Origin of the sequence: Rodentibacter myodis (assembly GCF_001999305.1) — a bacterium.
GTDB classification, from domain to species: Bacteria; Pseudomonadota; Gammaproteobacteria; order Enterobacterales; family Pasteurellaceae; genus Rodentibacter; species Rodentibacter myodis.
In genome coordinates, this window is sequence record NZ_MLHQ01000025.1 from 1 (window position 1) to 114,863 (window position 114,863).

117 protein-coding genes, 5 tRNA genes and 3 pseudogenes are annotated in these 114,863 nt (G+C 40.9%); 70 read left to right on the top strand and 55 right to left on the bottom strand.

Going from position 1 to position 114,863, the window contains the following annotated elements:
• From BKL49_RS09240 to BKL49_RS09265, 6 genes are all read right to left on the bottom strand, one after another.
• Positions 1 to 577, bottom strand: a 577-nt coding sequence (locus BKL49_RS09240; protein WP_077424763.1) for a hypothetical protein, incomplete at its 3' end; no start/stop codon positions are given.
• A complete protein-coding gene (locus BKL49_RS09245) occupies positions 578 to 829 on the bottom strand; it encodes a hypothetical protein (protein WP_077424765.1) in 252 nt (83 codons plus the stop codon).
• Positions 830 to 978: 149 nt separating this feature from the next.
• The gene (locus BKL49_RS09250; RefSeq protein WP_077424767.1) at positions 979 to 1,836 is read right to left on the bottom strand and encodes a hypothetical protein; all 858 of its coding nucleotides are present in this window, start codon (positions 1,834 to 1,836) and stop codon (positions 979 to 981) included.
• Positions 1,837 to 1,970: 134 nt separating this feature from the next.
• Positions 1,971 to 2,825 carry a hypothetical protein gene (locus BKL49_RS09255; RefSeq protein WP_077424769.1) on the bottom strand — a complete coding sequence of 285 codons (855 nt, stop codon included), beginning with the start codon at positions 2,823 to 2,825 and terminating at the stop codon, positions 1,971 to 1,973.
• Positions 2,826 to 5,624 (bottom strand): toxin VasX, encoded by a 2,799-nt coding sequence (locus tag BKL49_RS12505; RefSeq protein WP_077424771.1) that lies wholly within the window; start codon positions 5,622 to 5,624, stop codon positions 2,826 to 2,828.
• Positions 5,625 to 5,635: 11 nt separating this feature from the next.
• Positions 5,636 to 6,976 (bottom strand): DUF4123 domain-containing protein, encoded by a 1,341-nt coding sequence (locus tag BKL49_RS09265; RefSeq protein ID WP_077424773.1) that lies wholly within the window; start codon positions 6,974 to 6,976, stop codon positions 5,636 to 5,638.
• Between the two features lie 386 nt (positions 6,977 to 7,362).
• Here BKL49_RS09265 and pyrG point away from each other — a divergent pair, with 386 nt between their 5' ends.
• On the top strand, positions 7,363 to 8,997 hold the full coding sequence (pyrG, locus tag BKL49_RS09270; protein WP_077424775.1) for a glutamine hydrolyzing CTP synthase: 1,635 nt from the start codon (positions 7,363 to 7,365) through the stop codon (positions 8,995 to 8,997).
• A gap of 84 nt (positions 8,998 to 9,081) precedes the next feature.
• Here pyrG and BKL49_RS09275 read toward each other — a convergent pair whose 3' ends face one another.
• Genes BKL49_RS09275 through BKL49_RS09285 form a run of 3 tightly spaced genes read right to left on the bottom strand, consistent with a single transcriptional unit; the run spans position 9,082 to position 11,332 of the window.
• Positions 9,082 to 9,849, bottom strand: a complete 768-nt coding sequence (locus BKL49_RS09275; protein ID WP_077424777.1) for an amino acid ABC transporter ATP-binding protein — start codon at positions 9,847 to 9,849, stop codon at positions 9,082 to 9,084.
• 9 nt (positions 9,850 to 9,858) lie between these two features.
• Positions 9,859 to 10,575: an amino acid ABC transporter permease gene (locus tag BKL49_RS09280; RefSeq protein ID WP_077424779.1), complete on the bottom strand. Its 717-nt coding sequence runs from the start codon at positions 10,573 to 10,575 to the stop codon at positions 9,859 to 9,861.
• Complete coding sequence (locus BKL49_RS09285) at positions 10,559 to 11,332, bottom strand: amino acid ABC transporter substrate-binding protein (protein WP_077424781.1); 774 nt, start codon at positions 11,330 to 11,332, stop codon at positions 10,559 to 10,561. The genes BKL49_RS09280 and BKL49_RS09285 overlap by 17 nt, the downstream gene beginning before the upstream one ends.
• Positions 11,333 to 11,590: 258 nt before the next feature.
• On the opposite strand from BKL49_RS09285, the gene BKL49_RS09290 reads away from it, so the two are divergent.
• Positions 11,591 to 12,472 carry a pirin family protein gene (locus BKL49_RS09290; RefSeq protein ID WP_077424783.1) on the top strand — a complete coding sequence of 294 codons (882 nt, stop codon included), beginning with the start codon at positions 11,591 to 11,593 and terminating at the stop codon, positions 12,470 to 12,472.
• A gap of 71 nt (positions 12,473 to 12,543) precedes the next feature.
• On the opposite strand, the gene BKL49_RS09295 is transcribed toward BKL49_RS09290, so the two are convergent.
• The gene (locus BKL49_RS09295; RefSeq protein WP_077424785.1) at positions 12,544 to 13,413 is read right to left on the bottom strand and encodes a DMT family transporter; all 870 of its coding nucleotides are present in this window, start codon (positions 13,411 to 13,413) and stop codon (positions 12,544 to 12,546) included.
• 227 nt (positions 13,414 to 13,640) lie between these two features.
• On the opposite strand from BKL49_RS09295, the gene nudC reads away from it, so the two are divergent.
• The 10 genes from nudC to rpoH all read left to right on the top strand — a co-directional run bounded on the left by nudC (position 13,641) and on the right by rpoH (position 23,539).
• Entirely contained in the window at positions 13,641 to 14,453 is an 813-nt protein-coding gene (gene nudC / locus BKL49_RS09300) for an NAD(+) diphosphatase (protein WP_077424787.1), read from the top strand.
• A gap of 12 nt (positions 14,454 to 14,465) precedes the next feature.
• Positions 14,466 to 15,530, top strand: coding sequence for a uroporphyrinogen decarboxylase (gene hemE, locus BKL49_RS09305; protein ID WP_077424789.1), 1,065 nt, complete (start codon positions 14,466 to 14,468; stop codon positions 15,528 to 15,530).
• Between the two features lie 9 nt (positions 15,531 to 15,539).
• On the top strand, positions 15,540 to 16,130 hold the full coding sequence (locus BKL49_RS09310) for a YjaG family protein (protein WP_077424791.1): 591 nt from the start codon (positions 15,540 to 15,542) through the stop codon (positions 16,128 to 16,130).
• Positions 16,131 to 16,275: 145 nt separating this feature from the next.
• Complete coding sequence (locus BKL49_RS09315) at positions 16,276 to 16,548, top strand: HU family DNA-binding protein (protein ID WP_077424793.1); 273 nt, start codon at positions 16,276 to 16,278, stop codon at positions 16,546 to 16,548.
• A 129-nt stretch (positions 16,549 to 16,677) separates the two neighbouring features.
• Positions 16,678 to 17,451: a DeoR/GlpR family DNA-binding transcription regulator gene (locus tag BKL49_RS09320; protein ID WP_077424795.1), complete on the top strand. Its 774-nt coding sequence runs from the start codon at positions 16,678 to 16,680 to the stop codon at positions 17,449 to 17,451.
• 51 nt (positions 17,452 to 17,502) lie between these two features.
• Positions 17,503 to 19,335, top strand: coding sequence for a glutamine--fructose-6-phosphate transaminase (isomerizing) (gene glmS, locus BKL49_RS09325; RefSeq protein ID WP_077424797.1), 1,833 nt, complete (start codon positions 17,503 to 17,505; stop codon positions 19,333 to 19,335).
• Between the two features lie 122 nt (positions 19,336 to 19,457).
• On the top strand, positions 19,458 to 21,161 hold the full coding sequence (gene narQ / locus BKL49_RS09330) for a nitrate/nitrite two-component system sensor histidine kinase NarQ (RefSeq protein ID WP_077424799.1): 1,704 nt from the start codon (positions 19,458 to 19,460) through the stop codon (positions 21,159 to 21,161).
• A 9-nt stretch (positions 21,162 to 21,170) separates the two neighbouring features.
• On the top strand, positions 21,171 to 22,196 hold the full coding sequence (gene murB, locus BKL49_RS09335) for a UDP-N-acetylmuramate dehydrogenase (protein WP_077424801.1): 1,026 nt from the start codon (positions 21,171 to 21,173) through the stop codon (positions 22,194 to 22,196).
• 56 nt (positions 22,197 to 22,252) lie between these two features.
• A complete protein-coding gene (locus tag BKL49_RS09340; protein ID WP_077424803.1) occupies positions 22,253 to 22,567 on the top strand; it encodes a DUF2322 family protein in 315 nt (104 codons plus the stop codon).
• Between the two features lie 129 nt (positions 22,568 to 22,696).
• The gene (gene rpoH / locus BKL49_RS09345) at positions 22,697 to 23,539 is read left to right on the top strand and encodes an RNA polymerase sigma factor RpoH (protein WP_077424805.1); all 843 of its coding nucleotides are present in this window, start codon (positions 22,697 to 22,699) and stop codon (positions 23,537 to 23,539) included.
• 47 nt (positions 23,540 to 23,586) lie between these two features.
• On the opposite strand, the gene plsY is transcribed toward rpoH, so the two are convergent.
• Positions 23,587 to 24,186 (bottom strand): glycerol-3-phosphate 1-O-acyltransferase PlsY, encoded by a 600-nt coding sequence (gene plsY / locus BKL49_RS09350; RefSeq protein WP_077424807.1) that lies wholly within the window; start codon positions 24,184 to 24,186, stop codon positions 23,587 to 23,589.
• Between the two features lie 84 nt (positions 24,187 to 24,270).
• On the opposite strand from plsY, the gene folB reads away from it, so the two are divergent.
• A complete protein-coding gene (gene folB / locus BKL49_RS09355; RefSeq protein ID WP_077424809.1) occupies positions 24,271 to 24,624 on the top strand; it encodes a dihydroneopterin aldolase in 354 nt (117 codons plus the stop codon).
• A 171-nt stretch (positions 24,625 to 24,795) separates the two neighbouring features.
• Here folB and rplI read toward each other — a convergent pair whose 3' ends face one another.
• From rplI to infA, 5 genes are all read right to left on the bottom strand, one after another.
• On the bottom strand, positions 24,796 to 25,245 hold the full coding sequence (gene rplI, locus BKL49_RS09360; protein WP_077424811.1) for a 50S ribosomal protein L9: 450 nt from the start codon (positions 25,243 to 25,245) through the stop codon (positions 24,796 to 24,798).
• Positions 25,246 to 25,261: 16 nt separating this feature from the next.
• Entirely contained in the window at positions 25,262 to 25,489 is a 228-nt protein-coding gene (rpsR, locus tag BKL49_RS09365; protein WP_005598105.1) for a 30S ribosomal protein S18, read from the bottom strand.
• 11 nt (positions 25,490 to 25,500) lie between these two features.
• Positions 25,501 to 25,827, bottom strand: a complete 327-nt coding sequence (gene priB / locus BKL49_RS09370; RefSeq protein WP_077424813.1) for a primosomal replication protein N — start codon at positions 25,825 to 25,827, stop codon at positions 25,501 to 25,503.
• Entirely contained in the window at positions 25,814 to 26,191 is a 378-nt protein-coding gene (gene rpsF / locus BKL49_RS09375) for a 30S ribosomal protein S6 (RefSeq protein WP_059367800.1), read from the bottom strand. The genes priB and rpsF overlap by 14 nt, the downstream gene beginning before the upstream one ends.
• A 186-nt stretch (positions 26,192 to 26,377) precedes the next feature.
• The gene (infA, locus tag BKL49_RS09380; RefSeq protein WP_013746899.1) at positions 26,378 to 26,596 is read right to left on the bottom strand and encodes a translation initiation factor IF-1; all 219 of its coding nucleotides are present in this window, start codon (positions 26,594 to 26,596) and stop codon (positions 26,378 to 26,380) included.
• A gap of 206 nt (positions 26,597 to 26,802) precedes the next feature.
• Here infA and rsmA point away from each other — a divergent pair, with 206 nt between their 5' ends.
• From rsmA to BKL49_RS09405, 4 genes are all read left to right on the top strand, one after another.
• Entirely contained in the window at positions 26,803 to 27,663 is an 861-nt protein-coding gene (gene rsmA / locus BKL49_RS09390) for a 16S rRNA (adenine(1518)-N(6)/adenine(1519)-N(6))-dimethyltransferase RsmA (RefSeq protein ID WP_077424815.1), read from the top strand.
• Positions 27,664 to 27,705: 42 nt separating this feature from the next.
• Positions 27,706 to 28,533 (top strand): bis(5'-nucleosyl)-tetraphosphatase (symmetrical) ApaH, encoded by an 828-nt coding sequence (apaH, locus tag BKL49_RS09395; RefSeq protein WP_077424817.1) that lies wholly within the window; start codon positions 27,706 to 27,708, stop codon positions 28,531 to 28,533.
• Between the two features lie 44 nt (positions 28,534 to 28,577).
• Positions 28,578 to 29,210, top strand: coding sequence for an HI_0552 family protein (locus BKL49_RS09400; protein WP_425271884.1), 633 nt, complete (start codon positions 28,578 to 28,580; stop codon positions 29,208 to 29,210).
• Positions 29,211 to 29,306: 96 nt separating this feature from the next.
• Complete coding sequence (locus BKL49_RS09405) at positions 29,307 to 30,641, top strand: NAD(P)/FAD-dependent oxidoreductase (protein WP_077424822.1); 1,335 nt, start codon at positions 29,307 to 29,309, stop codon at positions 30,639 to 30,641.
• Positions 30,642 to 30,683: 42 nt separating this feature from the next.
• On the opposite strand, the gene folD is transcribed toward BKL49_RS09405, so the two are convergent.
• Positions 30,684 to 31,541, bottom strand: coding sequence for a bifunctional methylenetetrahydrofolate dehydrogenase/methenyltetrahydrofolate cyclohydrolase FolD (gene folD, locus BKL49_RS09410; RefSeq protein ID WP_077424824.1), 858 nt, complete (start codon positions 31,539 to 31,541; stop codon positions 30,684 to 30,686).
• Positions 31,542 to 31,714: 173 nt separating this feature from the next.
• On the opposite strand from folD, the gene BKL49_RS09415 reads away from it, so the two are divergent.
• Both BKL49_RS09415 and BKL49_RS09420 read left to right on the top strand, forming a co-directional pair.
• Positions 31,715 to 31,791: transfer RNA gene (locus BKL49_RS09415), tRNA-Pro, on the top strand.
• 52 nt (positions 31,792 to 31,843) lie between these two features.
• A tRNA-Arg gene (locus BKL49_RS09420) sits at positions 31,844 to 31,920 on the top strand.
• Between the two features lie 128 nt (positions 31,921 to 32,048).
• Here BKL49_RS09420 and BKL49_RS09425 read toward each other — a convergent pair.
• The 3 genes from BKL49_RS09425 to srmB form a co-directional block, all read right to left on the bottom strand.
• Entirely contained in the window at positions 32,049 to 32,438 is a 390-nt protein-coding gene (locus BKL49_RS09425) for a hypothetical protein (protein WP_143530836.1), read from the bottom strand.
• A 227-nt stretch (positions 32,439 to 32,665) separates the two neighbouring features.
• A complete protein-coding gene (locus tag BKL49_RS09430) occupies positions 32,666 to 32,989 on the bottom strand; it encodes a hypothetical protein (protein ID WP_077424828.1) in 324 nt (107 codons plus the stop codon).
• A 68-nt stretch (positions 32,990 to 33,057) separates the two neighbouring features.
• Positions 33,058 to 34,383, bottom strand: a complete 1,326-nt coding sequence (gene srmB / locus BKL49_RS09435) for an ATP-dependent RNA helicase SrmB (RefSeq protein WP_077424830.1) — start codon at positions 34,381 to 34,383, stop codon at positions 33,058 to 33,060.
• Positions 34,384 to 34,464: 81 nt separating this feature from the next.
• Between srmB and BKL49_RS09440 the strand changes: the two genes are divergently transcribed.
• Positions 34,465 to 35,163, top strand: a complete 699-nt coding sequence (locus BKL49_RS09440) for a tRNA1(Val) (adenine(37)-N6)-methyltransferase (RefSeq protein ID WP_077424832.1) — start codon at positions 34,465 to 34,467, stop codon at positions 35,161 to 35,163.
• 47 nt (positions 35,164 to 35,210) lie between these two features.
• On the opposite strand, the gene pnuC is transcribed toward BKL49_RS09440, so the two are convergent.
• Positions 35,211 to 35,894: a nicotinamide riboside transporter PnuC gene (pnuC, locus tag BKL49_RS09445; protein WP_077424959.1), complete on the bottom strand. Its 684-nt coding sequence runs from the start codon at positions 35,892 to 35,894 to the stop codon at positions 35,211 to 35,213.
• Positions 35,895 to 36,065: 171 nt separating this feature from the next.
• On the opposite strand from pnuC, the gene rapA reads away from it, so the two are divergent.
• From rapA to BKL49_RS09460, 3 genes are all read left to right on the top strand, one after another.
• A complete protein-coding gene (rapA, locus tag BKL49_RS09450) occupies positions 36,066 to 38,849 on the top strand; it encodes an RNA polymerase-associated protein RapA (RefSeq protein ID WP_077424961.1) in 2,784 nt (927 codons plus the stop codon).
• Between the two features lie 2 nt (positions 38,850 to 38,851).
• Positions 38,852 to 39,511 carry a bifunctional tRNA pseudouridine(32) synthase/23S rRNA pseudouridine(746) synthase RluA gene (rluA, locus tag BKL49_RS09455; RefSeq protein ID WP_077424834.1) on the top strand — a complete coding sequence of 220 codons (660 nt, stop codon included), beginning with the start codon at positions 38,852 to 38,854 and terminating at the stop codon, positions 39,509 to 39,511.
• A 240-nt stretch (positions 39,512 to 39,751) separates the two neighbouring features.
• Entirely contained in the window at positions 39,752 to 40,723 is a 972-nt protein-coding gene (locus BKL49_RS09460) for a Gfo/Idh/MocA family protein (RefSeq protein WP_077424837.1), read from the top strand.
• An 8-nt stretch (positions 40,724 to 40,731) separates the two neighbouring features.
• On the opposite strand, the gene BKL49_RS09465 is transcribed toward BKL49_RS09460, so the two are convergent.
• The gene (locus BKL49_RS09465; protein WP_077424838.1) at positions 40,732 to 41,637 is read right to left on the bottom strand and encodes a LysR substrate-binding domain-containing protein; all 906 of its coding nucleotides are present in this window, start codon (positions 41,635 to 41,637) and stop codon (positions 40,732 to 40,734) included.
• Between the two features lie 106 nt (positions 41,638 to 41,743).
• Between BKL49_RS09465 and BKL49_RS09470 the strand changes: the two genes are divergently transcribed.
• The 6 genes from BKL49_RS09470 to BKL49_RS09495 all read left to right on the top strand — a co-directional run bounded on the left by BKL49_RS09470 (position 41,744) and on the right by BKL49_RS09495 (position 45,686).
• Positions 41,744 to 42,301 carry an NAD(P)H-dependent oxidoreductase gene (locus tag BKL49_RS09470; RefSeq protein WP_077424840.1) on the top strand — a complete coding sequence of 186 codons (558 nt, stop codon included), beginning with the start codon at positions 41,744 to 41,746 and terminating at the stop codon, positions 42,299 to 42,301.
• 99 nt (positions 42,302 to 42,400) lie between these two features.
• On the top strand, positions 42,401 to 42,700 hold the full coding sequence (locus BKL49_RS09475; protein ID WP_077424841.1) for a YciI family protein: 300 nt from the start codon (positions 42,401 to 42,403) through the stop codon (positions 42,698 to 42,700).
• Positions 42,701 to 42,728: 28 nt separating this feature from the next.
• Positions 42,729 to 43,031 carry a YciI family protein gene (locus tag BKL49_RS09480; protein ID WP_077424842.1) on the top strand — a complete coding sequence of 101 codons (303 nt, stop codon included), beginning with the start codon at positions 42,729 to 42,731 and terminating at the stop codon, positions 43,029 to 43,031.
• A 24-nt stretch (positions 43,032 to 43,055) separates the two neighbouring features.
• Complete coding sequence (locus BKL49_RS09485) at positions 43,056 to 43,733, top strand: type 1 glutamine amidotransferase domain-containing protein (RefSeq protein WP_077424844.1); 678 nt, start codon at positions 43,056 to 43,058, stop codon at positions 43,731 to 43,733.
• 71 nt (positions 43,734 to 43,804) lie between these two features.
• Positions 43,805 to 44,938 carry an amidohydrolase family protein gene (locus BKL49_RS09490; protein ID WP_244151982.1) on the top strand — a complete coding sequence of 378 codons (1,134 nt, stop codon included), beginning with the start codon at positions 43,805 to 43,807 and terminating at the stop codon, positions 44,936 to 44,938.
• Positions 44,939 to 44,984: 46 nt separating this feature from the next.
• The gene (locus tag BKL49_RS09495; protein WP_077424846.1) at positions 44,985 to 45,686 is read left to right on the top strand and encodes a putative quinol monooxygenase; all 702 of its coding nucleotides are present in this window, start codon (positions 44,985 to 44,987) and stop codon (positions 45,684 to 45,686) included.
• 54 nt (positions 45,687 to 45,740) lie between these two features.
• On the opposite strand, the gene BKL49_RS09500 is transcribed toward BKL49_RS09495, so the two are convergent.
• Genes BKL49_RS09500 through BKL49_RS09510 form a run of 3 tightly spaced genes read right to left on the bottom strand, consistent with a single transcriptional unit; the run spans position 45,741 to position 47,436 of the window.
• Positions 45,741 to 46,019 carry a hypothetical protein gene (locus BKL49_RS09500; protein WP_077424847.1) on the bottom strand — a complete coding sequence of 93 codons (279 nt, stop codon included), beginning with the start codon at positions 46,017 to 46,019 and terminating at the stop codon, positions 45,741 to 45,743.
• 9 nt (positions 46,020 to 46,028) lie between these two features.
• Entirely contained in the window at positions 46,029 to 46,994 is a 966-nt protein-coding gene (locus tag BKL49_RS09505) for a hypothetical protein (protein WP_077424849.1), read from the bottom strand.
• Positions 46,995 to 46,998: 4 nt separating this feature from the next.
• Complete coding sequence (locus BKL49_RS09510; protein ID WP_077424851.1) at positions 46,999 to 47,436, bottom strand: hypothetical protein; 438 nt, start codon at positions 47,434 to 47,436, stop codon at positions 46,999 to 47,001.
• Between the two features lie 299 nt (positions 47,437 to 47,735).
• Between BKL49_RS09510 and rnr the strand changes: the two genes are divergently transcribed.
• Both rnr and rlmB read left to right on the top strand, forming a co-directional pair.
• Positions 47,736 to 50,093 (top strand): ribonuclease R, encoded by a 2,358-nt coding sequence (rnr, locus tag BKL49_RS09515; protein WP_077424853.1) that lies wholly within the window; start codon positions 47,736 to 47,738, stop codon positions 50,091 to 50,093.
• A 25-nt stretch (positions 50,094 to 50,118) separates the two neighbouring features.
• The gene (rlmB, locus tag BKL49_RS09520; RefSeq protein WP_077424855.1) at positions 50,119 to 50,856 is read left to right on the top strand and encodes a 23S rRNA (guanosine(2251)-2'-O)-methyltransferase RlmB; all 738 of its coding nucleotides are present in this window, start codon (positions 50,119 to 50,121) and stop codon (positions 50,854 to 50,856) included.
• A 195-nt stretch (positions 50,857 to 51,051) separates the two neighbouring features.
• On the opposite strand, the gene brnQ is transcribed toward rlmB, so the two are convergent.
• Positions 51,052 to 52,356 (bottom strand): branched-chain amino acid transport system II carrier protein, encoded by a 1,305-nt coding sequence (brnQ, locus tag BKL49_RS09525; RefSeq protein ID WP_077424857.1) that lies wholly within the window; start codon positions 52,354 to 52,356, stop codon positions 51,052 to 51,054.
• Positions 52,357 to 52,572: 216 nt separating this feature from the next.
• Here brnQ and nhaA point away from each other — a divergent pair, with 216 nt between their 5' ends.
• Entirely contained in the window at positions 52,573 to 53,742 is a 1,170-nt protein-coding gene (gene nhaA, locus BKL49_RS09530; RefSeq protein ID WP_077424859.1) for a Na+/H+ antiporter NhaA, read from the top strand.
• 79 nt (positions 53,743 to 53,821) lie between these two features.
• On the opposite strand, the gene BKL49_RS12715 is transcribed toward nhaA, so the two are convergent.
• From BKL49_RS12715 to uvrA, 3 genes are all read right to left on the bottom strand, one after another.
• Complete coding sequence (locus BKL49_RS12715) at positions 53,822 to 54,079, bottom strand: hypothetical protein (protein ID WP_244151983.1); 258 nt, start codon at positions 54,077 to 54,079, stop codon at positions 53,822 to 53,824.
• Positions 54,080 to 54,441: 362 nt separating this feature from the next.
• A complete protein-coding gene (locus BKL49_RS09540) occupies positions 54,442 to 54,630 on the bottom strand; it encodes a hypothetical protein (protein ID WP_244151984.1) in 189 nt (62 codons plus the stop codon).
• A 172-nt stretch (positions 54,631 to 54,802) separates the two neighbouring features.
• Positions 54,803 to 57,634: an excinuclease ABC subunit UvrA gene (gene uvrA, locus BKL49_RS09545; protein WP_077424861.1), complete on the bottom strand. Its 2,832-nt coding sequence runs from the start codon at positions 57,632 to 57,634 to the stop codon at positions 54,803 to 54,805.
• A gap of 153 nt (positions 57,635 to 57,787) precedes the next feature.
• Between uvrA and BKL49_RS09550 the strand changes: the two genes are divergently transcribed.
• The gene (locus BKL49_RS09550; RefSeq protein ID WP_077424863.1) at positions 57,788 to 58,297 is read left to right on the top strand and encodes a single-stranded DNA-binding protein; all 510 of its coding nucleotides are present in this window, start codon (positions 57,788 to 57,790) and stop codon (positions 58,295 to 58,297) included.
• Between the two features lie 111 nt (positions 58,298 to 58,408).
• Here the strand turns inward: BKL49_RS09550 and BKL49_RS09555 are convergent, their stop codons facing one another.
• The 4 genes from BKL49_RS09555 to tsaD form a co-directional block, all read right to left on the bottom strand.
• The gene (locus BKL49_RS09555) at positions 58,409 to 60,436 is read right to left on the bottom strand and encodes a BCCT family transporter (RefSeq protein ID WP_077424865.1); all 2,028 of its coding nucleotides are present in this window, start codon (positions 60,434 to 60,436) and stop codon (positions 58,409 to 58,411) included.
• A 299-nt stretch (positions 60,437 to 60,735) separates the two neighbouring features.
• Positions 60,736 to 61,956, bottom strand: a complete 1,221-nt coding sequence (locus BKL49_RS09560) for an aromatic amino acid transport family protein (protein ID WP_077424866.1) — start codon at positions 61,954 to 61,956, stop codon at positions 60,736 to 60,738.
• A 96-nt stretch (positions 61,957 to 62,052) separates the two neighbouring features.
• Positions 62,053 to 62,634 (bottom strand): thymidine kinase, encoded by a 582-nt coding sequence (locus tag BKL49_RS09565; protein WP_077424868.1) that lies wholly within the window; start codon positions 62,632 to 62,634, stop codon positions 62,053 to 62,055.
• 27 nt (positions 62,635 to 62,661) lie between these two features.
• On the bottom strand, positions 62,662 to 63,705 hold the full coding sequence (tsaD, locus tag BKL49_RS09570) for a tRNA (adenosine(37)-N6)-threonylcarbamoyltransferase complex transferase subunit TsaD (protein ID WP_077424870.1): 1,044 nt from the start codon (positions 63,703 to 63,705) through the stop codon (positions 62,662 to 62,664).
• Positions 63,706 to 63,925: 220 nt separating this feature from the next.
• Between tsaD and rpsU the strand changes: the two genes are divergently transcribed.
• The 3 genes from rpsU to rpoD all read left to right on the top strand — a co-directional run bounded on the left by rpsU (position 63,926) and on the right by rpoD (position 68,000).
• On the top strand, positions 63,926 to 64,141 hold the full coding sequence (rpsU, locus tag BKL49_RS09575) for a 30S ribosomal protein S21 (RefSeq protein WP_005694732.1): 216 nt from the start codon (positions 63,926 to 63,928) through the stop codon (positions 64,139 to 64,141).
• A gap of 122 nt (positions 64,142 to 64,263) precedes the next feature.
• Positions 64,264 to 66,045: a DNA primase gene (gene dnaG, locus BKL49_RS09580; protein WP_077424872.1), complete on the top strand. Its 1,782-nt coding sequence runs from the start codon at positions 64,264 to 64,266 to the stop codon at positions 66,043 to 66,045.
• A gap of 68 nt (positions 66,046 to 66,113) precedes the next feature.
• Complete coding sequence (gene rpoD, locus BKL49_RS09585) at positions 66,114 to 68,000, top strand: RNA polymerase sigma factor RpoD (RefSeq protein WP_077424874.1); 1,887 nt, start codon at positions 66,114 to 66,116, stop codon at positions 67,998 to 68,000.
• An 89-nt stretch (positions 68,001 to 68,089) separates the two neighbouring features.
• On the opposite strand, the gene dusC is transcribed toward rpoD, so the two are convergent.
• From dusC to dauA, 5 genes are all read right to left on the bottom strand, one after another.
• A complete protein-coding gene (dusC, locus tag BKL49_RS09590) occupies positions 68,090 to 69,031 on the bottom strand; it encodes a tRNA dihydrouridine(16) synthase DusC (protein WP_077424876.1) in 942 nt (313 codons plus the stop codon).
• Positions 69,032 to 69,034: 3 nt separating this feature from the next.
• Positions 69,035 to 69,901, bottom strand: a complete 867-nt coding sequence (gene djlA, locus BKL49_RS09595; protein WP_077424878.1) for a co-chaperone DjlA — start codon at positions 69,899 to 69,901, stop codon at positions 69,035 to 69,037.
• A gap of 102 nt (positions 69,902 to 70,003) precedes the next feature.
• Positions 70,004 to 70,645 (bottom strand): orotate phosphoribosyltransferase, encoded by a 642-nt coding sequence (pyrE, locus tag BKL49_RS09600; protein ID WP_077424880.1) that lies wholly within the window; start codon positions 70,643 to 70,645, stop codon positions 70,004 to 70,006.
• A 9-nt stretch (positions 70,646 to 70,654) separates the two neighbouring features.
• Positions 70,655 to 71,371, bottom strand: a complete 717-nt coding sequence (rph, locus tag BKL49_RS09605) for a ribonuclease PH (protein ID WP_077424882.1) — start codon at positions 71,369 to 71,371, stop codon at positions 70,655 to 70,657.
• Positions 71,372 to 71,430: 59 nt separating this feature from the next.
• Positions 71,431 to 73,173, bottom strand: coding sequence for a C4-dicarboxylic acid transporter DauA (dauA, locus tag BKL49_RS09610; protein ID WP_077424884.1), 1,743 nt, complete (start codon positions 73,171 to 73,173; stop codon positions 71,431 to 71,433).
• A 126-nt stretch (positions 73,174 to 73,299) separates the two neighbouring features.
• On the opposite strand from dauA, the gene BKL49_RS09615 reads away from it, so the two are divergent.
• Together BKL49_RS09615 and BKL49_RS09620 are read left to right on the top strand one after the other, a co-directional pair.
• Positions 73,300 to 73,389 (top strand) — tRNA-Ser (locus tag BKL49_RS09615).
• A 198-nt stretch (positions 73,390 to 73,587) separates the two neighbouring features.
• The gene (locus BKL49_RS09620; RefSeq protein WP_077424886.1) at positions 73,588 to 74,799 is read left to right on the top strand and encodes a tyrosine-type recombinase/integrase; all 1,212 of its coding nucleotides are present in this window, start codon (positions 73,588 to 73,590) and stop codon (positions 74,797 to 74,799) included.
• A gap of 28 nt (positions 74,800 to 74,827) precedes the next feature.
• On the opposite strand, the gene BKL49_RS09625 is transcribed toward BKL49_RS09620, so the two are convergent.
• A complete protein-coding gene (locus BKL49_RS09625) occupies positions 74,828 to 75,088 on the bottom strand; it encodes a hypothetical protein (protein WP_077424888.1) in 261 nt (86 codons plus the stop codon).
• A gap of 495 nt (positions 75,089 to 75,583) precedes the next feature.
• Between BKL49_RS09625 and BKL49_RS09630 the strand changes: the two genes are divergently transcribed.
• From BKL49_RS09630 to BKL49_RS09705, 17 genes are all read left to right on the top strand, one after another.
• Positions 75,584 to 75,883 (top strand): helix-turn-helix transcriptional regulator, encoded by a 300-nt coding sequence (locus BKL49_RS09630; RefSeq protein WP_244151985.1) that lies wholly within the window; start codon positions 75,584 to 75,586, stop codon positions 75,881 to 75,883.
• Between the two features lie 11 nt (positions 75,884 to 75,894).
• Entirely contained in the window at positions 75,895 to 76,587 is a 693-nt protein-coding gene (locus BKL49_RS09635; RefSeq protein ID WP_077424890.1) for a hypothetical protein, read from the top strand.
• Between the two features lie 10 nt (positions 76,588 to 76,597).
• The gene (locus tag BKL49_RS09640; RefSeq protein WP_143530837.1) at positions 76,598 to 77,536 is read left to right on the top strand and encodes a P2 family phage major capsid protein; all 939 of its coding nucleotides are present in this window, start codon (positions 76,598 to 76,600) and stop codon (positions 77,534 to 77,536) included.
• The gene (locus BKL49_RS09645; protein WP_077424892.1) at positions 77,536 to 77,757 is read left to right on the top strand and encodes a hypothetical protein; all 222 of its coding nucleotides are present in this window, start codon (positions 77,536 to 77,538) and stop codon (positions 77,755 to 77,757) included. The genes BKL49_RS09640 and BKL49_RS09645 overlap by 1 nt, the downstream gene beginning before the upstream one ends.
• A 100-nt stretch (positions 77,758 to 77,857) precedes the next feature.
• Positions 77,858 to 78,112, top strand: coding sequence for a type II toxin-antitoxin system Phd/YefM family antitoxin (locus BKL49_RS09650; protein ID WP_077424894.1), 255 nt, complete (start codon positions 77,858 to 77,860; stop codon positions 78,110 to 78,112).
• Positions 78,102 to 78,395, top strand: coding sequence for a type II toxin-antitoxin system RelE family toxin (locus tag BKL49_RS09655; RefSeq protein WP_077424896.1), 294 nt, complete (start codon positions 78,102 to 78,104; stop codon positions 78,393 to 78,395). The genes BKL49_RS09650 and BKL49_RS09655 overlap by 11 nt, the downstream gene beginning before the upstream one ends.
• 52 nt (positions 78,396 to 78,447) lie before the next feature.
• Positions 78,448 to 79,638, top strand: coding sequence for a hypothetical protein (locus BKL49_RS09660; protein ID WP_077424898.1), 1,191 nt, complete (start codon positions 78,448 to 78,450; stop codon positions 79,636 to 79,638).
• A 148-nt stretch (positions 79,639 to 79,786) separates the two neighbouring features.
• Positions 79,787 to 80,002, top strand: coding sequence for a helix-turn-helix transcriptional regulator (locus BKL49_RS09665; RefSeq protein WP_077424900.1), 216 nt, complete (start codon positions 79,787 to 79,789; stop codon positions 80,000 to 80,002).
• 9 nt (positions 80,003 to 80,011) lie between these two features.
• Positions 80,012 to 80,320 (top strand): Ogr/Delta-like zinc finger protein, encoded by a 309-nt coding sequence (locus BKL49_RS09670; protein ID WP_077424902.1) that lies wholly within the window; start codon positions 80,012 to 80,014, stop codon positions 80,318 to 80,320.
• A gap of 96 nt (positions 80,321 to 80,416) precedes the next feature.
• Complete coding sequence (locus BKL49_RS12350; RefSeq protein WP_077424905.1) at positions 80,417 to 81,583, top strand: host cell division inhibitor Icd-like protein; 1,167 nt, start codon at positions 80,417 to 80,419, stop codon at positions 81,581 to 81,583.
• Positions 81,576 to 81,890: a hypothetical protein gene (locus BKL49_RS09680; RefSeq protein WP_077424907.1), complete on the top strand. Its 315-nt coding sequence runs from the start codon at positions 81,576 to 81,578 to the stop codon at positions 81,888 to 81,890. Before BKL49_RS12350 ends, BKL49_RS09680 begins: the two co-directional genes overlap by 8 nt.
• Positions 81,880 to 82,074 (top strand): hypothetical protein, encoded by a 195-nt coding sequence (locus BKL49_RS09685; RefSeq protein WP_077424909.1) that lies wholly within the window; start codon positions 81,880 to 81,882, stop codon positions 82,072 to 82,074. The genes BKL49_RS09680 and BKL49_RS09685 overlap by 11 nt, the downstream gene beginning before the upstream one ends.
• Before the next feature lie 68 nt (positions 82,075 to 82,142).
• The gene (locus tag BKL49_RS09690) at positions 82,143 to 82,430 is read left to right on the top strand and encodes a hypothetical protein (protein WP_143530838.1); all 288 of its coding nucleotides are present in this window, start codon (positions 82,143 to 82,145) and stop codon (positions 82,428 to 82,430) included.
• A gap of 8 nt (positions 82,431 to 82,438) precedes the next feature.
• Entirely contained in the window at positions 82,439 to 83,995 is a 1,557-nt protein-coding gene (locus BKL49_RS09695) for a DUF927 domain-containing protein (RefSeq protein WP_244151986.1), read from the top strand.
• Entirely contained in the window at positions 83,980 to 84,636 is a 657-nt protein-coding gene (locus BKL49_RS12720; RefSeq protein ID WP_244151987.1) for a hypothetical protein, read from the top strand. The genes BKL49_RS09695 and BKL49_RS12720 overlap by 16 nt, the downstream gene beginning before the upstream one ends.
• A gap of 471 nt (positions 84,637 to 85,107) precedes the next feature.
• Positions 85,108 to 85,422, top strand: coding sequence for a type II toxin-antitoxin system RelE/ParE family toxin (locus tag BKL49_RS09700; RefSeq protein ID WP_077424911.1), 315 nt, complete (start codon positions 85,108 to 85,110; stop codon positions 85,420 to 85,422).
• The gene (locus tag BKL49_RS09705) at positions 85,423 to 85,737 is read left to right on the top strand and encodes an addiction module antidote protein (RefSeq protein WP_425271882.1); all 315 of its coding nucleotides are present in this window, start codon (positions 85,423 to 85,425) and stop codon (positions 85,735 to 85,737) included.
• 392 nt (positions 85,738 to 86,129) lie between these two features.
• Here the strand turns inward: BKL49_RS09705 and ispH are convergent, their stop codons facing one another.
• From ispH to murJ, 5 genes are all read right to left on the bottom strand, one after another.
• Positions 86,130 to 87,080: a 4-hydroxy-3-methylbut-2-enyl diphosphate reductase gene (ispH, locus tag BKL49_RS09710; RefSeq protein ID WP_077424913.1), complete on the bottom strand. Its 951-nt coding sequence runs from the start codon at positions 87,078 to 87,080 to the stop codon at positions 86,130 to 86,132.
• Positions 87,077 to 87,586: a signal peptidase II gene (lspA, locus tag BKL49_RS09715; protein WP_077424915.1), complete on the bottom strand. Its 510-nt coding sequence runs from the start codon at positions 87,584 to 87,586 to the stop codon at positions 87,077 to 87,079. The genes ispH and lspA overlap by 4 nt, the downstream gene beginning before the upstream one ends.
• Before the next feature lie 63 nt (positions 87,587 to 87,649).
• Positions 87,650 to 90,475 (bottom strand): isoleucine--tRNA ligase, encoded by a 2,826-nt coding sequence (gene ileS / locus BKL49_RS09720; protein ID WP_077424917.1) that lies wholly within the window; start codon positions 90,473 to 90,475, stop codon positions 87,650 to 87,652.
• Positions 90,472 to 91,428: a bifunctional riboflavin kinase/FAD synthetase gene (gene ribF, locus BKL49_RS09725; RefSeq protein WP_167367139.1), complete on the bottom strand. Its 957-nt coding sequence runs from the start codon at positions 91,426 to 91,428 to the stop codon at positions 90,472 to 90,474. Before ribF ends, ileS begins: the two co-directional genes overlap by 4 nt.
• A 46-nt stretch (positions 91,429 to 91,474) precedes the next feature.
• Positions 91,475 to 93,049: a murein biosynthesis integral membrane protein MurJ gene (gene murJ, locus BKL49_RS09730; protein ID WP_077424921.1), complete on the bottom strand. Its 1,575-nt coding sequence runs from the start codon at positions 93,047 to 93,049 to the stop codon at positions 91,475 to 91,477.
• A 270-nt stretch (positions 93,050 to 93,319) separates the two neighbouring features.
• Here murJ and rpsT point away from each other — a divergent pair, with 270 nt between their 5' ends.
• Positions 93,320 to 93,583 (top strand): 30S ribosomal protein S20, encoded by a 264-nt coding sequence (gene rpsT / locus BKL49_RS09740; RefSeq protein ID WP_077424925.1) that lies wholly within the window; start codon positions 93,320 to 93,322, stop codon positions 93,581 to 93,583.
• A gap of 136 nt (positions 93,584 to 93,719) precedes the next feature.
• On the opposite strand, the gene rpmE is transcribed toward rpsT, so the two are convergent.
• Positions 93,720 to 93,932, bottom strand: coding sequence for a 50S ribosomal protein L31 (gene rpmE / locus BKL49_RS09745; RefSeq protein ID WP_077424927.1), 213 nt, complete (start codon positions 93,930 to 93,932; stop codon positions 93,720 to 93,722).
• Positions 93,933 to 94,113: 181 nt separating this feature from the next.
• Here rpmE and mutY point away from each other — a divergent pair, with 181 nt between their 5' ends.
• The 5 genes from mutY (at position 94,114) to BKL49_RS09770 (ending at position 97,001) form a co-directional block, all read left to right on the top strand.
• On the top strand, positions 94,114 to 95,250 hold the full coding sequence (gene mutY, locus BKL49_RS09750; protein ID WP_077424929.1) for an A/G-specific adenine glycosylase: 1,137 nt from the start codon (positions 94,114 to 94,116) through the stop codon (positions 95,248 to 95,250).
• Positions 95,228 to 95,500: an oxidative damage protection protein gene (locus BKL49_RS09755; RefSeq protein ID WP_077424931.1), complete on the top strand. Its 273-nt coding sequence runs from the start codon at positions 95,228 to 95,230 to the stop codon at positions 95,498 to 95,500. Before mutY ends, BKL49_RS09755 begins: the two co-directional genes overlap by 23 nt.
• A 14-nt stretch (positions 95,501 to 95,514) precedes the next feature.
• Complete coding sequence (gene mltC, locus BKL49_RS09760; protein WP_077424933.1) at positions 95,515 to 96,594, top strand: membrane-bound lytic murein transglycosylase MltC; 1,080 nt, start codon at positions 95,515 to 95,517, stop codon at positions 96,592 to 96,594.
• A 238-nt stretch (positions 96,595 to 96,832) separates the two neighbouring features.
• Positions 96,833 to 96,908 (top strand) — tRNA-Phe (locus BKL49_RS09765).
• A 17-nt stretch (positions 96,909 to 96,925) separates the two neighbouring features.
• Positions 96,926 to 97,001: transfer RNA gene (locus BKL49_RS09770), tRNA-Asn, on the top strand.
• Positions 97,002 to 97,251: 250 nt separating this feature from the next.
• Here BKL49_RS09770 and BKL49_RS09775 read toward each other — a convergent pair.
• Positions 97,252 to 97,509 (bottom strand): annotated as a pseudogene (locus BKL49_RS09775) (D-lactate dehydrogenase); the annotation flags it as partial.
• A gap of 377 nt (positions 97,510 to 97,886) precedes the next feature.
• On the opposite strand from BKL49_RS09775, the gene BKL49_RS09780 reads away from it, so the two are divergent.
• The 5 genes from BKL49_RS09780 to BKL49_RS12910 all read left to right on the top strand — a co-directional run bounded on the left by BKL49_RS09780 (position 97,887) and on the right by BKL49_RS12910 (position 103,014).
• The gene (locus BKL49_RS09780; RefSeq protein ID WP_208607821.1) at positions 97,887 to 99,281 is read left to right on the top strand and encodes a YfcC family protein; all 1,395 of its coding nucleotides are present in this window, start codon (positions 97,887 to 97,889) and stop codon (positions 99,279 to 99,281) included.
• 22 nt (positions 99,282 to 99,303) lie between these two features.
• Positions 99,304 to 101,136: a CocE/NonD family hydrolase gene (locus BKL49_RS09785; RefSeq protein WP_077424935.1), complete on the top strand. Its 1,833-nt coding sequence runs from the start codon at positions 99,304 to 99,306 to the stop codon at positions 101,134 to 101,136.
• 123 nt (positions 101,137 to 101,259) lie between these two features.
• Positions 101,260 to 102,087, top strand: coding sequence for a class II glutamine amidotransferase (locus BKL49_RS09790; protein ID WP_077424938.1), 828 nt, complete (start codon positions 101,260 to 101,262; stop codon positions 102,085 to 102,087).
• Between the two features lie 82 nt (positions 102,088 to 102,169).
• Positions 102,170 to 102,481, top strand: a complete 312-nt coding sequence (locus BKL49_RS09795) for a transposase domain-containing protein (RefSeq protein ID WP_077424940.1) — start codon at positions 102,170 to 102,172, stop codon at positions 102,479 to 102,481.
• Positions 102,482 to 102,771: 290 nt separating this feature from the next.
• Positions 102,772 to 103,014 (top strand): transposase, encoded by a 243-nt coding sequence (locus BKL49_RS12910; protein WP_425271883.1) that lies wholly within the window; start codon positions 102,772 to 102,774, stop codon positions 103,012 to 103,014.
• Between the two features lie 147 nt (positions 103,015 to 103,161).
• Here BKL49_RS12910 and BKL49_RS09800 read toward each other — a convergent pair whose 3' ends face one another.
• Positions 103,162 to 105,144, bottom strand: coding sequence for a TonB-dependent receptor domain-containing protein (locus tag BKL49_RS09800; protein WP_077424942.1), 1,983 nt, complete (start codon positions 105,142 to 105,144; stop codon positions 103,162 to 103,164).
• A 208-nt stretch (positions 105,145 to 105,352) separates the two neighbouring features.
• Here BKL49_RS09800 and BKL49_RS09805 point away from each other — a divergent pair, with 208 nt between their 5' ends.
• Positions 105,353 to 106,054 (top strand): 7-cyano-7-deazaguanine/7-aminomethyl-7-deazaguanine transporter, encoded by a 702-nt coding sequence (locus BKL49_RS09805; RefSeq protein WP_077424943.1) that lies wholly within the window; start codon positions 105,353 to 105,355, stop codon positions 106,052 to 106,054.
• Positions 106,055 to 106,113: 59 nt separating this feature from the next.
• Here BKL49_RS09805 and rdgC read toward each other — a convergent pair whose 3' ends face one another.
• Positions 106,114 to 107,022 (bottom strand): recombination-associated protein RdgC, encoded by a 909-nt coding sequence (gene rdgC / locus BKL49_RS09810; RefSeq protein ID WP_077424945.1) that lies wholly within the window; start codon positions 107,020 to 107,022, stop codon positions 106,114 to 106,116.
• A 67-nt stretch (positions 107,023 to 107,089) separates the two neighbouring features.
• On the opposite strand from rdgC, the gene proC reads away from it, so the two are divergent.
• Genes proC through xerD form a run of 3 tightly spaced genes read left to right on the top strand, consistent with a single transcriptional unit; the run spans position 107,090 to position 109,969 of the window.
• Positions 107,090 to 107,905, top strand: coding sequence for a pyrroline-5-carboxylate reductase (gene proC / locus BKL49_RS09815; RefSeq protein WP_077424947.1), 816 nt, complete (start codon positions 107,090 to 107,092; stop codon positions 107,903 to 107,905).
• Entirely contained in the window at positions 107,905 to 109,065 is a 1,161-nt protein-coding gene (locus tag BKL49_RS09820) for a 3-phenylpropionate MFS transporter (RefSeq protein ID WP_077424949.1), read from the top strand. The genes proC and BKL49_RS09820 overlap by 1 nt, the downstream gene beginning before the upstream one ends.
• Positions 109,066 to 109,075: 10 nt before the next feature.
• The gene (xerD, locus tag BKL49_RS09825) at positions 109,076 to 109,969 is read left to right on the top strand and encodes a site-specific tyrosine recombinase XerD (RefSeq protein ID WP_077424951.1); all 894 of its coding nucleotides are present in this window, start codon (positions 109,076 to 109,078) and stop codon (positions 109,967 to 109,969) included.
• A 142-nt stretch (positions 109,970 to 110,111) separates the two neighbouring features.
• Here the strand turns inward: xerD and BKL49_RS09830 are convergent, their stop codons facing one another.
• The 7 genes and pseudogenes from BKL49_RS09830 to BKL49_RS12355 all read right to left on the bottom strand — a co-directional run.
• On the bottom strand, positions 110,112 to 111,266 hold the full coding sequence (locus tag BKL49_RS09830; RefSeq protein WP_077424953.1) for an SEL1-like repeat protein: 1,155 nt from the start codon (positions 111,264 to 111,266) through the stop codon (positions 110,112 to 110,114).
• A complete protein-coding gene (locus BKL49_RS09835; protein WP_244151988.1) occupies positions 111,266 to 112,210 on the bottom strand; it encodes a phospholipase D-like domain-containing protein in 945 nt (314 codons plus the stop codon). Before BKL49_RS09835 ends, BKL49_RS09830 begins: the two co-directional genes overlap by 1 nt.
• Before the next feature lie 441 nt (positions 112,211 to 112,651).
• Positions 112,652 to 112,939 carry a hypothetical protein gene (locus tag BKL49_RS12725; protein ID WP_244151989.1) on the bottom strand — a complete coding sequence of 96 codons (288 nt, stop codon included), beginning with the start codon at positions 112,937 to 112,939 and terminating at the stop codon, positions 112,652 to 112,654.
• A gap of 102 nt (positions 112,940 to 113,041) precedes the next feature.
• Positions 113,042 to 113,389 carry a hypothetical protein gene (locus tag BKL49_RS12730; RefSeq protein ID WP_244151990.1) on the bottom strand — a complete coding sequence of 116 codons (348 nt, stop codon included), beginning with the start codon at positions 113,387 to 113,389 and terminating at the stop codon, positions 113,042 to 113,044.
• 39 nt (positions 113,390 to 113,428) lie between these two features.
• Positions 113,429 to 113,554, bottom strand: a complete 126-nt coding sequence (locus BKL49_RS12820; protein ID WP_279625917.1) for a hypothetical protein — start codon at positions 113,552 to 113,554, stop codon at positions 113,429 to 113,431.
• Positions 113,555 to 113,665: 111 nt separating this feature from the next.
• Positions 113,666 to 114,652: pseudogene (locus BKL49_RS12825) on the bottom strand (type VI secretion system Vgr family protein); the annotation flags it as partial.
• An 8-nt stretch (positions 114,653 to 114,660) separates the two neighbouring features.
• Positions 114,661 to 114,863, bottom strand: a pseudogene (locus tag BKL49_RS12355) (type VI secretion system tip protein TssI/VgrG); the annotation flags it as partial.

The window sequence follows — 114,863 nt, forward strand, 5'->3', positions numbered from 1 at the left end:
GTGGGTTTTCGTGAGGGAGTGTAATCACCAAACTGCCAAAATAGTTTGGTCTAATCCACGGGGTGAAAAAATCCGGATTTAAAAAATTGAGTAACTGTTCTCTATCCCGCTGCACGGATTTTGGATAGTGCATAATATACAACTGTCCCCACGACCAAAAATAGACCAAACGACGTTTGGCATCAAACCGCATCGGACGCCATTTGGGGGAAGCCACCATAAAGAACCAGAATAGCGGAAAAAGGATAAAGAACCAGCCCCAGTAGCGAGCCGACCAATGCATTTCAAACATTTCTTTTTTAAATACTTCATAACCGTCATTTAAGTATTCACTTTTAATAAAATTCCAACTTTTTTCCAACCCCCAATCGACCGAAATCGCCCATTTCATATCGTTAATCATACTTTGAGTTGTAAAGTAGTCATAAATCAAAAATCCAACCGAGCATAAAAACCATACCCAAGAAAGGTCAGCCCGAATATGCCCGTCGTTATAACGGCGTATTTCAATTACGCCATTGCCTAATTGCTTCACATTACGTGCAATCACATCAGGGGTATATTGAGAAATAGACATTTATTTTACTCCTGTGTAGGTTATTTCACTTTCAAAATAATCGGCACTTAACTTGCGCCAAAACGTTGAAATATCTTCGCCCAGTTTCGGGTGTTTGAGTGTTACCGTTAATGTGTTCATCGCATTTTTTCCTTTTATCTCTCGAAGATAGTGATAATTTCGCAGACTACGAATTTCTGACAGATCAATTAAGATTTTGCCTTCGTGCAAAAATTGTTTACGAACATTATTTGTCGGAATAGGTATCGGCATTGGTATAGTGCTTCCCATAGCGAATAGGTGGTGAGGCGTATAGTCGGTTATTGTGATTTCAATTGCCAGTTTATCTACACAAAACTTCTTCAAAAACAACCGCACTTTAAACTTGTTTTCTTTAAAGTGCGGTCAATATTTGGGGTGTTTTATGCGTTTTTATCCAACCACGCCTGAATGCGGGCTTCGGTTTTCTTTTCGTTATAGCCGATTTGAGGAAATAGGCTGAATTGATAGAACCAATTAAAATAATCACTCGCAATACGTTTTTCTTTTTTGAAAAATTGACCGTATTCTTCATCAGGATTTTCGCTGCCGAGATAATCCAAAATAAAGCTTAAAAGGGCGTGATTTTGGTTTTCACAGGCAGGGCGGTAAATGCCCAAAGGCACGCGGCGGGTGCGTTTTTTCTGTGGGTTTTCGTGAGGGAGGGTAATCACCAAACTGCCAAAATAGTTTGGTCTAATCCACGGGGTGAAAAAATCCGGATTTAAAAAATTAAGTAACTGTTCTCTATCCCGCTGCACGGATTTTGGATAGTGCATAATATACAACTGTCCCCACGACCAAAAATAGACCAAACGACGTTTGGCATCAAACCGCATAGGGCGCCATTTTGGCGAAGCCACCATAAAGAACCAGAATAGCGGAAAAAGGATAAAGAACCAGCCCCAGTAGCGAGCCGACCAATGCATTTCAAGCATTTCTGCTTTAAATTCATCATAATAACCTTGGGGGGGGGCTTTATCATACCAAGAAAAAGAAAGGTGCTGTTTCCAAGTGTCTGCTATTCCCCAATCAACAGAAATAGCCCATTGAATATCTCTAAACATGGTTTGAGTTGTAAAGTAGTCATAAATCAAAAATCCAAATGAGCATAAAAACCATACCCATGACAAATCCGCACGAATATGTCCGTCATTATAGCGGCGTATTTCAATTACGCCGTTGCCTAATTGCTTCACATTGCGTGCAATCACATCAGGAGTATATTGAGAAATAGACATTTATTTTACTCCTGTGTAGGTTATTCCACTTTCAAAATAATCCGCTTTCACTTTCTCCACCAAGTCGAAACTTATTCAAAAACAACCGCACTTTAAACTTGTTTCCTCTAAAGTGCGGTCAATATTTGGGTGTTTTATGCATTTTTATCCAACCACGCTTGAATGCGGGCTTCGGTTTTCTTTTCGTTATAGCCGATTTGAGGAAAAAGGCTGAATTGATAGAACCAATTAAAATAATCACTCGCTATGCGTTTTTCTTTTTTGAAAAATTGACCGTATTCTTCATCTGGGTTTTCGCTGCCGAGATAATCCAAAATAAAGCTTAAAAGGGCGTGATTTTGGTTTTCACAGGCAGGGCGATAAATGCCCAAAGGCACACGGCAGGTGCGTTTTTTCTGTGGGTTTTCGTGAGGGACTGTAATCACCAAACTGCCAAAATAGTTTGGTCTAATCCACGGGGTGAAAAAATCCGGGTTTAAAAAGTTAAGTAACTGTTCTCTATCCCGCTGGACGGATTTTGGATAGTGCATAATATAAAGCTGCCCCCACGACCAAAAATAGACTAAACGGCGTTTGGCATCAAATCGCATCGGGCGCCATTTTGGCGAAGTCACCATAAAGAACCAAAACAACGGAAAAAGAATGAAGAACCAGCCCCAGTAGAAACTTGCCCCATGCATATTTATCATTTCTACTTTAAAATTTTCGTATGTTCCTGGAATAAAGGATTTATCTGGAGCCATTCGGGCATAAAATTCCCAAGTTTCTTCTACCCCCCAATCAACTGAAATAGCCCATTTCATATCATTAATCATACTTTGGCTCGTAAAATAATCATAAATCAAAAATCCAACCGAACATAAAAACCATACCCAAGAAAGGTCAGCCCGAATATGCCCGTCGTTATAACGGCGTATTTCAATTACGCCGTTGCCTAATTGCTTCACATTACGTGCAATCACATCAGGGGTATATTGAGAAATAGACATTTATTTTACTCCTGTGTAGGTTATTTCACTTTCAAAATAATCGGCACTTAACTTGCGCCAAAACGTTGAAATATCTTCGCCCAGTTTCGGGTGTTTGATTTTTACCGTTAATGTGTTCATCGCATTTTCTCCTTTTATCTCTCGAACGTAACGGTAGTTTCGCAAGCTGCTAATTTGTGTCATATCAATTAGAATTTCACCCTCACGCAAAAATTGTTTACGAACATTATTTGTCGGAATGGGCATCGGCGTTGGTATAGTATTTCCCATCGTGGATAAGAAGTGAGACGTATAATCCATTATGCTGATTTCAACCGTCAATTTATCTACACTGCTTTTATCATTAAATGCCGGACAATACACTTTTAGCTGATATTGATTTGCTAAGATAGTATCAATTGAAATTCCCCACACTAGGTTATAAAAACCTTCCATTTCTTTCTCAAAGAAAATTTTAATTTCTTTCACTTCACTATCTTGTTCTAAAGATAATAGTCTTCCTGCTACTTCAAATCTTTTTAGTAATTCTAATCGCCTTTTCCCCCAATACTCCCCCGAGTTCCCCCAGAACCCCGTCCGCACCCATTGTTCAAATTCATTGTCCGACACCATTGACACCAGCACCGCCCCTATCGCTAAAACAACCCCAACGCCTACAAAGAAACCGGTATACGCAAAAGTGGAAAGAAAGAAACTAACTTCCGCTCCCCCTGCCATTATCGCCGAATGCTTCGCCGCCGTATCGCCGGTGCGTAACGCCTGCATGCCCTGTTGGTAGGCTATCACTACCCCTAATATATTGGCGAAACGCCCCACGTTTTTTAATGTGAGGTATTTGGAAAGCTGAAGCCCTCTACCGCTCACGCTTTCGATACCTATCGGCTCTTGCAAACCGGTTAACGCATAAATGTGCTTGATGAGGCTTTTATCCAAACGGGTATAAAGTTTTGTTATTGCTTCTTGACCAAAATGTTTGTTGCGCTCCATACTCGCCACTAAGGCGGCAAAGTCGTTAATCAACCGTGCCACAGGGTGAAGAAAGACACTGTTTGATGATTCTTCTTTATATTTTGTCCATTCTTTTAAGTTGACCAGTAATAAACCACCTGCAAAGAAGGTGCCCACAAGTTCGGTAAACTTAAACACTCGAAATGCCGGACTGTTTTCATTTTTCACCACGACCTGTACATCCAAATGGATGGAATGGGATAATAATGTGCGGGAAGCTTTAGAGAGTTGTGCTTGATAATGTGCCGCCCCCAATTCGTGGAACAATGCCTCGGCATTTTTTATCAGTGCTTTCATTTGTTGATTAATTATCTCCGCACCGGCATCTAAGGTTGCCACGTTTGATACGGATACCTTTTCCAGTTTTAGCCCCGTTGCCGCTAAAAATTGTTGATACGGAATGGCACTTTTGTGTTCTTCTTTCCATAACAACATTTGTGCGCCCATAATCGATTCAATCATCACATCAAAACGTAATGCCTTTACAGTGTGTTTTTTCGCGCTCTCTCCGCCGAGTTGATTGATTTTACCGACTATCGTCAATAGATTGGTTAAGCTGTCGCCCCACGGCTTGCCCATGATGAGGAGCTGTTGTTGGGTTTCCATCCCTTTCGGCATATCACCCAAATTGCCCATGGCATTGGCATAAAATGCCATAGCATAATCTGCAACGGAGGCGAGCTGTGTCCATTGTTTTTCGTTTTCTTTACATAAGTCGGTTAAAAACGCCATTTTCGTTCGCGGTGTACCATCGCCCGTTTGTTCAAGCAAGGCCGACTGCACTTTCGCCAGGTTTGCCATGGCTTGTTCATGAATCAGCGGGGATTTCTGCGCATATTCATTGATTTTTTCCCGCATGCCTTTATCCAGCGGATCCGAACTCATAAAGCGTTTAAACCTATTAGGATTGTGATATACCTTCTGTTCAATTTGTTTAATCGCTTTGGCGATCGTGACTGGATAGAGTATTCGGGTAAATTCTTTTAAGTCGTTGGCAACTAATCGTTGGTGATAGGCGGCAATATCTTTAATATCACCAATCCGATCGAACAAGGCTACGACAACGGTTTTCTGTGCCGTACAATGTTCAAACACCTGATGGGTTTTATTGTAACCAATTCCCGTTGCCCGCCGATAGCTATCCGCCTTATCCCGTTCGGCATATTGTGGATTAAAATCCGCGACCTTGGTTGAAAGTTGTTCGCCCGAAAAGACAAAATCCCCACCAGACAGCACGATTTTTTGCATCACTGTCGCCCGTTTTTGAGCGTTGCGTTCCAATTCTTCAAACATTTCCGGCGCCCAGCGCGTTTCGCTGTAAGCACACTCTATGGCACTGACCTGTGGATGAACATAAGCATAAGGCAAAGATTTCGGTAGTTTTTTCCATTCTCCACGAGCCGTGCCATCCGCCCATACATACTGAATAAAACGGTAAGGTGCGATAACCGAACCGTTCAGTTCCGGTGCATTACTGTCCTCCCGATCGACCGTATATTCAAACACCAACCAACGTTTCTTCTCATCTGTCGCGCGTCCTACATGCTTGACGCGCGCCAGTATATAAAAATATCCCTGACGCAAACGACGCAAATCATAGTTTTTATCCCCAATACCCGTTGGCATGGGCGGCACATTGCTCCTTTCTGCCGCTTGATTTAAAGCTTCCGCCGTCAAGCTAAAACGCACCGGTAAAATCGGGATTTCAGGTAATTGACAGGCTAACGGCTCTCCAAGTGTTCGACTATTTGGGTCTAATCGACCGTCTGTATCAATGTTATCTGTTGGCATAATAAATATTCCTAATGTTGCGTAGATAGACGGGCTTTTTCATAAAGCAATTCACCAATTTCCGCTTCGCTGAGATCACTGCCGTATTCTTTTTTAAGCTCATATTGATAATTTTTTAATTTCATCATATCGCCGGAAAGGTAACAAAGTGATTTCACTAAATTGATGATACTACCTTCCAGCTTAAAACCTAATTCAAGTGTGTTATGGAAATATTTCTCAATATCCGGCGCTAAAATTTTCCGTTCGGGAAATTCTGTCGTAATAATTTTTAATAATTTATTTAAGAATTGTTCTTTTTCGATCTCTTCGAAACAGCTTTTCAGATAATCATCGTATGTAACCGCTACCGGCAATATTGTTTCAGGCAAATTTTCTAAACTAAAGATATAAAAACGGTTTTCTATTCTTGCCGCAAAACTTTCAATAATACTTTCTCCCTCTTTTACGCCAAAAAATGACGCCAATCTGGCAGGATCATTCGCAATGTAATTTAAATAAGGAACCAACACTCTTGGATCATAAAAACGGAAGAAATACCACTTATCTGTCTCTTCTTGGTATAGATGAGTAAATTTGCGTAAATGGTAATGCACCTCGTCAAAATTTCGTTTTGTACGGACAAAAATTGCCGGATTAATATCCCAACAACCAAACCAAATTTTTTCCGCTTGGGTAAATAATAGACGGGTAAAATCAGCGGTTTCTCTGTCGCTTACCGTCAACTGAGTTAAATAAGGTGCATTGGTATCCATCTGATTTTTTAATTCACCTTTATATAGTGAATCCGTTCTTCCTTCACTTTCACAAAGCTGTGGCAAAATAAAAGATCTCACACCGTCAACAATAGCATAGTAGCGGTAAGTATCAGGGTTTGGGGTGAAATTTGGGTTATGCCAAAATAGTCCTTCTTGAGGGTTATCACGCGAATTTAAATCCGAAAAGAAGGGATGAAAAATCAGCGGTTCCGGCAAATACGGAGGCTGATGAGTATGGAGCTGAAAAATATCTGGTAAAGGAGAGATCGTTAAGGTTTCCTGTACCAAGTATGATCTTTGATCGCTATGAGTTTCGTGTTGCACAATCAGAAAACGCAATTCTTGCTTATCTAATTGTTGCGCTGCAGATAAAATATCCGCTTGATATCCATGCCGCTGAAACCAAGTTGTTGCAGGCAGAGGCGCCAGTTGACTGGTAAGTTTACATTGGTGCCGAGTTTTATAAGTTTCAATTTTTTGTTGAAAATTATCCCGACTTTCGGCAAAACCAATTAAGTGTCCGAAATAATGAATATTCGGGTTATCCAAATGAATAAGCTGATAATAACCAGCCCAAAGTTGTATTTCTGACATAAAATTTCTACCTATAATAATGCCCTATTCCCTAAAGCGCAGATAAAGAAATGGCCTTAAATAAAGGACTATACGAAATATTTACAAAACTCGGCTATTGTACAAGAACCAAATTTTTTAACCTAGGCTTAATTTATCGCGTCTCATTGTGATAACGAATATATGTATGGAATGCTTGTTTTTTATTCATTGATATTTCCAGATGATATAGGGAATATCAATGCTTAATTCTGGTCTCCCATTGAGTTCACTCGACAAATAAGGTAAACTGCCGTCCCGTCTTTGATAGCTAATCCTTTTCAATTTTTGACCGCACTTTGGGTGAAAATCAAGTAAGAAGATGATTAGCTATAATCATTTCTCTCCCAACACAAATTAGGTTCTCTATGGCTACAAATTATATTTTTGTCACCGGCGGTGTGGTTTCATCGTTAGGTAAAGGCATTGCGGCTGCATCATTGGCGGCAATTTTAGAAGCGCGCGGTTTAAACGTGACGATTATGAAACTCGACCCTTACATCAATGTGGATCCGGGTACGATGAGTCCAACCCAACACGGAGAAGTATTCGTTACGCAAGACGGGGCGGAAACGGATTTAGATTTAGGACATTATGAGCGTTTTATTCGCACCAAAATGACGAAACGCAATAATTTCACCACCGGTAAGATTTATTCTGAAGTGCTACGTAAAGAACGCCGTGGCGATTATTTAGGTGCGACCATTCAAGTGATCCCCCATATCACCAATGAAATTAAAGATCGCGTAATTGCCGGCGCGCAAGGACACGATGTGGTGATTGTGGAAGTGGGCGGCACAGTCGGTGATATTGAATCCCTGCCATTCTTGGAAGCCTTACGCCAGCTTGCTGTACAAGTAGGGCGTGAACATACCTTATTTATGCATTTAACGTTGGTACCGTACATTCCAACGGCAGGCGAAGTGAAAACCAAACCAACCCAACATTCTGTGAAAGAATTGCTATCTATCGGTATTCAACCGGATGTGTTGATCTGCCGTTCTGATCGTATGATTCCGCCGAATGAGCGTGCAAAAATCGCTTTATTCTGTAATGTGCCGGAACGTGCGGTGATCTCACTAAAAGATGTAAATTCAATCTATCAAATCCCTGCATTATTAAAATCACAAGGTTTGGATGATTTTGTGTGCGATCGTTTTCGTTTGAATTGCCCGGAAGCGGATCTTTCCGAATGGGAACAAGTGCTTTACAAACAAGCCAATCCGGTAGGCGAAGTCACTATCGGTATGGTAGGAAAATACATTGAATTGCCGGATGCCTACAAATCTGTCAATGAAGCCTTAAAACACGCAGGCTTAACCAATCGCTTAACCGTCAATATTAAATACATTGATTCCCAAGATGTGGAAACGAAAGGCGTGGAAGTCTTGAAAGGTGTCGATGGTATTCTTGTGCCGGGTGGTTTTGGTTATCGTGGCGTGGAAGGCAAAATTATGACCGCACAATATGCCCGTGAAAATAATATTCCTTACTTAGGTATTTGCTTGGGAATGCAGATTGCATTGATTGAATATGCACGCAATGTGGCAGGACTTACCAAAGCAAACTCTTCTGAATTTGACCGCACTTGTGAACAACCGGTGGTGGCATTAATCACCGAATGGCAAGATGCGGAAGGAAACACGGAAGTACGCAGTGATAAATCCGATCTCGGTGGCACAATGCGTTTAGGTGCGCAGCAATGCCATTTGGTTGAAGGCAGCCGTGCGCGTGAGTTATATGGTTCGGAAACCATTGAAGAACGCCACCGTCACCGCTATGAAGTGAACAACACGTTACTTCCTCAAATTGAAAAAGCGGGTTTAAAAGTAACGGGTTTATCGGCTGATAAAAAATTAGTGGAAATTATCGAAGTGCCAAATCATCCTTGGTTTGTCGCTTGTCAATTCCATCCGGAATTTACCTCCACACCACGTGATGGTCATCCGCTGTTTGCCGGTTTTGTCAAAGCCGCCTATGAAAACCATAAAAAATCCGCGTAAATTTTCGGATTAATCAACCCAAAGTGCGGTTAAAAATCTTAATGAATTTTAACCGCACTTTGCTTTGTATTGCTTGATTTTGGCTTAAATACAATAATCCAAATCCACCGGCATTTTTGCCTGTAATAAAAATTGTTTTGTTCGTTCTTTTTGTGGACTACCGAAAAATTTTGCCGCACTGTTTTGTTCCACAATCTTCCCGTCTGCCATCAAAATTACCCTGTCCGCGACTTCTTTGGCAAAGTTTAATTCGTGAGTGACGATAATCATTGTCCAACCTTCTTTAGCAAGTAATTTGAGGGCTTGTAACACTTCTCCCACTAATTCCGGATCAAGGGCAGATGTGGGTTCATCCAATAAAATCAAATCAGGCTGCACCGCTAATGCACGGGCAATGCCAACACGTTGTTGCTGACCGCCGGAAAGTTGGGAAGGATATAATTCCGCTTTATGTTTAAGCCCAACTTTGTCCAATAATGCGAGGGCTTTTTCACGGGCTTGAGCTTTCGGTTGTTTTTGAACCGTTACCATTCCTTCCATTACATTTTCAAGGGCGGTACGATGCGGAAATAAATGATATTGTTGAAATACCATAGAAGAACGGCGGCGTAGTTTCAGCGTTTCCGCTTTGCTAATTTTCTTACCAAAATCAATGTTTAAACTACCGTCCATAAATTCCAACACGCCTTGTTCCGGGCGTTCTAACAAATTTAAACAACGTAAAAAGGTGGTTTTCCCCGAGCCGGAAGGGCCCAGAATTGCCACCACTTCCCCCTTATTGATCTCAAAATCGATCCCTTTCAGCACAGGATGACCGTTAAAACTTTTATGAATATTTGTCACTTTTAACATAACCGTTCCTTATAAATGGCGGGAAAGACGTTTTTCCAAATGGATTTGTGCAAGCGAAAGGACAAAGCAGAACACCCAATAAATCAAGGCGGCTTCACTATAAATAAGAATAAATTCATAGTTTTCTGCCGTGATATTTTGTGCCACGCGAAACAGTTCCGCAATCCACACCAGTGAGGCAAGAGAGGTATCTTTTACCGTGCTGATAAAGGTGTTTGATAAAGAGGGGACGGAAATGCGTAATGCTTGTGGCATAATGGTGCGAATAAAGGCTTGGCGATAATTCATTCCAATGGCATAAGAGGCTTCCCACTGTCCTTTCGGAATGGCAAGAATGGCGGCACGCACGGTTTCTGCCGCATACGCCCCGATATTAATAGAAAAAGCAATAATCGCTGTTGGGAACGGATCGAGCGTAATTCCTACTTCCGGCAAGCCGTAGAAGATAATAAAAATCTGTACCAACATTGGCGTGCCACGAATAAGGGAAATATAGGCACGACAAATTATCTGCAAGATTTTTGTGGCAACACTTGGGGTGGGTAAGGTGCAGATCACCGCTACAATCACCGCAATCAATAAACCGCAAGAAAAAGAAATCACCGCAAGGGGAATTGTGTATAAAACAGCCGCTTCCAACATAGGCAAAAACGAGCTGATCACATAATCAGCCCGTTCTACCGTCATAAATGGAAGGTTGGCTAATAAATTATTGAGTAATGTCATCGCCAAACCATTTAATTGAAAGTTGTTTTAATGTGCCGTCTTGGCGTAATGCCTCAAGGGCTTGATTTACTTTCTCAACGAGTGGTTCTTCACCTTTTAAGAACGCAAAACCGGTTGGAATTTTTTTATCGCTTTCCACAGCAATTTTTAAACCGGCGTTGGGTTGTTTTTTGAAATAATCCAACACAGCCAATTTATCGTTTACGGTGGCATCCACACGACCTTGTTTTACCGCTTCAAGATTTTGTGCAAGGCTATCAACCGTAACAATGACAGCCCCGTTTTCACGGGCATCTTTGCTCCAGTTACTGGTGGCGGATTGTGCTGATTTTTTACCTTTTAAATCGGTGAAGGTTTTAATAGTGTCATTATCACTTTTCGTCACAATCACTCCGGCAGAATAGTTATAAGGTGCGGAATAATCGTATTTTTTCAAACGTTCCGGACTTGGATTCGTTTGGTTTGCGATCACATCAAAACGTTTCGCATTTAATCCTGCATACATTCCGTCCCACGCGGTTTCTTTAAATTCCACTTTCCAACCTAATTTTTCTGCTACTTTTTCAATAACTTCCACATCAAAGCCTGTCAATTTGCCGTCTTTATCGTGGAAGGTAAAGGGGGCATAGGTGCCTTCCGTTCCTACTAATAATGTTTTGTTTTTTTCAATGCGATCAGCAATTTCCCCTGCATTAGCAAAAGTAGAAAATAGGATTCCTGTGGTTAAAAGTGCGGTCAAAAAACGTGATTTTTTCATAATGAATGTTCCTTATAAGTCTGTTGTTTTGCAATGTTCGGATTATAAAAGTCAGTTTAATGAAAAAACAAGATGATTTCTTTATGAGTTAGATGCTTTTGTTATAAAGCTGAGAATATTGTTATCTCAAACAAGATTATTTTTTCTTTTTAGTTAAATATATTTTAACAAAACTGATATTTATTCATTTTTAGCTAAGAGTATAATGCGCCACATCAACAGAATGATAGGTTTTAACAATAAATCAAGGAGTTTTATATGAAAAAAGTAGCAAAAGTTTTCGCCGCACCGGAAAAACATTGGGTCGGTAACGGTTTCCACGTGGCTTCTATGTTTAGTTATAATGACAAAGATAAAAACTTAGATCCGTTCCTTTTAATGGATTACAACGCACCAAAATTTTTCCAAGGTGGTCGCCGTGATGATTCTGAGTTTGATTTGCGTGGTGTGGGAGAACATCCACACCGTGGTTTTGAAACCGTAACAATTGCTTATCAAGGTGAAGTTTCTCATCGTGATTCCTACGGTGGTGGCGGTACGATTGGCACGGGAGATGTACAATGGATGACCGCCGGCTCAGGCGTGATGCACGAGGAAATGCACTCTGAAAAATTTGCCAAAGAAGGCGGTTTATTTGAAATGGTGCAACTTTGGGTGAACTTACCGGCAAAAGACAAAATGACAACACCAAAATATCAAGCCATTAAATCGGCAGATATTCCGGTGGTCGCCTTACCGAATAATGCCGGTTCTGTACGGGTGATTGCAGGCGATCTGCTTGAAACCAAAGGTGCGGCAAGTACATTCAGCCCAATTAATATGTGGGATACCGTAATGAATGCGAATGCCTCCCATACTTTTAGTGTGCCGGCAAGCCATAATGTGATCATTTTGGTGTTAGACGGTACGATTCAAGTAGGCGGTGATGCCATCGCGCGTCGTGGCGAGTTAGTCACTTTTGAACGTGGTGGTGAAAACGTATTGATTGAATCGAACAATGAAGCGAAATTGTTGATTTTAACCGGTGAACCATTAAATGAGCCGATTGTGGGTTATGGGCCGTTTGTAATGAACACCCGTGAACAAATTGTTGAAGCATTCAATGATGTTCAAGCCGGCAGATTTGGTCGTTTAGACTAAAAGTTAAAGCCATCCGAAAGGATGGCTTTTTTTATGGAGAGTGAAAACGTCATCATCATTTCAAAAATCTTTTAAATTTTTGACCGCACTTTTGCCAGTAAACTAACCGAAACAATGATCACCAGTGCGCCGATCCAAAAATAAAGGCTTGGTGTATGCTGCCAAATGAGCCAGTCAAACAAACTGGAAAAAATCACGCCGCTAAAAGCAAAAGGCGTAATCACATTTGCCGGTGCATATTTGAAGGCTCGGGTTAAAAGCAGTTGGAAGATGAGTCCAAATCCTCCCACCAGTAAAAGCAGCCCAAATTCATTTAAATCCGGCATTTTCCACTGTGGAAAAAAGAACATCGGCAATAGCAATGTGCCAATTAAATGGAAGTAAAACACAATATTTTTCGGTGAATTGTGTTTGTTGAGTTCTTGTAAACTAATAAATGCCATTGCCGCCAAAATTGCGCCACTTAATCCAATCAGCACATAAATCGGTTCAAAAGAACCGTTATGATTGGTGAGCAAAATAATGGATACGCCGACAAAACCCATTAAACTGCAGGCTAAGACATTAAGTGGTGTTTTTTGACGGAAAAACAGTAATAAAATCGGCACAAATAACGCGGAAGTATTCAGTAATAAAACGGCAATTGAGAGGGGTAAAAATTTCACGACATAGAAATTAATCAACATACTCGCCACGCCTGCCAAATTTCGTAAAACCAAAAATTTCCACTGGGCGGTTTCCACTTTAAAATCCCGATCTTTAATCATAAAAGGCAGTAAAAACAACAAGCCAATGAAAAAACGGGCAAACAGCGTTTCACTGGCTGGCAACGTGTCGGACGCGGTTTTCACAAACACATTCATTAAGGTAATGCTGCAATAAGCGGACACCATAAAAATGATGGCTTTTTGGTAAGGTGAGAGCGTGGTATTTATTTGCATAATGACAAGTTCCTTATAGATGTTCACGATAGATAATGTCGATTTTTACTACCTATATCACGTGAATTTGTACATCATAAGGAAAGAAACCAAAACATTCAAAACTATTTCAATTTTTAACCGCACTTCATATTACTTTAAACTTTTTAAGTCTTTGATTTAATCGGTCTATAATAGTGTTTAGTATTAGAAGCAAGCAAAGTGCGGTCATTTTTGGAGAAGATTTTATGAAGAGAATTCAGGCAACCGATTTGGGTTATTGGCTACTTACTCAGGGTTCAAATTTGCATTTAATCGGTGGTCATTTACCGTTCGGCACTGCCGAATCTTTAGGGATTAGCGGTTTGAAAGGAATGACAATTGGTGAGTGGGAAGGGGAAACACTTTGGCTTATTGAAGAGCAAACGGATGACGGACGGGATTATGTTAGTTTGCGTGAACAGCTTTCCTTGCCGGAAGAAAAATTCCATCTTTTAAATCGTGGCGTGGAAATTAATCACTTTTTCAAAACACATCAATTTTGTGGCAAGTGTGGTCATCAAACCAAGCAAACAGAAGATGAACTTGCCGTGCAATGCACAAATTGTGGCTACCGTACTTATCCTGTTATTTGCCCCTCAATTATTGTTGCCGTACGCCGTGGCACGGAAATTTTACTTGCCAATCATAAACGCCATTATCAACCGAATGGTGGCGGCATTTACACAACCCTTGCCGGTTTTGTTGAAGCGGGGGAGACTTTTGAGCAAACCGTTCGCCGTGAAGTTTTTGAGGAAACGGGGATTCAGGTAAAGAATATTCGCTATTTTGGCAGTCAGCCTTGGGCATTTCCTAATTCTCAAATGGTGGGATTTTTAGCCGACTATGACAGTGGCGAAATTCGTTTACAAGAAGCAGAAATTCACGATGCCCGCTGGTTTTCTTACGATCAGCCCTTGCCAGAATTACCACCAGCAGGTACTATCGCACGCAAATTAATTCGTGCTACGCTTGCGCTTTGCGAAACAGAAAATCAGCAGCAACAAGCAGAAGATAACTAAAAGGAAGCCTAAATGTCAGAATTAAAAAATGATCGTTATTTAAAAGCCTTGTTACGTCAACCGGTGGATTGCACACCGGTATGGATGATGCGTCAAGCAGGGCGTTATTTACCGGAATATAAAGCAACCCGTGCGCAGGCAGGGGATTTTATGTCCCTTTGTCGCAATGCGGAGCTGGCTTGTGAGGTTACATTACAACCGTTACGCCGCTATGAGTTGGATGCGGCGATTTTATTTTCCGATATTTTAACCATTCCCGATGCAATGGGATTGGGATTGAGTTTTGGGGCGGGGGAAGGCCCGAAATTTGCCCGCCCGATTGAAAGCAAAAGTGCGGTGGAAAATCTACCTATTCCCGATCCGGAACAAGAACTGCAATATGTAATGAATGCGGTACGCACAATTCGTCAAGCACTAAAAGGGGAAGTGCCGCTTATCGGTTTTTCCGGCAGCCCTTGGACACTCGCCACTTATATGGTGGAAGGCGGTTCAAGCAAAACTTTCGGCAAAATCAAAAAAATGATGTATGCAGAACCCCAAACCTTACATTTGTTGCTCGATAAATTAGCGAATGCCGTTACCCTTTATTTAAACGCGCAAATCAAAGCTGGGGCGCAATCGGTGATGATTTTTGATACTTGGGGCGGCGTGTTGGGACACCGTGAATATTTGGATTTTTCCCTGCAATATATGCACAAAATTGTGGACGGCTTGATTCGTGAAAACGAGGGACGCCGCGTGCCGGTGACCTTATTCACCAAAGGTGGCGGATTATGGTTGGAAGCCATTGCCAATACCGGCTGCGATGCCATTGGTTTGGATTGGACGGTTAATCTTGCCGAGGCAAAAGCACGGGTAGGGCATAAAGTAGCCTTGCAAGGTAATATGGATCCGAGTGTGCTTTATGCACCGGCAGAGCGTATTCAACAAGAAGTGCGGTCAATTTTGGCGGATTTTGGGGAAGGCAGTGGTCACGTGTTTAATCTTGGTCACGGTATTCATCAAGATGTGCCGGAAAGCGCGCCGAAAATCTTTGTGGATGCCATTCACGAGTACTCCAAAGCCTACCATAAATAAGGAACAGTGATGAGAAATCCTATCCATAAACGTCTCGAAAATTTAGAAAGTTGGCAGCACCTTACTTTTATGGCGACATTATGCGAACGTATGATGCCGAATTTTAAATTGTTCTGTCAAATGACGGCGTTGGAAACGGAAGCAAAGACTTACCAGAACATTCTTAATTTGGTATGGGAATATCTAACGGTAAAAGAGGCGAAAATCAATTTTGAAAATCAGTTGGAGAAATTGGAAAACATCATTCCTGACGTGAATCATTACGACACCTTCGGCGTGGTTCCCGCCTTAGATGCCTGTCAAGCCCTCGCGGAGCTGTTACACGCTATTATTGCGGGCGAAACCTTAGAAAGAGCGGTAGAAATTAGCCAAATTTCATTAGGCACGGTGACGGCATTATTGGAAACGGAAAACGGTCGTGATTTTTCTGAAAGTGAATTGAAGGAAAATGAGGATATTCAAGCGGAATTGGACGTTCAATGGCAGATTTATCGATTGTTAAAAGAATGTGAACAACGTGATATTGAACTGATTCTCGGGCTAAAAAATGAAATTCGCGCCGAGGGAATTTCAAATATTGGTATAGAATTTAATCAATAACGTGAGATTTATCACAAAATTTGAAAATCGTGCTTTTATTTCATTAAAAGTTAGATTATCCTCAAGCCCAGCTGTTGCCTTGGTAAAAATGCTTTGGTAGCGAGCTTTATTAAGAGACAAATTAAATTAACAAAAGGTACAAGTTATGAACAAAACAGATTTAATTGATGCAATTGCAACGGCTGCAGAGCTAAACAAAAAACAAGCTAAAGCAGCATTGGAAGCAACTTTAGACGCAATCACTGAAAGCCTTAAAAAAGGTGAACCGGTACAATTAATCGGTTTCGGTACATTTAAAGTAAATCAACGTGCAGCACGTACAGGTCGTAACCCACAAACCGGCGCAGAAATCAAAATTGCCGCGTCTAAAGTGCCTGCATTCGTATCAGGTAAAGCATTAAAAGACGCAATCAAATAATTGCCTCGTTACCAATAATAGACCCTGCTCAATCGCAGGGTTTTTTATTGCCTAAAATTTTCTTTACAAAATAACCGTGCTTTTATAAACTTCCGAACCGAAATTTACACCGTAACTTTGTTGGTAAAAATGAAACAAAATCACGCTCCACGCAATACACAACAACGCCGCCACACCATAATGCAGATTTTGCAGGAACAGGGAGAAGTCAGTGTAGAACAGTTGGTGAATTTATTTGAAACCTCGGAAGTGACTATTCGCAAAGATTTAACCGCCCTTGAAACCAGCGGTTTTTTATTGCGTAAATACGGTGGGGCAATCTTAATGCCAAAAGAAATTATTGATGAAAGCGAAAATGATGAACTTTCGGAACGAAAGCAAGTCATAGCAAAAGCCTCCGCCGAGCGAATTCGTGATCACAATCGTATTATTGTGGATAGTGGTAGCACCACCGCCGCTTTAATTAAACAACTTAACCGCAAGCAAGGCTTGATTGTGATGACAAATTCTCTTTCCGTGGCGACAGCACTTCGTGCCTTAGAAAATGAACCTACCCTCTTGATGACGGGCGGAACTTGGGACACACGTTCCGAATCTTTCCAAGGCAAAGTGGCAGAACAGGTGCTACGTTCTTATGATTTTGACCAGCTTTTTATCGGTGCGGATGGCGTTGATTTGGCTCGAGGCACAACCACCTTTAATGAATTGGTTGGTTTAAGTCGGGTGATGGCAGAAGTCTCCCGAGAAGTGATTGTGATGGTTGAATCACAAAAAATCGGCAGAAAAATGCCGAATTTAGAATTAACTTGGCAGCAAATTGACGTGTTGATTACCGATAAAGGGCTGTCAGAACAAGACAAGCAGGCAATTTTGGCACAAGGCGTAGAAGTTATTTGCGTATAAAGTGCGGTCAAAATTGCCGTGATTTTTTAAATTAACAAATGAGGAAAATTTATGTGTGGTATTGTTGGTGCGGTTGCACAGCGTGATGTAGCAGAAATCTTAATTGGTGGATTACATCGTTTGGAATATCGTGGTTATGATTCTGCAGGCGTTGCCGTAGTAAACGAACAACAGGAATTACAACGTGTACGTTGTTTAGGAAAAGTAAAAGCCTTAGATGAAGCCGTAGCCGAAAAACCGTTAATTGGTGGCACAGGTATTGCACACACCCGTTGGGCAACCCACGGTGAGCCTTCCGAGGCAAATGCTCACCCGCACGTTTCCGGCAATTTTGCCGTTGTACATAATGGAATTATTGAAAATCACGAAGAATTACGTGAAGTATTAAAATCCCGTGGTTATGTTTTCCTTTCACAAACCGATACGGAAGTGATTGCCCACCTTGTAGAATGGGAAATGCGTAGCACAGATTCATTGTTAGAAGCGGTTCAAAATGTTGTGAAACAACTTACCGGTGCATACGGAATGGTGGTGATGGATCGCCGTCATCCGGAACACCTTGTTGCCGCCCGCTCCGGCAGCCCGTTGGTGATTGGTTTAGGTATCGGTGAAAATTTCTTAGCCTCGGATCAACTTGCGTTATTAAGCGTTACCCGCCGTTTTATTTTCTTAGAAGAAGGCGATATTGCAGAAATTACCCGCCGTACTGTGGATATTTACGATGTCAATGGCAACAAAGTTGAACGTGAAATTCACGAATCAAACCTTGAAAATGATGCAGCGGAAAAAGGCAAATTCCGCCACTTTATGCAAAAAGAAATTTATGAACAACCAACCGCACTTATCAACACAATGGAAGGGCGTATCAATCACAACAATGTGATTGTCGAAGCGATTGGCAATGGTGCAAAAGAAATTTTAGAGAAAGTGCAGCACGTTCAAATAGTGGCTTGTGGTACATCCTACAATTCGGGAATGGCGGCACGTTATTGGTTTGAAGCCCTTGCCGGCGTAAGTTGTGATGTGGAAATTGCCTCCGAGTTCCGCTATCGCAAATTTGTGACCCGTCCAAACAGCTTATTACTCACCCTTTCCCAATCGGGTGAAACGGCAGATACCTTGGCGGCATTACGTTTAGCGAAAGAAAAAGGCTATATGGCGGCAATGACAATTTGTAACGTAGCGGGTTCTTCCCTCGTGCGTGAATCGGATCTCGCCTTTATGACCCGTGCCGGTGTGGAAATTGGCGTTGCCTCCACAAAAGCCTTTACCACCCAATTAGCGGCAATGTTAATGTTGGTGACGGCAATCGGGAAACTCAATGGCAATATTTCCGAGGAAAAAGAGAAAGAAATTGTGAAAGCCTTACATTCTCTTCCTGCCGACATTGAAAAAGGCTTAGCCTTCGACAAAGAAATTGAAGCCTTGGCGGAAGATTTTGCCGAAAAAAATCACGCCTTGTTCTTAGGCCGTGGCGAATATTATCCGATTGCAATGGAAGCCTCGTTAAAATTAAAAGAGATTTCCTACATTCACGCCGAAGCCTATGCTGCCGGTGAATTAAAACACGGCCCATTGGCATTGATTGATGCGGATATGCCGGTTATCGTGGTAGCACCAACCAATGATTTATTGGAAAAAGTGAAATCGAACATTGAGGAAGTGCGTGCGCGTGGCGGTCAATTATATGTCTTTGCCGATAAAGAAGCCGGTTTTACTGAAACGGACGGAATGAAGATCATCACAATGCCAAAAGTGAATGAACTCATCGCCCCAATTTTCTACACCGTGCCAATGCAATTATTGGCTTACCACGTGGCATGGATTAAGGGAACAGACGTGGATCAACCGCGTAACCTAGCCAAAGCGGTTACCGTGGAATAAAGTGCGGTCAGTTTTCCTTTAGTTTTGAATCCGTCTTATGAAAATAGGGCGGATTTCTTGTTTAAAATCGACCGCACTTTCGTGCTAAACTACTGCCATTTTTTTCACATTGAGGCAAGGTTGTGCAAGCAACACATTCTGTTTCCGTCAAAATTGCGAAATATCTTTTTCTGATCATTATTATCGCCGGCATTATCAGTTCCTTGAGTTTGGTGATTATGGCGGGGAATAAATCCGATGCGCAAGCCATTAATGTATCCGGTTCTTTGCGTATGCAGAGTTATCGTTTGCTCTATTTAATGGAAAAATACCCGAATGCCGTGGAAAAAAATTTGCGGTTGTATGAAGAAGGGTTGTATGCCCCAAGTTTAGTGGATATTCAACACCAGCTTTTTACCCCTACCGCACTAAAACAATCCTATCAAATTTTGCTGGAACGCTGGCCGGTGATGGCTGACTTTGCACGGCAAAATAATATTGAACAATATCGACAAAATGTTGCCGATTATGTCCACGATGTGGATTGCTTGGTACTTGAATTACAACGCTTTAGTGAACAAAAATGGATTTTTGCCTTATCCGTGCTGTGTTTTTCAATGTTGCTCATTGTGGGTATGGTTTCTTATGTGATTTGGTTTACCCGTAGAGAAGTGGTTAAACCGCTAAAATTGCTCACCAAAGCCAGTATGCAGGTGCAAATGCGGCGTTTTGATCATCTTCCTCTTGATACGAAAAGCAATAATGAACTGGGTATTTTGGCACGGGTATTTACCCAAATGTCCACTGAATTAGGCAAACTTTATTCCCGACTTGAAGAGGCGGTAAACGAACAAACGCAAAAGTTACGCCAAAGTAACCGCTCTTTAACCACCCTTTACCAAAGTTCTCAGTTGCTTACGGTGAATACAATTGATGATAAAATTCTCAGTCAATTGCTCAATCATATCCGCATCAGCGAACATTTACCTTATATTGCACTCAACATTTTTGGTGCGGAGCATTGGAATGTGGCGTTTGGCGAACGGCAACTTCAGCAAAATTTATGGCAGGAAGAATTAAAAGTTGAAAATGAAACGCTCGGCGTGCTGACTTGGCAGACAGGATTGCCCTGCCCCGATTCAAGAATGATGCAAAATTTGGCACAAATGTTGGCACGTGCGCTTTATTTCCATAAAAATCAACGGCAACAAGAACAGCTTTTATTAATGGAAGAACGTTCTATCATTGCCCGTGAATTACACGATTCTTTAGCGCAAGTTCTCTCATTTTTACAGATTCAGTTGAGTTTATTAAAACACAATTTGAAGAATGAGGATGATAAAGCAAAACAAAAAAGCCTCGCCATTATTGCCGATTTTGAACAGGCACTTTCCGGTGGATATGCGCAGTTAAGGGAGCTTTTGGCAACCTTTCGCCTAACGGTGCAAGAAGCCAATTTGCACTTGGCATTGGAACAAGTGATTGATTCCTTACGTTCACAAACAACAATGAAGATGTGCGTAAATTGTCGTTTGCCCTCACAAAGTTTAAATCCGCAACAGCTTGTACACGTGCTACAAATTGTGCGGGAAGCAACACTCAATGCGATTAAACATTCAAAAGGAAATCTTATTGAAATTAATGCGCAAACAAACGCTGAGGGGGAGTATGAAATTTCCATTCAAGATGACGGCATTGGCATTCCAAGTTTAGACGAGCCGGAAGGGCATTATGGATTAAATATTATGGCGGAACGCAGCAGTCAACTGAATGCCAACTTAACCATTCATCGCCGAGAACAAGGCGGTACGCAGGTCAAAATTACCCTGCCACAGACATTATTTTAGGATTCTCAAATGCAAAGTTTACAACCTTTTCACACTTTTCATCTTGCGGTTTCTGCACGAGAAATTATCGAAGCACAAAATATCGAACAAATTCTGCAAATTTGGAAGCGGGCAAAATCAGAAAATTTACCGGTGCTTTTTTTAGGACAAGGCAGCAATATGCTGTTTTTAGAAGATTTTAATGGCATTGTGATCATCAACCGTTTACGGGGTATCACCCACACACAAGATGAACACTTCCATTATTTACACGTAAATGGCGGTGAAAATTGGCATAATTTGGTGCAATGGTCTTTGCAACAAGGTATTTATGGATTAGAAAACCTTGCCCTAATTCCCGGCTGTGCCGGTTCTGCACCAATCCAAAATATTGGTGCATACGGTGTGGAATTTAAAGATGTATGCCACTATGTGGACGTACTGGATTTAACCTCCGGCGAATCATTCCGATTAACGACGGCACAATGTGAGTTTGGTTATCGGGAAAGTATTTTTAAACATCGTTATCAATCCGGCTATGTGGTGACGGCGGTAGGGTTAAAATTAGCGAAAAATTGGCAGCCTATATTGAAATATGGAACACTGGTGAATTTTGATCCGCAAAGGGTTACGGCACAGCAAGTATTTGATGAGGTTTGCCATATTCGCCGGAGTAAATTGCCGAATCCTGATGAGCTTGGCAATGCGGGGAGTTTCTTTAAAAATCCTATCGTCAGTGCCGAAAAATTTATTGAGCTACAAAAACAGGTTGAAAATCTACCGCACTTTCCACAGTCGGACGGCTCGGTGAAACTGGCGGCAGGTTGGTTGATCGATCAATGTCGCCTCAAAGGTTTTCAAATTGGCGGCGCAGCAGTGCATAAGCAACAGGCACTTGTTATTATTAATCAAGAAAATGCCACAGGGAAAGATGTGGTAGAACTGGCACGTCATATTCGTAAAGCCGTGGCAGAAAAATTTGGTGTCTATTTGCAACCGGAAGTACGGTTTATGGGGGCAAGCGGTGAAGTGGATAGCGAACAAACCATAGCCTGAACCTATCGTGAAAATGTTAATAAAATTGAGTTACACAAAATAATAAGGAAAGCAAAATGAATTTTAAAGAAATTTTAGACAGATTACCTTCTATTGATCACCTAAGCGGTTTAAATGTAAAACAGGGAGATAGCGTTATTCATCATATTCCTGCCGTGGCGGGAAAACTCGGTTCATTGCGTGTTTATAATGCTTTGAGTGAAAAATTTAACGGAAAATTAGACCGCACTTCCGCCCAACAAGGGATTGAATGGTTTGCGGAACATATTGAGGATGCCAAAGCCAATCCGGGCAAACATCCGAATATTGATTTGCTCTTTAAAGTACGTGATGAAAATCAACAATTCACCCTTGAAATATTAAAAAAATAATTGGAAAGTTTGAACTTTTGATTGGTAAAACCTGTCTTATAAAACAAATTCATTCAATAAGACGACTTATTGTGATATAACTAACGCCAATTTACCAATTGGCAATCGCTAAGAGAAATAAGGAAAACAATGGATAAAGAAACACAAATGATGCTAATTCCTCAAGGCAGTATCGAAGGCTATATTCGTGCAGCAAATGAATATCCAATGCTGACCGCAGAGGAAGAAAAGGAATTGGCAGAGCGTTTGTATTATCACGGAGATATTGAGGCGGCAAAAAAATTGGTGTTGTCTCATCTTCGCTTTGTTATTCACGTTGCGCGTGGTTATTCCGGTTACGGATTACCGCAAGCAGATTTGATTCAAGAGGGCAATATTGGCTTAATGAAAGCCGTAAGACGTTTTAATCCTGAAGTGGGTGTGCGTTTGGTTTCCTTTGCCGTGCATTGGATTAAAGCGGAAATTCACGAATATGTACTTCGTAACTGGCGTATTGTGAAAGTGGCAACCACCAAAGCTCAACGTAAATTATTCTTTAATTTGCGTAAAACCAAACAACGCTTGGGTTGGTTTAATGATAATGAAGTGGATATGGTGGCAAATGAGTTAGGCGTTTCCAAAGAAGATGTGATGGAAATGGAATCTCGAATGACCGGTGCGGATTTAGCCTTTGATTTGCCGACAGACGACAATGAGGAAAGCTACTCGCCTTCACTTTATTTGGAAGATAAAAGTTCTAACTTTGCCGCCGAACTTGAAAATGAAAACTTTGAAAATCAAGCCGTGGAGCAATTAGGCGTTGCTTTGCAAAGTTTAGATGCCCGTAGCCAAGATATTATCAAAACCCGTTGGTTGGATGATAACAAAGCGACATTACACGAGTTAGCGGCGAAATATAATGTGTCTGCGGAACGTATTCGACAACTTGAAGCCAATGCACTTAAAAAATTAAAAAGTGCGGTCAATTTCTAACGTATTTTAAAAATGAAAACCTGCCCAATGGCAGGTTTTTTATTGCATTATTTTTTCTTAAATTTAGACCACATTTTTTCTTCTTGCCCACGCCATAGACGTTGAATATTGTCGTGATGACGATAAATCAATAAGCAACAAACAAGCGCAACAGGAAAGGTAAATTCCGGTTTAAACCACCACACATAAAAAGGCACAAGTAATGCGCTAATCACCGCACTTAAAGAGGAATAACCGCTAATTAAAAAGACGACAAGCCAAGTGCTTAATGTTGAACCGGCGACCGCCCAAGCAATCGGGGCGATTGCACCAAATGCTGTGGCAACCCCCTTTCCCCCTTTAAATTGAAAGAAAATAGGGAAAATATGCCCAAGACAAGCCCCCAATGCCACCATACCTAATTCAAACTGTGTTAAGCCTAAATAATAGCCTGCCCAAACCGGTAACATTCCTTTCAAAATATCAAAAATTAATACGCCTAATGCCGTCCACTTCCCACTAATGCGAAGAACATTGGTTGCACCGGGATTATTTGAGCCATTTTGACGAGGATCCGGCAAACCTGCCATTTTACAAATTAAAATCGCACCGGAAATTGAGCCAATGAGATAGGCGAATATCATATAAAAAATGGCAAATAGGCTCATTTAGCACCTCGGAAGAATAAATTGGTTCGTTATTTTACCTAAACTTGATAGCATACGCCTACAATAATTTTGGAGGAAACGAAGATGGATCGTATTTTTATTGAGGAACTTACCGTATTCGCCCAAATCGGTGTTTATGATTGGGAGCAACAAATTAAACAAAAACTGGTTTTTGATATTGAAATGGCTTGGGATTGTCGTAAGGCAGCGGAAACGGATGATGTGCAATATTGTTTGAATTATGCGGAAGTAAGCCAATTTATTTTAGATTATGTTCAAGGAAAACCATTTTTACTTGTAGAAAGCGTGGCTTATGAAGTCGCCGAGCAATTACAACAACGTTTTGATATTCAATGGCTATGTTTAAAACTCAGTAAACCAAAGGCAGTTGCACAGGCTCGTAGTGTGGGAATTATTGTAGAACGAGGTACGTTATAAATTCCACAAAATTAGGGAAACATTATTTTTCCTTTCGACATTTGCGAAACAATACCGAAAATACATTAAATTTTGACCGCACTTTAAATCAAAGTAACTTTAATAAAATTTGTTTTTATCCCTACAAAAAAACCCGACCAAAGTCGGGTTTTCTTTTATCAATAAGATAAATTATTCAGCAACAACGATAACGTTTAATGATGCGAATACTTCACTGTGAAGTTGGAAACGAACATCGTGATCACCAAGAGTACGGATAGGACCGTTTGGTAAACGAACTTCGCTTTTCGCAATTTCAACGCCTGCTGCAGTCACTGCTTCAGCCACATCACGAGTTGTGATTGCACCGAATAAACGACCTTCATCACCTGCTTTAGATGCGATTGTCACTGATTCTAATACTGTAACTTGTGCTGCACGTGCTTGTGCTGCTGCAAGATTTGCTGCTGCTGCCGCTTCTAATTCGGCACGACGAGCTTCAAAATGTTCAATGTTAGCTTTAGTTGCCATAACCGCTTTACCTTGTGGGATTAAGAAGTTACGGGCAAAACCTGATTTAACATTAACTTGATCACCTACATTACCTAGGTGAGCGATTTTATCTAAAAGAATTACTTGCATTACCGTATCTCCTTAATTACTGATGGTTGTCAGTGTATGGAAGTAACGCTAAATAACGCGCGCGTTTGATTGCACGGGCTAATTGACGTTGGTACTTCGCACGGGTACCGGTAATACGGCTTGGTACAATTTTGCCGCTTTCAGAAATGTAGTTCTTTAATGTAGCGATATCTTTGTAATCGATTTCTACAACATTTTCCGCTGTGAAACGGCAGAACTTACGACGACGGAAATAACGTGCCATGTGGCTGTCTCCTAATCTATAAATTCGATTTGCTCGGCATGTAGCACTAATTGATTTAAACCGGTTGAGGTTTTATGTGAGGTAATGAAACCTACAATCAAAAGCCGACTGCCGACCGTAATGCTTTGAGTTTTTTCTACTAATTGATTGCCGCTTACTTGAATTTGCATTTTTAACCACGCTTGGCGTGATAATCCGCTTTCGATTTTCTCGGAACGATGTTCCAACCAAAAACGACAATGCTCGATTCCGTTTGGGCTTTTGGAACGCTTTGGCAATTGAGTCACAACACCCAATAACGAAAAGCGATTATCAATATTTGAATTACTCTTCAGCATCCTCAAAATCGTTGTTTTCAACTTCAGCTAAAGCTTTACGATCATCTTTTGCTTTAACCATTGGGGACGCTTCTGTTACGGCGTGCTTAGTGTGGATAACAAGACTGCGTAATACAGCATCGTTATAACGGAAAGTCGTTTCTAGCTCGTCGATTACTTGTTGAGGCGCTTCTACATTCATAAGCACATAATGTGCTTTGTGTAATTTGTTAATTGGGTACGCTAATTGACGACGACCCCAATCTTCTAGGCGATGAACTTGACCGCCGGCTTCTTTTACAGAACCGGTATAACGTTCAATCATACCTGGTACTTGCTCGCTTTGGTCCGGATGAACCATAAACACGATTTCGTAGTGACGCATTACTGCTCCTTACGGGTTAATCAGCCTTTGACGTAGATTAGCCACCAATCTGCAAAGGCAAGGAACGAAAATTCAATGTGGCTAAGGGTTGCGGATTATACATAAAATTTTTCCTTCCGCAACCAATTTGCGCCATTTTTAAACAAAAAGAAAGCCGATAAAATCGGCTTTGCAGTTGAAATCAAATTAGCGACTACGGAAAACAATACGTCCTTTGCTCAAATCATAAGGCGTCATTTCTACCGTCACTTTATCGCCGGTTAGAATACGAATATAGTTTTTACGCATTTTGCCTGAAATGTGGGCTGTCACCACGTGACCATTTTCTAATTCCACGCGGAACATTGTGTTTGGTAAGGTTTCTAAAATCGTACCTTGCATTTCAATGCTATCTTCTTTTGCCATTGTATCCTCTAAAAAATAACGTTTTTTTGACCGCACTTTGGGTCAATCTTTTACAAAAAACGCGCGGATTATAGCCGTTTTTCACTTTATGCGAAAGGTGAAAATAAAATTGAGGAGAAAAAAGTCAATTTGGTTCATCGTTGTAACGATTTACAATCAAAAAACAGGCTCTATAATGAGCAAATTTTCGCAAAAAATGGAATATTATGAGTTCAAAAACACATTTAGGACATACCGCCCGCAAACGCTTCGGACAAAACTTTTTACACGACAATAACGTTATTCAAAATATCGTGGCGGCAATTTATCCGCAAAAAAATCAATTTTTGGTTGAAATCGGCCCCGGTCTTGGGGCATTAACCGAACCCGTTGGCGAACAGGTTGATCATTTAACCGTGGTGGAACTTGATCGTGATCTTGCCGAACGTTTACGTCATCACCCTTTTTTACACCAAAAACTTAATGTGATTGAAACCGATGCAATGCAGTTTGATTTTAGCACACTTTATGCGGAACAAGCGCAGGAACCAAAGCAAAAACTACGCGTGTTTGGCAACCTCCCCTACAATATTTCAACGCCATTAATGTTTCATCTGTTTAAATTTCACGATGTGATTCAAGATATGCACTTTATGTTGCAAAAAGAAGTGGTGAAACGCTTGTGTGCCGCACCGAACAGTAAAGCCTACGGACGTTTAACCATTATGGCGCAATATTTTTGCCAAGTGATGCCCGTGTTGGAAGTGCCGCCAACGGCATTTAAACCCGCCCCAAAAGTCGATTCTGCGGTGGTGCGTTTAATTCCACACAAGGAATTGCCTCATCCCGTAAAAGATTTATATTGGCTAAATCGAGTGTGTACACAAGCCTTTAATCAACGCCGTAAAACCTTGCGTAATGCCCTTTCTACATTATTTTCGGCGGAAAATTTGACCGCACTGGGGGTGGATCTAAACGCTCGTGCAGAAAATCTCTCCATTGCAGATTATGCCCGTTTGGCGAATTGGCTTGCGGATAATCCACCACTTGATGTGCATAAAGCGGAAATTGTCGATAGTGATGTTTAGCGGTGGTTTTGTTTAACCTTTCACGAAAAAGAGCGGTCAAAAATGGCAACGTATTTAGTGGGTGATTTGCAAGGCTGTTTTGATGAATTACAGCTTTTGTTAGAGAAAGTACAGTTTAATCCTGCCAATGATAAACTTTATTTGGTGGGCGATCTCGTTGCCCGTGGTGATAAATCCTTGGAATGTTTACGTTTTGTCAAATCATTGGGCAAGGCGGCACAAACCGTATTGGGGAATCACGATTTACATTTAATTTCAACCGCACTTGGTATTAAAAAAATTAAACCCCGCGATCGGGTTGAACCCATTTTCCAAGCTGATGATGTTGAAGAACTGATTAATTGGCTTCGTCATCAACCTTTAATGGTACATAATGAAAATCTCGGTTTTGTCATGGCACACGCCGGTATTTCGCCGGATTGGGATCTTGCCACCGCGAAAACCTGTGCGAAAGAAGTGGAAGATGTGTTACAAAATGGCGATTTTCACACCTTACTTTCGCAAATGTACGAAAACTATCCCGATCGTTGGTCTGCCGAGTTAGCCGGCATAGATCGTCTGCGTTATATTATTAACGTGTTCACCCGTATGCGTTTTTGTTATTGGGATCATCGATTGGATTTCGACTGCAAACTTCCTCCCAAAGATGCGCCTGCCGAGCTTACCCCTTGGTTTAATTTGGATAATCCGCTTTATCGCCAAATCCCTATTGTGTTCGGACATTGGGCAAGTTTGGTGGATGAAAAAACGCCGTCAAATATTTATGCCCTTGATACCGGCTGTGTATGGAATAATCGAATGACAATGCTACGTTGGGAAGATAAACAAATTTTCACACAAAGTGCGGTCAAAAATTACCGTGATTTTTAAGATGAAATGCGCCTTGAGCGCATTATTTTTGGTGAGGAAAAATGATGATAACACCGACTTTATCCGCACAATCTTGCGAGCTTTTCAATATCCCTTTTTTCCAATTTGCTCAAATGAAAAAATTTTGTCCGCAGGAAATTCCTGCGATCAAAGCCCGTTATAAAAAGGAATGGGATAATTGGAAAGCACTGATTCAAGCGGTTTCCACCCAACTTGGTACGCCTTTTGCCAAACCGCATATTGAAAGTTGGACAAACGGTTGGCAGGTGCGGGCGCATTTCTTCGCTTATTTCAAATATGAATTTAATCAACATTCCGCCGCCATTTTTTCAGTGTTATTGAATCGCCGCCGCCTTTCTGTCAGCTTGGATTGGCATTGTTATCGTGCAGATCGCTCGCAAATTAATGTGCAACAATACAATCAATGGTTGGATCATTTTGATTTTTCTACCTTTGCCGGTTTTGATTTATGGCGGGGTGATGAAAGTGAATATGCCGATTTTCAACAAGTCAACCAATTTACGCAACGAGATCTTCTGTTGCGTAATGAGGAAGATTTTTGGTGTATTGGCAAAAATATTGAAAAAGCGGATCTCACCAAATTAGATGCCGTCACCTTTATTACAGAGACTATTCGTTCCCTTATGCCGCTTTATGAACAGGCTCATCAGGCTTAATTTTTCGTTTTCTTAAAGAACATTCCAATTATTTCGTGCTATCATTACACCAATTTAACATTTTTAACAAAATTAAATCATTTTAGGAGTATTTTTATGAAAAATGTTGTAATCGTTGGCGGGGGAGCCGGTGGTATTGAACTGGCAACCTTTTTAGGCGATAAGCTAGGACGTAAAAAGCAGGCGAAAATCACCTTGGTGGATCGCAATGCAACCCATCTTTGGAAGCCTTTATTACACGAAATTGCAACCGGTGTAATGGATGACGGCATAGATTCGTTAAGTTATCGCGCTCACGGTAAAAATCATTATTTCAGCTTTGAACAAGGGTCAATTATTCGTATCAATCGCGAGCAAAAATATGTGGAACTTGCTCCGGTTTATGGTCAAGAAGGCGATATGCTCGTAGTTGCCCGCCGTATTCCTTATGATTATTTAGTCGTAGCGATTGGCAGTAAATCTAACGATTTCAACACAAAAGGTGTCGCGGATAATTGTATTTTCTTAGACAGTTCCGATCAGGCATTACGTTTCCAAAATAAAATGTTGGAATTATTCCTGAAATTCTCTGAAAACCGTGCATTAGACGACATTGGTGAAGAAGAATTTAAACAAAACTTAGTGGATGAAAATAAGGTGAATATCGCCATTGTTGGCGGTGGTGCAACCGGGGTGGAATTGACCGCCGAGCTTTATCACGCGGCTGAAGATTTATCCTCTTACGGCTATGGTAAAATTGATAGTAGCTGTTTACAGGTTACCTTGATTGAAGCCGGCCCTCGCTTATTACCGGCATTGCCGGAAGATTTATCTTCTGCCGTCTTGGATGAACTTCGTGAAATGGGGGCGAAGGTAAAACTCGGCACAATGATCACCGAGGCTCAGCCTAATACATTGCTCACCAAAGAGGAAGAAGAAATCAAAGCAGATTTAATTGTTTGGGCGGCAGGCGTTCGTACTTCAACCGTTACACAAAATTTTGATGGTTTAGAACTTAACCGAACCAATCAATTAGTGGTGAGAGAGACCTTACAAACCACCGTAGATGACAGTATTTTTGCGATTGGCGACTGTGCCGCATTAATGCAAGAAAACGGAAAATTAGTACCGCCACGTGCGCAAGCAGCCCATCAAATGGCAAAAGCCTGTGCGAAAAATATTTTTGCGATCTTTAATAACAAACCATTAAAAGCCTTTAAATATAACGACAAAGGCACGCTGGTTTCCCTTTCCAGCTTCACGGCATTAGGCAGTTTAACCAATAAATTTGGTAAAAATCCTTTAACCGTACACGGAAAATTTGCCCAATTTGCCTATGTTTCTTTGTATAGAATGCACCAGCACGCACTGCACGGCTGTATCAAAATTGGCTTGATTATTTTAGTGGATAAAATTAATCGTTATTTGAAACCAAGATTAAAATTACACTAACCCTGAAAACCAAAGTGCGGTCAAAATTGACCGCACTTTTTGTTATCTTAAATTGTTGTAGTGTTCATAAGCATAAAGCGTATTATGCATTAGCATTGCCACCGTCATCGGGCCAACCCCCCCCGGCACAGGTGTGATATAAGCCGCCTTTTGAGCAGCCGCCTCAAATCCAATATCGCCGACTAATTTACCTTCAATACGGTTAATTCCCACATCAATAACCACCGCCCCTTCTTTTACCCATTCACCGGGAACAAGGTTTGGCTTCCCTACCGCCACAACCAACACATCGGCTTGTCGCACGTGGCTTTCAAGATCTTTGGTAAAACGATGGGTCACCGTCACCGTTGCACCGGCAAGTAATAATTCCAAAGACATTGGGCGACCCACAATATTTGATGCCCCCACAATCACCGCGTGTTTACCGTGTAAATCAATGCCCGTGGTTTCCAATAATTTCATTACACCGTAAGGCGTACAGGCTCGCAAAGTTGGAATACGTTGGCACAACCGCCCTACATTGTAAGGGTGAAATCCGTCCACATCTTTTTTCGGATCAATTCGCTCAATAATTGCTTCTGAATTAATCTGTTTTGGCAACGGCAACTGAACCAAAATGCCATCAATATTTTTATCTGCATTTAACTTATCAATTAAAGCAAGTAATTCTTGCTCGGTTGTCGTCTCCGCCAAATCATAGGATTGTGAAACAATGCCTACTTCTTCACAACTACGCCGTTTACTCCCCACGTAAACCTGAGAGGCAGGGTCGGCACCGACAAGGATAACGGCAAGTCCGGGGGCGCGTTTCCCTGTATTGCAATATTGCGTTATTTTTTGTGAAATTTCTGATTTGATTTGTTTGGCGAGTGCGATACCCGAGATAATTTGTGCGGTCATTGGGAATCCTTAATGATAAGACGTAAACGTCTGCTATTTTATCCGACAACGGGAAAATTTACAAAATCAAATAGGGCGAAGAAAAAATTGAGATAATTTTAAGCAGTTAAACATAAAAATCATAAAAATTGATTGACTGAATAAGAAAGCAGATTATAATTGCCCGCACTTGTCGGCGAGTAGCGCAGCTTGGTAGCGCAACTGGTTTGGGACCAGTGGGTCGTAGGTTCAAATCCTATCTCGCCGACCACTTCTTTTATATTTCCCTCGAAATTTCATACAAAAGATGTATCCCTTAAAATGCGCCCTTAGCTCAGCTGGATAGAGCAACGCCCTTCTAAGGCGTGGGTCAAAGGTTCGAATCCTTTAGGGCGTGCCATTTAATTTATTATTCGTTATAAAGTATTACCTACCTAAACAACTAGCTATGTCAACTTAAATCAAGAAATTACTTTGATTAAAGTAAATTAAAAACATACGTTTAATATACATTCTTTAACTCAAATTTTATGTGTTTTCTCTTTGGATTACTAGATCACGAATATATTCACTTAGCTGATGCAATTCTCTTTTTCTATCTTCTCCCAATACCTCTACATCTCCGTTTTCAGACACATCTAGCCCTATTAATTTATGATACTTTTCACTTTGTTTTAAACAATCTATATAGATACGTAATTTTCTGGAAGATCCCTTCCTTCCTTGCAATATTTTTTTAAACGAATCAATTGATATTCTATTGTTTTCATTAGTATCGTAAAACTCAAAATGTTTTGAATAATATTCCTCGATCATTTCAACTGCAGTATTTTGAGTTATGCCTAAAAAATGAATTATTTCTCTTAATTCAGAAAGTAATTTTTCATACTCTTGTTCATTTGATGATTTTTTCATCATTTTTACCCTAATTGTCCACTATCAATCCTCTATACTTTTCATTGCTGGATACAGCAAGAAAGAAACAAAAAGTAATTTCTAAATATAGGAGAAAAAAATGACAGTTAATAACACAGGAAACCCAAACCCTAACTGGCCAAGTAAAACCGGCAATCGTTCAGGTAATGGACGTGGAAATAATCCACCTAAAAAATAACAAACAGAGTGGCATTAAGCCACTCTTTTATTTATAAACAATTTTCAAGATTCTCTTCAAATCTTTTCTTTACATTATAAAACTTAAAGTTCTCGTATGTTTCTGCCAATGCACAAGCACACAAATTACGTTGTTCTCTATACTTATAACTAGACTTCATACAAGCGTTCATTGACTCATATACTTGAATTATATCATTTTTTGTTTGAAATATCTCTGGAGCTTCTGCAAGGATATATCCCGTGACAAGAGAGCCTGCCATTGGTACTATTAACTTTGTTGTTAACCTTATTCTTGTTCCACAAGTTGGACAATTTGTTTTAATCAATTTAGGTATATAATTCTTATTTTTCATAGTGTCCTACCAATATAAAATTAATTACTTTTTGATTTCAAATATTTAATCAAATACTTATAACAACCCTAATCAATTCTTTTCGCCAAATTCGGTTTACGCCGTTTGCCGATGTTTTTGGTGTCTTTATGACGGACTTTTACCTTTTTCTTGGCTTCGGCTTTTTTCTTTTCTTCGCGTTTTTCTTTAATGCGGGCTTTTTGTTTTTTGCTGACAGATTTTATTGCCCCCTCTTTTGGTGGTTTAGTGCGGGGTTCTAACCCCTCCAAAATGCGGGCTTTTAACATTTCGTCTGTATAACGTTTGATTTTGCCGAGCAATTTATAATCGTGCGCTTCCACAAAAGATACGGCTGTGCCTTTTTTGCCGGCACGTGCGGTGCGTCCAATGCGGTGCAAATAGGTATCCGCACTGTATGGTAAATCAAAATTCATCACGTGGCTGACATCATCAATATCAATGCCTCGAGCCGCCACATCCGTTGCAACCAGCACTGTTACTACGCCGGATTTCAATTTATCAATGGCGTTATTACGCTGGGGTTGTGCCATTTCACCTTCTAAATAAGTAGAACGAACACCACGTTTACGCAAGGTTTCGGAAAGCTCTCGAACCTCCTCTCGGCAGCGAACAAATACAATGCCACGACTGACTTCTTCCGTTTCAATAAAACGGGCAAGCAACTTGATTTTGTGTTCTTTGCTATCGGCGTGGTAATACCATTGATTGATTTTCTTACGTTCACGGCGGCTCGGTTCAGCATTCAGTTTCACTGGATCATTCAGCAAGCGTTCGGCAAAATCGACCAACAATTCGCCCTCAAGGGTTGCGGAAAAAAGCAACGTTTGTTTACGCCAGCGGGTTTCTGCCGCAATTTTTTCCGCATCTTGTCCGAAGCCCATTTGTAACATTCTATCTGCTTCATCAAAAATCAAAATTTCAACAGAACGACAATCAAAATTTTCTTCCTGAATGTATTGCAATAATCGTCCCGGCGTTGCCACCACAAGATCTTGATTTGTATTGAACACTTCACCGTGATTTTGATATGCCACGCCGCCGGTGATAGTCGCAATATTTAAATGGGTAAATTGCGCCAATTCTTCCGCTTGCTCCGCCACCTGCATTGCTAATTCACGAGTGGGGGTCAGCACCAAAATACGTGGCGGGCCGGGTTTACGGCGTGGCGTGTCCAATAAATGTTGCAAGGCAGGCAACAAAAAAGCAGCGGTTTTACCTGTGCCGGTTGGGGCAGAACCTAATACATCACGTTCTTCCATTGCTGCCGGAATAGCTTCAAGCTGGATGGCTGTTGGGCGGGTATAACCTTTTTTATCGAGGGCTTTGAGAAGCTCGGGGGAAAGATCGAATTGTTCAAATTGTGGTAAATTCATTATTGTGTCGTTCTTTGTTAAAATTGGCGCGAATTATACCCGAAAAGCCCCCTAAAGTGCGGTCAATTAACGAAATATTTTATGAGCAGTTTCACCTTTAAACAATTTCATATTAATCAGCAACATTGTGCAATGAAAGTCGGCACAGACGGCATTTTGCTTGGTGCGTGGGCGGATATATCCCATTGCAAAAAAATCTTGGATATGGGCAGCGGCACCGGATTATTGGCATTAATGTTGGCACAACGTAGCACGCCTGATTGCCATATTTATGCGGTGGAACTGGATAATATTGCTGCCCGGCAAGCCCAAGAAAATATTCGTCATTCACCGTGGGGAAATCGCATTACATTGGTTCAGGATGATGTATTGAATTTCTTACAGACCACCACCAAAACTTTCGATCTGATCGTGGCAAATCCGCCCTATTTTGAGCAAGGTGTGGCGTGTAAAGATGAAGGACGAACATTGGCACGTTATACCAAGCAAAGCCATTTGGAATGGCTAACCGGTGCAGCTGAACACCTATCCACACAAGGAAAAATCAGTTTTGTTTTGCCCTATGAGGCGGCAAAAACATTAGTAAAATCGACTGCACTTTATTGCATCAAACAAACGGAAATCATCACTAAAATCGGTAAACCATCACACCGAATGCTGATTACCTTCGCCAAACAACCTCAACCTTGCGAGCAAAATCAGTTGGTTATTTATGATGAAAAGAATCAACACACCGCAGAATTTATCGCATTAACCCAAGCGTTTTATTTAAAATTCTAATCCAAAAAAAGTGAACTAAACGGTTTGCTTTTTTATTTAAAGTGCGGTTATTTTTGTACTTGTTTTGCTAATTTCGTCCAGTTGTAATAGCCATAAATGGAATTTAACAAATATGCCGAGTACATCAAATACATCGCTTGTTTTTCTTCCCAAAGGGCAATGGAAAGAATATTTAATGTAATCCATAGCAGCCATTGCTCGCGGTAACGTAATATCATTAATAACTGAGCGGCAATGGTAACGGTGCTGGTTAGACTATCCAATTCGGTAGAACTTCCCCCTGCTGCCCGTAGGGCTTGTAGGTATAAAAATGAGCCAATTGCAATTGCTATCAGCAACATTCCCCAACCTTTTGCCGAGAGAGCCTTAGCGATGACACTTTCACCGCCATCGTCATTTTGCATATTATTTTTCCACATAAAATAACCGATAAATTGCGCCGGCAAATACACATAAAGTACAGTGTTCATCTCGCCTAAGAAATTAGATCCCCAGGCCACATAAAAGTAGGTATAAGCAAAAATTAAGCCAAAGAAATAGTTACTGATTTTTCCTTTACTGACCAATACAACACACAAAATACCGGCAATGCTGGAAATCATCGCCAACCAAGAATCGGGCTGTTGCACATAGATCCAAATCTGCGCAATAATAAATATCGCAAGCCAAATAACCTCAAAGAGTTTCCAGCCCGATAAAAATTCGCGTTTAAAACGTTCAGTCCAATTCATCATTTGCTCCATCAAATAAAAAATTCCCGTCATTCTCACACCGCACTTTTTTAAAGTAAAGTGTAGATTTATAAGATTTTCAGGATTGGAGATGGATCACAGTTTTCATTGCTTTCCCTTTCAATCGGGCTAAAATAGCCGCCCTTATTTTGATGAACGGAAAATTATATGATGTCTTTTGCCCTTGGTCAGCGTTGGTTAAGTGAAAGTGAAAATAATCTTGGATTGGGCGTGGTTACCGCCTTTGATGCCCGCACGGTGAGCCTTCATTTCCCCGCCTCTGATGAAACCCGTATTTACTCAATCACACAAGCACCGCTTACCCGAATTCAATTCAATAAAGGGGAAGTGCTAAGCCATAAAGCGGGGTGGCAGGGCAAAATTGTGGATATTCAAACAATGAACGGTTTAAATTTCTATTTGGTAGAACATCCACAAGGGGAGCAGGTCATCGTTCAAGAAAGCGAGATTTCACCGCTTATTTCTTTCAGTTCGGCAAAGGATCGTCTTTTTTCCGCTCAATTAGATCGTAGCCATCATTTTGCTTTGCGTTATCGCACGTTAAAACATCAACAAGCACAGTTTCAATCGCCACTGCGAGGGTTGCGTGGTATTCGTGCCGGCTTAATTCCTCATCAATTGCACATTGCCTCCGAAGTGGGAAATCGGATAAATCCCCGAGTATTGCTTGCCGATGAAGTGGGGTTAGGGAAAACCATTGAGGCAGGAATGATTCTACAAAACCAGTTGTTCGCCGAAAAAGTGCAACGTGTTCTCATTCTTGTACCGGAAACCTTGCAACATCAATGGTTGGTTGAAATGTTGCGCCGTTTTAATTTACATTTTTCCTTATTTGATGAAGAACGTTGCGCCGATTTTGCCACTACAGGTGAAAATCCTTTTAGTTCGGAATCCTTGATTATTTGTGCTTTAGATTGGTTGGTCAATTCACCTAAACGGGTCGAACAAGCCCTCGCCGCCGGTTTTGACTGCTTAATTGTGGACGAAGCCCATCACCTTGTTTGGCACGAAAATGCCCCAAGTCGAGCCTATTTAATGGTGGAACAACTTGCACAGGCTATTCCTTCAGTGTTATTGCTCACAGCGACACCAGAACAGCTTGGAATGGAAAGCCATTTTGCCCGTTTACGATTGCTCGATCCGGAACGTTTTTTTGATTATGCGGTATTTCAAAAAGAACAGAAAAACTATCAACCCGTTGCCGAAGCAGTGCAATCCTTATTGGCGGATAAACCGCTAAGTGCGGTCGAAAAAAATCATCTTTCCGATTTATTGATCGAACAAGATGTCGAGCCGCTTTTCCGTGCCATTGATTCCCATAATGAGGAAGCACAGCAACAGGCACGTCAAGAACTGATTCAGAATTTAATCGATCGCCACGGTACAAGCCGTGTCTTGTTCCGCAATACCCGTCAAGGGGTGAAAGGTTTTCCACATCGGGTTTATCATCAAATTACCCTTACGGCGGAAGAAGGCATTTCAGATCAAGCGGTTAAAACCCAATGGCTGTTAAATTTTCTTAAAACAGAGCGGGACGAAAAAGTTTTCGTTATTTGTCAAAGTGCGCAAACCGCCATTCAATTAGAACAAGTGTTGCGTGAAAAAGAGGCCATCCGAGCCGCAGTGTTCCACGAAAAAATGTCCATTATTGAACGTGATCGTGCCGCAGCCTATTTTGCCGATATGGAACAAGGCGCGCAGGTTTTATTGAGTTCAAGTATCGGATCGGAAGGACGAAACTTTCAATTTGCCAATACTTTGGTGTTGTTCGATTTACCGCATAATCCTGATTTATTGGAACAATGTATCGGGCGTTTAGACCGTATCGGACAATCCCGTGATGTGCAAATTTATGTGCCTTGTGTGGAGAAGTCTGACGATTGCATTTTGGCACGATGGTATCACGAAGGCTTAAATGCTTTTGAGCAAACCAGCCCGATGGGTATGGCATTATTTGAACGCTTTGCCGAATCGTTGGAAAAAGTGCGGTCAAATTTAACCGCACTTTCCGCATTGGATTCACTTATCACCGAAACTCAAAAAGCACGAGAAAAGCTAAAACGGGAATTGGAACAAGGACGTGATCGCTTATTGGAACTTAATTCCAACGGTGGCGAATCGGCACAACAATTAGCCCAAGAAATTGCCGCCCAAGACAACGAAGTAGAGCTGGTGAATTTTGCCCTGAATTTATTCGATATTATTGGCGTGGAGCAAGATGATCTTGGTGAAAACAGCATTGTGATTACGCCTACCGGCACAATGCTTGTACCGGATTTCCCGGGATTGAAAGAAGAAGGTGTAACAGTAACCTTTGATCGTAATCTCGCCCTTGCCCGTGAAGAATTGGAATTTTTAACTTGGGATCATCCAATGATTCGCCAAGGGATTGATCTTATCGCCTCTGGTGATATTGGCAAAGCGGCGATGGCGTTACTTATCAACAAACAATTACCGGCAGGGACATTATTGTTGGAGTTAATTTATGTGGTGGAGACCCAATCACCGAAAGGCTTACAGCTCAATCGTTTTCTACCGCCTACGCCAATTCGTTTATTACTGGATAACAAAGGCAATAATCTTGCCGAACAAGTCGCTTTTGAAACCTTACAGAGCAAACTAAAACCACTTGGCAGAAATGTTGCCAATAAAATGATTAAAATGGCACGTCCAACTTTAGAGCAGTTACTCGCCGTGGGCGAAAAGAAAATACAACCTGTCGCCCAAAGTTATATTAAGGAAGCCCAAGATTTGGCAGATCAACGTTTAACTGCCGAACTTAATCGCCTACAAGCCTTGCAGGCGGTGAATAAAAATATTCGTCAAAGTGAACTTGATATTTTGGAAGCCCAACGCACGCAATCGTTGCAAGAACTTGCCAAAGCCACGTGGCGATTGGATAGCTTGCGTGTCATCATCACCAACAAGGAATAATTATGGCATTGATTGAATATCATCCTCCCACAGACCCCTATTTAGACATTCTTTATCAGGATAACTATATTTGCGTGGTGAATAAACCGAGCGGTTTACTTTCCGTACCGGGTAATCAACCGCAATATTACGACAGTGCAATGAGTCGGGTGAAAGAAAAATTTGGTTTTTGCGAGCCGGCACATCGCCTTGATATGGCAACAAGCGGTATCATTTTATTTGCCTTGAGCAAAGCCGCCGATAAAGAACTCAAACGCCAATTCCGCGAACGTGAACCCAAAAAACATTATCAAGCCCTAGTTTGGGGACATTTATCACAAAACAGGGGCGAAGTCGATTTACCGATGATTTGTGATTGGGAAAATCGCCCCCGCCAACGTTTAGATTTCGTCTTTGGTAAAAGAGCGGTCACAAAATTTGAAGTTTTAGAACACTTGCCTAATAACAGCACCCGCGTAAAACTCACCCCCATTACAGGGCGCTCCCATCAACTTCGCTTACATATGTTGGCACTGGGACATCCTATTTTAGGGGATAAATTCTATGCGCATCCTCAAGCGAAAAGCATGGCTTCCCGCCTTTGTTTGCACGCAGAAAGGCTTAGTATCACACATCCCATAACAGGTGAGCCGATGACGTTCCACGCCGATGTACATTTTTAAAATTTAAAAGAAAAGTGCGGTTAATTTTTACCGCACTTTGAAAGAAATTCGATATTATGTCGCCGTTGCACAATGAAGAGGCGTTTGGAAAAGTAGGTACGCTATGCTTGGCGTTCGTAGTATTAAGTCATTGAAATTTTTTTTCAAAACATCGCATTCCTACCTATCACACTATTTTGATTTTATGCATTTATCTCATACCACATTTTAAAAACATCAATATTTAATAAGGAAAACAAAATGAAACTTGGTATTGTCGGTTCAGGAATGATTGTAAAAGATCTTTTACAAACCATTTCGCAAATCTCTTTAGAAAAACTAGCCATCTATGGCCGCAATCTTAATACGGTGCGACAACTGGCGGCAGATCACAATATTTCCGAAATGTTCACCCATTATGAGGAAATGTTAGCTTCTGATCTAGACACGCTTTATATTGCTTTGCCGAATCACTTGCATTTTTCTTTTACCAAACAAGCCTTATTAGCCGGTAAAAACATCATCTTAGAAAAACCGATTACCTCAAATTATGCGGAATTTATTGAACTCTGTGAAATCGCTCGCACGCAAAATAAAATGTTGCTTGAAGCCGTTACCGTTCACTACTTGCCGGCATATCAAAAAATAAAAGAAAAACTGACCGCACTTGGGCAAATTAAAATCGTCAACTTAAATTATAGTCAGTATTCTTCCCGTTATGACCGCTTTAAAGCGGGTGAAGTGCCACCTGTTTTTGATCCGCAAAAATCAGGCGGTGCATTGATGGATCTGAATGTTTACAATCTTCACTTTGCCGTGGGTTTATTTGGCGCACCGCAACATTGTCTTTATCTCGCCAATATTGAACGCAATATTGATACCAGTGGCGTGGTATTGCTGGATTACCCACAATTTAAAGTGATTTGCATTGGGGCGAAAGATTGTGCGGCACCGGTAACCCTTTCCATTCAAGGCGACAAAGGCAACATTGCCGTACCTATGCCGGCAAATGCGATGAACTGTTTCACGTTAACGGAAAATAACGGTCATTCAGAAACTTTCCAATTTGAAGAACGGCACAGAATGTTCTACGAATTTCAACGTTTTGTGGAAATCATTGATTCGGGCGATCATAACACCGCTCAACAAATGCTTGCGATCAGCGGTATTGTTTGCCAATTAACGGAACAAGCAAGAAAACAACAAGGCATTTTATTTGCCGGTGAAAAATAACTAAGCCGTTAATTTGCTGTTTTTTCCAATAAAAAATCAATCACCACCTGCACTTTTCGTGCTTTTTGGCTGTGTTGTAAATAATACAAATACAGTGGTGGATATTCACGCCAGTGTTTTTGTAAAATTGGAACAAATTCGTCTTTATCTTCAAAAGCCTGCATATTAGGTTCAAAAATTCGTCCGATGCCCAGTCCTTGACGGGTAGCATCGGCGATAATTTCAGGATCATTACACAAGAGGGGACTATCAAGATTTAGTGCGGTTTCTTGTCCGTCAATATTCAGCACCAAAGGCTCAACCCGATTTGAGGAAATAAAGCGATAGCCAATGAGTTGATGTGCGGTCAAATCTTGCGGTGTTTTTGGCTTGCCCCGTTGTGCCACATAAGCCTTGCTTATATACAGTCCTTCTTTAAACTCAGGTAATAATTTTCGTGCAATCATTCCTTCATCAATCCGATTGCCAAAACGAATCCCCAAATCAAACCCTTCTTCCAATAAATTCACCAACGCATCATTGAGGGAAATTTCGAGCTGAATTTTCGGATAACGTTGCTGAAATTCTGCCATATATGGGCGAATAATTAATTGATAGGCAAAACGGGACATCGTGATTCGCACCATTCCGGCCGGCTCAACATTGAAATGTTGAATATCATCTAAGGCTTGATTCAACGTCATCATCGCGGTTTCCGTACGTTCAAGCAGTTGCCGTCCGGCATCAGTGAGTTGAATATGGCGTGTCGTGCGGTGAAAAAGTGGCACACCGATTTTTTGTTCCAACAGTTTTAGGGATTGACTGGCAGAAGGCACGGCGATTTGTAATTTGCGCGCTGCCGCCGAAATACTCCCTTCTTTTGCAATAGTTTGGAAAACATTAAGTTGTCCATAGTAGGCATTATCTATTTGCATTATTAGCTTTTACCTAACAGTGTTTTATTTTTTATCAGTCTAATCATCATAATTATTTTACGTATAATGCGCAACACCAAAAAGCAAATCAAATGAAGGAAATAAAATGAAAAAAGTACTTATTGTGTCAGGTCATCCTGATTTAAACCATTCAGTTGCCAATAATGAGATTTTGCAAACGGTAGAAAAAAACTTACCTAATGCAAAAATCCATCGTTTAGACAGCCTTTATCCAAACTATCACTTTGATATTGAAGCGGAACAAACGGCAATTTTAGAAGCCGATATTATCGTGTTTCAATTTCCGTTTTCTTGGTATTCCGTGCCGGGATTAATGAAATTATGGATCGATAAAGTATTCGTGCATGGTTTTGCTCACGGTTCTACCGCCAAAATTGGGGGCAAAAAATTAATTATTTCCACCACTATGGGCGCCCCTGCCGAGATTTATCAAAAAGATGGCTTTTTTAAACACACCATAGAGGAGTATTTACCTCAGTTTGAAACCTTTGCCACTTTATGCGGTTTAGAATATTTACCACCTGTGATTACTTGTGGTGTGAGTTATGTCGGACGCGATGAGGAGAAAATCGCCGAACAAAAAGTAATCGCACAAGAACACGCAGCCCGTTTAATCGCGGCGATTGAAAAAGCTGCAATCTAATTTTGGGTTCTTTTATTTATAGCGGGGAAAGCGGTAAAAATAAAGTTTAATTTGACCGCACTTTTCCCCCAACAAAAACAAAATTAATAAGGAAAACGAATGTATATTGTCAATATCACCGTTAATTCAACGCTTTCTGAAGAAAAACATAATGAACTCTTTGCAATCCACGTGGAGTGGTTCAAAAAATACTTCCAAGCCGGCAAATTTTTAATGCTAGGGCCTTACACTGACACTGATGCACACGCCGGTGTGATCTTTGCGGAAACCGAAAGCCTTGAAGAATTACAAAAAATCTTGGCTGAAGATTGCTACTATCCGGATCTCGCGGAATATGAAATCCGTGAATTTTCCCCAAAACTGATTGCAACGGATATTGGGAAGGCGGTAAAACCATAATAGGAAGCAAGAAAAGAAGGAGTAAACAATGCGTATTTTAGTATTAGATGTACCTCGTGAAGGTGTGACTCCGACAGATTATACCCCACAGTTGTTAAACGAAATTAAACAGGGTTGGGCATTATTAAAATCAGACATTATCCGTGAAATTTATATGCGTCAGGATCGTCCCGGTGTTGTGATCGTTTTAGAAGCGGAAAGTGTTGAAAAAGCCAAAGCAATTTGCGATGAGTTCCCACTTGCGAAAGCAGGCTTGATCGATTTCCAATATATTCCGTTTAGTAACTATCTTTTCGTTGAACAGCTTTTTGCCAACGAACATAAAGCATAATCTATTAATAAAAAGGAAAGTAAAATGACAAAACCGATTTTATGTGTTGTAACAAGTACCACCGTTAAAGGTGAAAGCGGTATTCCTACCGGTTTTTGGTTGGGCGAGTTGACCCACGCCTTAAAAGAAATGGAAGCAGCAGGCTATAAAACCGTGATTGCGTCTATCAAAGGTGGTCAAGCCCCGATTGATAAAGATAGTCTTGATTTTAATGATCCAATAAACAAATATTTTTGGGATGAAACGGATTTGCCAATACGTTTAGCAAACACGCCAAGCGTTGCGGAGTTAAAGGGAACAGACTATGCGGCGATTTTCTTTGCAGGCGGTCACGGCACAATGTGGGATTTTCGTGAAAATGCAGACGTACAACGTTTAATTCGTGAAGTGTATGAAAGCAACGGTATCGTTTCTGCCGTGTGCCACGGCCCTGCGGCATTAGTGGATGCCAAATTAAGCAATGGCGAATACCTTGTGAAGGGTAAAAATGTCGCCGCATTTACGAATAAAGAAGAAGATGAAGTACAGGGAACGGCGATTGTGCCTTATTTACTTGAAAGTGCATTGGTAGAACACGGGGCAATCCACCACGAAGCACCAAACTGGTCTGAAAATGTGATTGTTGACGGTCGTTTAATCACCGGTCAAAATCCTGCTTCAGCTCATAAAGTAGGCGTTGAAGTGGTGAAAGCATTAAGCTAAAAAAAGAACCCAATAGGCTACTTTTTTATCTAGGGTAACAAAAGTTACCCTAGTCAATTCAATTCGATACAATGAACGCTCTAACCCCCACCCGCCGTCAATTTATCGCCCAAAGTGCGGTGGTTTTGGCGGGCGTTTTTTTCTCTAAACCGAGTTATTCGCATATTCAAAAGGAAAAGAAAATGAAACTGATCTGCGTTGAAGAGCATATCTTAGATCCCAATATGGCAAAAGCCACAATGCCACAAGTGTTGCAACAAGCCCCTTATTTATTGGATTGGGGCAAACGGGTGCAAGATGGTAATAACCCTGATCGCAGTCGCCCACAAATTGAAAAGAATGCCTTAATTAATCCCAAAGGAATGGAATTTGATATTAATCGTTTGGCAGATATGGATGCCGCCAATATTGATATGCAAGTGCTTTCCGTGGGCGGTTTTCCACAATTTGCTCCGCTTGAAATGCACCGTCAGGTGAATGATAATCTTGCCGCTGCAATTAAAAAGCACCCTAACCGTTTTGCCGCGATGGCAACCTTGCCTTGGGCAGAACCCGAACAGGCAATTCAAGAATTAGAACAGGCGGTAAATCAACTCGGATTAAAAGGTGCATTGTTGAATGGTCGTCCGTCAGAGGATTTTCTCGATCACCCACGCTATGAAAAATTACTGGCAAAATTTTCTGAATTAAACGTTCCCCTATACCTTCACCCCGGTATTCCCGTACCGGCAGTGCAACAAGCCTATTATGGCGGCTTTGATGATGAAGTTACCGCCCGCCTTTCTATGTTCGGCTGGGGCTGGCACAATGAAGCAGGAATCCATTTGTTACGTCTAATGCTCTCAGGGGCATTTGATCGCAATCCGAATTTACAGATTATCAGCGGTCACTGGGGAGAAATGTTGCCTTTCTATTTACAACGCCTAGACGACAGCCTGCCCCAAGCTGCAACAGGGCTAAAACGCAGTTTAATTGAAACCTTTAAACAACAGGTTTTTGTCAGCCCAAGTGGAATGCTCACATTGCCTCATTTCCAATTTATTTATGATTTAGTTGGTGCAGAACGCATTTTATTCTCGGTGGATTATCCTTATCAAACCCTTGATGGCGTGCGGGATTTCATCGAAAAACTTCCAATTTCTCAACAAGAGAAAGAATTAATCGCACACCGCAATGCGGAGAAATTATTTGGCATTAAGGCTTAAAACATAAAATATGGGGAAATTTATTTTCCCCCATTCAGGAAAAATAATGAAAAAACTGACCGCACTTTTAGGACTCACTATGGCAATCACCGTCAATGCAAATCCAATCATCAATTTATTTGAGCTTGGTATCAAAGAAGGGGCAAAGGCAAAATATGATACCGTTGCCGAACAAAATATCCGCACTTCAATCCAAACCGAACAAGGCACGCTGGCGATGTATTCGGTGAAGCAAAAAACTAATCCGAATATGGCGTATATGGTGGAAATTTACGCCGATCAAAACGCTTACGAAATCCACCGCACTTCGCCGCAATACCACGCATTTTTGCAAGCCTCGCCCGAAATCCTCACCGATCACAAAAAACGGATCGCCCTTATCCCACAATTTTTAGGCGATAAAAAAGTGCAACCTACGGCAGAAATGCGCACAAATTTGGTGAGGGTAGAAGTCAATCCTGAAGATAATGCCAAGTTCAAAGCGATTATTACGGCGGAAATGGCACAATCTTTAAAGGTGGAAGAAGGGGTGATCGCAATGTATGCCGCAACCGAACAGGAAAACTCGAACAAATGGATTTTCTTTGAAATTTATGCGAACGATACCGCCTACGAAAATCACCGTAAAACACCGCATTTTAAGGATTACATTCAACAAACAGACAATATGGTGAAAGAGAAAAGTTATATAGAAATTCAACCGGCTTTTTTAGGCAATCAAGGCGGATTAAATTTCACACAAAATTAGCAAAATAAAAAGAGCCAATATTTTGGCTCTTTTTATTTTATTTCTTATTAGGCATTATTTCTTATCGCCTAAAAACTTTGCAGCCAATGCCGTACCGGCAACCGCAAGTAATCCGGTTAATAATGTTCCGCCAATGGACGAACTCTCATTTTGAGGCATTTTAACCCGATGATATTCTCCTTGTTTTACACAAGAAATAATTTTTGCTGTCGGCTGTAAAGCTTTAAATTTATTCTTAGCATCTAAAATACCTGTAGCAGTAATTCTTGTTACTGAATTATGGGAAGCTTGTGGAAGTTTTGAGATGATTTGAAAATAGTATTCTTGTGCCATAGTCTTCTCCTATTTTAGTTTATTAATTAACCAAACTCTGTTTTCTAATAAAAATTTCTCAACCGTATTAAAATTGACAAAAAATCTTACCGGTGTTGGAAGTAAATTATAAATAACACCGGCAACTCTACTTATATTTTCATCATTTTGTAAGGCTGAAGCGGTCAGTGCCAAACCACTGTCTTTTAATTTGGCAATAATTCCGTCACTGTTATTTTGTAAGAATGAGAAAAGGCGATTTTGGTTTGAACTTAGTGAGGTTAAATTTAATGATATTTCATCGGTATCTTGTTCTTCTTCACCGAGATATAGAGGTTCTGGATAATTTCCATTATCAATCCGAACTCCAATATATCTAGAAGGTTTCATAATTTCTGTGGTTTTTTGAAGATTTTCTTCTTCAGCTATGGTTTCTTTCTCTAAAGCTAAGGCTTCATCCAACCTACGTCTTAGCATAAGTCGTTGCTGTTCATATAATTCGCTTTCCTCACTAGAGCTATCATTGTTTGTTGCGGGATCTTCATCGATCACTTCTTCTAGTATGGCTTCTACTTCTGACTCATCCTCTTCTTTTAATACATTTATAAGCTGTAATGAATATTCAGCTAAAAGCTTAATATCTCGTTTACTTCCCTGCGTAAACTCAACACTCCAATAGCCGGTATCATCACCAAGATATAATTTCTTTTTAAAGAAACCAACATCTGCTTCAATTCGATCAATTTCTGAAATCGCACCTGATTTATATTTGGAGCTATCAGTGTAGGCAAAGAAGTGATTTTGGGTGAGAAGAAAGCCTTTTTGGGCAGATCCAAACACTGTATCATCAACTAGCAATAATACGTCATTTGTATCAACATAACCTTCCACATAACTATTTATAGCATTACGAAGCTTATCCCAAGGTATTGTGGGTTTAATATATACGTTGAGAGATTCAAATTTTGGAAATAAAGGAAAATCTTTTGTATCCATAAATTTATTTTCCTTCATAAAGCTCAGAAATAGTTTTAAGTGAATCAAAAAAGTTCGATAGGTATACACCGATATTTTTTACTAAGAAATATTCTGATACACCACATGAAATATCACATATTCGTAGGTTAAACCAAGAAGGACGCAATACACTGCTCATAAAAGGCATTCCTGGCTTGGCTAAATTATGAGCATCTATTATCTTTTGTGAAAAGCTTACTTTAGGAAATCTACCCTCCATAACTAACAAGTTATTTTGAATCATAACGTATATACCTACTTTGCCTAAGTCTTCCAAGTCTGTAAAATGAAGAAAATATGCACCATTTGTCTCATTTTTTCTTATATTAATATTTTCTCTGCCATCTCCAACAGACAATACTTCTACCAAAATAGGGTAAAGCTCATACTGCGAAACATCATATTCAATTTTTTGAACCATAATTTAATTCCCTCTTTCTAGTGAAAATGTAATTAAGTCATGTACTCTTTATATAGAATATAGAAAGACTGTTTCTCTTATCCATTTCCTATAAAAAAACCTACTCATTGTAAAAAAAAACGATCAGTCAAGCCCTAATGCAAAAAATTTGAAAAATTTTTTATCGCTCAATTTTCTTTAATAAATGACGGATGGAATGTCCACCAAAGCCCCTTTCTTGCGATAAATTCCCCCAATTTCCTTGCTTTCTGTTGCCCTTGGTGTCAAACTCTGTCAAATTTTTAAAACCATACGGAATAATGACAAAGAAAAACAAACCTCAGCCGAGCCAAGATCCTCACTACCAGCGGGAATTGGAAAAATACGGCAACCCCATTCCAAGCCGTGAATTTATTTTAAAGGTGATTCGCGACAATCAAGCCCCGATGAATCGGGACGAAATTTTGACCGCACTTTCCATTCAAGATGAAGCACAAATAGAGGCTATGCGCCGCCGTTTGCGGGCAATGGAAAATGACGGACAACTGGTTTTTACCAAACGCAAACGTTATGCCCTGCCGGAAAAATTAGATTTGATAAAAGGCACGGTGATTGGCCATCGTGAAGGTTACGGCTTCTTGCACGTGGACGGCAAAAAAGACGATCTATTTATTCCCAATCATCAAATGCAACGTGTAATGCACGGTGATTTCGTGTTGGCTCAACCGGCGGGATTAGATCGCCGTGGTCGCCGGGAAGTACGCATTGTGCGGGTGCTGGAAAATCGTAAAAAACAAATTGTTGGTCGATTTTTTTTAGAAAATGGTTTTGGTTATGTTGTCCCCGATGATAGTCGTATTGGGCGTGATATTTTAGTGCCGAACGAACACCGCAATGGCGCAAGAATGGGGCAGGTGGTTGTGGTGGAATTAATGGAGCGCTCCGCCACATTCAGTCAGCCAATGGGGATGATTACAGAAATTCTGGGCGAAAATATGGCAAAAGGAATGGAAGTGGAAATTGCCTTACGCAATCACGACATTCCTCACAAATTCCCAAGTGCGGTGGAAAAATACGTTAAAAAATTTACCGAGGACGTGCCGGAGGCTGCCAAAAAAGGGCGGGTGGATTTGCGTGATTTACCTCTTGTTACCATTGACGGTGAAGATGCGCGCGATTTTGATGATGCGGTTTATTGTGAAAAACACGGCAAAGGTTGGAAACTTTGGGTTGCCATTGCCGATGTCAGTTATTACGTGCGGTTGCGTACGGCGTTGGATGCCGAAGCTCATAATCGTGGCAATTCCGTGTATTTTCCAAACCGTGTTGTACCGATGTTGCCTGAGATTTTATCGAACGGTTTATGCTCCCTTAATCCGCAAGTGGATCGTTTGTGTATGGTGTGCGAAATGCAAATTTCCGCCAAGGGAAAACTGACCGACTATCGTTTTTATGAAGCCGTGATGAATTCTCACGCACGCTTAACTTACACGAAAGTGGCGAAAATCTTGGAGGGCGACACGGAATTGCGGGAACGCTATGCCTCTCTTGTGCCTCATTTGGAAGCGTTACATCATTTATATCAAGCGTTACTTTCCGCCCGTCATCAGCGGGGGGCAATTGATTTTGAAACCATTGAAACCAAATTTATTTTTAATGCGATGGGGCGGATTGAACGCATTGAACCGGTGGTGCGAAATGATGCCCATAAAATCATTGAAGAATGTATGATTCTCGCCAATATTGCGGCAGCGAATTTTATGCAGAAACACAATGAACCGGCATTGTATCGTATTCACGCCACACCAAGTGAAGAAAAACTCACCTCATTCCGTACTTTTTTAAGTGAATTTGGTTTAACCTTAGAAGGCGGCTTAAAACCAACCACGAAAGACTATGCGGCACTGTTGGAAAAAGTAAAATCACGTCCTGATCACGAATTGATTCAAACTATGCTTCTCCGCTCGCTTAGCCAAGCCGTGTACAATGCGGATAATATCGGTCATTTTGGTTTAGCTTTAGAAGAATACGCCCATTTCACTTCGCCAATTCGCCGTTATCCTGATTTGACGCTTCATCGTGGCATTAAATATTTACTTGCCAAAGAGCAGGGGACAAAACGTAAAACCACCGAAAGTGGCGGTTATCATTATTCTTTTGATGAAATGGATTTATTGGGCGAGCATTGTTCAATGACGGAACGCCGTGCCGATGATGCCACCCGAGAAACGGCAGATTGGCTGAAATGCGAATATATGCGGGATCACGTTGGCGGTGAATTTAACGGGGTGATTTCATCTGTTACCGGTTTTGGTTTGTTTGTGCGTTTGGATGAACTGTTTATTGACGGCTTAGTACATATCTCCACCTTGGCAAATGATTACTATCAATTCGATGCCGCCAAACAACGTTTGATTGGTGAAAATAGCGGTATGCAATATCGCTTAGGCGACAAGGTGCGTATTCGGGTGGAAGCGGTACATTTAGAACAAAAAATGGTGGATTTTTCCCTCGTTGGTAGTGATCGCAAACCTCGCCGAGCAGGTAAAACCGCCAAAGAAAAAGCCAAGAAAGTGTTTAAAGAACTGCCGACCAAATCGGCTAAAAAAACTAAAAGTGCGGTCAAAAAGAAAAAAGTTTCTAAAAAAGCAAAAGTACCCAAAAAACAGAAATCATAAAAACGCAGGATAAAAAGAGAACATTATGTCTGAACAAATTTACGGTATTCACGCCGTCAATAGTATTTTAGCCCATACACCGGAACGCTTGATTGAGGTATTCGTGTTAAAAGGGCGTGAAGACAAACGTTTACAACCCTTGTTAAACGAACTCTACGCAATGGGCATTGGCGTACAATTTGTAAATCGCCAAACCTTAGATAAAAAAGCCAATGGCGAAGTACATCAAGGCGTCATTGCCCGTGTGCAGGCGGCAAAGGAACTCAATGAAAACGATCTGGAAGCCCTTCTTGCCAACAAACAAAATCCACTTTTATTGGTTTTGGATGGCGTAACCGATCCGCATAATCTTGGTGCTTGTTTACGAACTGCAGATGCAGCCGGTGTTACTGCCGTGATCGTGCCAAAAGATAAATCGGCACAACTGACTTCGATCGCCCGTAAAGTAGCTTGCGGTGCAGCGGAAACCGTACCGCTTATTCGCGTAACAAACCTTTCCCGCACCCTTCGTGATTTGCAACAAAATCACAATATTTGGGTAGTCGGCACAGCAGGTGAAGCAACAGAAACCCTTTACCAAAGCAAGCTCACCGGCGCACTGGCACTGGTGATGGGAGCCGAGGGGGAAGGTATGCGCCGTTTAACGCGTGAACATTGCGATCAACTGATCAGTATTCCAATGGCAGGATCTGTTTCATCATTAAACGTATCTGTGGCAACCGGCGTCTGCTTATTTGAAATTGTCCGTCAACGTTTGAGTTGATAAAACACACATAAAATTGACCGCACTTTTAAAAAATACCGAGCATTTGGCTCGGTATTTTTTTATTCGAAATAATGAAACTCTTGTAGAAACGTCATACTAGCTTGTATCAAACCTCAAATAATTTTAGAAGCTAATACTAAGGGCGACTGCTTGGTAGTCCCTACTTTCTCTACGATACTATTTATTGCACAACTACATCGTATCGGATTTTCGTACCAAAAAGAAAGATAACCCAAGAGCAACCAATGATGGAATCAGCCACGCCATTCCTGCGGAATAAAGCGGCAAATGCTCTAATAAATTCTCAACTGATTGCGGTAATAAATCCATATTCTTCAAACTATCACAAGCACTGAAACACACCGTAATAAGCAAAGTAAAATAATAGCTAAATTTAATATTCGGCAATTTACTACGAATAATCTGTAAGCACACCAACATGATGGCAACCGGATAGATAAGTAATAATGCGGGAATCGTCACACGCAATAATTCCGTCAAGCCTGTTTGAGCAATAATAATGGTTAAAATCGTAAACATCACTACCCAAAATGGATAAGACAAACGAATGTGGAATTTAGCGAAATAATCCGCACTAGCACTGGTGACCCCCACAAGCGTGGTAAGGTTTGCCAAAATAATAATCCCCGACATAATCCACGTACCGCTCACACCAAATAATGCGTTTACATAACGTGAAAAAATTTGTCCTCCATTGGTCGCCCCTTCTGCCACCAGAGTTCCTGTCGCCCCTAAGTAAAATAGCGAAAAATACAACGCTGCAAGTAAAAGTACGGAGATAGATCCGGCGGAAATGGTGTATTTCATCACTTTTTGAGCAGAAGAAACATTTCTCACTGCTAATGCCCGCGCCACAATACCACCGAAAGCAATTGCCGCAAGCACATCCATCGTTTGATAACCGCTGATTAAACCAGTGGTAATGGCGGAATTAGTGGCATAGGCATTGCTCGGTTCCACAATTTCTGAAAGTGGCGAAATCACCACATTCACCGCCACCACCACTAATAACACTAACAATGCAGGCGTCATAAATTTACCCACGGTAGAAATGATGGTGTTCGGGCGAAGCATAAAAAGCATTCCCACTAAATTAAAAATCAGAGAAAAGATAAAATGTGTGTTTGTCCCCTCTTCTGTTATATTTAATGGTAACCACGCCATTTCATAAGCCACGTTGGTAACGCGCGGCATAGCAAATAAAGAGCCAATTACTAAATATAGAGTAGCTAAAAAAATCACTTCCGCCCATTTTGGCAAATCCCGAGTGAGTTCCTCCCCGCATCCAAGCATTGCCACTACAACCAGTGTGATAAATGGCATTAATACGCCGGTTAAAACAAAACCGAAGGAAGCTCCCGCCCAATGATGGCCTGCGGAAAATCCTTCCATTGGCGGAAAAATCACATTCCCAGCCCCCAAGAAAAGAGCAAAAATCATCATCCCTAAAACAAGAATATCTTTACGACCAAACATATATGATTCCAATAAATAAAAGGGCACTAATTCTACTATAAAGACGACTATCTCCCTAACTCAAAAACGTGAACTAAATCACATTGTCGATATTATTTAAAAATTATCGGTTAAAATAACCGCACTTCTCCGGCAGGATTTTCCGCACTAAACAAAAATTGTGGTAGTATCCAGGTTTTGTTAATTTTTATCTTTTTATTTTTTGGAGAGACTTTAGTGTTACAACTTATACAACGATTTTTTAAACTTGAATCTGCCGGCGGCATTTTATTACTTTGCTCAGCGTTAATTGCAATGTTTTTTGCCAACTCCCCGCTAAGTGGCACATACAATAATTTCTTAAATTTACCTGTCAGCATTCAAATCGGCAATTTTTCTATTAATAAAACCCTCATTCATTGGATCAATGATGGATTTATGGCAGTATTTTTTGTCTTAGTGGGGCTGGAAGTGAAACGTGAACTGTTGGAGGGATCGCTTTCAAGCTATCAGCAAGCGATTTTTCCTGCGGTTGCCGCCATAGGGGGAATGGTAGTTCCTGCCTTAATTTATGCCTTTATCGCACGTCAAGATCCATCACTTGTCAATGGTTGGGCAATTCCAATGGCGACCGATATTGCCTTTGCTCTTGGCGTTATGGCACTGTTAAGCAAACAAGTACCGTTACCATTAAAAATCTTTCTTCTCGCGCTCGCAATTATTGATGACTTAGGCGCAATTGTCGTCATCGCCCTCTTTTTCTCGCACGGTTTGAGCCTTCAAGCATTAATTTTTGCAGCAATTGCGATTGTTTTGCTCATCGCATTAAATCGCTTTAAAGTGACCGTACTTTGCGCCTATATGGTGGTTGGGACAATTTTATGGGCATCCGTATTGAAATCAGGCGTACACGCTACCCTCGCGGGGGTTATTATTGGTTTCTGTATTCCGTTAAAAGGTGAAAAAGGTAAAAAGCCACTGGAAGAATTTGAGCATTTACTTGCCCCTTGGACCTCCTTCCTCATTTTACCATTATTTGCTTTTGCCAATGCAGGGGTAAGTTTTGAAGGCATTGATTTCGCGATGCTTTCTTCCCCATTATTGCTCGCTATTTCACTTGGTTTAATTGTTGGAAAACCCGTTGGAGTATTTGGTTTTAGCTACCTTTCTGTCAAATTAGACATTGCCAAACTCCCTGAAGGGATCAATTTTAAACAAATTTTTTCTGTTGCTATTTTATGCGGTATCGGTTTCACAATGTCGATGTTCTTAGCAAGCCTTGCTTTTGATGCAGACGCTGGTGAAAGCGTAAACGCACTCTCCCGCTTGGGGATTTTACTGGGTTCTACTGTTTCTGCGATCATTGGGTATTATTGTTTAAAAAAAACAACTTCAGTGAAACATTAATACATCATCACCGTAAAAAATTTCCCCCAACTTTATAAGTTGGGGGAAGCTTCATTCTACTCATTTCATCCCTGATAATTCAAAAATGGAATTTTAGAAAAATCCGTGTTGCAAGTAATCCTTTTGGTAACGTTGGCGTCATTGAACGAGGAAAGCAAGCCAAGTTAATATCAAATCTGGATAACGATTTTTCTTGTTTAAAGTAATTATTCGGGTGATAACGTTCCGAAATAAACCAAAAGTATTGATAATCCAATTTCATCAGGTAATTGAGAATATCCGTTGATTTATCGGAATGCGCTTCAATAAAAATAACTGGGGCGTGTTGTTTAATCATTTTTCTCGCCCTTTTAATAATACATTCAGATCAAATCCTTCAGCGTCAATTTTTAATAAAGATAACGCTGTTAATTTTTGAATTTCAGGATGCTCATCAAGCGTAACGCGAAACAAACTCCTTATGTTGCACTCCCTTAAAATGTCCTTCCATATCAAAACCTTTGTCTATAGAAAAACTACCATAATTCCAAACGGTATCTTAGTTTGATGAAGCAATTTCAATTTGATGACAAGTATCATTTACCCCTTGATGATATGCATAAACATTATGTGAGATTGTTTAAAGCTAAATTACTACATAGTGTTTGAAAAATAATACGTTGTGGCTCAAAACAAAATAATTTCCCGTTGGGGATAAATTTAGTGGCACAGTGTGCATACCGATATTCGCCCCACTTCAATGACATTGCTGTTTTGCTTAAGAATATGACGAAAAAATTGAACCTCGACTTCAGACCATTCACCGTAAGTTTTCACATATCGGCTAATAAAGTCCCCTTCGATAAAATTAAATAATCCCCATTTGGTTTGATAAAGTGCTGTTCTCATAAAATGCCTCTTTAGAAAAATTAAGGTTCGGATTATAAATCATTTTTTTCGTCAATTATTGGTTAATTTTATAGCAAATGAGGTTTGACGTAAGAAGCGTAAAATAAAAAGCATTAAATACAATATCAAGATAAAAATGACCGCACTTTATTTTAAAGTGCGGTCATTTTTTTTAACGTTTTTCTAAAATCGGTTTTAGGAATCGTGCGGTGTGTGATCCTTCCACCAGTGCCACTTCTTCCGGCGTACCAGTTGCGATAATTTGTCCACCGCCACTGCCACCTTCCGGCCCGAGATCCACAATCCAGTCTGCGGTTTTGATGACATCAAGATTATGCTCAATCACCACAATGGTATTGCCTTGATCACGCAGACGATGCAACACTTCAAGTAGTTGTTTAATATCGGCAAAATGTAAGCCTGTGGTCGGTTCATCCAAAATATACAAAGTTTTTCCGGTATCACGTTTGGAAAGTTCTGTCGCCAATTTCACCCGCTGTGCTTCCCCTCCGGAAAGGGTGGTCGAGGATTGACCAAGACGAATATAGGATAATCCTACATCCATTAAGGTTTGCAACTTACGGGCAATCATTGGAATAGCATCAAAAAATTCACGAGCTTCTTCCACCGTCATATCCAACACTTGGTGAATGGTTTTGCCTTTATAACGAATTTCCAAGGTTTCACGGTTGTAACGTTTCCCTTTACATTGATCGCAAGGTACATACACATCCGGCAGGAAGTGCATTTCCACTTTTAGCACACCATCACCTTGACAAGCCTCACAACGTCCGCCCCGCACGTTAAAACTAAAACGCCCCGGATTGTAGCCACGCGCACGGGCTTCCGGCACGCCGGCAAATAATTCACGAATCGAGGTGAATAAACCGGTGTAAGTCGCAGGGTTAGAACGAGGGGTACGACCAATCGGGCTTTGGTTGATGTCGATCACTTTATCGAAATATTCCAAGCCTTCAATAGATTTGTACGGTGCATAATCTGTTTTATCCGCACGGTTTAAGGCATTTTGCGCCAAGGGGAATAAGGTATCATTAATCAGGGTAGATTTTCCCGATCCCGATACGCCAGTGATACAGGTAAACAAGCCAACCGGAATATCCAGATTCACATTTTTTAAATTATTGCCCGAAGCCCCTTTGAGTTTCAGCCATTTTTTCTTATCAAGTGCGGTACGTTTTTGGGGAATTTCAATTTGTTCTGCCCCTGATAAGAATTTTCCCGTGATCGAATTTGGGTTTGCCATAATTTCTTGCGCATTACCTTGAGCGATCACCTGTCCACCGTGAACACCCGCACCCGGCCCAATATCAATAATGTGGTCCGCCGCACGAATGGCATCTTCATCGTGTTCTACCACAATCACCGTGTTACCAAGGTTACGCAAATGCACCAAGGTATTTAGCAAACGTTCGTTATCTCGTTGATGTAAACCTATGGACGGTTCGTCCAACACGTACATCACCCCCACTAAGCCAGCCCCAATTTGGCTGGCAAGGCGGATACGCTGTGCTTCACCACCGGATAGGGTTTCTGCTGATCGGGAAAGAGATAGATAATTTAATCCCACGTTCACCAAAAACTGCAAACGCTCACGAATTTCTTTCAAAATTTTCTCGGCGATTTGTGCCTTTTGCCCCGTCAACGAAAGTGCGGTGAAAAATTCCAATGTTTCGCCAATGCTTTTTTCTGAAATCATCGGCAAATTGGTTTGCCCGACATACACATTGCGGGCTTCCGGGCGCAGGCGTGAACCACCACAATCGGCACAGGAACGATTACTAATATTTCTCGCCAGTTCTTCCCGCACGGATTGGGATTCCGTTTCTTTATAACGGCGCGCCATATTGTTCAGAATCCCCTCAAAGGCGTGTTTACGAATAACGACATCACCGCGATCATTCATATATTGAAACTCAATTTCCTCTTTGCCCGAACCGTGCATAATAATCTGGCGAATTTTTTTCGGCAGTGTTTCGTAGGGGGCTTCAATATCAAAATCATAGTGCTTGGCGAGCGAAGTCAGCATTTGATAATAATAGAAATTACGGCGATCCCAGCCTTTTACCGCTCCGCCGGCAAGGGAAATACTTGGATTTTGTACGATGCGTTCTTCATCAAAATATTGTTGTACTCCCAAACCATCACAAGTCGGGCAAGCCCCTGCAGGGTTATTAAAAGAGAACAAACGCGGTTCTAATTCAGGAATAGAATAACCACAATGCGGACAGGCAAAATTTGCCGAAAATACCAATTCTTCCGCTTTCGGGTTATCCATATCCGCCACAATCGCCGTACCGCCGGAAAGCTCCAATGCGGTCTCAAAGGATTCCGCCAAACGTGTCGCTAAATCCGACCGCACTTTAAAGCGATCTACCACCACTTCAATGGTATGTTTTTTCTGCAATTCGAGCTTTGGCGGATCGGACAAATCACAAATTTCCCCGTCAATACGGGCGCGAATGTAACCTTGCGCCGCGATATTTTCTAAAATTTTGACGTGTTCCCCTTTGCGATTTTTCACCACCGGTGCAAGCAACATCATTTTTGATTCTTCGGGTAAACTCAATACCTTATCAACCATTTGACTGATGGTTTGTGCCGTTAAAGGAATATCGTGATTCGGACAACGCGGTTCGCCTACTCGAGCAAATAACAAACGCAGATAATCGTAAATTTCGGTAATCGTTCCCACTGTGGAACGAGGATTATGTGAAGTGGATTTTTGTTCAATGGAGATTGCCGGTGACAAGCCTTCAATGGAATCCACATCCGGTTTTTCCATTAACGATAAAAACTGGCGGGCGTAAGCAGAAAGAGATTCCACATAACGGCGTTGCCCTTCCGCATAAAGCGTGTCAAAAGCAAGGGAAGATTTTCCTGATCCGGATAAACCGGTGATGACAATCAGTTTATCCCGTGGAATGGTTAAATTAATATTTTTTAGATTGTGGGTACGCGCCCCGCGGATGTCGATATTTTCCATAAAACAGCTTATTTGGGTTAATATTTTTGCAAAATTGCGGGCATTATCGCATATTTCAATATCTGTGCAAATATCCAGTTAAATTTTATAGATCTTTTCTAAAATTTCAGGCAAAATAACCGCACTTTTTTAATAAGAAAAATGAGGATTTTTATGGCTGGAGTAAATAAGGTCATCATCGTGGGACATTTAGGTAATGATCCTGAAGTTCGCACAATGCCAAATGGCGATGCGGTCGCAAATATTAGCGTGGCAACAAGTGAAAGTTGGAATGACCGCAACACCGGCGAACGCCGTGAAATCACAGAATGGCATCGTATCGTGTTCTACCGCCGCCAAGCAGAAATCTGTGGTGAATATTTACGTAAAGGTTCCCAAGTTTATGTAGAAGGTCGCTTACGCACCCGCAAATGGCAAGATCAAAATGGTCAAGACCGCTATACTACGGAGATTCAAGGCGATGTAATGCAAATGCTAGGCAGCCGCAACCAAAATGCAGGTGGCTATGGCGCACCGGATATGGGACAAAGCGCACCGCAACCAAGTTATTCAGCACAAACACGCTCTAACAACTATCAATCCTCCCGCCCAACACCGGCTTCCCAATCTGCCCCACAAGCAGAACCGCCAATGGATGGGTTTGATGATGATATTCCGTTCTAAGAAACTTAAAAAAGGAAGCATACGCTTCCTTTTTTAATTTTCTCTTTATAAGTCTAAAAGTGCGGTCAAAAATTTATAAGCTTTTGACCGCACTTGTTACAACAAATGAAATTATTCTGCCAATTCCGTTTGTTCGTGTGCCATTAGTTCTTGTCCTACATCGTCAAGCAAACTTAAATAGCGTTCATATTGTTTCAACATATCGGCGATTAATTCGTCTTGATCCATATATTGCACATCGTAGCCGACCCGACCATCAAAGAAGTAAGAATAAGGCTCATAAGTGGTGCGATGTTGAATATGGGGTAAATTTTCGTCATTGATTAACTGTTCCGATACTTCACGCCCTACGGATTTGATGCCGTACATAAAATCCCGCATAGAGTCTTTCTGAATGACTAATTCTACGGCAGGTTCGTCTTGTTCAAAGAAGGTATTTACCTGCACGCTCAAATTATATTTACCAATTAATTCTTGGCGTAATTCCCGCATCGCCGGTAGGGCTGTGCGTTTTAAAAAACGTAAAATATCTTTTTCTTGGGTTTGGTTCATCATTTGTTCCAAACGTTCTTTCCATCTTTCCCCTGTCCAGAAAATACTGGTTGGATTAACTTTGGTGGCAAAATATTTTTTATCGGCATTTAAGCCTTTCCATAGGCTGAAGCACATCACCAGCATTAAGAGGGCGAAAGGTAGGGCGACAATTAAGGTCATTGTTTGTAAATTTGCCAAACCGCCCGATTGCATTAGTACAATCGCAACAATTGACATTAATACGCCCCACATTATCGCCTGCCAACGTGGTGATACCAAACTTTTATCCCGTGACGCAATGTTATTTAACACATAAATACCGGAGTCTGCCGACGTGATAAAAAACAGTGAAATCACCATTAAACTCACTAAGCCGGTGAGTGTTGGCAGCGGTAAATAATCTAAGAATTTGAATAATAAAATTTCAGGTGAGGCGATCATTTCGCCGAGTTTGCCTGCCGCGATTCCGTCATTTAACCAAATGGCGGTGTTGCCAAATACGGTAAACCAAAGAATACCGAATAAACTAGGAATCACCAGTACGCCAAAGATAAATTCACGAATGGTACGCCCCTTAGAAATGCGGGCGATAAATAAGCCCACAAATGGCGCCCAAGAACACCACCAAGCCCAATAAAGGATTGTCCAACCGCTAAACCAATCGGTATGTTCTTGCTCATATACATAGGTTTTAAAGCTAAGTTGCACTAAATTGCTGAGATAAGTTCCGATATTGTCGCTAAATGCCGAGAGTAGATACAGTGTCGGCCCACTCATCAAGACAAAAATAAGCAGTAAAAATGCCAAACTTAAATTTAATTCACTGAGAATTTTTACCCCTTTTCCTACGCCCGAAATGGCAGAAAAAATCGCCAAACTCATTACAACTGCAATCACGATCATTTGTAAGCCGAAACTGTTTTCATCAATCCAGCCCATTTGATGCAAGCCCGCACCTAGTTGTGATGCCCCAAAACCTAAGGTTGTGATAATACCGAATAAAGTGGCAAGTAATGCCATAATGTCGATAATATCGCCCATTTTGCCATTAATACGATCTTTCAATAAGGGGTAGAAGCAAGAACGTAACGCAAGGGGCAATTTATAGCGGAAACCGAAATACGCTAAGGCTAATGCAATCATTCCATATACTGCCCAAGCGTGAATTCCCCAGTGGAATAAGGTATGTAATAAGGCCTCTTGTTGTTGATGTTCTGCCGTTCCTGTGGTGATTTCGGAAAGATAGTGGGTTAGAGGTTCAGCCACACCAAAAAACATTAAACCCACGCCCATTCCCGCCGCAAAGAGCATTGCCAACCAAGAAAGAAAACCAAATTCAGGTTCTTCTTCATCGCTGCCGAGTTTAATATTTCCCAAGTTACTGACCGATAAAATAACCAAAAAGCTCAAAAAAATTGAGAATGTCAAAACATAAAACCAACTGAAATTGGCAAAAATACCGGCTTTTGCCAAATTTAACAGTGCCTGTGTTTGTGTCGGTGCAATTAAAATCATCACCACCAATAACAATACAAATAATAACGTCAAGCCGATTACAAAAGGATTAAATGACGTTCGTTTTTCTATAAATTGAGATAAAGACAAACCTTTCCCCTTAAAAATTAAGTAGATAAATTTAAAAATTCGATTTCATTCAATATTGCCCGAAAGCAAAAAGTGTGCAGTGGAACCACCGCGATGACAGCACATAGAAGTGCGATTTTGACGGAAACACTCAGTAGGCATTGAGGGATTATTTCCAAAAAGTGCAGGGACTATATCAAAAAACGATGATTATTTCAAATTAGTAGAAATTCAAACAGGAATTTCAGTTAAAAGAAAGGGAAGGCCAATTCAGGCATTCCCTTTGAGAAAATTAAAACACGTTCAAAATTGACCGCACTTTAGCCGGCAACAGCCGGTAAATAACCGGATTGAATTAAGAAAGGAATAACCATAATCACAATGCCAATGATCAATGCAATGATTAAGGCAATATTTCCGCCCATCACTCGGTATGGAAGTGTCGGATTCGTTTGACGGGTACGCCACGCCAAGCCGATAGGTAAAATTAAGCAATAAAATGCGCAGAGTAAACCGGCATAGCTTAACGCGGTGATAAAACCTTCCGGATAGAATAAGGCAAACGCTAATGGCGGAAGGAATGCGGCAATGGTTAATGAAAAGCGGTTAGTCGGTAAATGATAACGTTTGAACAAATCGCCTAATCCTTCAAACACCCCCAACATTACGCCAAGAAATGAGGTGATTAAGGCTAAAGAAGAAAAGATACGAACCACTTCGCCCATTACATTAGAACCGGTAATTTCACGCACGGCATTAACCAAACCGTTTAATGTTGGGTCTGCCTGTAAAATACGCACAAATTCGCTTTGACTGAGTACACCGTGAGTGGCGAGCTGCCAGACTAAATAAGCGGCAAGCGGAATTGCCGTGCCGATTAAAATGGCACTGCGGAATTTTTCGACACTTCCTTCTAAGTAACTATTTACACTCGCCATAATGACGTGAAAACCGAATGAGGTGAAGAAAATCGGCGCGGCAGAAATGACAAATGCATAATCCAAGGGTAATGCCATTAAGTGGTCTGTCGTTACTTTCGGCAACATCATAAATAAGACGAATGCAAAAGCGATCAATTTACCGATAAACAATAAACGTGTAATGCCATCTACGCCTTTTGTGCCAATCACCACAAAAGAACCGAGAACAGCGGTAAAAATGATAATCGCCGTTTTAAGCGAAATGGCTTCCATACCAAAAGCGGTCGGCAAGCCTGAAAGCAACGAGCCGCCTCCGGTGATGTAAGCGGCGGAAAGGGCGTAGAGCAAAATCAATAAACTTAATGTGGAAAGAATTCGCCCCGGCACACCAAAATATTTTTCTGCCAATGTCGCCACACCGTCATCAAGCTGATCGGCAGTTTGATAAACTTCAACGAAAAGTAAGCCACTATATACAAGCAACGCCCATAACCCAATAAGCAATAATACGGTATAACCGAAGCCCATACCGGCGGAAGTTAACGGCATTGCCAACATCCCCGCCCCAATCGTTGTGCCTGCAATAATTAACGCACTGCCAAAGGTTTTGTTTTTTAGCATAAAATTGTCCTTATGTTGTGTTTTTGTTGTTTAAAATAACGGTATTATGGCAGATACACAAATGAGATATTTCCCCCATAATGCCGAAAAATAGTGTTAAATTTGACCGCACTTTTCTTTGTAATGATAGCGGCAAACGGAAAGATAAGAGTCGTTTCCACCGATTTGGATTTGCTCTCCTTCCCGAATCACCTCCCCTTTTTCACTTAAACGAAGGACAAAATTCGCCTTACGCCCACAGTAACAAATGGTTTTTAATTCTTCTAATTGATCCGCCCAAGCAAGCAAGTATTTACTGCCTTCAAACAGCTCGGCTTGGAAATCGGTGCGTAATCCATAGCACAAGACAGGAATACCCAATTTATCAACCACATCGCTGAGTTGATAAACCTGCTGTTTGGTGAGAAATTGTGCTTCATCTACCAACACGCAATGAATTTTTTTTTGCTGTAAGTGGTGGTTAATGTCATCAAATAAATTCGTGCCGGCATTAAATAAATGAGCCTCTTGAGAAATGCCGATACGGGATGTTACCTTCCCCACGCCAAAGCGATCATCAATCGCTGCCGTGTAAACCAGCGTGTTCATATTACGTTCACGGTAGTTATAAGATGATTGCAGCAACGTGGTGGACTTGCCGGCATTCATTGTGGAGTAATAAAAATATAACTTTGCCATTCTTTCATTATCCGTTTCTAAATGAGCCTATTCACTTTGAGTGTGGAGCGGTGGAAGTTCCATCATCGGCCAACGCGGTTTAACGTCAATGGCTAATTCACTTTGTTGACCTTGTTTTAAACGTAAAAAACCGGTGTAGGCAATCATTGCACCGTTATCTGTGCAAAATTGTGGTTGTGGATAAAAGACTTCACCGCCTAATTTTTCCATCATTTCTGCTAAGGTTTCACGTAATTTCTTGTTTGCACTCACGCCACCGGCAATCACCAAACGTTTGTAGCCGGTTTCTTTTAATGCGCGTTTGCATTTGATTGCCAAGGTATCTACCACGGCATCTTGGAAAGCATAAGCAATATCCGCTTTGGTTTGTTCGGTGAGTTCGCCTGCTTCTTTCATTGCCTGATTTACCGTATTGGCGGCAAAGGTTTTTAAACCTGAAAAACTGAAATCAAGTCCCGGTCGGTCGGTCATTGGTCGTGGAAAAGTAAAACGATTTGGCGTGCCTTTTTCCGCAAGACGGGAGAGTGCCGAGCCTCCCGGATAATCTAATCCGAGCAGTTTGGCGGTTTTATCAAAGGCTTCGCCTGCCGCATCATCAATAGATTCGCCAATCACCTCATATTTTCCCACGGCTTCCACCCGCACTAATTGGGTATGACCACCCGATACCAATAATGCCACGAAAGGAAAGTGCGGTCGATTTTCATCAAGCATTGGGGCAAGTAAATGTCCTTCCATATGATGAACCCCAATCGCCGGTACATTCCACGCATAAGCAAGGGAACGGGCAATGGTTGCCCCCACCAATAATGCCCCGACAAGCCCCGGGCCGCCGGTATAAGCTACGCCGTCAATATCTTCTGCGCTGAGTTTTGCTTCTGCCAATGCCGCCTGAATTAAGGGCGCAGTTTTGCGAATATGATCGCGTGAGGCTAGTTCCGGCACGACACCGCCGTAATCGGCGTGTAAGGCAATTTGGGTGTAAAGTTGGTTCGCTACCAAGCCTTTTTCTTCATCATAAATTGCGACCCCTGTTTCATCACAGGAGGTTTCAATGCCTAAGATTTTCATTGATTTTCTTAATGTTATTTGCAAAATGAGGCGTGATTTTACCCTGTTTAAGCGGTTTTCACCAGTTGAAAGCATAAATATTCGGGCGATCCCCATTCTTCCCTTTGCTTTTATCCTAAAAGTAGATTAGAATTGCGACCTTTATTAAATCTGCCGTCTTTTGGGGCGGCAGTAAAATTTTAAATTGCAATTAAATTAAACTCATTGAGGTGATTGGCTTATGCCTGTAATTAAAGTACGTGAAAACGAATCATTTGACGTAGCTTTACGTCGTTTCAAACGCTCTTGCGAAAAAGCCGGTATTTTGGCAGAGGTTCGCGCTCGTGAATTCTATGAAAAACCAACTACAATTCGTAAACGTGAAAAAGCAACCCTTGCAAAACGTCACGCTAAACGCAACGCTCGCGAAAATGCGCGCAACACCCGTTTATACTAATTTGTAGTATTTTCAAACTCGAGTTGACACAAACCGTGATTCCTTTGGTATCACGGTTTTGTTGCTTTAAAATTTACGCAAAAATGACCGCACTTTCACATCACATTTAAGGAGGCAACACAATGAAAGGCTCAATTCCTCGCCCGTTTATTGATGATTTGCTGACAAAATCCAACATTGTTGATGTGGTAAATTCCCGCGTAAAACTCAAAAAAGCCGGTCGGGATTATCAAGCCTGCTGCCCTTTCCATCACGAAAAAACACCTTCTTTCACGGTAAGTGAAAAAAAACAGTTTTACCATTGCTTTGGCTGTGGTGCGCACGGCAATGCCATTTCTTTTCTGATGGACTATGACAAACTTGAATTTGTTGAAGCGATTGAAGAACTCGCTGCAATGGCGGGCTTGGAAGTACCCTATGAAAAACGGGCTAACAGCAATGGAAAACCGCAAGCAAGCTACCAAACAAAGCGTAATTTATACGAGTTGATGCAAGCCATTGCGTCTTTTTATCAAACTCAACTTCCTTTGAGTGTTCCTGCGCAAAGTTATCTGCAACAACGTGGGCTTTCGTCGGAGATTATTACCCGCTTTCAAATTGGTTTTGTACCCAATACGCCGGATACGGTGTTACGCAAATTTGGTGTGAATCGGGAAGAACAACAAAAATTGTTTGATCTCGGTATGCTTTCCCGTAATGAACGTGGAAATATTTATGATAAATTCCGCCATCGCATTATGTTCCCTATTCGGGATAAACGTGGGCGGACTGTGGCTTTTGGCGGACGGGTATTGGGGGATGAAAAACCCAAATATTTAAACTCACCGGAAACCATCACTTACCACAAGGGAAGCGAACTTTACGGTTTATATGAAGCCTTGCAGGCAAATGATGAACCGACAAAATTGCTTGTGGTTGAAGGCTATATGGATGTGGTGGCATTGGCGCAATTTGGCGTGGATTATGCTGTTGCCTCCCTTGGCACTTCTACCACTTCGGAACAAATTCAACTGCTTTTTCGCTCAACCGAACAAGTTATTTGTTGTTACGATGGGGATCGTGCAGGACGTGATGCAGCGTGGCGGGCTTTGGAAAATGCCTTGCCTTATTTGGAAGACGGACGGCAAATTAAATTTATTTTCCTGCCTGACGGCGAAGACCCCGATACTTATATTCGCCAATATGGCAAAGAAAAATTTGAAGAATATATTGAAAGCGCGCAATCATTAACCGAATTTTTATTCGCTCATTTAAGTCCGCAAGTGGATTTTTCAACAAAAGAAGGGCGGGGAAAATTGGTTGCACTTGCCGCACCGTTAATTCGCCAAATTCCGGGGAATGCTTTACGGTTATCGCTACGCAATACCTTGGCGCAAAAATTGGGGATTTTTGATGAATCGCAACTGGAAAGTTTAATTCCAAAACAAGCCGAAAATAAAACCGCCACAGGCATAGATGCGCAACCGAAAATGAAACAAACGCCAATGCGTGTGGTGATTTCTTTGCTATTGCAAAATACGCATTTAGTAAATCGCATTACAGAAGCCGGTTTAATGGCATTACGGGCAGAAGCGGGTTACGATTTATTGGAAAAACTGACCGCACTTTGTCGTGAACGGAAAGGCATTACCACCGGACAAATTTTGGAATATTTCCGTGATACGGAATACAGTCGCCCCCTTGAAATTTTGGCAACTTGGGAGCATTTACTGAGCGACGCCGAGATCATCAATGCTTTTTCACAAAATTATCGCCGTTTAAATATTCAAGCCATTGAACGTGATATTGAAATGCTTATTGCGAAAGAACGATCGGCAGGATTAACCGAGCAGGAAAGGCAGGTGCTTGTCACGCTGATTACCAGCAAAGAAGCACAGAAAAAACAGTTAGTTAATCCTCAATAACAATGATAGAATCTTTCGTTCAAGCGAAAATTCATCCTGACAAAATTAACGCGACACGGATATAAAAAATGGAACAAAATCAACAATCTACCGCAGAACAATATTCGGAACAAATTGAACAACTGATGGAATTGGGACGGACGCAAGGATACCTCACCTATGCCGAAATCAATGACTTACTTCCTGAAGATGTGATTGATCCCGAATATTACGACAAACTACTGCAAACATTGCAAAATGATGCGGGCATCCCGGTGTTGGATGAAGCACCGGAAAGCGATGATATGATGTTAAACGAGACCATTCCGGATGAAGATGCGGTGGAAGAAGCCACACAAATTCTTTCTAATGTAGAATCCGAAATTGGTCGCACAACCGACCCCGTGCGTATGTATATGCGTGAAATGGGGACGGTTGATTTGCTTACCCGTGAAGATGAAATCAGCATTGCCAAACGTATCGAAGAAGGGATTGATGAAGTGCAAACCTCCATCGCCGCCTATCCGGAAGCATTAAGTGACTTAATTGCACAATATGAAAGGGTGGAAGAAGGCAATGTTCGTCTGGCAGACCTTATCACCGGTTTTGTTGATCCTAATGCGGTTTCGGAAGAAGCAACGGAATTATCCGATGATTTTGATGAAGATGAAGAAAATATTGATTCCAATGTGGGTGATGTACCTGAAAGTGAAGAAGAGGAAGAAGACAGTGAATCGACTTCCGATAGCAATGATTCCGATAACAGTATTGATCCTGAAGTTGCGCGTGAGAAGTTCACGCAACTAAAAGTGCAACATAGCAAAACACTTGCCGTGATTGAAAAACACGGTCGTGATCATAAAAAAGCACAAGAGCAAATTGCCCTGCTTGCCGACATTTTCAAACAATTCCGTCTTGTTCCAAAACAATTCGATGTACTTGTGTTATCAATGAAAAATATGATGAAACGTGTGCGTGGCGAAGAGCGTCAATTACAAAAAGTATTAATTGATATTGCCGGTATGCCGAAGGATGAATTTGAAGTGTTAATAACCAAGTACGGTAGTAACGATGCGTGGTTGAATAAAGCTCTCAAATCCAGTAAACCTTGGGCAAAACGCTTGCCAAAATATGAAGATCGTATTCGTCAAGCCATTGCAAATTTAGTGACCTTTGAGCAACATTCAAAGCTCACCGTCCAACAAATGCGTACCATCTGTGATGCCGTCGCACGAGGTGAGCAAAAATCACGCCGTGCGAAAAAAGAAATGGTGGAAGCCAACTTACGTTTGGTTATTTCCATTGCCAAAAAATACACCAACCGAGGTTTACAATTCTTGGATTTAATTCAAGAAGGAAATATCGGTTTGATGAAAGCGGTGGATAAATTTGAATATCGCCGTGGTTATAAGTTCTCAACTTATGCAACTTGGTGGATTCGTCAAGCCATTACACGTTCTATTGCAGACCAAGCCCGCACGATTCGTATTCCGGTTCATATGATTGAGACCATCAATAAATTGAACCGTATTTCCCGTCAAATGCTGCAAGAAATGGGGCGTGAAGCAACACCGGAAGAATTGGCAGAGCGAATGGGAATGCCGGAAGATAAAATTCGCAAAGTGTTAAAAATTGCGAAAGAACCAATTTCGATGGAAACCCCAATCGGTGATGACGATGATTCCCATTTAGGCGATTTTATTGAAGATAATACCCTTGAATTGCCACTGGATTCTGCAACGGCACAAAGCCTTAAAGCCGCAACGCACGAAGTGTTGGAAGGCTTAACTCCGCGTGAGGCAAAAGTGTTGCGTATGCGTTTTGGGATTGATATGAATACGGATCACACCCTTGAAGAAGTGGGTAAACAATTTGATGTAACCCGTGAACGTATCCGTCAAATTGAAGCCAAAGCCCTTCGCAAACTTCGCCATCCAAGTCGTTCTGAAACATTACGTAGTTTCTTAGATGACTAGCTCAAAATAGACGTAAAAAAGGATAACCAAAAAGTTATCCTTTTCTTTTATCAATTCAAAACTACGTGAAAATTGACCGCACTTTTATCTCAATTTATCGCCATTTGCCCTAATCTTTTCCTTAAATCATCCGCCGTTTGGCAGGTTTTGATTTTTTCAAAGACTGTATTGGCTTCATCATATTCCTTATTTAAATAACGTAGCCATTGCTTAATGCGTGCAACGTGGTAAAAACCGGAATCGTGAAAATTCTCCATTTCGGCATACTTTTGTAAAATTTTCTGAACCTCAACCCACGGCATTTTGGGGGCATTTGTTTTTAAAACATTGCTTAAATTTGGAATATTTAACGCACCACGCCCCACCATTAAGTCTTGGCAACCGGTTTCTGCAAGGCAACGTTGTCCATCCTGCCAATGCCAAATTTCTCCATTGGCGATAACGGGGATTGATAAACGCTTACGCACTTCACCAATTTTTGCCCAATTAATGCGATCTGCACGATAACCATCCGTTTTAGTTCGCCCGTGAATAGTGATTTCCGTTGCTCCGCCTTGCACTACGGCATCGGCAATTTCAAAGGCTTGAGAAATATCGTCCCAACCTAACCGTACTTTGACACTCACCGGCAAATGGCAAGGCACTGCTTGGCGTAAAACCTGTGTTGCACGATAAATTAACTCGGGTTGTTTAAGCAATGCCGCTCCACCATTGCTTCCATTTACGGTTTTAGACGGACAACCGCAATTTAAGTCAATACCTTGCGAACCCAATTCAATTGCCCGTATTGCGTTCTCGGCTAAATAATTCGGATGTTGTCCGAGTAATTGCACCCGTACAGGTGTGCCGGAGGGGGTAAAGCCCCGATTTTTCAATTCAGGGCATAAACGATAAAACACTTTTTCAGGAAGAAGTTGATCAACGACACGGACAAATTCCGTAATACATAAATCGTAGTCGTTCACTTCAGTGAGGAGTTGACGTACAAAGGGATCTAATACGCCCTGCATTGGTGCAAGAAGAACACGCACAGGCTATTTCCAGCCTTTTGCTTTACAAATTAAATCGTAAGCCGCTTGAATTTGTTGTGCTTTTTCTTTTGCCATTTCCATCATTTCCGGCGGTAATCCTTTTGCCACCAGTTTATCCGGATGATGTTCGTTCATTAAACGGCGATAAGCACGTTTTACCGTGTTACGATCGTCCGATTCATTCACGCCCAATACTTTGTAAGCATCACTTAATGTTGGACCTGAAGATTGTTGATACGCACCACTTTGTTGATATTCATAGCCACCACGCTGTTGATACGCCCCTTGTTGATACTGGCGATAGAATCCGCCTTGGGTGAAGGTGCGTGCTGCCATTTCCATTGCGAGCATTTGTTCAAATTGCAAACGTGATAAGCCCAATTCTTCGGCAATTACATAAAGAACGTCTTTTTCACCTTCGTGCAGTTGGGAATCGGAGAAAGCGGCTTGCACTTGTACGTGTAAAAACATCCGCAATAAATCTGCCCGTTGTCCACATCCAATACGGAATTCACGAATGACTTGGCGAATAGGGAAATCAGGCTCTTTACCACGGCGAAAAGCATCTTGCGCCAGTTTGCGTCCGTTATCATCTAATTTCATTTGCGCCATTAATTGGCTGGCAAGTTGAATATCTTCTTCCGTAACACGGCCTTTGGCTTTGCTCAAATGCCCAAGTACGGCAAACGTGGTTTGCATAAATAAATCTTGGCGCGTGGTTTTACGTTTAAAGAAACTGGAATTGACTGCACCAAGTTCGTACAACTTTTTATCGGCAATTGAACCTAAAATCAGCCCGACAATCGCACCAAAAAAGCCTGCCATTTTCCAGCCGATAAACACACCTAAAATTTTTCCAATAAAATTCATTCTTTCCCCTGTTCATTCAAAGTGCGGTTATTTTTTTGTTTATTTTTATCCTCAAACAAGGACCTTTCCCCTAAATGGTGATAAAGCTTTATTTATCAAGGTTTATACGCCAAATTCTGCACGATAGGCACGCATTTCCGACAAATAGTTGCAATATCGCGGATCTTGTTCAATAAATTGCATTAAATCATCTAAATCAATAATTGATAGCACACGACATTGATAATCACGCTCTACTTCTTGAATGGCGGAATGTTCGCCTTTGCCACGTTCTTTTCGGTTCAAGGCAATGAGTACGGCAGCAAGTTCGGCATTATTGGCGTTAATTAATGCCATTGACTCACGAATTGCCGTGCCGGCAGTGATGACATCATCCACCAATAACACCTTGCCTTGTAACGGACTGCCGATGAGATTTCCGCCTTCGCCGTGATCTTTTGCTTCTTTGCGATTAAAGCAAACCGGTTTATCAATGTTATAGCGGTTAAACAAAGCAATAGACACCGTAGTACCAATGGGAATGCCTTTATAAGCAGGGCCAAAAACAACATCAAAATCGACCGCACTTGCTTGGATCGCTGCCGCATAAAATTCACCCAAACGTGCTAAATCTGCCCCGGTGTTAAATAAACCGGCATTGAAAAAATACGGACTTTTACGCCCTGATTTCAAGGTAAATTCACCAAATTTTAATACATTACGGCTTAAGGCAAATTCAATAAAATCACGTTTATACTGTTCCATTGTTGTTCCTTATAAGCCTAGTGCTTCACGTTGTGCAGCAAAAATTTGATGACAACCCTGTTTAGCTAAATCCAGTAATGTTAATAATTCTTCGTGGCTGAATGGTTCGCCTTCTGCCGTGCCTTGCACTTCAATCATTCTTCCGTCTTCCATCATCACCACATTCATATCCGTTTCCGCGGCAGAATCTTCTACATATTCCAAATCACAAACCGCTTCACCTTCTACAATGCCAACAGAAATAGCTGACACTAAACCTTTAATCGGATTTGTTTTTAATGTGCCGTTTTCAATTAAACCATTAATTGCATCACACAAGGCAACCGCCGCCCCGGTAATGGAGGCCGTACGCGTGCCGCCATCTGCCTGAATTACATCGCAATCAAGGGTGATCGCGCGTTCACCAAGGGCTTTTAGATCGACCATTGCACGTAACGAACGAGCAATTAAACGTTGGATTTCCATCGTGCGTCCACCCTGTTTCCCCTTTGCCGCTTCACGTTGCATACGGCTGTGGGTTGAACGTGGCAACATACCGTATTCCGCCGTTACCCAACCTTGATTTTGCCCCTTCAAAAAACGAGGCACGCTTTCTTCCACAGTTGCGGTACAAAGCACTTTGGTATCGCCAAACTCAACCAAAACCGAACCTTCGGCGTGTTTGGTGTAATGACGGGTAATTTTAATTTGGCGGGGTTGATGATTTTCTCGATTATTCGGACGCATAAAAATTCCTTGATATGTAAATAAAAAAGCGCACTATTCTAGCACGCTTTTGTTTTTGCTTAGGAATGAGATTGCTCAAAATCACGAATTTTATTGAAAGTTTCACTCAAATCCGCCGCAAAATTAATCTTCTGAATTTCTGGTGCCGAATTTGATTTCACCAACATTCTGAGCGGTTGGAATTGCATATTACAGAGGTAAAGTTGCTGATGAGGCAGCATATGTTGCACAAATCTTGTCAAAGCGTGAATTCCCCCCGTATCCAGTACCGTCACCGCATCGCACTGCAGTACAATGTGCTTGATTTCGTGATCCGTATATACGGTTTTATCGTGAAGATCCGAAAATAATTTATCCGCTGCCGCAAAAAATAATGGCCCACTGATACGGTAAACCAGTACATCATCCAAATCTTCCGGAGCGTTATGCTCAATAGCTTTTGTCATTTCTGCAATAGTGCGGATAAATAAAAGGCTCGCCAGCAATACACCGATACTAATGGCAATCACCATATCAAATAAGACGGTCAAAATCAGACAGGTGATCAATACCGCCATTTCATTTTTACCGGAACGGCGTGCCAAATGAATAATTTCATTCACACTTGCCATATTCCACGCCACCACTAAAAGCAATGCAGCCATTGAAGAAAGCGGTAAATAAGAAAGGGCTTGTGCAAATAAAAGCAAGGAAAATAACACTAAAAGCGCGTGAACCACACTGGCAATGGGCGAAACCGCACCGGATTTTACATTGGCTGCCGAGCGGGCAATTGCTGCCGTTGCGGTAATACCACCAAAAAATGGAGAGACAAGATTGCCAAGACCTTGTGCGAGCAATTCATTATTGGAATGATGTTTGGTGTCTGTCATATTATCAAGCACCACCGCACACAATAAGGACTCAATCGCCCCCAAGACCGCCATTGAAAACGCCGCAGGTAATAAGGCTTGTAGGCCATTAAAATCCCATTGAATAAGTTCGCCCTGTGCATTTGGAATATTCCAAGGCAAGACAAAATCCGGCAATACATTTGGAATACCTTGTCCTATCGAACCATCGGGCAATGTATATTGAAACGCAGAACCGATCGTTGCTACCTCAAAATCAAAATACTGTAACGCTAAAGCAAGGATTGTACCGATAATCACCGCCGGTAAATGTCCCGGGATCGATAGGCGTAATTTATGCCATTGGGTGAGTACCAATAATGTCACCACGCCAACGGCGGTATCCGCCCAGTTTATGGTGGGAAGTGCGGTCAAAATTGCGTGAATTTTTTCCAGATAATGCGCCGGCATTTTTTCAATACTCAGCCCGAGGAAATCTTTAATTTGTAACGTACCGATTGTGATGCCAATTCCACAGGTAAAACCTAAGGTTACGGGCAAAGGAATATATTCAATTAATCGTCCAAGTCGGAACAATGCCATTAGAATTAAAATCACACCGGCAAGCAAGGTTGCCATTAGCAAACCGCTCAACCCAAATTGTTGCGTGACCGGATATAAAATCACCACAAAAGCAGCGGTAGGCCCTGAAATATTAAAACGGGAACCGCCGGTGATTGTGATCACAATGCCTGCGATAATCGCCGTATAAAGCCCGTGTTGTGGTGCAACACCGCTGGCAATTGCCAATGCCATTGAAAGCGGAATGGCAATCACACCAACAGTTAAACCGGCGATAATGTCACGAATTAATGATTTTTTCGTATAACCGGCACGGAAAGCATCTTTCAATGCGCTGAATGGTTTTACGGCTAAAAACACATTTTTAGAAAATAAAGATTTAATGTGCATAAAAAAACGCCAAAAAGTGGATAAAGTGCGGTTATTTTAGCGAAAGTTTAAAAAGATTTTAATGTTCTAACGCAAAAAACTTGACTAAACCAAGACAAATCTTTATAGTTCGCACCACCTCAACACGGTGAGATGTCCGAGTGGTTGAAGGAGCACGCCTGGAAAGCGTGTATGTGCGAAAGTGCATCGGGGGTTCGAATCCCCCTCTCACCGCCACGCAGCTTGTCAAATAACGTCTTTCTGTCAAAAAACAACGTAAAAACAACACTTTAACAGTTTTCTATTTGTTGTTTTCGTTCGCTATTGTTTGTCTTTGTTGTCGTTTTTAACTCCCTATTTAACTCCCTAGCAATTTGGGCTTACTTTTTAGGGAGTTAAAACGGCTAATGTTTAACCATAACAAAGGCTTTCATTATGAAATTAATTAAACCTCTCACCGATTCCACTATTCAATCTCTCAAATTCAAAGATAAAGAATTTAGAAAATATGACGGCAAAGAATCAGGGCTTTTTATCCGTGTAATGCCGAGTAAAAGGAAAACATTTTATTTTGAATATAGATTTGCGAGAAAGGTAAAAAAAATCAAGCTTGGTGATTATCCTACCCTTTCTCTTACCAATGCGCGCGATATAGCTCGGGAATATAGGGGGCTTGTTTTTCGTAATATTGATCCGCTTGCATACCGTGAATCTTTGCTAAATCCGGTAGAAGAAAAGAAAATCACCTTTGCTGAAATGGCAATGAAATGGCGTGATAAACGATTAAAATTGGGGAAACTCAAGGCGCAAACCGTAAATGAGGCATTCCGCCGCGTAGAATTACATTTATTTCCTAAAATCGCCAGTTTGCCGATTGATGAGGCAAATTATGAAACCTTTGCCCCCGCACTTTCACCACTGAAAAACTCCAATACGCTTTATAAGATCAATATTGCTATCAATCAGATCTTTAGAATGGCAGAGGATGAAAATTTAATCGCAAAAAATCCTTTTAGAAAAATTCACGATGAATTTACTTATGTGGAGACGAAGAATCATCCAACCATACCCCCCGAAGAATTGCCGCATTTGTTCAAGGTTTTACAAAATTCAGATATTAAAAAACCGACCGTGCTTTTAATCGAATGGCAGTTATTGAGCATTTTGAGAAGTTCAGAGGCGGTGACGATTGAATGGGCTGATATTGATTGGGAAGCAAAAGCCTTACATATTCCGGCAGAGCGAATGAAAGGCGGTAAGCGTGCGCATAGTGTTCCGCTTTCCTCTCAAGCCTTGAATGTGTTAGAGCAAATGCGCCGTTATACGGGCAACCGTAAATATGTGTTTTGTAGCCGTGTTGCACCTTATAATCGCCCTATGAATAGCGGGGCTGCTAATGTGGCATTGAAACGAATAGGATTTAAAGATTTATTGGTTGCTCACGGTTTACGAAGTATTGCCAGCACTTATTTACACGAATTGGATCGCTTTTCTTCAGAATCAATAGAGCTATGCCTTTCTCACGAGAATAGAGGAAAAGTTCGCAAGGCGTATGATAAATCTAAAAAATGGAAATCAAGACAAGCCATTATGCAATGTTGGGGCGATTATGTAGAACAATGTAAATTAGAGGCGATGAAAGCCTAAACTATCATGGGGCGGAGCATTCCGCCCTTTATTCTTCCTCGCACTCGTCTTCATCCTCGCATTCTTCATCATAGTACGACTCAACATAGTGTTCTTGATGTTGTTTATTCTTTGCCTGTTGTTCTTCCTTTTTGTCTTTATAATGCTTAACGACTTTATAGACAACATAGGCGGCCACCGCCTTTTTAATTATGCCACTACTTTTTTTCTTTTGTTCTGCTATTGCCGGATTAATAACACCCCATGCAAACACACCGACAAGCGCATAAGTTAGCCCACTTTTAAACATTGATAAACCCTTGTCATTACTGGTTTTTCGTGAGTTCATTATATCAAAAATGCAATCCTCCCAATACTAAAAAGCCTAATTTATCCCGAATTTCCCTCAAAAAATCCACGTATGAAAAATCGCAACCCTCGCACGCCTGCGCGCTTTTACTTGAGGGCTCATTTCAAACGCAATTCTCAAAAGCTATAAAGCCTTATCTAAACTGGCTTTAAAAGGTTTTTCCAGCTCAACTCTTTTAACGCAAATCAACGCAAAAAAACGCAAAATTTAGGCGTAAAAATGCCAGTCTAGCCCAATTTTTAACACACAAAATCGGACAGTACGCCACATTGATAAAAAGTGCGATCGAATTTGTTCTTAATTTTTCCCCGATTTTGTGAAATACCTCATCACAATTGCCACTTAATGCACATTATGGCGTATTTATCTATGATGAAAACCGTTCCATAGCGTAATGCTCGGACACACACCACACTAAATTTTTTTAGGTGAAAAATGCAACAAGGCAATCAAGCAAAAAACGAGCTAACCGCACTTGCACGTTTAATAAGATATACAAAGCACTACAACATAGGGAAAATGATGACGGACAACACACAAAATGAACGTTTTTTAAGAGTGGATGACGTGATAAAGCTCACCGGGCTTTCACGCTCCACCATTTACGACAAAGCACGGATAGGGAAATTTCCCGAAGCCGTAAATCTAGGCGGCAATGCAAAAGCCTGGCTAGAAAGTGAAGTAAGAAACTGGATGAATGAACGCATTCAACAACGCAACAACAAAACAAAATAGGAAGGTAACAGATGATCAAACTTACCCTACAACATCCCGAAAAACAGGCAAAATTGACCGAACTTTTGAACAAGTTCAATGAAAAGAAAGCGATATTAATCGCCCGTTCTGATGAACTCGGTAAACTTGAGCAAAAGCAAGTCAAAAACACCGCCACCCTTTCAGCCGTTCGCCACGAATTTGAAACGGAAATTGCCAAAATCAAGGCGAAATTTGAGACAGAAAGCGAACTCACCCTTGATGATTACAGCACCACGCAAAAATTAAAAGCGGAATTAAAATCAAGGGTGGATTTCTTCACCGCCCTGAATGAAGACTTAGAACAAAAACTTTACGACAAGCGCGAAGAAGTTTACACCGCCAAACAAGATTTTCTCACCTTCCGCAAGCAGATTTACCGATTCACCGCCGAAGCCTTGATTGATGAATTTATGGCCCGGAATAAGGCGAAAATCGCGCTATTTAAGGGCTTATTTGTTCAATCCGGTGAATATAACCCGCAAACGGGAAGAAGCACCCACGATGAATTTAATAACTTCATTATCAAAAAATTCAATGTGGAATTCACCACGCCGGAAGAATTAAAACTCCCACCGCTGGAACTGGCTACCGACTGGAAGCCGAAAACCCCAACGCAAAAGCACGTTGAGCGTTTTCAAGCGCAAGAAGAAAAAGGCTTAAAACGTTTATTAACTGAAATGTAAGGATGACAAGATGCAAAAACTCACTCAAGAAAAATTTACTGCCTACAAAAACGAATTTGAAGGCGTAGAAATGCAAGAATACAGCCATTTCAACGACCACGCCAAAGTAGAAAAAATCGTAAAACAAGGCATTAAAAACCACGCTTTTTTAGGCTTAATCACCACAAAATTTGTTACCGATTCACCGAATAAAGCCCACGAACTCTCGTTACCGATTGTCGGCAATACCGACACCGAAAAACACGCACGCGAGCCACTAAATTTTGTACAAGGTGCAACGCCTTTTAATTGTGAGCAAATTAATTTAGATGTTCGCCTACCGCATAGCGATTTGGATTTGTTCGCTGATATTGATTTTGAAAAAGAACTCAATGCACGGCTAGGCAGTGAATTGGCGCAGAATCTTGCTATGGTTGGCTTTCACGGCACACACCGCGCAGAAGACTCCGCCCCTGAAACCAACCCACTAGGCGAAGATGTAGCAAAAGGTTGGCATACACAGTTAAAAGAAAAAGCGCAAGTGATTCACGCCGGTGAATTAAGCGGACAAACTACCGCCCAACTTATTAAAAAGGCTCTTGAAAAATTGCCGGCAAAACTCCGTGAAAGTGGCGATTTAATCGCAATTTGTGGACGAAATGTTTTAGACGGTGCATTTATTCAACTTGAACCGAAACAACTCAATGCACAAAATGGCGTGCTATTAACGGCACAAAATCTCATAGGCGGCTTACGTGCTATTAACGTTCCCTTTTTTCCGGCAGATAGCATTTTGATCACCTCACTTTCCAATCTTGCCATCTACCTAAAACAAAACACCGCGCGCCTATTCTTCAAACAAGAACCGCGCGAAGACAGTTTGAAAATTTACTTTTCGGTACGGTTTGATTACTTGCTCGAAAATTACCGCCACGCCGTTTTAATTGATAACATTGAAGGGCAAGCATAATGGCAGAAAAAACCATTGAAGCGCACGCGGCAGATTTACACCAAGCCACAAGCCTTTTTTTGAATTACAGCGTGCAGCATTTAATCGCACAAGGCACCATTCAACCAAGTGAAAAAAATGCACTTATGCGCGAGTATTCAAAAATTATGGCAGAGAAAATGCGCGAATTTGACCGCACTTTTTGCAAATCATCCGCCCCTTCAAGCATTTTTAGTTATTAATCCAACGCCCCGAAAGGGGCTTTTTTATCTTCATTAAATGCTTTAAAAAACTTTTTAAAGTGCTATTATTTAATCCGAATTTATTGACAAGGAGCGAATAATGGCAATACACCAAATTTTGACACAACAAGCGGCAAGCATTACCGATTTAAAACGCGATCCTATGGGCATTGCGCAGGCGAGTGAACAGGGCGCTATCGCTATTTTGAACCGAAATCAACCGGCTTTTTATTGCGTGACTCCCGCACTGTTTGAATATTTTCAAGAATTGGCGGAAGATGCAGAGCTAGGCAGAATTGCACAAGAACGTATGAAAGAGGGAGAATTTATTGCGGTGAACCTTAATGATTTATAGCCTGAAATTCCACGAAAAAGCGTTAAAAGAATGGCAGAAATTGGGCGAGCCGGTAAAAAGCCAATTTAAGAAGAAATTGCACGAACGGTTAGAAAATCCCCATGTGCAAGCGGACAAATTACGCGGATTTTCACCCGCACTTTATAAAATCAAACTACGCACGGCGGGTTATCGTCTTGTTTATGAAGTGCGAGACAATGAAATCACCGTTTTTGTATTATCCGTAGGCAAGCGAGACCGCCTACAAGCCTATGAAAACGCACGCCATAGACAATACCAATAAATCCCATTTAAAGCCCTATTAATGGGCTTTCTTTTTATTTAAGGATTCAAAAATGACAAAAAACAAACCTACTTTACCGCCGAGAAAATGGTATAGCTTGCAACAGGCGGCAGATAAATTAAGTCAAATATTTAATCAACCCGTAACAAGCGGCGATTTATTACATTATGCTAATCAAGGATTAATAGAACTTTCTGTAAGAATTGATTTTGAAAAAATAGATGATGATTTTTTTAAAATCAATATCCATAATTCAAATTTAGAGAAAGTGCTTGATGACATTTATGATTTAGATGTACATTGCTGGCAAGGATATATAGGGAAAACAAATTTTATAAAAACTGATCGATTTAAAGCTATTTTAAATGATACATTTAATTTTGAAGACGTATTCAATAAAATGCAATCTGAATCAATGAAATCAGAAATGGGCTTAGTCGATTCAGATGTTTTTTTAGCTAAAATAAATAATGAAACAATCCCAGTTTACGATGGCTTTGTCAACGATGATTTCTATATGGGAGTAAGAACAAATATAGAAAAATTAAATGGTTTTTTTGCTATTGAATTTAATGACTTTGAAGAAATATTGATTGATGAAAACAATCCTGAAATAAACCTTAAAGAAATAACATTTAGAGCCTCAAGAAATGACAATATCAACAATGGTTTTGGTTTTTCAATTGATGGAATGAATAGTAGAGACAAACAAATTATAGAGTTAAACAAAGATTCTATTTTTATTGTTCCGGAAGAATTAGAACTATTTGCTAATGGCGGAAAACCATTAAGAAACTTAAATAGTTTTGAAAACTTTATCGAGGAATGGAAAAACCCAACAAGAACAATGAAACCCGAGACAGTGGTAAAAGAAAACGTGCTTGTAGAAACAGAAACGCTAAAAATATTTGAACTGAAAACTATCCCTTATTTCAATCAAATTGACGCTCAAAATGAAGAATTTAATTCAACTCAAACCGAAAAGAGCAAAGGAGGCAGACCGAGCATAAAATACAAAGATCAAATCATTGAACTTGCTCAAAAAATTTTTAAAGCTTATCCACACCATAATAGAGAAAGAATTTCCGATGCCATTTTAGAGCTTATCAATAATCAAAACTATTTTAATGATCTAAACTTTACAATAACACCGGAAACAACAAAAAAAATTTTAAGAGAAAATGAAATAGGAAAACCACGAGGAGAATCAAGCAAAATCAAGGCACTTGCTCAATTCAAGTAAAAACCGCTCAATGATCTAAACCTAGTTTTAAACATTTAAAACTAGGTTTTTTCATATTTAATAAATTTATCCTTCCTTACCATTCCTCCCCGACAAACAAGACAAAAAAGCACGTTATTTGACAACACCAACAACCAGAGGGGAACGTATGGAAAAAAACACCGATTCACAACAACGCTATTATTCAACCGCCACGCTTTGCAAAATGCTTGATGTATCGCGTAGCTGGATATGGGAGCAAGTCAACGCGGGGAAATTCCCTAAGCCAGTGAAATTTGGACGGCTTGCCCGTTATCCGGTGGAAGCCGTGGAGCGTTATTTAGCCCAGCAAAACCACACCGCAGAAAACCAACACGCAAACTAAGGGGGTAAGATGAGCGGATTAACCATTTATTGCCCGTTTTGCGGGCATAAAGCAGGCATTCGAACAAGTGGCAAACTTTCTTTACTGGTTACCAGTGCGCGCCTTTACTGCCCACAATGCAACCAATTACAAGCGGAATTTATCGGGCAAATCACCAACATTCGTCGCGCTGTTTTTGTAGATTGTCCGGAGGCGAGCAACTGGGAGAAAAGCGAAAAAGAACTGTTGAAAGAAGCGGGGATAAAACCTATGACCAACGAAGAACGCTTAGCACGGCTTAAAGAATCCGGCAACGCACAAGGAAAGCTCAATTTCTAATCGAGCCGCCAAAACGCAGCCAAAAGAAAAGCCCCCGACCTGAACGGAGGCTTGACACTCAAAATCAACCATAAAACATAAAATAAGGATTCATTTATGAGAAATGAACGGGCGTATTATAGCCAAAAATCAAGCACTTTTCATCAAACGCACAAAAAAAGCCATATTTTGTCAAATTCAGCCTTGACAACTAAAACGAAATTAAACTATATTAAATCCGCTTTAGCAAAATCTGAAGCCGGCCGTGAGAAGCTGAATTTACAAATGGCGAACCCTAGCACGCCAGTTTTTACCCGTGCTTTTTTTGTTCGTAGCGTTCGCACACCTATCCAAAATAATCTTTCTTTTGATAGACTATTCCCAATGGTAGCGCGTAATGGGCAACCGCTTGCGGTTGGCTGCTTTCCATTTGTAGCAGTTTCTCACCCCGTTACGCGCTACCGCCCGATCGTGAGAAATCTAGCGGTAGTTCCCAAAAATTTACAAATGGAAACCGCAGAAATGATCTACAAATTTCTATGCGTCAATCGCACGCACCCGCACTTTAATTTGTGCGTTCAAACTATTCAAGCCAACAACGAAACTAACGCGCGCCTAAGCCTTAGCGCCGATTTTCAATGCCTTTCACTTATCGTCAAAATCAACCCGAAATTTGACCGCACTTTTCATCAACCGCACAAAAAAAGCCGTTTTTTGTCAAATTCAGCCTTGACAGTTAAAACGAAATTAAACTATATTAAATTCGCTTTAGCAAAATCTAAAGTACGAGCCTCGAAACTCGTTTTATTATTACAGGCGAACAGCACGCCAAATCGTGCTTTTTTTGTTCGTAGCGTTTACGCATCTATTCAATATAGCCTATTTTCTGATAGTCTATTCTCAATGGTAGCGCATAACGGGAAAGGTTACGCCCTTTGCCGTTTTCCTGTAATAACGGTTTTCGAGCCCGTTATGTGCTACCGCCCAAGCCTCGAAACTTTAGCGGTAGTTCCTCAAAATTTATTACAGGAAACCGCAGAGATGATCTATTTATTTCTTTGTGCTAACCGCACGCGCCCAACTTATAGCGAAGATGTGCTATTAATCCAAGCCGACAGCGAAGAAAACGCCCGTTTTCAGCTTACAGCAGACCACCGCTATTTACTCACCCTCGCCACTTACGGCAACCACCAATTTAATCAAGCCGAAAGCAAATTAAATCGCCTTGTTCAACGTTTAAAAAGTGCGGTCGATTTTACCGTTCAAGGGGGGATTTATGCCTAACTATGCAGAAATAGAGCGTGAAGTTCAACGCCGCATCAACAACCCAACCCCAGCCGAACAAGTACAAGACAAAATCGAAGCATTTCACGCACAAAACATCAACATAATGACGGAATTTTACCCTGATTTAGTGTTGGCCCTTGATGAATATTATCGCGCGGCAGAAGTGAAGGAAGCCAAACGACAAGGCGGAATGCTTTGCTTACACGAAATAATGAAAAACCATAGTAAAACCGTAGATGAGCAATATAGCCGGTTATTGGCGGATATTCGGTCAATTTTAACAGGGGGTAAAAATGACCATTAAAACGTCTTTGTTACGCTTTCCCAACGGCGCAGAATTGGAATTTTTCGCCGGTGATAGTCACCTGTTTGATAAAGCCTTTGCAGGCTTTGATTTTCCTAAAAGTCAAAAGCGCAATACCGGTGAAAGGCGGGTAAAGCAAAAGCGCAAACAACAGAAAATAGCGCGTAGGCTAAATAGAAATTAGCCGTAAAAATTGACCACACTTTATCTTATCAGCGGGGTGAAATGCCTCGCTTTAACGGATGGAACAATATGCAACAAGAATCAAAATTAACGCTAACAAACCTGAAACGCATTCTTACCGATTATGATGAACGCCTAAGCCGACTTGAAAACGACAAAGCAATCTATAACCCCGATGAAATATGGACAGCGCGCCAAGTGGCAAACTATGCCAAAATTTCATACGGCTATTTAATGCAAAAACTTATCCACGATCCGCACTTTCCGGCAAGCGTAGGCACACCAAAGAAAAACGCCCCGAAAAAATACCGCGCCGGCGATGTGATTGCGTTTTTTAAGCATAGAAATCAAGGTTAGGAGGCATTATGGCAACGAAAAAACAACTACCAAAAGTACCGCACTTTGACGAACAAGGACGCGTAGCCTATGAACATATTTTTGCTTTAATTGGCAATAAAGCGTGGTACGCGTGGGGAAAAGGAAATGGGCTAGAATGGAGCTTATTGCGTGATAAATTAGGCTTAGGCAATGATTATAAACCGATTATTTTAGATGCTGAAAAATTGGCGAATGCAGGCAATTACCAGATTTTAAAAGAAGAGGTTCACGTAGTGACGTTTTGCCGTTTTGGTAACGTGACACAAGCACAAGAAACCGCCTTACTTTTAGCCATAGCCAAACATTCCAAGGCTGAAAAAATCTTTTTTGCCGATAACTTAGGCGAAAATAAGCAGGATTTAAGCGGCTATGTTTTACGCCTAAGAGAAGATGAAACGGCGCGTAATACGGCTGAAATGATGATAGACACCATAGAGCAAGACAACGCCCCACGCAAAACACCTTATGTTGAATATCGAGAAAATGGCAAGATTAAAGGATTACATTATATAACGCCCAAGGTGGATAGAGACACCGGCGAGATCATTCAAGAAAAAGAAACGTGGATTTGCGACAATTTAGCGTTAGTGGGTGAAGGTAAAACCGCAGGCGGTGAATATTATTACCTTTTCCAATGGCAAAACCGAGATGAAAGTACACCGCGCACGGTTGCCATTGCCCGTGAAGATTTTGGCACGGATACCGGCTGGAAAATGTTAAAAGCGCAAGGCTTGAAGATGACACAGGGATCGGGCTTAACTCAAAAGCTCACCGAGCATTTTCACTTTAATGGTAACCATTCGACACAATGGACGATCACCAATGTGACCGGCTGGCTGAATGGAGCATATTTATTGCCAAATGGGAAAATCATTGGCACACCAACAAAACCTATCTATTTCACGGATAAAAGCAGTTCAAGCCTAGGCTATACTACAAGCGGAACCCTTGCCGATTGGCAAAGAGAAATCGCGCAAAATGTGCGGGGCAATGTCTCAATGATGTTAGGCGTAGCCGTTGCCCTTGCCGCACCAATGCTTTCACTTTTGGGGCGGGAATCCTTTGGGGTTCACCTTTTCGCCGAAAGTTCAAAAGGAAAAAGCACAACATTAAACATAGCCAACAGCATTTACGGCAACCCTGACAAAATCAAATTAAGCTGGAGTACCACCGCAACCGGCGTAAAAAATGAAGCCTCCGCAAGAAATGATGGTTTTATTACTCTTGACGAAATCGGGCAAGCCAAAGACGGGAAAAACCTTGAAACGATTGCTTACGATTTATTCAATGAAACGGATAAAATCCGCGGTGAAAAAGAGGGAGGAAACCGACAAATAAAACGCTGGAAAGTGACCGCACTTTCAACCGGTGAAAAGGATTTAGAAACGCAATTAAGGTTACAGGGAGCAAAAGTACACGCAGGACAATTAGTGCGGCTTTTAAATGTTCCCCTCGAGGAAGCGGGCAATTTACACAGCTTTCCGAATAATAAAGCTCACGCCGACCATTTAAACGAAAAAGTGCAAGAATGTTTTTTGGCGTAATTGGGCGTGAATGGATTGCTTTTCTTGCCAACAATGCGGACAGCATCAAAACCGTCTATAAAGCAATCCGGCAAAAATGGTTAGATTTATCTAGCAATATGAGCGGACAAGTTCAACGCGTCGCCGGTGATCGCTTTGCCGTGTTAGAAACCGCTTTGTATTTAGCCAAAGATTTAACCCAATGGACGGAAGAAGAAAGCGCGCAAGCCATTTTGAAAAACTTTCTCAACTGGAAAGAAGAATTTGGCGAAAACAGCCGAGAGGAAAGCGCACTGATTCGAGCCGTAACTGATTGGCTATTAATTAATGAAGCCGCTTTTATTGAATATCCGGCAGGCCCAAACGCCAAAACACCGTTAAAAATTGCGGGCGTTCGTGTACTGGCAGATAAAGCCGCAAAAGAAGAAGAACACTATTTCATTTATCCCAAAATCTTTGATGAAGTGATAGACGGATTCCCCAAAAAAATGGCATTGGGTATTTTATTTACAGCGGGGCTACTCAAAAAACCAAACAAACCGGAACAAGGCTATAATGAGTTTATTTTCAAGATACCTAAAAAGATGATCGGCAAAACGGCGAGAGCCTATAAAATTATGCCGTTTTCAGATGAACCGGAAACCGAAGAAGAAGCCGAGTAAATTTTCAAAAGAGCAAGGTGCAATCCTTGCTTTTTTTACGCCTTGAAAATATTTTTTTGTAGAAAAGATTGATTTTTTATAGGAATAATAGGAATAAACTAATATAAATACTTATAAATCAATATGTTATAAAAATAAAATATTCCTATTTTATGGCTTTTTATTCCTATTTTAGCCCTTTTCATTCCTATTTTGAAAAAATGGCTTTCTCCCGTTCCTAAAAAATTCCTGTTGCGTTCCTATTTTGGAAAACAAAAATAGGAACGTTTTTTAGCACTTAACTATTTAATAAATAAAGAAAAAAATCTTGGCGTTCCTAAATTCCTATAATTCCTATAAAAAATACACTCACAGAAAAAAATTATTTTTATGGCGACCATAATCTAAAATGACAGAAAATGACCGCACTTTATCTCTTTCTTTTTCGTATCCCAAAGGATACAATAAGGCTAATTAATAAGAGAAGAAGCAATGCACGAAATCATTAAAATTGAAATTACCGATACTTTTGCCCGATGGCTTGAAAAACTCAAAGATCCGATTGCTAAAGCAAGCATAGCCCGAAGAATTTACAATGCAAAACGCGGAAATTTTGGCGATTGGAAAGCTCTGGGCGATGGCGTGAATGAAATGCGATTAAGTGTAAGTAAAGGCTACCGCATATACTATGCCCAACAAGGCGAAGTTATTTACATCTTACTAAATGGCGGACACAAAGGCACACAACAAGCCGACATAGAAAAAGCTAAGACACTATGGGCTGAATTAAAAGGCAAGGGGGAATAAATGACTATTAGCCAAGAAATGAGAGAAAAACACGGTATCAGAGAATTTGACGTTGCCGAGTTTTTAATAGATGAAGAAACAATCAGTGCTTATTTAACGGAAGTGCTAAAAGAAGGCGACCAAGGCGAATTTTTACAAGCCTTAGGGGATATTGCCCGCGCCCGAGGGATGACAGAGCTTAGCGAGAAAACAGGATTAGGGCGTGAAAGCCTTTATAAAACCCTTTCCAAAGACGCGAAACCAAGATTTGACACCATTCAAAAGATTTTAGCGGCATTCAATATTGAGCTTGTTCCCACCGTTAAAACCTCATAGCTTTAGGGCGAAAATATCGCCCTTTTCTTTCCTAATATAAAATGAGATTAAGCGAGATTTAAAGATTGACCCTAAAGGCGTTTTTCTTGAAAATATAGAAAAGTAAAGGCAAACAATAGATTTTAACTCCCCAAGATACTCCCCACACAATAAGAAGGAAGTTAAAGAAAGTAGGCATTTCAAGGCTTGACAGTAAAAAGTGATTGTTCCCTCTCGCCAGAACACAATTCACTGATAGTTCACCTACGTTCGCATTCAATAAAAAGTATAGTCGAGTTTTTCTCTTGTTTTCTTATTAGTTTTATACAATTCCCAAATCTAGTATTTATTACATTATCTTTATCTAAAATAAAAAAATGGCATCCTGAAATAAGATTCCGTTTTAACCTAATTCACTTCTTTAATCCGCATTTAATCCGCAATTCTTTTGGCACTTCAAAGAACATATTTTCTTCAAGACCTTGTAATTCTTCCACCTCATTTGCACCAAATTCTTTTAAGCGGGAAATGATGGATTGCACCAATTCTTCCGGTGCTGATGCGCCGGCGGTGATACCAATGGTTTTCACTTTGTCGAACCAATCTGCCTGAATATCTTCAGGGTCATCAAGCAACTGTGATTTTACTCCCATACGGGAGGCTAATTCCGCTAAGCGATTGGAATTGGAGGAATTTTTTGAACCAACCACCAGCACTAAATCCGATAATTTAGCCAATTCACGCACTGCTTCTTGACGGTTTGTTGTGGCATAGCAAATGTCATTTTTATGCGGCCCTTGGATTGACGGATATTTTTCTTTTAATGCGGCAATCGTTTCGGCGGTATCATCTAAGGAAAGTGTGGTTTGTGTCATAAAGGTGAGATCATCCTTTTCTTGCACCGGTAAACGTGCAATATCTTCCACGCTTTCAATTAAATAAATGCCGCCCTCATCGTTGCTATATTGCCCCATTGTGCCTTTTACTTCGGGATGACCTTTATGCCCGATAAGGATGGCTTTTGTGCCTTTTCGGCTGGCGCGTGCCACCTGCATATGTACTTTGGTTACTAAGGGACAAGTGGCATCAAATACTTTGAGTTGGCGATCTTTCGCTTCTTGGCGTACTGCTTGAGAAACACCGTGTGCGGAGAAAATGACAATCGCTCCGTCCGGTACTTCGCTTAATTCTTCTACAAAAATTGCACCACGCTCACGCAAGCCATTCACGACAAAACGGTTATGCACCACTTCGTGGCGAACATAAATAGGTGCGCCGTGAATTTCCAGTGCAAGTTCTACAATGCTAATGGCACGATCAACGCCGGCACAAAATCCACGGGGATTGGCTAAAATTATCTTCATTTTTGACCGCTCTTTTCTTTTGTTTGAACTTTCTTTTCATTTTTTAATGCATCAAGCGGTAATAAACCCGCGCCGATACAAATGACAATATCCGCCACATTGAAAACCGGATAATGATAAATATCCCAGTAAAAATCGAAGAAATCCACCACGAATCCGTTATAAGCACGATCTACCATATTGGCGAGCGCACCGCCGATAATGAGGGCGTAAGCTGCATTTTGCATTTTTTGCTCGGCACGATTTTTCGCTAAGAAATAAATCAACATTGCGGAAATCGCCAACGCCAAGACAATAAACAAATATTGTTGCCAACCGCTATGATCCGCCAAGAAGCTAAACGCCGCACCATAGTTGCGCACATAAGTTAGATTAAATAAAGGCATTACGCTTATACTTTCGTATAAATCAAACTTTTGCACCACGATATATTTCGTGAATAAATCAAGGGCAAAAGCGACCGCACTTAGCCAAAGAAAAGAAAGACCGGATTTTGTTTTAGCCATAAAAATTTCCTAAATGAAAAGTGCGGTCAAATCAACCGCACTTTTGAAGATAATAAATCACAATTAAGCAAAATGACGCACTTCACCATTGCCCGCAACGTTTTCCACGCAACGAGGGCATAATGCAGGGTGTGCCGGATTGATGCCGATTTTGTCGGAATAATGCCAACAACGTGGGCATTTTTCACCACTTGAACGAATCACGCTAACCGCAATGCCTTCAAGTTCCCCTTCTGCCACATCAGTCGGTTTCTCCGCTAATGGTTTTACCGTTGCTTTGGAGGTAATTAAGACAAAGCGTAATTCATCACCAAGTTGTTCAAGCAAAGCACGGTATTCATCGTTTGCGTAAAGTGTGACTTCCGCTTCCAAACCACCACCGATCACTTTTTCATTACGGGCGATTTCTAACTCGCGGTTTACTTCGGAACGCACATTAATGAGTTTTTGCCAGTAAGCATCATCTAATTTTTCGTTTTCGCCTAAACCAAATAAGCCGGTGTAAAATTCTTCGGTGAACACAAATTCTGCGCGTTCATTTTCGGTTTTCGGTAAATATTGCCAAATTTCATCTGCGGTGAATGACAAGATTGGTGCCATCCAACGAACCAAGGCTTCCGCAATATGCCATAGTGCGGTTTGGCAACTACGGCGAGCAAGGCTATCTGCTTTGGTGGTATATTGACGATCTTTGATAATGTCTAAATAGAACGATCCCATTTCTACCGAGCAGAAACGCATTAAACGTTGTACTACGGCGTGGAATTGATAGTTATCGTAGGCATCAATAATTTCTTTTTGTGCTTCTAACGCACAAGCCACCGCCCAACGATCCAAACTAATCATTTCTTCCGGTTTCACTAAATCACGTTTTGGATCAAAACCGTTCAGATTTGCCAATAAGAAACGTGCCGTATTACGGATACGGCGATAGCTGTCTGCCGCACGTTTTAAGATTTCATCGGATACGGTCATTTCACCGGTGTAGTCGGTAGAAGCTACCCATAAACGTAAAATATCGCCACCGAATTTATCCATCACTTCTTGTGGTGTGACAATATTGCCGATAGATTTCGACATTTTACGCCCTTGACCATCTACCGTGAAACCGTGAGTCAGCACCTGTTTATAAGGTGCTTTGTTATCTGTTGCGGTAGAAAGCATTAAGGAGGACATAAACCAACCACGGTGTTGATCCGAGCCTTCTAAGTACATATCTGCACTGTTGCCATTAAATTCAGGGCGGCTTGCTACCACAGAAGAATAGGTTGATCCGGAATCAAACCACACATCTAGTGTGTCCGGTACTTTGCGGTAATGTTCCGCATCTGCACCTAACAGTTCTTTTTCATCCAAATCCCACCAAGCCTGAATACCGGCTTTTTCCACACGTTTTGCCACTTCTTCAAGTAATTCTAATGTGCGAGGGTGGAGTTCTTCCGTTTCTTTATGCACAAACATTGTCATTGGTACGCCCCAAGTACGTTGGCGGGAAATACACCAATCAGGACGATTTTCGACCATTTTTTCAATACGGGCTTGACCCCAATCCGGAATCCAACGCACCTGTTTGATTTCGCCTAATGCTTGAGGGCGTAAGCCTTTTACTTCCATACCGATAAACCATTGTGGTGTCGCGCGGAAGATAATTGGTGTTTTATGACGCCAACAGTGTGGATAGCTGTGTTTAATTTTTTCAACTTTCAGCAAACTACCTGTTTCTTGTAATTTTTCTACCACAAGCGGATTGGCTTCAAATACGCCTTTGCCGGCAAAAAATAGCGTGCCGGAAATAAATTTACCCTCATTAGACACAAGCCCTGCCATCGGTAAATCGTATTGTTTACCTACAATAAAGTCGTCTAAACCGTGATCCGGTGCGGTATGTACCAAACCTGTACCGCCATCGGTGGTAACGTGATCACCTAAAATCACCGGTACGCTGTAGTCATTGAACGGATGATGAAAACGGGTAAATTCAAGTTCTTTCCCTTTCACCGAACCCAATACTTCCACATTTTCAACGCCTACCGCTTTCGCCACGGATTCCACTAATTCTGCCGCTAAAATGACACGCTCATCACCCAGTTGTACTAATTGATAGTCAAGTTCGGCATTCACTGCAATGGCACGATTTGAAGGAATTGTCCAAGGTGTTGTTGTCCAAATCACCGCAGAAAGTTTTCCCTTGCCTTTCCCTTGCGCATTAAATTTAGCTTCAATTTCGACCGCACTTTCCGCCGGGAAACGAACATAAATAGACGGAGAGATTTTGTCTTCGTATTCCACTTCCGCTTCAGCCAAAGAAGAACCGCAATCCAAGCACCAATGAACCGGCTTAGATCCTTTGTATAAATGACCATTCGCAATCACTTTGCCCAATGTACGGATAATGTTAGCTTCCGTATCAAAATTCATCGTTAAATACGGATTATCCCAATCACCCAATACACCTAAACGGATAAAGTCTTTCTTTTGCCCTTCTACTTGTTCCGCTGCATATTCACGGCATTTTTGACGAAATTCCGCCGCAGAAACTTTCTCATTGGGTTTTCCCACCAAGCCTTCCACTTTTAATTCAATCGGCAAACCGTGGCAATCCCAACCGGGGATGTAAGGGGAATCAAAACCTAATGCAGTTTTGGATTTAATGATAATATCTTTCAGAATTTTGTTTACTGCGTGACCAATGTGAATGCTACCGTTTGCATAGGGAGGGCCATCGTGCAGAATGAAGGATTTTTTACCTTTAGAGGCTTCACGAATTTTTTGGTAAAGATTTTTCTCATACCAATTTTTTAACATCACAGGCTCGCGTTTTGCCAAATCGCCACGCATTGGAAAGCCTGTTTCCGGTAAGTTAAGGGTGTTTTTGTAATCGACTGTCATTTTATTATTTTCCAATTTTTACATTTTAAATTCTTATTAAAAAACGCTTTTGCTGTTTCCACATCTTTTGTAATTTGCACCTTTAAATCTTCAAAAGAGGGAAATTTTATTTCATTTCTAATCTTATGACAAAATTCAACTTCTACCTGTTCGCCATAGATATTTTGTGTGAAATCAAATAAATGGACTTCCAAAAGTTGCATTGCACCATTGATTGTTGGGCGTTTTCCCATATTTGCTACGCCATTGAAAATCTCACCGGATTTTAACCGCACTTTCACGGCATATACCCCTTTCACAGGATTTACTTGACGGTGTAAGCGGATATTCGCCGTGGGAAAACCAATGGTTCTGCCTAATTTATTGCCGTGAATAACACGTCCGAAAATGCGGTAAGGTTTTCCAAGCAACTTTTCTGCAAGAGATAAATCATCATTAGCGAGGGCATCTCGAATCGCTGTGCTGCTAATACGTTGTTCGTTTAAACAAAAACTGTGATTATCTTCTACCGTAAAGCCAAACCGCTTTGCCGCATTCTGCAACATCGTGAAGTTACCCTGACGGTTTGCACCGAATTTGAAATCATCGCCAATGCTTAGAAATTTTATATTGAGCCGTTTAACGAGTGTTTCAATAAATTGTTCGGCCGGCTGTTCGGCAAAGGTGCGGTCAAATTTTGCCACAATCACAAAATCAACCTTCGCCAGTTGTAAATAATGGAGCTTATCACGCAAACGCATTAAACGTGCCGGTGCATTTTCCCCCATAAAATATTCACGTGGTTGTGGTTCAAATAACAGCACAACCATCGGTAAATGTAATTCGTCTGCTTTTTGGCGGAGATGTCGCAATATGGCTTGATGCCCTAAATGTACGCCATCAAAGTTGCCAATGGTTAATGCACAACCTTGAAAAACTTGGCTTACATTGTGTAGCCCCCGAATTAATTGCATAACCTCATCCACAAAAATGACAGAATTTCGGCATTATAGCGGTAAGTTAGTTTTTTGTCAGCAGGTGGTGCTTGCGGATACCGAATAAAACCAAAGTGATAGCATAAACGATTGCCGCTAAAGCAATCAGCCAAGTCAACCAATAGACACGCATTATAAAACTCATTGCCGCCCATTGATTGATAGTCGGCACGTAATACCAAACGGCAGCTCCCATTATTAATGCGGCAATTAAAACTTTCACAAAAAAGACCGCACTTTTACGGGAAAAACGATATACATCCGCCTTTGCCAAACCGCGATAAAGCAAATAGGCGTTGAGCGTTGCCGACATCGCAGAGGCGATCGCCAATCCCACATAACCAAACGGAATAGCCAACAGATTAAAACCCATATTGCTCACCATAGCGATAATACCGATTTTCACCGGTGTTTTGGTATCTTGGCGGGCGTAATAGCCGTTCGCCAAAATTTTGATCAGCATAAAACTCAATAACCCGGCATTGAACGCCCATAAAGAATAAGAGGCAGCTTGCACATCATTCAAAGTAAAATTTCCACGCATAAATAATGTGAGTAACATAGGTTGTGCCAATACTGCGATACCAATGGCTGCCGGTACGCCGAGCAATAAAATCATCCGCACGCCCCAATCCATTGTGTTGCGAAAATCCACCGCACTTTGTACGGAATTCTCTTCACGATTTACGTGATGACGGGCAAGTGTGGGTAAAATTACCGTAGAAATAGCAATGCCGAACAAGCCAAGAGGAAATTCAAGTAAACGGTCGGAATAATAAAGCCAACTGATAGAACCCGTCATTAAAAAACTGGCAATGACGGTATCCAGCAATAAATTGATTTGGCTCACCGACACCCCGAATAAGGCAGGAATCATTAGTTTACGAATTTTGGTGACACCTTCATCGTGCCAAGCCCATTTGGGTTTTACCAATAAACCGGCTTTTTTCATAAACGGAATTTGAAATAAAAATTGCAGTAAACCGCCAAGAAAAATACCGATAGCTAAAGCGAGATCGGGATCATTCATTTGTGGTGCAAGGAAAAGTGCGGTCGCAATCATCGCAATATTTAACAATACCGGTGAAAAAGACATCACGCCGAATTTACCAAGGGTATTTAGCACCGCGCCGGATAAGGCGACAAAGGTCACAAACCACAAATAAGGAAAGGTGATTTTAAGTAATAACGAGGCTTGCTCAAATTTATGTGCATCAGGGCCGTCATTTAACCAATCGTTAAACCAGCCCATTCCAAATAAAGCCGCAACCACAGGTGATCCCACCATAGCAAGGAGTGTGACGATAGTGACCAAACCGCCCAAGGTGCCTGACACTTTGCCGATAAATTCACGGGTTTTATCCACATCACCGGATTGACGATATTCTGCCAATACCGGCACAAAAGCCTGAGAAAACGCGCCTTCCGCAAATAAACGGCGAAGAAAATTTGGAATACGATTGGCAAATAAAAATACATCAGCCGCTGCCCCCGCACCAATAAGATGGGCGATCACCACATCACGCACCAATCCTAACACGCGTGATAATAGGGTCATACTGCTAACAATAATGCCTGATTTCAAAAGTCGTTTACTCAAAATATTGTTCTCTCGGCTTAAAAATTTCGCCTAATTGTATAGAAATTTTGTTTTTACGCTATATTCCATATAAAAAAACTGATAAAATCCGCCCCACATCGTTTGTGTGAGCCAGTCCTATTGAAAGCGCTTATGAAAATAACGATGCTTACTTTCGGTTGTGTCTCACCGAAACCAACACAAATATTCCATTGACAAAAGTATAAAAAATCGGCATATTGACGCCCTTTATTTTGTCTATCAATCAACAGAAATTTTAGGAGTTTGACCTTGGCTAATATCAAGTCAGCAAAAAAACGTGCGATTCAATCTGAAAAACGTCGCCAACACAACGCAAGCCAACGCTCTATGATGCGTACTTACATCAAAAAAGTTTATGCTCAAGTAGCAGCCGGTGAAAAAGCAGCAGCTGAAGCAGCATTCGTTGAAATGCAAAAAGTTGTTGACCGTATGGCTTCTAAAGGCTTAATCCACGCTAACAAAGCAGCAAACCACAAATCTAAATTAGCTGCACAAATCAAAAAATTAGCGTAATTAAAATGGCTTAAAAAAACCGCACTTTGTAGTGCGGTTTTTTGTTTACAACTTTTTCAAAAGTTTTTATTGTTAATTTTGTTTCTTTAAGATGCAAAAACCCCACCGAATGGCGGGGTTTGTAAACAGGTTCAAATTATTTTGTACCCGGAATTTTGAAACGGCTGTTGAAGCGTTCAACACGACCGCCGGTATCTACAACACGTTGTTTACCTGTGTAGAATGGGTGGCAGTTACCGCACACATCAAGGTTGATGTCCTTGCCTAAAGTTGAACGGGTTTTGATCACGTTACCGCAAGAACAAGTTGCAGTGATCTCTTTATATTCCGGATGAATACCTTGTTTCATAGAAAACCTCAAAATGAAGCCACGCCGCTATAAGAACTTTCTTCTTACACCGCGTGAGTTGATAATACGCCATAATTGGCACCAAAGAAGGGCAGATTATACTCAAAAAACAGAGATAAACAAGCCCCATTTTGATGTAAAATCTCCGCCATTTTTAACCGCACTTTTATTTAGGAATCTTATGTTGGCAAAATCCTCCGTTCACGCACCTTTCGCTCAATCTGTATTGCAATGGTATGACAAATTTGGGCGCAAACATTTGCCTTGGCAACAAAATAAAACCCTTTATGGGGTTTGGCTTTCCGAGGTGATGTTGCAACAAACCCAAGTGGCAACCGTGATTCCGTATTTTGAACGTTTTATCAAAACTTTCCCAAATGTGACCGCACTTGCCAATGCTTCGCAAGATGAAGTATTACATTTATGGACGGGATTGGGGTATTACGCCCGCGCCCGAAATTTACATAAGGCAGCACAAAAAATACGGGATGAGTTTGGCGGAAATTTTCCGACGCATTTTGATGAAGTCTGGGCGTTATCGGGTGTGGGGCGTTCTACTGCCGGGGCGGTGTTATCTTCTGTATTGAACCAACCCTACCCGATTTTAGACGGCAATGTAAAACGTGTATTGACGCGTTATTTTGCCATAGAGGGCTGGACGGGGGATAAAAAAGTCGAAAACCATTTATGGGATTTAACGGCGCAGGTTACGCCGACAGAACGTGTCGCGGATTTTAACCAAGCAATGATGGATATTGGTGCGATGGTTTGCACCCGTACGAAACCGAAATGTGAGCTTTGCCCGCTACACAAGGATTGTCAGGCATATAAGCATAGCACTTGGGATTTATATCCTACTAAAAAGCCAAAAAAAATAATGCCGGAGAAGAAAACCTATTTCTTGATTTTATCCCAACAGGGTAAGGTGTGGTTGGAACAGCGCAAAAGTGTCGGTTTGTGGGGAGGATTATTTTGTTTTCCACAATTTGATTCTAAGGAAGAATTATTGGCTTATTTGGCAACAGAAAATATCGCTTATTACCAAGAATGGGCAGGTTTTCGCCATACGTTCAGCCATTTCCACTTGGATATTTATCCTATTTATGCGGAAATAGGCAATTCCGCTAAACAAGAACACGCCAATTTAGACTGGCGTAAAGTGATGGAAAAACCAAAAGAATACAAACCAAGTCTATCCAGTGCGGTCAAATATTGGTATGATCCCGAAAATCCTGAACAGATCGGGCTGGCTCAACCGGTAAAAAATTTATTAACACAATTTGTAAGGAATAAATATGGCGAGAATGATATTTTGTGAGTATCTCAAAAAAGACGCGGAAGGTTTGGATTTTCAACTTTATCCTGGTGAATTAGGCAAGCGAATTTTTGATTCAATCAGTAAACAGGCGTGGGGCGAATGGATCAAAAAACAGACGATGCTTGTGAACGAGAAAAAACTCAATATGATGAACGCGGAGCATCGCCAACTACTTGAACAAGAAATGGTTAATTTTTTGTTTGAAGGCAAAGATGTTCATATTGAAGGTTATGTTCCTCCATCAAATTAATTGGCAGTAAAAGAATGAAAAAATATTTGTTGTTGGCATTATTGCCACTTTTATATGCTTGTAGCGATTCCCCAAACCGCAATCGAGGCATTAATTATGATGAAGTCTTTGCAAAAGATACGCAGGGACTTGATATCCTTACCGGACAATTTTCTCATAATATTGACCGCATTTGGGGGGTGAATGAATTACTCGTTGCTAGCCGTAAAGATTATGTGAAATATACCGATTCATTTTATACCCGCAGCCACGTGAGTTTCGATGAAGGTAATATTGTGATTGAAACTCAAAAAGACTTAAACCGATTACATAATGCCATTGTACATACTTTATTAATGGGGTCTGATGCGAAAGGCATTGATTTATTTGCCTCCGGCGATGTGCCAATCAGTTCCCGTCCATTCCTTTTGGGGCAGGTGGTAGATAATAATGGTCAACAAATCGCCAACCAATTTATTGCCGGTAATTTTGCGACTTATTTAATTCAAAATAAATTACAAACCCGCCGTTTACAGAACGGTAATACAGTGCAGTTTGTGGCAATTCCAATGATTGCAAATCACGTGGAAGTGCGGGCGCAAAAATACCTTCCGTTAGTACGTAAAGCCGCACAACGCTATGGCATTGATGAAAGCCTCATCCTCGGGATTATGCAAACAGAATCTAGCTTCAACCCTTATGCTATCAGCTATGCGAATGCAATTGGTTTAATGCAGGTTGTGCCACACACGGCAGGGCGTGATATTTTTGCAATGAAAGGACGAAGCGGACAACCTTCCGCACGTCATTTATATGATCCGGCAAATAATATCGATGCAGGTGTTTCCTATTTATGGATTTTACAAAATCAATATCTAAATGGAATTACTAACCCAACGTCTAAACGCTTTGCGATGATTTCTGCCTATAACAGCGGTGCCGGTGCAGTGTTACGTGTATTTGATAACGATAAAGATGAAGCTATTTACAAAATCAATCAGATGTATCCGGAACAGGTTTATCGTATTCTCACCACAGCACACCCGTCTTCTCAGGCAAGAAATTACCTGTTGAAAGTGGATCAGGCACAGAAAAAATTCCGTGTAAGACGATAATTTTTCAATCAATAAACAAAAATCAAATACCCGAGGAAAATTTCTTCGGGTATTTTTTATAAAAAGTGCGGTCGTTTATTGAATAATTTTTGAAATATTCGTTCTTTTTATAAGCATATTGATTATTAACCATTCAAACACACCTGTTTTTTTCATTTTTTTGAATTTAGTTGTTGACCGATAACCGAAAAAATAGTTTAATACGCCCCGTTGTCAGGCAGTAGCCAATAACGATAACGCCTCGATAGCTCAGTCGGTAGAGCAGGGGATTGAAAATCCCCGTGTCGGTGGTTCGATTCCGCCTCGAGGCACCATCAATTATCATATCTACTCCTCCTTAGTTCAGTCGGTAGAACGGTGGACTGTTAATCCATATGTCGCTGGTTCAAGTCCAGCAGGAGGAGCCAATCGAATTACTGGTAGTTTATAGTTAATTTTAAATTCTTTCGTTCTTAGCTTTAATCGTTTATAGATTTTATATTTTCTTTTAACTCAAATATCACTTATTTTCGTAACAAATCTGTTTAACTTAGTGTACAAAAATTGAATGATTGTGGTTTATTTTTTCAAATGACCGCACTTTTATTGTAAAACAAAAAGTACGGTTTAATTTCAATGAAATCTATAATCTAAGTCGCTCAGACTCTTTCCCTAAAACTACTCCGCCCAATATTTTTTCTTAGAGGTTTTACTAATGCCTATGTTAAAACTGTTAGTCGGATCAAGTTTTTGGTAAAACTGGCGTAAATCTACATTGGCTTGCTTTTGATATAGATGCTCTACATTGTGTTCCGCTGGATATTGCGCTCCACGTTGGTCTAATAAAGCAAGCATTTCGTGTTCAAGCTGTTCGTAATCATTGCCCTTTTTAACAATATAATCTTGGTGGAAAACGTGGCACATAAAATGTCCATAATTAAAGTTTATGGATAATTATCTAATTAATTCTCAATCAACTTGCTGAGAGTATACAGAAGCTCATCTTGTTTTCACTTTATCACTATTATTTAATTTAGCTCAAGGTCACTCAGCCAAAATTACTGTTTTTGGGTAAAACAAAAGCTACTATGTTTATTTTTTATTACTTTCTTGATTTATAACTCTCACCTTCTTGTCCTTTTCATCGCAAAGAAATGATGTTACTATCGTTAAAGTTTTGTTATTAGGTTGTGTGTTTTGATATTTTGACGTGTGTTGTATTACCTTGGTTTATTAATCAGGCATTTCTATTCGTCGAGAAATCATGGGAAGTTTAATTGCCTGATAATTTTCTAGGTTAAGGGAGCAACAATATGAGCACGAAAACTAAACGTAGAGGAATGAATCCTACAATTATGATGTTAGCAATAGCAGTGATTGCTATGTTAATGACGTTTGTTTTACCTTCGGGAGAATATCAACGTGAAAACAAAACTGTTATACCTAATAGCTATCAAACCATGGAAAAAAATGTTTCAGCTATAGGGATAATCAGTCAATCTTTGGTAAAAAAAGAACAGTATCAGGCGGCACCAGTAGGTGTCGGTGATATGTTACGCTCAATTTCCGAAGGAATTGCTAAGCAAAGTGGACTAATTTTCATGGTGTTGTTTATTGGAGGGATGTTCGGTGTGTTAAATAAAACTGGCGCCATTGAATCTGGACTAGAACGAACTTTGGGGCTAACCGCCGGAAATATTTATTTCCTGATTCCACTCATCATGATTATTTTTTCTATCGGTAGTACTTTTATGGGTTTAGCGAAGGAATACTTACTAGTTATACCAATGGTTATCGCTCTCACATCTCGTTTAGGATATAGTAATGTTTTAGGGCTAAGTATCGTGGCTATAGCAGTAAAAGTTGGTTACTTAGCATCAATTACCAACCCCTATGCGCTTTCTATTGCCCAACCTTTATTAGGTTTACCAATATTCAGTGGTTTAAGTTTACGTGTTTTAACTTATGTAATTATGATGACTATAGGGATTTCTTTCGTACTCTGGAAAGCAAAGCAAGAAAATAAAACACATAATTTACAACATTATAATTTTGATACAACTCCTCTTTCCAGTCGACATAAAATCCTGTTGTTAACATTAGCTATTGGTGTAGCTGTGATGGTTTACGGTTCTAACATATGGAAGTGGAAAGCAAATGATTTATCAAGTTATTATCTCTTTTTAAGTATAGTCTTTGCGACTATTGCCAGAATAAGTCCTAGTGATACTGCTGAAGCTTTTATAGGCGGTATGAAAAAAGTGATGATTGCGGCTATTTTAATCGGATTAGCTACAGCAGTTGAAATTATTTTAACTAAAGGAAAAATTTTGGATACGATTATTTATTATCTAGTAAGTTTTATTGGTATAGGCAATGCTTATTTATCTGCTTATAGTATGTTTTTTTCTCAATTATTGTTGGATATAGCAATACCATCTACATCGGGGCAAGCAGCTGTCACTATGCCGATAATGGGACCTGTAGGGCAATTATCGGGTGTTTCACCACAAACAACAGTCTTAGCCTTTTTAATGGGGAATGGTCTCACAAATATCATAACCCCAACATCAAGTGGGCTACTCATTTTCTTAGCTACAGCACAAATAAGCTGGAGTGATTGGGCTAAATTTGTTTGGCCTTTAATTATTCTTTTAACAATTGCGGCACTAGGACTAATAACTTTAGCCGTTTATATCGGTTACTAATTTGAGATCACAGGACAAAACAATGTCATATACTTTACTCAGAGATATCATGATACCTATGCGAGACGGTATTTTCTTGGCTACTGATATTTACCTCCCCAATCAATCTCTTTTAAAAAGTTGGCCCGTTGTGATTGAACGAACACCATATAACAAGTCAGCCCATTCCCGTTCAGAGATTCAACTGGATGGTAAAAAAATTTCCCGAGAGAAAATGGCTAAAGCTTTCACTCAAAGGGAAATGGTCGTTGTTTTTCAAGACTGCCGAGGGCGTTATAATTCGGAAGGAACCTTCACAAAATATATTAATGAGGGGGAAGACGGTTTTGATACCTACCGTTGGATTATGGCACAACCTTGGTGCAACGGTAATATAGGGAGTATGGGGTTATCTTATGCTGCTCATACTCAATTAGCTGCCGCCTGTTTAAATCCAGAAGGATTAAAAACAATGGTATTGGATTCTGGCGGATTTTCAAATGCCTATCAGTGCGGTATTAGACAAGGTGGAGCATTTGAGCTTAAACAAGCAACTTGGGCATTTAGACAAGCGGCACAAAGCCCAATGGCTAAATCTGATCCACTTATTGCCAGTGCAATTGCTCAGGAGAACATTCATCAATGGTTTGAACAAATGCCATGGAAGTCTGGTTGTTCTCCGATTCGTTATATTCCCGAATATGAAGATTATTTATTACAACAATGGAGAAAAGGAGAGTTCGACGAATATTGGCAGCAATTAGGAATTTATGCAGAAAAGTGGTACAAAACTCTACCGGATATTCCAGTTTTATTTATGTCTAGTTGGTATGATGCTTACGTTCCCTCTACGATTGCGAATTTCATGGCGTTTAGTAAGAAAGGCAGAAAAGCCCCTCAACGATTAATTATGGGTCCTTGGCTGCATGGTGATCGTAATATAACATACAGTGGAGATGTCGAGTTCTCAAGTAAGGCTGCTTTTGATGGAAATATTGCCGATAACTGGCTAGGCTATCGTTTGGATTGGTTTGAAAAATATTTGAAGTTGCCTGTTGATCAAAATGAAAAACACAATATTTCCTTTTTTATGATGGGGGGAGGTAATGGTAGGAAGGATAGCGAAGGCCGTATGCAACATGGAGGACAATGGATTCATTCAAATTCTTACCCATTTCCTAAAACCGAGACCCAGATATGGTTCTTGCAACATGATTTTGGCTTAAAACAAGTTCCATCTAAAGAAAAAATTCATATATTTCAATCTGATCCTAATAACCCGGTCCCAACGATAGGTGGGGCAATTACATCTGGAAAACCTATTTTCTGGGGGGGAGCATTTGATCAGAGAGAATTACCCGGTTTTTACGGCTCGAAACAAAATAATATGCCGTTAAATGCAAGGAAAGATATTTTAAGTTACCAAAGTGATATTTTAGAACATGATCTTTGTTTAGCTGGAGAAGTAAAAATTCGTTTGTTTTTTGAAAGTGATGCGCCAGATTGTGATTTTACTGCAAAATTAATTGATGTTTATCCTCCCAATGAAGATTACCCACAAGGATATGCAATGAATATTACTGATGGAATTATTCGTTGTCGCTATCGCAATTCTTGGACCACCCCTACTCTTCTAGAAACGGGAAAAATAGAGGAAGTGATAATTCGCCCTTTCGAGAGTTGTAATTTATTCAAGAAAGGCCATCGTCTAAGAATTGACATTTCTGGCAGCAACTTTCCCCATTTTGACTGTAATCCAAATAGTGGAGAGCCTGAAGGTTATGCAAATATAAAGCGAATTGCAACAAATAAGATATATGTAGGCAAATTATATGCTTCCGCCTTAGAAATACAGGTTATCAAGATAAACACTTGAAATTATCTTTTGTAAAATTTTATCTAAAATCCCACCGCACTTCTCTTGAAATCAACCCTATAATGGTGTTAAATCTGCACTCATTGTAGGGTTTTTATCAATCAATATTTTAGAAGAATTTTTATGTGTCAATTACTCGGTATGAACTGCAATACCCCAACGGATATTGTCTTTTCTTTTGAAGGTTTTCGCCGCCGTGCCGGCTTAACGGATTGCCATTCCGATGGTTTTGGTATCGCTTTTTTTGAAGGACGTGGCGTGCGAATTTTTCGCGATAATCGGGCTGCCACCCTCTCTCCCATTGCGGATTGTGTAAAACAATACAAAATCAAATCCCTCAATGTCATCGCACATATCCGCAAAGCCACACAAGGCGAAGTCAATATTGAAAACACCCATCCTTTTATTCGTGAAATTTGGGGAGAAAACTGGGTTTTCGCCCACAACGGCAATTTAAAAGATTTGCCGGATATGTCTGAAAGTTTTTGCCAACCTATTGGTTCGACCGATTCTGAAGCGGCATTTTGCTATATGGCGGAACATTTAAAAAATCGTTTCCGTAAAAAACCGACCGAAACGCAAATTTTTAAGGCGATTCAAGAAATCACAAAAGAAATTGCGACTCACGGCACCTTTAATTTTATCCTTTCCAACGGCGAATGGATGATCGCTCACTGCTCCACCAACTTACACTATCTAACCCGCAAGGCACCCTTTGGCAAAGCCCATCGTATTGATGATGACGGTGTCATTGATTTTAATGATTATGCGAAAAAAGGCGATAAAGTCACCATTATCACCACATTTCCTCTCACCAAAGACGAGGCTTGGGCAAAAATGGAAAATGGTGGCTTTGTTTTCTTTAAAGAAGGTGACAAAGTGGCAGAAATTGTGGGTATCACAAAACAAATGGAAGACGATGGAACACTTGGTTTACATAAAGTGGCATAGCTAGTTGATGATAAATTTCTAAAAAAGAGCGTCAGTCAATTTAACTGTAATGCAGCTCAGTTAATCCTCTTGACGATCGAAAATGATCATTAAATCATCCGGTATCAACTTTGATACCGGATTATCTATGGAACTCTCACAAGCCCTCAAAACAACTTTTCATTGTTCTTTACACTATACCCTCAACAAACTCAGCTCCTTCCTTGATGATGAATTGGTCTCTCAAGCTCTAGAAGACAGTGGTATCGCAACAGTGAAAAAGCGTAGACTTCCCCTTGAATCGGCCATTTGGTCGGTCATTGGCATCGGGCTTTATCGCAAACAATCCTTGAGAAGTATCGTAAGCCAACTTGATTTAGTCCTCCCCGGTAAAAAACAGGTGATAGCCTCCTAGTACTACTGTTCAAGCAGACAACGATTGAGGGCAGAAAGCCTAAAACGACTTTTTAAATTAGTTTCCCCTTACTTTTATCAAGGAGGTCAATCAACACGTCCTAAATGGCGTGGGCTGAATCTCTTTTCCGTAGACGGAGTGATTTTTAGAACAAACATTTGGACGCTCGAGACATATCGCAGACAAAGGCTTTATCCTCAAGTAAAAGTGGTTTTGCCATATAGATGATTTAATGAGCCATCAGGTCATTAATAGCGATTAATGGTACAAACATCCTCAACACAAAGCTATTGGCTTATTCCCTTACGAAAGGGGTAAAATACGATATCTTACGTGAATTAGGATTAGAAAAAACAGAAAAGGGTAAGCATTTTCAATGTATTACCTCTCTTCTTGATAATACAACTTATCCGGCGAACGAAATTGTTTCAGTTTATCGACATCGCCGGGAAATTGAATTGGGTTACCGAGAAGTTAAGCAGTACCTATTGGCACAAGCTTATACATTAAGAAGTAAAAAGCAGTTTAGATGAGTTGGACATTATGAACTTTCTAATAAGAAAAAGTGAAACTCTCTGAGAGTCGTGAGAGAGAAAACGCTTAAATATCATATAAAAAGAACCAGTCAGCGGGTTAACTGACTGGCATTACGGTTAAAATTGACCGCACTTTGAAAGAAATTAGAATTTATATGAAGCCGAGAGTTTATAGTTACGACCCGGATCTAAATCAACCGCATTATAATACTGTGTGCTATGATCTTTATAAGCTTTATTAAAGATATTATCCACGCCAAAAGTCAATTCCAACCCTTTAACCTGAGTCGGACTCCAAGAAATATAGGCATTGCTTACCGCATAACCTTCTTTACGCGTACTTGTTGCCGCATTAGTATAAAAATCACGAACGTACATCGTATTCCAACCTAAATCAATTTGCGTTGACGGAATATAATAATTCAAGCCAAATACATATCGATCACCCGAATCAGGGAAAGCAGTGTAATGATGATTGTCTTTTTGCTCACTTCTAGCACGCGCATAACTCACAGAAGTGGTTAAATTATTAATACGATATTTTGCAGAAGCTTCTACGCCATTTACCAAAACACGCCCTAAATTTTCATAGGTACTTTTACCGATCCCCTCGACACTTTGTGTGACATTATCATAATCCGTATGAAAATATTTTGCTGTAATAGAGAAGGTATCATCGCTACTCAACAAATTTTCTTTCGCATAATTAAAACCGAGTTCTTTATTATCCCCCTTGGTTGCCTCTAAGCTACCTTGATAACGCCCCGGTGAAACTAAGGTTAACTCGCCAAAACCCGGTCCACGGAATAATTCAGTATAGTTACCAAATAACACAAGGTTTTCACCAACAAAATATTTTAATCCTAGTGCTTTAGAGAAGCGGTTATAACTTTTGTTGAAACCAATAAAATCCGCTTTGTAGTGATCGTAACGAATTCCCGGCGTAACAACAAAATCACCTAGTGCAATAGCATCTTCAAGGTAAACAGAAGTGTTATATGCTTTTTGTGTGTAGTCTGGTCGAATACCCGTTACCGCACCAGTTCTACGATTTGTATCAACGCCCCCAAATCGCATTGCCTTAGTTTGATAATATTCCCCACCAATTAACACATTATGATTTGTCTCCCCAAAATCAAAATTGGCACGGTTCGATAAAGTACCGCCTAAGGTTCTCACTTTTGACTGCTTTCTTGTCATAGATGAATTTTCGGTTTCGGTATTATAGATATTGGCTTTCATATCAATCAATCCATTATCTGTTGGTTTATAACCGTAAGAAAGCGTATAAGTTTTACGTTCAATCCCAGTATAAGCCCTACCATGATTTTTATTAATAAATCCCTTCTCCCCCGGTTGAGGCACATCCCCTAAACACATACCAAAATTCGCACGGAAACAACTTAATGCCGTATTATGATAGCGTTCTGCCGAGAATTTTACCCATTGTTCAGGGCTAATATGATATGTCCCTTTGAAAAGATAATTTTGCAGATGTCCTTCGTTTTGATTTTTTAATCCATTGCCGTCTTTGCCATTTTCTTGGTGACGATAGTTAAAATAACCTAACAAATCTAAATCACGGACACGCCCGTAAAGCATTGCCGTACTTTGGTGAGAATTACCATTACTGCCCCAGCCATATTTGACTTTACCGCCAAAATTCTGCCCTTTTTCCAGCATATCTTCCGCATCTACGGTTTCAAATTTTACCGAACCGCCTAAAGATCCCGCAGCGGTTGTTACCGAATTGGCACCCACATCAATATCAACCCGTTTTAAAATTTCAGGATCAATACCATAGTTACCGGAATGATGAAAAGAATATCCCTCCTGACGCGCACCATCAATGCTGACGGTTAAATACTCTTCCGAAACGCCACGAATATTATAACGTTCCACAACAGAGCGACTACCGTTTACATTCACGCCCGGCACGCCACGCAAAACATCGGAGACTTTTGTGGCTTGGCGGACTTTTACCACACCTTTAGCCGCAACATTAGAAACTTGCGGTGAATAATTGTCACTCACTACATCAATAACATCCAACTGCTCTGCATTAGCTTGAACATTGAAGGTAACAAATACAGCAAGGGGAAGTAACGCAAACTTGGTTCTTTTCATTTTGTGATTCCTATAGGGCTAATTAATTGATAATTATTATCATTTAAACAGAGGGTTATTGTCAAGCCACCTTTTCAACATAAAAAAATAAAAAATCTGAATCATCAATCATTAACTTGCAATCTCAATAAATTTGCGTATTATGCCCCCTCATTTTTCAACTCGGGTTCCCTTACCCCGAATATCGACAAAATCAAAAAGGTAAAATATGACCATTCATTACCCGATCTTTAACGATCAACAAAAACGCAATGCACTGATTTGGTTGAGTTTTTTCCATATTCTCATTATCGCTGCCAGTAATTATTTAGTACAAATTCCTTTTGAAATTAGCCTAAAATTGACCGCACTTGGTGCGGCTGACGATTTCTCATTTCATAGCACTTGGGGAACAATCACCTTTCCTTTTGTTTTCCTTGCCACCGATTTAACCGTACGGGTATTTGGGGCAAAAGAAGCCCGTTGGATCATTTTCATCGTAATGATCCCCGCATTAATCGTAAGCTATGTGATTTCTGTCTTATTTTTAGATGCTCAGTATCAGGGAATGGCGGCACTCGGTACCTTCGATTCCTTTGTTTTCCGCATTGCGATAGCGAGTTTCTTTGCTTATCTGATAGGGCAATTATTGGATGTCTTCGTGTTCAACCGTTTACGCCAGCTTAAAACTTGGTGGATCGCACCAAGCAGTTCAATGATCTTTGGATCAATGGCGGATACGTTTGCATTCTTCAGTATCGCCTTCTACCAAAGCACCGATCCTTTTATGGCAGAACACTGGTTGCAACTTGGCTTTGTAGATTATCTATTCAAATTGTTGATTGGTATTTTATTATTTGTCCCGGCTTATGGTGTGGTATTAAATATTATTTTGCGTAAACTTCAAGCATTGAGCAGTCTCGAAAAGTAGAGTTAAATGCCTAAAAAGAGCGGTCAAAAATGCACGAGATTTTTTGACCGCTCTTTTCATCATAACCTCACTTTTTCTCCACCAAATTCATCCAATAAATTTTCCGTTAATTTCGCAAGAATACCGGTCATCAATACAAAATCCGCATCAAAACGCTGAGCAAAATCTTCTTTTAAAATATCATCATTTTTTTCACGTACGGCATCGGCAAACTTTAAGCGTTTCAGGGTGCAATCTTCGTTGAAGACAAAAGTCAGCGTATCTTCCCACTCCAAAGCTAATTTACTCACCACTTTTTTACCCTCTTGCAACAATGCAAGAATTTCTTCATTTTCTAACGGTTGTTTTTTACAACGAATCACACTGTCTTCTTGGCTGCCACGCAACTCTGCTTCTTCTAAGGCGACTAACCAATGTGGCAGGCTGTCTTGCGTGATCCAATTGGTTAAAATCGTGCTGGGTTCGTTGGTAAAAGCAAGGGGAACAACCGGCAATGAGCCTAATGATTTACGCAATAATGCCAATGAATCTTCCGCCCGTTTACTTGATGCGGCGTCCACGTGAATCAGGTTATTTTCCGTGTCGATCCATAACGCCGTATGTTGATTTTTACTGAAAGCACGTGGCAATAAATTCATCACTACATCATCTTTTAAGGTTTGTTTTTCCGTTTTTTTCAGTTTACGGTTTTCCTTTTGTTCCAGACTTTCAATGCGTTCATCCAATTCCCGTTTCACTACCGTTGCCGGTAGCATTTTTTCTTCCTTTTTCGCCATTAATAAAATCTGTTTGCCTACGGAAAAATACAGTAAATCCGAACCACGCAATGGTGATGTCCAACCAAACTTACTTTGATCTTGCGCGCCACAAGGGTGAAATCGGCAATCTTCAAGTTGGGTTTGAAGCACGCCCAAATTCCATTCCAAGGGCTTGGTGATTCTATAAGTCATTAAATTTTTAAACCACATCGTACACTTCCTTCATAATCGGGTAAAATAGTCTGCATTGTAGCCCATAAACTCACAGGAAAAAATGATGCAGCAGAAATTAATCGCCTTTATTGGCGGCGGCAATATGGCACAGGCGATTGTGCTTGGCTTATTGAAACAGGGTTATCCCGCCATGCAAATTATTGTGAACGATCCGAATGAAGAAAAACGCGCCTTCTTCGCCAATCTTGGTACACAAACTTCAGCCGATAATCTTGAAAGCGTAACACGTGCAGAAGTGGTTTTGCTTGCGGTAAAACCCCAGATGATGGCGGAAGTTTGTACGCCGTTAAGTGCGGTCAATTTTTCCGATAAATTACTCATTTCCATTGCAGCAGGTATTTCCACCGCCCGTCTGCAAGATTTAATTCCAACGGCGAAATCAATCGTGCGGGTAATGCCAAATACTCCGGCATTAGTGGGGGAAGGAATGGCAGGCTTATTCGCCCCCCAAAACACGGCGGAAACCGACCGCACTTTTGCTCAACATTTACTGACTGCAGTGGGAAAAACTTCGTGGGTGGAAGATGAAAATCAAATGCACGCCGTCACCGCCGCCTCAGGCAGCAGCCCTGCTTATTTCTTCTTAATGCTGGAAGCAATGCAACAAGCATTGATTGAAATGAAACTCTCCCCCGAAACCGCCCGTGAATTGGTGCAACAATCAATGTTGGGCGCAGCAAAAATGGTGATAGAAAATCCCCAAACACCACTTTCCACCTTACGTGAAAACGTTACCTCCAAAGGTGGTACAACGGCTGCCGCGCTCAGTATTTTCAATGAAAAACAATTTCATCAAATCATTGCACAAGCAATGTTTGCCTGTGTGGAACGTTCACAAGAAATGGAAAAATTATTCTGATGCAAATTCGTCCTTTTTACTGGCTCGCCTTGAGCTTTCTCGGTTATTACTGTGCTTACGGCGTATTTTTACCTTTTTTTCCGGCGTGGTTAAAATCGCAACAGTACGGTGAAGAAATGATTGGGCTTGTGATTGGTAGCTCTTATATTTTCCGTTTTGTTGGCGGAATGTTTTTTTCTGCCCGAATCAAAAAAGCGGATCATATTATCAATTCTTTGCGTTTACTTGCCCTCGCCTCCAGCCTCATTATGGCGATAATGAGTTTTGTCACCCAACATTTTTGGTTGCTCTTTGCCGCCATTGGGCTATTTGCAATGGTCAATTCCGCCGGAATGCCTATCGGCGATTCGTTGGCTTCCACTTGGCAGCGACAAATTGGATTAGACTACGGCAAAGTGCGATTAATCGGCTCGGTGGCATTTATCCTTGGCGTGGTTGTTTTCGGTGGAATGATCGGCTGGTTGGGCGAACAAAATATTGTGTGGATTTTGACCGCACTTTTATTGTTTTATACTCTCATTCAGCTCTTCAATCCCACTATTCCCCCCAAAGATGAAGACTCAAGCGGTACACACAACCAAATTGGCTTTTGGGCATTATTGAAAAACCCAATTACCTTACGGGTGCTGATTGCCGTGGGCTTAATTCAAGGCTCGCACGCCGCTTATTATGTATATAGCACCATTTATTGGACAAGCCTCGGCATTCCCGTTTCACAAACCGGCTTACTTTGGGCAGTCGGTGTGGTGGCGGAAATTTTGCTGTTTTTTTTCTCCCGCCGCTTATTCCAAAATCGCACGGTAAGCACGATTTTTTATCTTTCCGCTTTCGTGTGTGTGTTGCGTTGGGCAGGCTTAGCCTACGCTGATCATTTCTGGGAAATATTGCCGTTACAAGTGGCACATAGCGTTACCTACGCGGCTTGTCATTACGCCATCGTACGCTACATCAGCACCCAACCCCAACATCACATTGCCAAACTACAAGGCTTGTATAATGGACTTTCCAACGGTGTATTGATTGCCTTGTTTACCGCCCTTTCCGGCGTGATTTATCCTATTTCACCGGCAATGACATTTTTATCAATGAGTGCCGTTGCAGCCCTCGCCTTCTTTGTGATTCCACGAAAATTAGAGGCATTTTTGCTAAAACAGAATTGATGAATATAAGATGAACAATTTGTCATTTATTGATTTATTTCTAAACGAATATTGGATCGAAAAAGGACTTTCGGAAAATACTGTGCAATCTTATCGACTGGATTTGACCGCACTTTGTGATTGGCTTGAGAAAAACAATCTGTCTCTTGAAACCTTAGACGCAATAGATTTACAACGTTTTCTCGGCGAACGCTTAGAACAGGGTTACAAAGCCACCAGCACCGCCCGAATGTTAAGTGCGATTCGTAAATTATTCCAATATTTATACCGCGAAAAATACCGTTCGGACGATCCCAGTGCGGTTCTCAGCTCGCCTAAATTGCCGGGACGCTTACCGAAATATTTAAGCGAACAACAAGTCAGTGATTTGCTCAATACGCCGAATGTGGAAGTTCCGCTTGAATTGCGTGATAAAGCAATGTTGGAATTACTTTACGCAACGGGATTGCGGGTAACAGAGCTGGTCTCACTTACCATTGAAAATATGAACGTACAACAAGGTGTCGTGCGGGTAATCGGGAAAGGCAACAAAGAACGAATCGTGCCAATGGGAGAAGAAGCCGCCTTTTGGATTCGCCAGTTTGTATTATATGCCCGCCCTATTTTGTTGAACGGACAAAGCAGCGATATTGTGTTTCCAAGCCAACGCGCCCAACAAATGACCCGTCAAACCTTTTGGCATCGCATAAAGCATTATGCCATTTTAGCGGATATTGATGCAGAAGCCCTTTCCCCTCACGTTCTACGCCACGCTTTCGCCACTCATCTGGTTAATCACGGGGCGGATTTACGTGTGGTGCAAATGCTGCTTGGACACAGCGATCTCTCCACCACGCAAATTTACACTCACGTGGCAAAAGAACGCTTAAAACGCTTACACGAACGGTTTCATCCAAGGGGATAAGATAAAAAAGGCATCCGTTTGTTCGGTTGCCCCCATTCGTTATAACCAAAGCCGGTCTGATTCCCCGATCAACCGATTACTTAAACTTAACTTAATTGATGGTTGTCATCATAGACAAATAAGAGTGCAGTAGCATTTTTCATTATTTTTTCGGTTTCTTCGGCATATCGGTTTCTAAATCTAACCCGTTATCCACCCGAAGCCCGGCTTGGTTGGCTAATTTCATCATCAGTTCTTCGCTTGGTTTGGGTGGGGCTTCCCCCTCAAACCAACGCTGAAACTCGATTTTGCCGTCCCATTCCGGCAGCGGGGCGGGAGGAAGCGGCACAATATCGTCCAAATCGGGCACTTTAGGTTGTAGGTAGTCTTTATCATAAAGGTAATCACCGATAATTTTATAGCGACGAGCTCGCTCACTATCTTCTCTGAGATTCAAATTATCTAAGTATTTTTCTTCTTTTGTATTATTAAATACTCTTGCTAAAACATTAGCAGAAAGGTCACTACCATTCTTTACACCTTGATGAAATACTTCCAATGCTTTCTGATATTCTTTTTTTCTTTGTAATCTGATACCTAACATATCAGAGGCCTCACCTAATCCTTGCTTTGAAGCACAGGCGCGCAACTGATCGACTAATTTTATACGTAGTTCTAATGTTTCGTCATCATTAATACTTCCTAACATATCCGCCACAACATATTGTGCTTCACGACTCCCTAAATCTGCCGCTTTTCTCAGATAAGCATATTTACCATCTTTTTCTGTTCGCACGCCATACCCCACATCCAAATAACCGTACAGATTGTAATAAGCCGTTGCCGGCAATTGTTTCGCCAGTTCTTCGTTGAGATTATGCACTTCCGTCTGCGGCATATCGGCGCTAATGCGCCCGCTTTTGAGTAAGTATTGCAAACGGATATTGGCTTTGTAATCCCCATTCATTGCCGCAATACGGTAATAACGTGCCAACCCGTTCCATACCGCATCGCCCCACGTACCCGTCCACATATTGTGTAGGTCGTGGTATAACGCATAGTTATATAGCTGTTGGGTGTCTTCCGAGAGTTCCGGTTTTTCTTCGTGCTTACACACAAACTCCAAATTGGCTTTTAACTGTTCCATTTTTTCCCTCTTGATTTTTCTCGCTTTATGTTCATCAATGATACCGGGTGAGCTGGAATGCCCCGCTCCGCCCAAATCAATCCCTTTAAAAAAGCTTGTGCCCACCCAAATTACCAAGGCAATTAAGGCAATCAGCACAATCACGATGATTTTAAAAACACGTGTCATCATTAATCACTCCGACTTACTGTTGGGTCGGCACGATAAAATTCCCGTAAGGCACATTCCGGAGAATTTCCATCTTTTTGGGATCTTTTATTTGCTTCAATTAATTTTCCCCATACATCAAATGCTTTTACCGCCACCGCATAATCATGCATATCATCCGGATTCGCCGACGCATTCTTATTGGTGTGTAAATCCCATAAGCGTTTGCGTAACCCTTCCGCCACTTCACCACATTCCATAATAATCCCCAACTCCGTATCTACCTGCATACTGCGCGTATTCAAATTCGCCGAGCTGATGACGGTAAACACGTCGTCCATAATCGTGACTTTAGAATGTACATAGACTTCCGCCAGCACATCTTTGCCTTTGTTATCTTTGTAACTATGCACGTATTTGCCGTGCTCATCTTTTGGCATTAAGGTGCAAATATGCGCTTTAATCCCCGGTGTATCACTCATTTCATAGCCCAACGCTTTTGTCAGGTTTGCCTCTTCCTGACTTAACGCTTGATTTTCAATGGAGTTTGATTGTGAGGTGTTTTCGTTATTTTGGCTGTTCTTTTGCTTTTTCTCGGCTTCACGCTGCTTTGCGTCGATGTCGGTAATCTCTTTTTCAATACGCTTGATTTCTTGTTCGTTGGCTTGATATGCTGTCTCCGCCGCCGCTCTTCCTTCCGCTGTCGGTGATGTTGTTTTTTGATTATACAAAATCGCCCGATTAACGTTGCATTTACCCAATTCCACCTCCAATTCCTGTCGTTTAACTGCTCTTGCCACGCCCGGCATCACATCCTGTCTACCCAATAATTTAAACATTTCATCGGTTGTGTAAGTCCCCACGCCAATACCGCTATCGGAAGAATTCGTGACCGTAAACCAGTGAATTGGTCCTTCTGCCCGTCCGCCTTTTTTCAGTTTTTCCCAGTGGGTGATAAACTCCCGCACTAACGGTGGAAAACGAAAATACTGATTTTCCGTGTAAAGATAGCTGGTGGTTTGTTTAATATTTTTTATCTAGCTATTCAAGATCAAATCGATTTAAATGCTGATACTAACTATCATTTATTATTTCTAAAAAATTTCTTAAATAAAAAAATAATAAAATCTATAAAAAAGATGAAAAATAAATAAATAATCACATATACAAAAAAATGAGACCAAAAAACATCTTTCATTAAAACAGAAGTTGCAGACAGCCAATAATAATCTCCATATACATCAATAAATGTAACTAAAAATATAATTACTATAAAAAACATATTGCTTTTACAATATTTATTTAAAAGCATAATTTCCTCGCCTTTTATTTTTTACTTTAATTTCTATATTTAATTTATCTAAAAAATAAAATATTACATTATTAAATATTTTTAAATAAATAATAAGTTACTCTTCCAATATTTCTTCAGGAATATAAGTTTCTCCTTCCTTATTTTTTAAATGGATTTCTATCTTTAATTTATCTTTAAACGCAAGATCCACAATCCTATTACATATTTTTATCCAACTAGGATTTGAAAGATGATCATCATAATCATCATTGAGGCTGGCAAGTTTAGCTTTATGCGCAGTAGGGTATATATTTTCCTTGGGAATGTAGCCAAAACAACCATAAGATCCTCCTAGGTAATCATATCCAAATATACTATATGTCCCTCCTATATGAATTAACACATTTGTAGCTATATTAGGATTTATCCTTGGTTCATCAATAGTACTACCATCAAGTTTTTTCTGTGTTCTCAGAGGCTTAGCTGGTAGCTTTTCACTACCAAATCAGGTTAATTGAAAAGCATTCAATCCATCAGGCTCGTATGGTGGATCTATATTAATATATCTAGCTTTATTTTTTATACCCCTAGAAATATTCTGAACTATTGCTCTAGGAAAATTTGGCATCCACAATGCCATATATTGATTTCGCTCATAGTCATCAGGCACAAACTCTCTATTAAGTAAAACTTCTTTATTAACAATTCCATTATTAGCCTGTTTTTTACTCCCTAAATAATACCAAGAGTCTCTTGTTATATTAAAACTATCTATAACTTCATCAGATATTTTAACTCTGTCTCTATTTAATCGCCTGATTAAAACATTAACTTTATATGTTTTTACTATCACTGCGGGATCTGAAGAAGAATAATCTATACCCTTTAAAGCTTATATTGTATAGCCCGTTTCCTCTCCCGTTATTTCTAATACTATTATTTTTTGACTAATCTTTTGCTCAAAAATAAAATCTTCATTTTTTGTCGTTTTAGCCTCTGTTATTGCTTTGTTTTCCATTCCCAGTCTTCTTCATGGTCAATATGTAATCTACATTTTACGTTTTCTTCATTTTGTGTATAAAAGATAGGCGTTAATCCATCTAAATCAGTAATTCCATTTTGCTCCCCCTCATTGAGCACTAAACGGAACATTTACATAAGGGTTTCCTTCATCATCTAACATTCTAAATTGAACTTTGTACAAGGATTCATTACCATTAACACTCATTTCAAACGGATTCACCGCTTCAGCTTCCCCACTCTCCATGACCAGCTCTCCCTCAACATACACATCCCCCACCAAGGTGATGCCTTCCCGGTCGATGATTATCGAACCTCCCGGGCCGCTAATTTCTACCGTTTCGTAACCCTCTAAGTCAAACTCTTCGCAGATTTGCTCAAGCAGTTCCCCCGCCCGCCAGCTGCCGTTTTGCGCAACTTCAATGTTTAATTCGTTGCCGACGTGGATAATGGTGTCGCCATGTACATTCACATAGCGGTTGTTATTGACGTTGAGTATGTCGTCTTTTTCAATTTTGCTGATGCGGTTGCGTCCGATATGCTTGAATTGGTCTCGGTTGATGGTGAGGGCTTCGTCCTGTGCCACCGTTTCCGTGCGGTTGTTGCCGATGTGGATAGTTTCGTTTCGGCTCACTTGTTCGGTACGGTCATTACCTATTTGAGTTGTTTCATCGTGTTTGACGATGTGGTTTAAGTCTTTTTCGGCGTGAAGAAAGATTTCTTCTTGTCCTTTTTCATCTTCAAAACGCAGTTCATTAAACCCGTTACCTTTGTGGCTTTTGGATTTGATTGTGGTGCGGGTTTTGTGTTCGGGGAGCCTATAAGGCGGTTCGGTGGTGCTGTGGTAGGTGCGCCCGATAACGATGGGGTGGTCAGGGTCGCCGTTTAAGTATTTGACCAGCACTTCATCGCCGATTCGCGGTATCATCATATTACCGTATTGCGCCCCCGCCCAGCCTTGGCTTACCCGTACCCAACATGAGCTGTGTTCGTCAAAATTCCCTTGCCTGTCCCAAGGGAATTGCAGTTTCACTCTGCCCCATTCGTCACAATAGATTTCTTCTCCCTGTGGCCCCGCTACATGGGCGACTTGTGACCTCCGTATTATCGACCGGGGTAATCATATTTTTCATAATCAGGAGAAAGCGAAGAAGTAGAAGACGCTGAAAGAGAAGAAACATCCGCAGAATTGACCGCACTTTGAGAAGAAGGGATTGGGGAAGAATTATGCTGATGTTCAAGGTGGTAGTTCGGATTTAAGAAGGTGTAATCCCGTAAGGTTTGGCGAGTGGTTGTCAGTTTTCGGC

Coding starts and splice junctions, on each gene's coding strand:
- dauA (WP_077424884.1), bottom strand. CDS start 73,173: ATGCACATTAAATCTTTATTTTCTAAAAATGTGTTTTTAGCCGTAAAA.
- proC (WP_077424947.1), top strand. CDS start 107,090: ATGCAGCAGAAATTAATCGCCTTTATTGGCGGCGGCAATATGGCACAG.
- BKL49_RS09500 (WP_077424847.1), bottom strand. CDS start 46,019: ATGGCACAAGAATACTATTTTCAAATCATCTCAAAACTTCCACAAGCT.
- BKL49_RS09795 (WP_077424940.1), top strand. CDS start 102,170: ATGATCATTAAATCATCCGGTATCAACTTTGATACCGGATTATCTATG.
- BKL49_RS09695 (WP_244151986.1), top strand. CDS start 82,439: ATGGCAACGAAAAAACAACTACCAAAAGTACCGCACTTTGACGAACAA.
- rlmB (WP_077424855.1), top strand. CDS start 50,119: ATGTCTGAACAAATTTACGGTATTCACGCCGTCAATAGTATTTTAGCC.
- mltC (WP_077424933.1), top strand. CDS start 95,515: ATGAAAAAATATTTGTTGTTGGCATTATTGCCACTTTTATATGCTTGT.
- BKL49_RS09460 (WP_077424837.1), top strand. CDS start 39,752: ATGAAACTTGGTATTGTCGGTTCAGGAATGATTGTAAAAGATCTTTTA.
- rsmA (WP_077424815.1), top strand. CDS start 26,803: ATGAGTTCAAAAACACATTTAGGACATACCGCCCGCAAACGCTTCGGA.
- BKL49_RS12820 (WP_279625917.1), bottom strand. CDS start 113,554: ATGGAAAACAAAGCAATAACAGAGGCTAAAACGACAAAAAATGAAGAT.
- BKL49_RS09540 (WP_244151984.1), bottom strand. CDS start 54,630: ATGAGAACAGCACTTTATCAAACCAAATGGGGATTATTTAATTTTATC.
- priB (WP_077424813.1), bottom strand. CDS start 25,827: ATGCTGAAGAGTAATTCAAATATTGATAATCGCTTTTCGTTATTGGGT.
- BKL49_RS09705 (WP_425271882.1), top strand. CDS start 85,423: ATGACTATTAGCCAAGAAATGAGAGAAAAACACGGTATCAGAGAATTT.
- BKL49_RS09635 (WP_077424890.1), top strand. CDS start 75,895: ATGATCAAACTTACCCTACAACATCCCGAAAAACAGGCAAAATTGACC.
- BKL49_RS09660 (WP_077424898.1), top strand. CDS start 78,448: ATGACAAAAAACAAACCTACTTTACCGCCGAGAAAATGGTATAGCTTG.
- BKL49_RS09690 (WP_143530838.1), top strand. CDS start 82,143: ATGCAACAAGAATCAAAATTAACGCTAACAAACCTGAAACGCATTCTT.
- BKL49_RS09550 (WP_077424863.1), top strand. CDS start 57,788: ATGGCTGGAGTAAATAAGGTCATCATCGTGGGACATTTAGGTAATGAT.
- rpoD (WP_077424874.1), top strand. CDS start 66,114: ATGGAACAAAATCAACAATCTACCGCAGAACAATATTCGGAACAAATT.
- BKL49_RS09820 (WP_077424949.1), top strand. CDS start 107,905: ATGCAAATTCGTCCTTTTTACTGGCTCGCCTTGAGCTTTCTCGGTTAT.
- BKL49_RS09495 (WP_077424846.1), top strand. CDS start 44,985: ATGAAAAAACTGACCGCACTTTTAGGACTCACTATGGCAATCACCGTC.
- BKL49_RS09320 (WP_077424795.1), top strand. CDS start 16,678: ATGAAACAAAATCACGCTCCACGCAATACACAACAACGCCGCCACACC.
- BKL49_RS12720 (WP_244151987.1), top strand. CDS start 83,980: ATGTTTTTTGGCGTAATTGGGCGTGAATGGATTGCTTTTCTTGCCAAC.
- BKL49_RS09780 (WP_208607821.1), top strand. CDS start 97,887: ATGAGCACGAAAACTAAACGTAGAGGAATGAATCCTACAATTATGATG.
- BKL49_RS09265 (WP_077424773.1), bottom strand. CDS start 6,976: ATGTCAGAAATACAACTTTGGGCTGGTTATTATCAGCTTATTCATTTG.
- BKL49_RS09505 (WP_077424849.1), bottom strand. CDS start 46,994: ATGGATACAAAAGATTTTCCTTTATTTCCAAAATTTGAATCTCTCAAC.
- BKL49_RS09755 (WP_077424931.1), top strand. CDS start 95,228: ATGGCGAGAATGATATTTTGTGAGTATCTCAAAAAAGACGCGGAAGGT.
- BKL49_RS09440 (WP_077424832.1), top strand. CDS start 34,465: ATGAGCAGTTTCACCTTTAAACAATTTCATATTAATCAGCAACATTGT.
- folD (WP_077424824.1), bottom strand. CDS start 31,541: ATGACCGCACAAATTATCTCGGGTATCGCACTCGCCAAACAAATCAAA.
- BKL49_RS09650 (WP_077424894.1), top strand. CDS start 77,858: ATGGCAATACACCAAATTTTGACACAACAAGCGGCAAGCATTACCGAT.
- pyrE (WP_077424880.1), bottom strand. CDS start 70,645: ATGGAACAGTATAAACGTGATTTTATTGAATTTGCCTTAAGCCGTAAT.
- ribF (WP_167367139.1), bottom strand. CDS start 91,428: ATGCAATTAATTCGGGGGCTACACAATGTAAGCCAAGTTTTTCAAGGT.
- BKL49_RS09280 (WP_077424779.1), bottom strand. CDS start 10,575: ATGACATTACTCAATAATTTATTAGCCAACCTTCCATTTATGACGGTA.
- rpmE (WP_077424927.1), bottom strand. CDS start 93,932: ATGAAACAAGGTATTCATCCGGAATATAAAGAGATCACTGCAACTTGT.
- lspA (WP_077424915.1), bottom strand. CDS start 87,586: ATGGCTAAAACAAAATCCGGTCTTTCTTTTCTTTGGCTAAGTGCGGTC.
- infA (WP_013746899.1), bottom strand. CDS start 26,596: ATGGCAAAAGAAGATAGCATTGAAATGCAAGGTACGATTTTAGAAACC.
- BKL49_RS09310 (WP_077424791.1), top strand. CDS start 15,540: ATGAGAAATCCTATCCATAAACGTCTCGAAAATTTAGAAAGTTGGCAG.
- BKL49_RS09790 (WP_077424938.1), top strand. CDS start 101,260: ATGTGTCAATTACTCGGTATGAACTGCAATACCCCAACGGATATTGTC.
- xerD (WP_077424951.1), top strand. CDS start 109,076: ATGAACAATTTGTCATTTATTGATTTATTTCTAAACGAATATTGGATC.
- pnuC (WP_077424959.1), bottom strand. CDS start 35,894: ATGAATTGGACTGAACGTTTTAAACGCGAATTTTTATCGGGCTGGAAA.
- BKL49_RS09400 (WP_425271884.1), top strand. CDS start 28,578: ATGATAACACCGACTTTATCCGCACAATCTTGCGAGCTTTTCAATATC.
- BKL49_RS09685 (WP_077424909.1), top strand. CDS start 81,880: ATGACCATTAAAACGTCTTTGTTACGCTTTCCCAACGGCGCAGAATTG.
- glmS (WP_077424797.1), top strand. CDS start 17,503: ATGTGTGGTATTGTTGGTGCGGTTGCACAGCGTGATGTAGCAGAAATC.
- murB (WP_077424801.1), top strand. CDS start 21,171: ATGCAAAGTTTACAACCTTTTCACACTTTTCATCTTGCGGTTTCTGCA.
- BKL49_RS09490 (WP_244151982.1), top strand. CDS start 43,805: ATGAACGCTCTAACCCCCACCCGCCGTCAATTTATCGCCCAAAGTGCG.
- brnQ (WP_077424857.1), bottom strand. CDS start 52,356: ATGTTTGGTCGTAAAGATATTCTTGTTTTAGGGATGATGATTTTTGCT.
- mutY (WP_077424929.1), top strand. CDS start 94,114: ATGTTGGCAAAATCCTCCGTTCACGCACCTTTCGCTCAATCTGTATTG.
- BKL49_RS09805 (WP_077424943.1), top strand. CDS start 105,353: ATGACCATTCATTACCCGATCTTTAACGATCAACAAAAACGCAATGCA.
- BKL49_RS09625 (WP_077424888.1), bottom strand. CDS start 75,088: ATGTTTAAAAGTGGGCTAACTTATGCGCTTGTCGGTGTGTTTGCATGG.
- plsY (WP_077424807.1), bottom strand. CDS start 24,186: ATGAGCCTATTTGCCATTTTTTATATGATATTCGCCTATCTCATTGGC.
- BKL49_RS09510 (WP_077424851.1), bottom strand. CDS start 47,436: ATGGTTCAAAAAATTGAATATGATGTTTCGCAGTATGAGCTTTACCCT.
- BKL49_RS09680 (WP_077424907.1), top strand. CDS start 81,576: ATGCCTAACTATGCAGAAATAGAGCGTGAAGTTCAACGCCGCATCAAC.
- rpsR (WP_005598105.1), bottom strand. CDS start 25,489: ATGGCACGTTATTTCCGTCGTCGTAAGTTCTGCCGTTTCACAGCGGAA.
- BKL49_RS09290 (WP_077424783.1), top strand. CDS start 11,591: ATGAAAAAAGTAGCAAAAGTTTTCGCCGCACCGGAAAAACATTGGGTC.
- BKL49_RS09245 (WP_077424765.1), bottom strand. CDS start 829: ATGCCGATACCTATTCCGACAAATAATGTTCGTAAACAATTTTTGCAC.
- rph (WP_077424882.1), bottom strand. CDS start 71,371: ATGCGTCCGAATAATCGAGAAAATCATCAACCCCGCCAAATTAAAATT.
- BKL49_RS09640 (WP_143530837.1), top strand. CDS start 76,598: ATGCAAAAACTCACTCAAGAAAAATTTACTGCCTACAAAAACGAATTT.
- BKL49_RS09405 (WP_077424822.1), top strand. CDS start 29,307: ATGAAAAATGTTGTAATCGTTGGCGGGGGAGCCGGTGGTATTGAACTG.
- ispH (WP_077424913.1), bottom strand. CDS start 87,080: ATGAAGATAATTTTAGCCAATCCCCGTGGATTTTGTGCCGGCGTTGAT.
- BKL49_RS09425 (WP_143530836.1), bottom strand. CDS start 32,438: ATGATGAAAAAATCATCAAATGAACAAGAGTATGAAAAATTACTTTCT.
- dnaG (WP_077424872.1), top strand. CDS start 64,264: ATGAAAGGCTCAATTCCTCGCCCGTTTATTGATGATTTGCTGACAAAA.
- BKL49_RS09275 (WP_077424777.1), bottom strand. CDS start 9,849: ATGTTAAAAGTGACAAATATTCATAAAAGTTTTAACGGTCATCCTGTG.
- BKL49_RS09250 (WP_077424767.1), bottom strand. CDS start 1,836: ATGTCTATTTCTCAATATACTCCTGATGTGATTGCACGCAATGTGAAG.
- folB (WP_077424809.1), top strand. CDS start 24,271: ATGGATCGTATTTTTATTGAGGAACTTACCGTATTCGCCCAAATCGGT.
- rpsU (WP_005694732.1), top strand. CDS start 63,926: ATGCCTGTAATTAAAGTACGTGAAAACGAATCATTTGACGTAGCTTTA.
- BKL49_RS09670 (WP_077424902.1), top strand. CDS start 80,012: ATGAGCGGATTAACCATTTATTGCCCGTTTTGCGGGCATAAAGCAGGC.
- apaH (WP_077424817.1), top strand. CDS start 27,706: ATGGCAACGTATTTAGTGGGTGATTTGCAAGGCTGTTTTGATGAATTA.
- BKL49_RS09665 (WP_077424900.1), top strand. CDS start 79,787: ATGGAAAAAAACACCGATTCACAACAACGCTATTATTCAACCGCCACG.
- BKL49_RS09255 (WP_077424769.1), bottom strand. CDS start 2,825: ATGTCTATTTCTCAATATACCCCTGATGTGATTGCACGTAATGTGAAG.
- srmB (WP_077424830.1), bottom strand. CDS start 34,383: ATGAATTTACCACAATTTGAACAATTCGATCTTTCCCCCGAGCTTCTC.
- pyrG (WP_077424775.1), top strand. CDS start 7,363: ATGGCTACAAATTATATTTTTGTCACCGGCGGTGTGGTTTCATCGTTA.
- rplI (WP_077424811.1), bottom strand. CDS start 25,245: ATGCAAGTAATTCTTTTAGATAAAATCGCTCACCTAGGTAATGTAGGT.
- ileS (WP_077424917.1), bottom strand. CDS start 90,475: ATGACAGTCGATTACAAAAACACCCTTAACTTACCGGAAACAGGCTTT.
- uvrA (WP_077424861.1), bottom strand. CDS start 57,634: ATGGAAAATATCGACATCCGCGGGGCGCGTACCCACAATCTAAAAAAT.
- BKL49_RS09830 (WP_077424953.1), bottom strand. CDS start 111,266: ATGATGACACGTGTTTTTAAAATCATCGTGATTGTGCTGATTGCCTTA.
- BKL49_RS09630 (WP_244151985.1), top strand. CDS start 75,584: ATGCAACAAGGCAATCAAGCAAAAAACGAGCTAACCGCACTTGCACGT.
- rpoH (WP_077424805.1), top strand. CDS start 22,697: ATGGATAAAGAAACACAAATGATGCTAATTCCTCAAGGCAGTATCGAA.
- BKL49_RS09285 (WP_077424781.1), bottom strand. CDS start 11,332: ATGAAAAAATCACGTTTTTTGACCGCACTTTTAACCACAGGAATCCTA.
- rdgC (WP_077424945.1), bottom strand. CDS start 107,022: ATGTGGTTTAAAAATTTAATGACTTATAGAATCACCAAGCCCTTGGAA.
- BKL49_RS09480 (WP_077424842.1), top strand. CDS start 42,729: ATGCGTATTTTAGTATTAGATGTACCTCGTGAAGGTGTGACTCCGACA.
- hemE (WP_077424789.1), top strand. CDS start 14,466: ATGTCAGAATTAAAAAATGATCGTTATTTAAAAGCCTTGTTACGTCAA.
- djlA (WP_077424878.1), bottom strand. CDS start 69,901: ATGAATTTTATTGGAAAAATTTTAGGTGTGTTTATCGGCTGGAAAATG.
- BKL49_RS09430 (WP_077424828.1), bottom strand. CDS start 32,989: ATGAAAAATAAGAATTATATACCTAAATTGATTAAAACAAATTGTCCA.
- BKL49_RS09560 (WP_077424866.1), bottom strand. CDS start 61,956: ATGCTAAAAAACAAAACCTTTGGCAGTGCGTTAATTATTGCAGGCACA.
- BKL49_RS12505 (WP_077424771.1), bottom strand. CDS start 5,624: ATGCCAACAGATAACATTGATACAGACGGTCGATTAGACCCAAATAGT.
- BKL49_RS12350 (WP_077424905.1), top strand. CDS start 80,417: ATGAGAAATGAACGGGCGTATTATAGCCAAAAATCAAGCACTTTTCAT.
- BKL49_RS09785 (WP_077424935.1), top strand. CDS start 99,304: ATGTCATATACTTTACTCAGAGATATCATGATACCTATGCGAGACGGT.
- BKL49_RS09470 (WP_077424840.1), top strand. CDS start 41,744: ATGAAAAAAGTACTTATTGTGTCAGGTCATCCTGATTTAAACCATTCA.
- BKL49_RS09620 (WP_077424886.1), top strand. CDS start 73,588: ATGAAATTAATTAAACCTCTCACCGATTCCACTATTCAATCTCTCAAA.
- BKL49_RS09800 (WP_077424942.1), bottom strand. CDS start 105,144: ATGAAAAGAACCAAGTTTGCGTTACTTCCCCTTGCTGTATTTGTTACC.
- rluA (WP_077424834.1), top strand. CDS start 38,852: ATGGCATTGATTGAATATCATCCTCCCACAGACCCCTATTTAGACATT.
- BKL49_RS09565 (WP_077424868.1), bottom strand. CDS start 62,634: ATGGCAAAGTTATATTTTTATTACTCCACAATGAATGCCGGCAAGTCC.
- BKL49_RS09475 (WP_077424841.1), top strand. CDS start 42,401: ATGTATATTGTCAATATCACCGTTAATTCAACGCTTTCTGAAGAAAAA.
- nudC (WP_077424787.1), top strand. CDS start 13,641: ATGAAGAGAATTCAGGCAACCGATTTGGGTTATTGGCTACTTACTCAG.
- BKL49_RS09465 (WP_077424838.1), bottom strand. CDS start 41,637: ATGCAAATAGATAATGCCTACTATGGACAACTTAATGTTTTCCAAACT.
- BKL49_RS09295 (WP_077424785.1), bottom strand. CDS start 13,413: ATGCAAATAAATACCACGCTCTCACCTTACCAAAAAGCCATCATTTTT.
- tsaD (WP_077424870.1), bottom strand. CDS start 63,705: ATGAAAATCTTAGGCATTGAAACCTCCTGTGATGAAACAGGGGTCGCA.
- rapA (WP_077424961.1), top strand. CDS start 36,066: ATGTCTTTTGCCCTTGGTCAGCGTTGGTTAAGTGAAAGTGAAAATAAT.
- BKL49_RS09655 (WP_077424896.1), top strand. CDS start 78,102: ATGATTTATAGCCTGAAATTCCACGAAAAAGCGTTAAAAGAATGGCAG.
- rnr (WP_077424853.1), top strand. CDS start 47,736: ATGACAAAGAAAAACAAACCTCAGCCGAGCCAAGATCCTCACTACCAG.
- BKL49_RS09315 (WP_077424793.1), top strand. CDS start 16,276: ATGAACAAAACAGATTTAATTGATGCAATTGCAACGGCTGCAGAGCTA.
- BKL49_RS09485 (WP_077424844.1), top strand. CDS start 43,056: ATGACAAAACCGATTTTATGTGTTGTAACAAGTACCACCGTTAAAGGT.
- BKL49_RS09340 (WP_077424803.1), top strand. CDS start 22,253: ATGAATTTTAAAGAAATTTTAGACAGATTACCTTCTATTGATCACCTA.
- rpsF (WP_059367800.1), bottom strand. CDS start 26,191: ATGCGTCACTACGAAATCGTGTTTATGGTTCATCCGGACCAAAGCGAG.
- BKL49_RS09700 (WP_077424911.1), top strand. CDS start 85,108: ATGCACGAAATCATTAAAATTGAAATTACCGATACTTTTGCCCGATGG.
- BKL49_RS09645 (WP_077424892.1), top strand. CDS start 77,536: ATGGCAGAAAAAACCATTGAAGCGCACGCGGCAGATTTACACCAAGCC.
- BKL49_RS12715 (WP_244151983.1), bottom strand. CDS start 54,079: ATGATTAAACAACACGCCCCAGTTATTTTTATTGAAGCGCATTCCGAT.